This is a genomic window from Acidocella aromatica (assembly GCF_014201825.1).
Taxonomy (GTDB): Bacteria; Pseudomonadota; Alphaproteobacteria; order Acetobacterales; family Acetobacteraceae; genus Acidocella; species Acidocella aromatica.
This window is the reverse complement of record NZ_JACHFJ010000003.1, coordinates 1-113,116: the sequence shown is the minus strand read 5'-3', so window position 1 is coordinate 113,116 and position 113,116 is coordinate 1. Positions and strand designations below refer to the sequence as shown.

Annotated in this window: 105 protein-coding genes (1 of these 105 cut by a window edge); 60 read left to right on the top strand and 45 right to left on the bottom strand. The window is 64.5% G+C overall.

Annotation, left to right across the window (positions count from 1 at the left end):
* The 3 genes in view from HNP71_RS05125 to bioB are tightly spaced (at most 34 nt apart) and all read right to left on the bottom strand, a layout consistent with a single transcriptional unit that may run on beyond the window.
* On the bottom strand, positions 1-1,483 hold the start of the coding sequence (locus tag HNP71_RS05125; protein WP_183265810.1) for a glycosyltransferase. The gene continues 1,484 nt to the left of window position 1, outside the view; only the first 1,483 of its 2,967 coding nucleotides appear in the window; its start codon is at positions 1,481-1,483; the stop codon falls past the left edge of the window.
* Between the two features lie 34 nt (positions 1,484-1,517).
* Entirely contained in the window at positions 1,518-2,768 is a 1,251-nt protein-coding gene (locus tag HNP71_RS05120; protein WP_183265809.1) for an adenosylmethionine--8-amino-7-oxononanoate transaminase, read from the bottom strand.
* Complete coding sequence (gene bioB, locus HNP71_RS05115) at positions 2,765-3,724, bottom strand: biotin synthase BioB (RefSeq protein ID WP_343062211.1); 960 nt, start codon at positions 3,722-3,724, stop codon at positions 2,765-2,767. The genes HNP71_RS05120 and bioB overlap by 4 nt, the downstream gene beginning before the upstream one ends.
* Positions 3,725-3,792: 68 nt before the next feature.
* Here bioB and bioD point away from each other — a divergent pair, with 68 nt between their 5' ends.
* Positions 3,793-4,455: a dethiobiotin synthase gene (bioD, locus tag HNP71_RS05110; protein WP_183265807.1), complete on the top strand. Its 663-nt coding sequence runs from the start codon at positions 3,793-3,795 to the stop codon at positions 4,453-4,455.
* Between the two features lie 71 nt (positions 4,456-4,526).
* On the opposite strand, the gene gyrB is transcribed toward bioD, so the two are convergent.
* Together gyrB and HNP71_RS05100 are read right to left on the bottom strand one after the other, a co-directional pair.
* Positions 4,527-6,956 carry a DNA topoisomerase (ATP-hydrolyzing) subunit B gene (gene gyrB, locus HNP71_RS05105; protein WP_183265806.1) on the bottom strand — a complete coding sequence of 810 codons (2,430 nt, stop codon included), beginning with the start codon at positions 6,954-6,956 and terminating at the stop codon, positions 4,527-4,529.
* Between the two features lie 78 nt (positions 6,957-7,034).
* Positions 7,035-8,264: an AAA family ATPase gene (locus HNP71_RS05100; protein WP_183265805.1), complete on the bottom strand. Its 1,230-nt coding sequence runs from the start codon at positions 8,262-8,264 to the stop codon at positions 7,035-7,037.
* Positions 8,265-8,456: 192 nt separating this feature from the next.
* On the opposite strand from HNP71_RS05100, the gene truB reads away from it, so the two are divergent.
* Positions 8,457-9,380, top strand: coding sequence for a tRNA pseudouridine(55) synthase TruB (truB, locus tag HNP71_RS05095; RefSeq protein ID WP_183265804.1), 924 nt, complete (start codon positions 8,457-8,459; stop codon positions 9,378-9,380).
* A gap of 22 nt (positions 9,381-9,402) precedes the next feature.
* On the top strand, positions 9,403-9,672 hold the full coding sequence (gene rpsO, locus HNP71_RS05090) for a 30S ribosomal protein S15 (RefSeq protein WP_183265803.1): 270 nt from the start codon (positions 9,403-9,405) through the stop codon (positions 9,670-9,672).
* A gap of 113 nt (positions 9,673-9,785) precedes the next feature.
* On the opposite strand, the gene HNP71_RS05085 is transcribed toward rpsO, so the two are convergent.
* Positions 9,786-10,019 (bottom strand): DUF1127 domain-containing protein, encoded by a 234-nt coding sequence (locus tag HNP71_RS05085; protein ID WP_221246637.1) that lies wholly within the window; start codon positions 10,017-10,019, stop codon positions 9,786-9,788.
* A 170-nt stretch (positions 10,020-10,189) separates the two neighbouring features.
* Between HNP71_RS05085 and HNP71_RS05080 the strand changes: the two genes are divergently transcribed.
* The 6 genes from HNP71_RS05080 to HNP71_RS05055 all read left to right on the top strand — a co-directional run bounded on the left by HNP71_RS05080 (position 10,190) and on the right by HNP71_RS05055 (position 18,606).
* Positions 10,190-11,947 (top strand): aminopeptidase P family protein, encoded by a 1,758-nt coding sequence (locus HNP71_RS05080; RefSeq protein WP_183265802.1) that lies wholly within the window; start codon positions 10,190-10,192, stop codon positions 11,945-11,947.
* A gap of 75 nt (positions 11,948-12,022) precedes the next feature.
* Complete coding sequence (thpR, locus tag HNP71_RS05075) at positions 12,023-12,556, top strand: RNA 2',3'-cyclic phosphodiesterase (protein ID WP_183265801.1); 534 nt, start codon at positions 12,023-12,025, stop codon at positions 12,554-12,556.
* A 190-nt stretch (positions 12,557-12,746) separates the two neighbouring features.
* Positions 12,747-14,663, top strand: coding sequence for a hypothetical protein (locus HNP71_RS05070; RefSeq protein ID WP_183265800.1), 1,917 nt, complete (start codon positions 12,747-12,749; stop codon positions 14,661-14,663).
* Positions 14,660-16,231, top strand: a complete 1,572-nt coding sequence (locus HNP71_RS05065) for a PEP/pyruvate-binding domain-containing protein (protein ID WP_183265799.1) — start codon at positions 14,660-14,662, stop codon at positions 16,229-16,231. Before HNP71_RS05070 ends, HNP71_RS05065 begins: the two co-directional genes overlap by 4 nt.
* Positions 16,232-16,277: 46 nt before the next feature.
* Positions 16,278-17,768 carry a CYTH and CHAD domain-containing protein gene (locus HNP71_RS05060; RefSeq protein WP_183265798.1) on the top strand — a complete coding sequence of 497 codons (1,491 nt, stop codon included), beginning with the start codon at positions 16,278-16,280 and terminating at the stop codon, positions 17,766-17,768.
* Positions 17,769-17,850: 82 nt separating this feature from the next.
* The gene (locus tag HNP71_RS05055; RefSeq protein ID WP_183265797.1) at positions 17,851-18,606 is read left to right on the top strand and encodes a DeoR/GlpR family DNA-binding transcription regulator; all 756 of its coding nucleotides are present in this window, start codon (positions 17,851-17,853) and stop codon (positions 18,604-18,606) included.
* Positions 18,607-18,705: 99 nt separating this feature from the next.
* Here the strand turns inward: HNP71_RS05055 and HNP71_RS05050 are convergent, their stop codons facing one another.
* A complete protein-coding gene (locus HNP71_RS05050) occupies positions 18,706-19,197 on the bottom strand; it encodes a flavodoxin family protein (protein ID WP_183265796.1) in 492 nt (163 codons plus the stop codon).
* Between the two features lie 97 nt (positions 19,198-19,294).
* Between HNP71_RS05050 and HNP71_RS05045 the strand changes: the two genes are divergently transcribed.
* Positions 19,295-19,654, top strand: coding sequence for a hypothetical protein (locus HNP71_RS05045; RefSeq protein WP_183265795.1), 360 nt, complete (start codon positions 19,295-19,297; stop codon positions 19,652-19,654).
* Positions 19,655-19,821: 167 nt separating this feature from the next.
* Positions 19,822-20,220 carry a hypothetical protein gene (locus HNP71_RS05040; RefSeq protein ID WP_183265794.1) on the top strand — a complete coding sequence of 133 codons (399 nt, stop codon included), beginning with the start codon at positions 19,822-19,824 and terminating at the stop codon, positions 20,218-20,220.
* Positions 20,221-20,226: 6 nt separating this feature from the next.
* On the opposite strand, the gene HNP71_RS05035 is transcribed toward HNP71_RS05040, so the two are convergent.
* The 5 genes from HNP71_RS05035 to lptF are packed head-to-tail and all read right to left on the bottom strand — an operon-like array spanning position 20,227 to position 26,571.
* On the bottom strand, positions 20,227-20,805 hold the full coding sequence (locus tag HNP71_RS05035) for a VTT domain-containing protein (protein WP_183265793.1): 579 nt from the start codon (positions 20,803-20,805) through the stop codon (positions 20,227-20,229).
* 8 nt (positions 20,806-20,813) lie between these two features.
* Entirely contained in the window at positions 20,814-22,136 is a 1,323-nt protein-coding gene (locus HNP71_RS05030; protein WP_183265792.1) for a peptidylprolyl isomerase, read from the bottom strand.
* Complete coding sequence (locus HNP71_RS05025) at positions 22,133-24,352, bottom strand: LPS-assembly protein LptD (RefSeq protein ID WP_183265791.1); 2,220 nt, start codon at positions 24,350-24,352, stop codon at positions 22,133-22,135. The genes HNP71_RS05030 and HNP71_RS05025 overlap by 4 nt, the downstream gene beginning before the upstream one ends.
* 3 nt (positions 24,353-24,355) lie before the next feature.
* A complete protein-coding gene (gene lptG, locus HNP71_RS05020; protein WP_183265790.1) occupies positions 24,356-25,468 on the bottom strand; it encodes an LPS export ABC transporter permease LptG in 1,113 nt (370 codons plus the stop codon).
* The gene (gene lptF, locus HNP71_RS05015) at positions 25,465-26,571 is read right to left on the bottom strand and encodes an LPS export ABC transporter permease LptF (protein ID WP_183265789.1); all 1,107 of its coding nucleotides are present in this window, start codon (positions 26,569-26,571) and stop codon (positions 25,465-25,467) included. The genes lptG and lptF overlap by 4 nt, the downstream gene beginning before the upstream one ends.
* 168 nt (positions 26,572-26,739) lie before the next feature.
* Here lptF and HNP71_RS05010 point away from each other — a divergent pair, with 168 nt between their 5' ends.
* Together HNP71_RS05010 and HNP71_RS05005 are read left to right on the top strand one after the other, a co-directional pair.
* Positions 26,740-27,738: a phosphotransferase enzyme family protein gene (locus tag HNP71_RS05010; RefSeq protein ID WP_183265788.1), complete on the top strand. Its 999-nt coding sequence runs from the start codon at positions 26,740-26,742 to the stop codon at positions 27,736-27,738.
* Positions 27,735-29,054, top strand: coding sequence for an aspartate aminotransferase family protein (locus HNP71_RS05005; RefSeq protein WP_183265787.1), 1,320 nt, complete (start codon positions 27,735-27,737; stop codon positions 29,052-29,054). The genes HNP71_RS05010 and HNP71_RS05005 overlap by 4 nt, the downstream gene beginning before the upstream one ends.
* On the opposite strand, the gene HNP71_RS05000 is transcribed toward HNP71_RS05005, so the two are convergent.
* On the bottom strand, positions 29,051-30,235 hold the full coding sequence (locus tag HNP71_RS05000; protein WP_183265786.1) for an MFS transporter: 1,185 nt from the start codon (positions 30,233-30,235) through the stop codon (positions 29,051-29,053). The genes HNP71_RS05005 and HNP71_RS05000 overlap by 4 nt on opposite strands.
* Positions 30,236-30,380: 145 nt before the next feature.
* On the opposite strand from HNP71_RS05000, the gene HNP71_RS04995 reads away from it, so the two are divergent.
* Positions 30,381-30,776, top strand: coding sequence for a hypothetical protein (locus HNP71_RS04995; protein WP_183265785.1), 396 nt, complete (start codon positions 30,381-30,383; stop codon positions 30,774-30,776).
* A gap of 37 nt (positions 30,777-30,813) precedes the next feature.
* Here the strand turns inward: HNP71_RS04995 and HNP71_RS04990 are convergent, their stop codons facing one another.
* From HNP71_RS04990 to HNP71_RS04975, 4 genes are read right to left on the bottom strand one after another with little or no spacing between them, the layout of a single operon-like run.
* The gene (locus tag HNP71_RS04990; RefSeq protein ID WP_183265784.1) at positions 30,814-32,139 is read right to left on the bottom strand and encodes a dihydroorotase; all 1,326 of its coding nucleotides are present in this window, start codon (positions 32,137-32,139) and stop codon (positions 30,814-30,816) included.
* Positions 32,136-33,881, bottom strand: coding sequence for an asparagine synthase (glutamine-hydrolyzing) (asnB, locus tag HNP71_RS04985; RefSeq protein WP_183265783.1), 1,746 nt, complete (start codon positions 33,879-33,881; stop codon positions 32,136-32,138). The genes HNP71_RS04990 and asnB overlap by 4 nt, the downstream gene beginning before the upstream one ends.
* Entirely contained in the window at positions 33,881-34,906 is a 1,026-nt protein-coding gene (locus tag HNP71_RS04980) for a glycosyltransferase (RefSeq protein WP_183265782.1), read from the bottom strand. The genes asnB and HNP71_RS04980 overlap by 1 nt, the downstream gene beginning before the upstream one ends.
* The gene (locus HNP71_RS04975) at positions 34,897-35,793 is read right to left on the bottom strand and encodes a glycosyltransferase family 9 protein (RefSeq protein ID WP_183265781.1); all 897 of its coding nucleotides are present in this window, start codon (positions 35,791-35,793) and stop codon (positions 34,897-34,899) included. The genes HNP71_RS04980 and HNP71_RS04975 overlap by 10 nt, the downstream gene beginning before the upstream one ends.
* Positions 35,794-35,872: 79 nt before the next feature.
* Between HNP71_RS04975 and ygfZ the strand changes: the two genes are divergently transcribed.
* From ygfZ to HNP71_RS04935, 8 genes are all read left to right on the top strand, one after another.
* Complete coding sequence (gene ygfZ / locus HNP71_RS04970) at positions 35,873-36,685, top strand: CAF17-like 4Fe-4S cluster assembly/insertion protein YgfZ (protein ID WP_183265780.1); 813 nt, start codon at positions 35,873-35,875, stop codon at positions 36,683-36,685.
* A gap of 175 nt (positions 36,686-36,860) precedes the next feature.
* Entirely contained in the window at positions 36,861-38,327 is a 1,467-nt protein-coding gene (locus HNP71_RS04965) for a mannose-1-phosphate guanylyltransferase/mannose-6-phosphate isomerase (RefSeq protein WP_183265779.1), read from the top strand.
* A gap of 89 nt (positions 38,328-38,416) precedes the next feature.
* On the top strand, positions 38,417-39,748 hold the full coding sequence (locus HNP71_RS04960) for a hypothetical protein (RefSeq protein WP_183265778.1): 1,332 nt from the start codon (positions 38,417-38,419) through the stop codon (positions 39,746-39,748).
* On the top strand, positions 39,741-41,237 hold the full coding sequence (locus HNP71_RS04955) for a glycosyltransferase family 4 protein (protein WP_183265777.1): 1,497 nt from the start codon (positions 39,741-39,743) through the stop codon (positions 41,235-41,237). Before HNP71_RS04960 ends, HNP71_RS04955 begins: the two co-directional genes overlap by 8 nt.
* Positions 41,234-42,256 (top strand): hypothetical protein, encoded by a 1,023-nt coding sequence (locus HNP71_RS04950; RefSeq protein WP_183265776.1) that lies wholly within the window; start codon positions 41,234-41,236, stop codon positions 42,254-42,256. Before HNP71_RS04955 ends, HNP71_RS04950 begins: the two co-directional genes overlap by 4 nt.
* Positions 42,257-42,264: 8 nt before the next feature.
* On the top strand, positions 42,265-43,371 hold the full coding sequence (locus tag HNP71_RS04945; protein WP_183265775.1) for a glycosyltransferase: 1,107 nt from the start codon (positions 42,265-42,267) through the stop codon (positions 43,369-43,371).
* A gap of 70 nt (positions 43,372-43,441) precedes the next feature.
* The gene (locus HNP71_RS04940) at positions 43,442-44,197 is read left to right on the top strand and encodes a hypothetical protein (RefSeq protein WP_183265774.1); all 756 of its coding nucleotides are present in this window, start codon (positions 43,442-43,444) and stop codon (positions 44,195-44,197) included.
* The gene (locus HNP71_RS04935; RefSeq protein ID WP_246344089.1) at positions 44,179-44,721 is read left to right on the top strand and encodes a glycosyltransferase family 25 protein; all 543 of its coding nucleotides are present in this window, start codon (positions 44,179-44,181) and stop codon (positions 44,719-44,721) included. The genes HNP71_RS04940 and HNP71_RS04935 overlap by 19 nt, the downstream gene beginning before the upstream one ends.
* A gap of 123 nt (positions 44,722-44,844) precedes the next feature.
* On the opposite strand, the gene HNP71_RS04930 is transcribed toward HNP71_RS04935, so the two are convergent.
* The 7 genes from HNP71_RS04930 to HNP71_RS04900 form a co-directional block, all read right to left on the bottom strand.
* Entirely contained in the window at positions 44,845-45,690 is an 846-nt protein-coding gene (locus HNP71_RS04930) for a WcbI family polysaccharide biosynthesis putative acetyltransferase (RefSeq protein WP_183265773.1), read from the bottom strand.
* 44 nt (positions 45,691-45,734) lie between these two features.
* Positions 45,735-46,349 (bottom strand): hypothetical protein, encoded by a 615-nt coding sequence (locus tag HNP71_RS04925; protein WP_183265772.1) that lies wholly within the window; start codon positions 46,347-46,349, stop codon positions 45,735-45,737.
* A 107-nt stretch (positions 46,350-46,456) separates the two neighbouring features.
* Positions 46,457-49,285 carry a tetratricopeptide repeat protein gene (locus HNP71_RS04920; protein ID WP_183265771.1) on the bottom strand — a complete coding sequence of 943 codons (2,829 nt, stop codon included), beginning with the start codon at positions 49,283-49,285 and terminating at the stop codon, positions 46,457-46,459.
* Positions 49,282-50,412, bottom strand: coding sequence for a glycosyltransferase family 4 protein (locus HNP71_RS04915; protein ID WP_183265770.1), 1,131 nt, complete (start codon positions 50,410-50,412; stop codon positions 49,282-49,284). The genes HNP71_RS04920 and HNP71_RS04915 overlap by 4 nt, the downstream gene beginning before the upstream one ends.
* Positions 50,405-51,502 (bottom strand): hypothetical protein, encoded by a 1,098-nt coding sequence (locus HNP71_RS04910; protein WP_183265769.1) that lies wholly within the window; start codon positions 51,500-51,502, stop codon positions 50,405-50,407. Before HNP71_RS04910 ends, HNP71_RS04915 begins: the two co-directional genes overlap by 8 nt.
* Positions 51,503-51,505: 3 nt before the next feature.
* Positions 51,506-52,180: a hypothetical protein gene (locus HNP71_RS04905; protein WP_183265768.1), complete on the bottom strand. Its 675-nt coding sequence runs from the start codon at positions 52,178-52,180 to the stop codon at positions 51,506-51,508.
* A 58-nt stretch (positions 52,181-52,238) separates the two neighbouring features.
* Positions 52,239-54,035 carry an HAD-IIIC family phosphatase gene (locus HNP71_RS04900; protein WP_183265767.1) on the bottom strand — a complete coding sequence of 599 codons (1,797 nt, stop codon included), beginning with the start codon at positions 54,033-54,035 and terminating at the stop codon, positions 52,239-52,241.
* Between the two features lie 890 nt (positions 54,036-54,925).
* Between HNP71_RS04900 and HNP71_RS04895 the strand changes: the two genes are divergently transcribed.
* Positions 54,926-56,527, top strand: coding sequence for an APC family permease (locus HNP71_RS04895; RefSeq protein ID WP_183265766.1), 1,602 nt, complete (start codon positions 54,926-54,928; stop codon positions 56,525-56,527).
* A 69-nt stretch (positions 56,528-56,596) separates the two neighbouring features.
* Here HNP71_RS04895 and HNP71_RS04890 read toward each other — a convergent pair whose 3' ends face one another.
* The gene (locus HNP71_RS04890; RefSeq protein WP_183265765.1) at positions 56,597-57,151 is read right to left on the bottom strand and encodes an HdeD family acid-resistance protein; all 555 of its coding nucleotides are present in this window, start codon (positions 57,149-57,151) and stop codon (positions 56,597-56,599) included.
* A gap of 278 nt (positions 57,152-57,429) precedes the next feature.
* Between HNP71_RS04890 and HNP71_RS04885 the strand changes: the two genes are divergently transcribed.
* Entirely contained in the window at positions 57,430-58,536 is a 1,107-nt protein-coding gene (locus tag HNP71_RS04885) for an NADH:flavin oxidoreductase/NADH oxidase (protein ID WP_183265764.1), read from the top strand.
* 95 nt (positions 58,537-58,631) lie between these two features.
* Here the strand turns inward: HNP71_RS04885 and HNP71_RS04880 are convergent, their stop codons facing one another.
* A complete protein-coding gene (locus HNP71_RS04880) occupies positions 58,632-58,943 on the bottom strand; it encodes a hypothetical protein (protein WP_183265763.1) in 312 nt (103 codons plus the stop codon).
* Between the two features lie 98 nt (positions 58,944-59,041).
* On the opposite strand from HNP71_RS04880, the gene HNP71_RS04875 reads away from it, so the two are divergent.
* The 10 genes from HNP71_RS04875 to HNP71_RS04830 all read left to right on the top strand — a co-directional run bounded on the left by HNP71_RS04875 (position 59,042) and on the right by HNP71_RS04830 (position 73,122).
* Positions 59,042-59,380, top strand: coding sequence for a hypothetical protein (locus HNP71_RS04875; protein ID WP_183265762.1), 339 nt, complete (start codon positions 59,042-59,044; stop codon positions 59,378-59,380).
* Between the two features lie 169 nt (positions 59,381-59,549).
* The gene (locus HNP71_RS04870) at positions 59,550-60,473 is read left to right on the top strand and encodes a LysR family transcriptional regulator (protein ID WP_183265761.1); all 924 of its coding nucleotides are present in this window, start codon (positions 59,550-59,552) and stop codon (positions 60,471-60,473) included.
* A gap of 155 nt (positions 60,474-60,628) precedes the next feature.
* Positions 60,629-61,843 carry an FAD-dependent monooxygenase gene (locus HNP71_RS04865; protein ID WP_183265760.1) on the top strand — a complete coding sequence of 405 codons (1,215 nt, stop codon included), beginning with the start codon at positions 60,629-60,631 and terminating at the stop codon, positions 61,841-61,843.
* Between the two features lie 695 nt (positions 61,844-62,538).
* On the top strand, positions 62,539-63,750 hold the full coding sequence (locus HNP71_RS04860; protein WP_183265759.1) for a L,D-transpeptidase scaffold domain-containing protein: 1,212 nt from the start codon (positions 62,539-62,541) through the stop codon (positions 63,748-63,750).
* A 114-nt stretch (positions 63,751-63,864) separates the two neighbouring features.
* Positions 63,865-65,232, top strand: coding sequence for a glutathione-disulfide reductase (gorA, locus tag HNP71_RS04855; RefSeq protein WP_183266015.1), 1,368 nt, complete (start codon positions 63,865-63,867; stop codon positions 65,230-65,232).
* A gap of 58 nt (positions 65,233-65,290) precedes the next feature.
* The gene (locus HNP71_RS04850; RefSeq protein WP_183265758.1) at positions 65,291-66,682 is read left to right on the top strand and encodes a class II 3-deoxy-7-phosphoheptulonate synthase; all 1,392 of its coding nucleotides are present in this window, start codon (positions 65,291-65,293) and stop codon (positions 66,680-66,682) included.
* Complete coding sequence (locus HNP71_RS04845; protein ID WP_343062208.1) at positions 66,679-67,815, top strand: nicotinate phosphoribosyltransferase; 1,137 nt, start codon at positions 66,679-66,681, stop codon at positions 67,813-67,815. Before HNP71_RS04850 ends, HNP71_RS04845 begins: the two co-directional genes overlap by 4 nt.
* Positions 67,808-69,472 carry an NAD+ synthase gene (locus HNP71_RS04840; protein ID WP_183265757.1) on the top strand — a complete coding sequence of 555 codons (1,665 nt, stop codon included), beginning with the start codon at positions 67,808-67,810 and terminating at the stop codon, positions 69,470-69,472. Before HNP71_RS04845 ends, HNP71_RS04840 begins: the two co-directional genes overlap by 8 nt.
* A 124-nt stretch (positions 69,473-69,596) precedes the next feature.
* Positions 69,597-72,314, top strand: coding sequence for a DEAD/DEAH box helicase (locus HNP71_RS04835; RefSeq protein ID WP_183265756.1), 2,718 nt, complete (start codon positions 69,597-69,599; stop codon positions 72,312-72,314).
* Between the two features lies 1 nt (position 72,315).
* Complete coding sequence (locus tag HNP71_RS04830; protein WP_183265755.1) at positions 72,316-73,122, top strand: sulfotransferase domain-containing protein; 807 nt, start codon at positions 72,316-72,318, stop codon at positions 73,120-73,122.
* Here the strand turns inward: HNP71_RS04830 and trpS are convergent.
* The 4 genes from trpS to HNP71_RS04810 all read right to left on the bottom strand — a co-directional run bounded on the left by trpS (position 73,119) and on the right by HNP71_RS04810 (position 76,965).
* Complete coding sequence (gene trpS, locus HNP71_RS04825) at positions 73,119-74,120, bottom strand: tryptophan--tRNA ligase (protein ID WP_183265754.1); 1,002 nt, start codon at positions 74,118-74,120, stop codon at positions 73,119-73,121. The genes HNP71_RS04830 and trpS overlap by 4 nt on opposite strands.
* A gap of 75 nt (positions 74,121-74,195) precedes the next feature.
* Positions 74,196-74,873, bottom strand: coding sequence for a type 1 glutamine amidotransferase domain-containing protein (locus HNP71_RS04820; RefSeq protein WP_183265753.1), 678 nt, complete (start codon positions 74,871-74,873; stop codon positions 74,196-74,198).
* 67 nt (positions 74,874-74,940) lie between these two features.
* Positions 74,941-76,482: a murein biosynthesis integral membrane protein MurJ gene (gene murJ, locus HNP71_RS04815; RefSeq protein WP_183265752.1), complete on the bottom strand. Its 1,542-nt coding sequence runs from the start codon at positions 76,480-76,482 to the stop codon at positions 74,941-74,943.
* Between the two features lie 18 nt (positions 76,483-76,500).
* On the bottom strand, positions 76,501-76,965 hold the full coding sequence (locus HNP71_RS04810; RefSeq protein ID WP_183265751.1) for a CHAP domain-containing protein: 465 nt from the start codon (positions 76,963-76,965) through the stop codon (positions 76,501-76,503).
* Between the two features lie 82 nt (positions 76,966-77,047).
* Between HNP71_RS04810 and HNP71_RS04805 the strand changes: the two genes are divergently transcribed.
* The 3 genes from HNP71_RS04805 (at position 77,048) to HNP71_RS04795 (ending at position 79,076) form a co-directional block, all read left to right on the top strand.
* Positions 77,048-77,503, top strand: a complete 456-nt coding sequence (locus HNP71_RS04805; protein ID WP_183265750.1) for a methylated-DNA--[protein]-cysteine S-methyltransferase — start codon at positions 77,048-77,050, stop codon at positions 77,501-77,503.
* A gap of 2 nt (positions 77,504-77,505) precedes the next feature.
* Complete coding sequence (locus tag HNP71_RS04800) at positions 77,506-78,477, top strand: quinone oxidoreductase family protein (RefSeq protein WP_183265749.1); 972 nt, start codon at positions 77,506-77,508, stop codon at positions 78,475-78,477.
* A 143-nt stretch (positions 78,478-78,620) separates the two neighbouring features.
* Positions 78,621-79,076, top strand: coding sequence for a phosphatase PAP2 family protein (locus HNP71_RS04795; RefSeq protein WP_183265748.1), 456 nt, complete (start codon positions 78,621-78,623; stop codon positions 79,074-79,076).
* On the opposite strand, the gene rnhA is transcribed toward HNP71_RS04795, so the two are convergent.
* Positions 79,073-79,534, bottom strand: coding sequence for a ribonuclease HI (gene rnhA, locus HNP71_RS04790; protein ID WP_183265747.1), 462 nt, complete (start codon positions 79,532-79,534; stop codon positions 79,073-79,075). The two genes, HNP71_RS04795 and rnhA, sit on opposite strands and share 4 nt — an antisense overlap.
* Entirely contained in the window at positions 79,524-80,480 is a 957-nt protein-coding gene (locus HNP71_RS04785) for a homoserine kinase (protein ID WP_183265746.1), read from the bottom strand. Before HNP71_RS04785 ends, rnhA begins: the two co-directional genes overlap by 11 nt.
* A gap of 44 nt (positions 80,481-80,524) precedes the next feature.
* Here HNP71_RS04785 and HNP71_RS04780 point away from each other — a divergent pair, with 44 nt between their 5' ends.
* On the top strand, positions 80,525-81,139 hold the full coding sequence (locus tag HNP71_RS04780; RefSeq protein WP_183265745.1) for a hypothetical protein: 615 nt from the start codon (positions 80,525-80,527) through the stop codon (positions 81,137-81,139).
* 20 nt (positions 81,140-81,159) lie between these two features.
* On the opposite strand, the gene HNP71_RS04775 is transcribed toward HNP71_RS04780, so the two are convergent.
* Positions 81,160-83,517, bottom strand: coding sequence for a Hint domain-containing protein (locus HNP71_RS04775; protein ID WP_183265744.1), 2,358 nt, complete (start codon positions 83,515-83,517; stop codon positions 81,160-81,162).
* Positions 83,518-83,586: 69 nt separating this feature from the next.
* On the opposite strand from HNP71_RS04775, the gene HNP71_RS04770 reads away from it, so the two are divergent.
* Positions 83,587-85,527: a bifunctional 2',3'-cyclic-nucleotide 2'-phosphodiesterase/3'-nucleotidase gene (locus HNP71_RS04770; RefSeq protein ID WP_183265743.1), complete on the top strand. Its 1,941-nt coding sequence runs from the start codon at positions 83,587-83,589 to the stop codon at positions 85,525-85,527.
* 251 nt (positions 85,528-85,778) lie between these two features.
* On the top strand, positions 85,779-86,228 hold the full coding sequence (locus HNP71_RS04765; protein ID WP_183265742.1) for a DUF2147 domain-containing protein: 450 nt from the start codon (positions 85,779-85,781) through the stop codon (positions 86,226-86,228).
* Here HNP71_RS04765 and HNP71_RS04760 read toward each other — a convergent pair.
* Genes HNP71_RS04760 through thiS form a run of 3 tightly spaced genes read right to left on the bottom strand, consistent with a single transcriptional unit; the run spans position 86,197 to position 87,865 of the window.
* A complete protein-coding gene (locus tag HNP71_RS04760; protein WP_343062257.1) occupies positions 86,197-86,820 on the bottom strand; it encodes a VC0807 family protein in 624 nt (207 codons plus the stop codon). The two genes, HNP71_RS04765 and HNP71_RS04760, sit on opposite strands and share 32 nt — an antisense overlap.
* 26 nt (positions 86,821-86,846) lie before the next feature.
* Complete coding sequence (locus HNP71_RS04755; RefSeq protein ID WP_183265740.1) at positions 86,847-87,641, bottom strand: thiazole synthase; 795 nt, start codon at positions 87,639-87,641, stop codon at positions 86,847-86,849.
* Between the two features lie 2 nt (positions 87,642-87,643).
* Positions 87,644-87,865 (bottom strand): sulfur carrier protein ThiS, encoded by a 222-nt coding sequence (thiS, locus tag HNP71_RS14360; RefSeq protein ID WP_183265739.1) that lies wholly within the window; start codon positions 87,863-87,865, stop codon positions 87,644-87,646.
* A 123-nt stretch (positions 87,866-87,988) separates the two neighbouring features.
* Between thiS and aroQ the strand changes: the two genes are divergently transcribed.
* The 8 genes from aroQ to HNP71_RS14060 all read left to right on the top strand — a co-directional run bounded on the left by aroQ (position 87,989) and on the right by HNP71_RS14060 (position 93,620).
* Entirely contained in the window at positions 87,989-88,444 is a 456-nt protein-coding gene (gene aroQ / locus HNP71_RS04745) for a type II 3-dehydroquinate dehydratase (protein ID WP_183265738.1), read from the top strand.
* Complete coding sequence (accB, locus tag HNP71_RS04740; protein ID WP_183265737.1) at positions 88,441-88,899, top strand: acetyl-CoA carboxylase biotin carboxyl carrier protein; 459 nt, start codon at positions 88,441-88,443, stop codon at positions 88,897-88,899. The genes aroQ and accB overlap by 4 nt, the downstream gene beginning before the upstream one ends.
* 1 nt (position 88,900) lies before the next feature.
* A complete protein-coding gene (gene accC, locus HNP71_RS04735) occupies positions 88,901-90,238 on the top strand; it encodes an acetyl-CoA carboxylase biotin carboxylase subunit (protein WP_183265736.1) in 1,338 nt (445 codons plus the stop codon).
* Between the two features lie 764 nt (positions 90,239-91,002).
* Complete coding sequence (locus HNP71_RS04730) at positions 91,003-91,245, top strand: type II toxin-antitoxin system Phd/YefM family antitoxin (protein ID WP_183265735.1); 243 nt, start codon at positions 91,003-91,005, stop codon at positions 91,243-91,245.
* Positions 91,245-91,634, top strand: coding sequence for a type II toxin-antitoxin system VapC family toxin (locus HNP71_RS04725; RefSeq protein WP_183265734.1), 390 nt, complete (start codon positions 91,245-91,247; stop codon positions 91,632-91,634). Before HNP71_RS04730 ends, HNP71_RS04725 begins: the two co-directional genes overlap by 1 nt.
* 35 nt (positions 91,635-91,669) lie before the next feature.
* Positions 91,670-91,945: a hypothetical protein gene (locus HNP71_RS04720; RefSeq protein WP_183265733.1), complete on the top strand. Its 276-nt coding sequence runs from the start codon at positions 91,670-91,672 to the stop codon at positions 91,943-91,945.
* Between the two features lie 556 nt (positions 91,946-92,501).
* On the top strand, positions 92,502-93,254 hold the full coding sequence (locus HNP71_RS04715; RefSeq protein ID WP_221246636.1) for a Fic family protein: 753 nt from the start codon (positions 92,502-92,504) through the stop codon (positions 93,252-93,254).
* A gap of 129 nt (positions 93,255-93,383) precedes the next feature.
* Entirely contained in the window at positions 93,384-93,620 is a 237-nt protein-coding gene (locus HNP71_RS14060; protein WP_221246635.1) for a hypothetical protein, read from the top strand.
* A 28-nt stretch (positions 93,621-93,648) separates the two neighbouring features.
* Here HNP71_RS14060 and HNP71_RS04710 read toward each other — a convergent pair whose 3' ends face one another.
* The 3 genes from HNP71_RS04710 to HNP71_RS04700 are packed head-to-tail and all read right to left on the bottom strand — an operon-like array spanning position 93,649 to position 96,242.
* On the bottom strand, positions 93,649-94,971 hold the full coding sequence (locus HNP71_RS04710; protein ID WP_343062207.1) for an ATP-binding protein: 1,323 nt from the start codon (positions 94,969-94,971) through the stop codon (positions 93,649-93,651).
* Positions 94,968-95,663: a response regulator transcription factor gene (locus HNP71_RS04705; protein ID WP_183265732.1), complete on the bottom strand. Its 696-nt coding sequence runs from the start codon at positions 95,661-95,663 to the stop codon at positions 94,968-94,970. The genes HNP71_RS04710 and HNP71_RS04705 overlap by 4 nt, the downstream gene beginning before the upstream one ends.
* A 3-nt stretch (positions 95,664-95,666) precedes the next feature.
* Complete coding sequence (locus HNP71_RS04700) at positions 95,667-96,242, bottom strand: MarR family winged helix-turn-helix transcriptional regulator (RefSeq protein WP_183265731.1); 576 nt, start codon at positions 96,240-96,242, stop codon at positions 95,667-95,669.
* Positions 96,243-96,352: 110 nt separating this feature from the next.
* Between HNP71_RS04700 and HNP71_RS04695 the strand changes: the two genes are divergently transcribed.
* Positions 96,353-97,252 (top strand): branched-chain amino acid aminotransferase, encoded by a 900-nt coding sequence (locus HNP71_RS04695; protein ID WP_183265730.1) that lies wholly within the window; start codon positions 96,353-96,355, stop codon positions 97,250-97,252.
* 77 nt (positions 97,253-97,329) lie between these two features.
* Here HNP71_RS04695 and HNP71_RS04690 read toward each other — a convergent pair whose 3' ends face one another.
* Genes HNP71_RS04690 through HNP71_RS04675 form a run of 4 tightly spaced genes read right to left on the bottom strand, consistent with a single transcriptional unit; the run spans position 97,330 to position 101,226 of the window.
* Positions 97,330-98,274: a threonine ammonia-lyase gene (locus HNP71_RS04690; RefSeq protein ID WP_221246634.1), complete on the bottom strand. Its 945-nt coding sequence runs from the start codon at positions 98,272-98,274 to the stop codon at positions 97,330-97,332.
* The gene (locus HNP71_RS04685) at positions 98,271-99,656 is read right to left on the bottom strand and encodes a glycosyltransferase family 39 protein (protein WP_183265728.1); all 1,386 of its coding nucleotides are present in this window, start codon (positions 99,654-99,656) and stop codon (positions 98,271-98,273) included. The genes HNP71_RS04690 and HNP71_RS04685 overlap by 4 nt, the downstream gene beginning before the upstream one ends.
* Position 99,657: 1 nt before the next feature.
* On the bottom strand, positions 99,658-100,740 hold the full coding sequence (locus HNP71_RS04680) for a glycosyltransferase (protein WP_183265727.1): 1,083 nt from the start codon (positions 100,738-100,740) through the stop codon (positions 99,658-99,660).
* Between the two features lie 6 nt (positions 100,741-100,746).
* A complete protein-coding gene (locus HNP71_RS04675; protein ID WP_183265726.1) occupies positions 100,747-101,226 on the bottom strand; it encodes a peroxiredoxin in 480 nt (159 codons plus the stop codon).
* Between the two features lie 189 nt (positions 101,227-101,415).
* Here HNP71_RS04675 and HNP71_RS04670 point away from each other — a divergent pair, with 189 nt between their 5' ends.
* Together HNP71_RS04670 and rdgB are read left to right on the top strand one after the other, a co-directional pair.
* Positions 101,416-101,928, top strand: a complete 513-nt coding sequence (locus tag HNP71_RS04670; RefSeq protein WP_246344088.1) for a YqgE/AlgH family protein — start codon at positions 101,416-101,418, stop codon at positions 101,926-101,928.
* A complete protein-coding gene (gene rdgB / locus HNP71_RS04665; protein WP_183265724.1) occupies positions 101,925-102,509 on the top strand; it encodes an RdgB/HAM1 family non-canonical purine NTP pyrophosphatase in 585 nt (194 codons plus the stop codon). Before HNP71_RS04670 ends, rdgB begins: the two co-directional genes overlap by 4 nt.
* Here the strand turns inward: rdgB and gloB are convergent.
* On the bottom strand, positions 102,506-103,231 hold the full coding sequence (gloB, locus tag HNP71_RS04660) for a hydroxyacylglutathione hydrolase (RefSeq protein WP_183265723.1): 726 nt from the start codon (positions 103,229-103,231) through the stop codon (positions 102,506-102,508). The two genes, rdgB and gloB, sit on opposite strands and share 4 nt — an antisense overlap.
* Between gloB and HNP71_RS04655 the strand changes: the two genes are divergently transcribed.
* The 9 genes from HNP71_RS04655 (at position 103,230) to HNP71_RS04615 (ending at position 112,445) form a co-directional block, all read left to right on the top strand.
* Positions 103,230-103,985 (top strand): class I SAM-dependent methyltransferase, encoded by a 756-nt coding sequence (locus HNP71_RS04655; RefSeq protein ID WP_246344087.1) that lies wholly within the window; start codon positions 103,230-103,232, stop codon positions 103,983-103,985. The genes gloB and HNP71_RS04655 overlap by 2 nt on opposite strands.
* 13 nt (positions 103,986-103,998) lie before the next feature.
* Entirely contained in the window at positions 103,999-104,736 is a 738-nt protein-coding gene (locus tag HNP71_RS04650; protein ID WP_183265722.1) for an SDR family oxidoreductase, read from the top strand.
* Between the two features lie 2 nt (positions 104,737-104,738).
* Positions 104,739-105,512, top strand: coding sequence for a hydroxypyruvate isomerase family protein (locus tag HNP71_RS04645; RefSeq protein WP_183265721.1), 774 nt, complete (start codon positions 104,739-104,741; stop codon positions 105,510-105,512).
* A gap of 139 nt (positions 105,513-105,651) precedes the next feature.
* The gene (locus tag HNP71_RS04640) at positions 105,652-105,843 is read left to right on the top strand and encodes a hypothetical protein (protein WP_183265720.1); all 192 of its coding nucleotides are present in this window, start codon (positions 105,652-105,654) and stop codon (positions 105,841-105,843) included.
* Positions 105,844-105,921: 78 nt separating this feature from the next.
* The gene (cydD, locus tag HNP71_RS04635) at positions 105,922-107,664 is read left to right on the top strand and encodes a thiol reductant ABC exporter subunit CydD (protein WP_183265719.1); all 1,743 of its coding nucleotides are present in this window, start codon (positions 105,922-105,924) and stop codon (positions 107,662-107,664) included.
* Positions 107,652-109,325, top strand: coding sequence for a thiol reductant ABC exporter subunit CydC (gene cydC / locus HNP71_RS04630; RefSeq protein WP_183265718.1), 1,674 nt, complete (start codon positions 107,652-107,654; stop codon positions 109,323-109,325). Before cydD ends, cydC begins: the two co-directional genes overlap by 13 nt.
* 123 nt (positions 109,326-109,448) lie before the next feature.
* Positions 109,449-111,077, top strand: a complete 1,629-nt coding sequence (locus tag HNP71_RS04625; protein ID WP_183265717.1) for a cytochrome ubiquinol oxidase subunit I — start codon at positions 109,449-109,451, stop codon at positions 111,075-111,077.
* A 27-nt stretch (positions 111,078-111,104) separates the two neighbouring features.
* The gene (gene cydB / locus HNP71_RS04620) at positions 111,105-112,241 is read left to right on the top strand and encodes a cytochrome d ubiquinol oxidase subunit II (RefSeq protein ID WP_183265716.1); all 1,137 of its coding nucleotides are present in this window, start codon (positions 111,105-111,107) and stop codon (positions 112,239-112,241) included.
* Between the two features lie 12 nt (positions 112,242-112,253).
* Entirely contained in the window at positions 112,254-112,445 is a 192-nt protein-coding gene (locus tag HNP71_RS04615) for a hypothetical protein (protein WP_183265715.1), read from the top strand.
* A gap of 187 nt (positions 112,446-112,632) precedes the next feature.
* Here HNP71_RS04615 and HNP71_RS04610 read toward each other — a convergent pair whose 3' ends face one another.
* Positions 112,633-112,983 carry a carboxymuconolactone decarboxylase family protein gene (locus HNP71_RS04610; RefSeq protein ID WP_183265714.1) on the bottom strand — a complete coding sequence of 117 codons (351 nt, stop codon included), beginning with the start codon at positions 112,981-112,983 and terminating at the stop codon, positions 112,633-112,635.
* Positions 112,984-113,116 lie beyond the last annotated feature (133 nt).

Below are 113,116 nucleotides of genomic sequence, written 5' to 3'. Positions count from 1 at the left end.
CCTCGTTCCAGATGATCGACCCTGCCTCCTGCAACAGCCCATTGCTGCGCACGATTTTTGCCCCCACCGCGCCGATCTCCCCGGCACTGTTCAAACGCCGCAGCGCAGAGGCCACAGCGCCGAAGCCCAGCTCAACATCGTTATTCAGATACAGCAGCGCCGGGGCGGTGGCATGCGCGAGCCCCAGATTGGCCGCGCGGAGGAAACCAAGATTCTGCTCGCTGCGCAAAAGCCTCGTCCCGCGCACGTAAGTGCCAATCCGGCGCGTATCGTCGGTGGAAGCGTTATCGACGAGGATCAGTTCGATGGCCCCCGCAAAATTCCGCCGTAGCGAGGCAAGGGTGCGCATCGTCAGCTCAAAGCGATTATGCGCGACGAGGATCACGCTCACCTCCGGCACGCCCCCGAAACCAAAATCAAGCCCCTGGCGCGCGAAGATCGCCAGATCCGCCCTGGCCTTTTTCAGAAACGCCTCGCGTGTGCCAGCCTCGTCCAATGCGGGCGGAGCCTCTGGCGGGCAATAGGCCATGTCTTCCTTCAGGCCGATCAGCCGCAGATGCGCGAAGGCATCGCGCACCACGCCCGCGTTCAGATCGTTGCGAACGCGCTCATGCATGTCGCGGTAATAGGCGAGGTCGATATCCGGCGACGGCTGACGCAGCTCAAAACAGCCATATTGCACGAATTGCTGATAGGCGTTGCGGTACAACCCAGCCTCTATGGCTGACGCAATGTCCGGGTAGCGGCGCCGGTAGAAGCGCTCGGAGAATTGCGGAACCGGGTCGAACGCTTCAGGCGCCGTGTTGGTAAGGTAGTGCTGGATGGCGGCACTATAGCGCCCGCGCAAAATCTCCGCCTTGGCGCCCGGATGATGCTCCACATACCAGGCGGGGTCGAAATAGGTCGAGGTTGCCAGCTCATCCCCGCCGCCGCCGAGCGTGGCGAGGAAATGCGCATACGGCCCCGGCCCGTCGATCTCCCTTTCCGTGATCCCGGCCTCCAGCGCGCGCTCGCGGTAGAACATCCCGTCGAACAGGAAATGCCCCATGCGCCGCTCGCGCTGGCCGGAGCGCAGATAATGGTCGTAGCGCCCGTAACAGCCATGCGCGTCGAGGATCTCGAGGGTCATGTCCTCGTACAAATCCGCGTAGAGCGCATCGTTGAACAACCAGTGCGGGGAGACGCCGCGATGCCCGTGCTGGCAGAAATGATCGAACCCCGAGGAATAGGCGCCCCGGCGCACCAGTTCGGCGATGTCCGGGTTCTCCGCGAGGTAGTAGAGTTCGTCGAACACCGGGCTGGGGCTGTGGCCCAGCCGCACGCCGATGCGCAGATAATAGTCCAGCGCCGCCTCGGCGGGCTTGCCCGCGCAGACGGCCCGGGCATCGGCGTAGCGGTGCAGGTACCAGCCGGTGTCGAACAAGCTCCAGGCGGGCTTTACCGGGGAATCGGGGCGGAGGATTTCATGGGCGGGAAACGGCATTTCCCGCCCAGGTTGCGGCTCAAGCGAGGCCGGGTCAAGCTGCCAGCACGGTACCTATGGCCTGCGTCAGCGTGGAAAGCTCCTCCGGCGAGACCGTGAATGCCGGGGTGAGATAGAGGATATTGCGAAAAGGCCGTATCCAAACCCCTTGCTTCACCAGCGCTTGGCGCAAGGCGGCCGGGTTCTCGATGCGCTCCAGCTCCACCACGCCAATGGCCCCCAACACGCGCACATCCCGAACACCCGGCAGGGTGCGGTAAGGCTCAAGCTCCCGCTTGAGTTGTGCCGAGATGGCCGCGACCTGCTCCAAACGCGGCTCGGTCTCGAACAAATCGAGCGAGGCATTGGCCGCCGCACAGCCCAGCGGATTGGCCATGAAAGTCGGGCCGTGCATCAGCGCGGTCATCGGGCTGCCGGACAGGAACGCTTCGAACAGCTCGTCGGTGGCGATGGTGGCGGCGAGCGGGCAAGTGCCGCCTGTAAGCGCCTTGGAGAGGGTGACGATATCCGGGGTAACGCCCGCCCGCTCATAGGCGAACATGGTGCCGGTGCGGCCGAAGCCGGTGAAGATCTCGTCGAAGATCAGCGTCAGCCCGTAATGGTCGGCGGCTTTGCTCAGGCGGCGCAGGACCTCCGGCTCGTGCAGCACCATGCCGCCCGCGCCCTGCACCAGCGGCTCCACGATGATCGCCGCCAGGGTTTTGTGATGCTGCTCCAGGAAGGACTCGAAGCCCGCGATACTGGCCGGATCACGTGGCAGCGGCACCACGGGCTGTTCTGGCAACAGCCCGGAGAACATCGAGTGCATCCCCTCCTCTGGGTCGCAGATCGCCATCGTGCCCAGCGTGTCGCCATGATAGCCGCCGGTGAAGGCCAGGATCTTCGTCCGCCCGCGCTCGCCCCGGTTGAGGCGGGACTGCACGGCAATCTTGATCGCCACCTCCACCGCCACGGAGCCCGAGTCGGTGAAGAACACCCGGTTCAGCGAGCCCGGCATAAGTGCGGCGAGGCGCGTGGCCAGCCGATACGCCGGTTCATGCCCCAATCCACCGAACATCACATGCGGCATGCGCCCCAGCTGCTCGGCCACCGCCGCGACGATATGCGGGTGGTTATAGCCGTGGCAGGCCGTCCACCAGGAGGCGATGCCGTCGATAAGTACGCGGCCATCTTCCAAGTGAATCCTGCTGCCCTCGGTCCGCACCGCGGGCAGCGGCAGGGGGGCTGTCTGCATCTGGGCGTAAGGCAGCCAGACATGCCGCCAGCCCGTCTCAAGCCAGCTCATGCCTCGGGTTGCAGCCCCAGCTTGGCGAACAGCGCCTCGTCGTGATTCACGGTGGCGTTCTTGGTCGTCAGCAGCTTCTCGCCGTGGAAGATCGAGTTCGCGCCCGCCAGGAAGCACAGCGCCTGGGCTTCGTCGGTCATCGCCTCGCGCCCGGCGGAAAGCCGCACATAGCTCTTGGGCATGGTGATGCGCGCCGCCGCCACCACGCGCACGAAGTCGATCGGCTCAATCTTCTCGGCCTTGGCCAGCGGCGTGCCTTCCACCGCCACCAGGGCGTTGATGGGCACGGATTCCGGGGCTTCCGGCAGGCTGGCCAGCGTGGCGATCAGCCCGGCGCGGTCGGTCTCATCCTCGCCCATGCCGACAATGCCGCCGCAGCAGATATTGATACCCGCATCGCGCACGGCTTCCAGCGTGTCCAGCCGGTCCTGATAGGTGCGGGTGGTGATCACCTTGCCGTAATACTCGGGCGAGGTGTCGAGGTTGTGGTTGTAGTAATCCAGCCCGGCATCCTTGAGCTTGGCGCTCTGCTCGCGGTCGAGCATGCCCAGCGTCACGCAGGTTTCCAGCCCCAGCGCCTTCACGCCAGAGACCATGCTGCACACGGCCTCAAGGTCATGTTCCTTGGGGCTGCGCCAAGCGGCGCCCATGCAGAAGCGCGCCGCCCCCTTCTCCTTGGCCGCGCGCGCCTGCTCCAGCACCGCTTCCACGGCCATCAGCTTGTTCGCCTTGGTGCCAGTCTCGTACTCGGCGGCCTGCGGGCAGTAGCCGCAATCCTCGGGGCAACCGCCGGTCTTGATCGAGAGCAGGGTGGAAATCTGGATTCGAGTCGGGTCGAAATGCTCGCGGTGCACGGTCATGGCGCGGTAGAGCAGTTCCGGGAACGGCAGCGCCAGCAAGGCGGCTACATCCGCGCGCGTCCAGCGCGGTTTTGTGGCAATATGGCTTTCAGGCACCGTTCGTCTCCATCTCTCGATTGCAGGGCAGGTTAATCCCATGCTTCAAGAGAGGCAAAAGGACGACTATGGCAAGCTATTTCATCACCGGCACCGGCACCGGGGTCGGGAAGACCTATGTTACGTCCGGCCTGATTCGCGCCGGACGCGAGTTGAAGCGGGATTTCGCGGCGATCAAGCCCATCCTCTCCGGCTACGACCCGGCTGATAACGCCGGAACCGACACCGCCATGCTGCTGGAGGCCATGGGCCGCCCCGTCACGCCGCTGAATGTCGCCACCGTCAGCCCCTGGCGCTTTACCGCCCCGCTCTCGCCGGACATGGCCGCCGTGCGCGAGGGCAAGCGCATCGTGTTCAACGACGTGGTGACCTTCTGCCAGACGGCGATGACCGCCGCGCGCGGCACGCTGCTCATCGAGGGCGTGGGCGGCGCCGCCGTGCCGGTGAACGACAACCACCTGATCATCGACCTCATCGTGGCGCTGAAGCTCCCGGTCATCTTGGTCGCGGGGACGTATCTGGGCACCATCAGCCATACCATCACCACCGGGGCGTTTCTGGCTTCGCATGGGGTGAACGTGGCCGCCGTGGTGCTGAGCGAAAGCGAGGAATCGCCTGTGCTGCCCGAGGAAACCGCCGCCACGCTGGAGCGCTTCGTCTCCTGCCCCATCCACATCATCCCGCGCGACTTCGACGACGGTTCCTTCCGCAAGCTCGCCGCGAAGCTTTAAAAAACTGCAAAGAAAATGCCGCCTTTTTTTGTAAAAAAGGCGGCACCCAAAAAAACTTTTATAAGTTTTCCTTAAGCGTCGAGATTCGCCACCTTCAGCGCGTTGGTCACGATGAAGTCGCGGCGCGGCTCGACGATATCGCCCATCAACGTCGAGAAGATCTGGTTGGTGTCCTCGCCATCCGAGATCTTCACCTGCAACAGGCGGCGAGCGGACGGATCGAGCGTGGTGGCCCACAGCTCCTCCGGGTTCATCTCGCCCAGACCTTTGAAGCGGCTGATGGTCAGGCCCCGGCGGCCATAGGCCAGCAGCGCATCCCACATTCCGGCCGGGCCATGCACGGGCTTCGGCACACCGTCGATGGCCAAAGTCGCCTCCTCGCCGAACAACTCCGCCAGACGCGGCGCACGCTCGGCCAGATACCGCGCCTCGGCGGTACGCAGGCTGGCGGCATCCAGATGGTAGCGCTCTGCCACGCCGCGCACGGTGCGGCCCAGCGTGATGCCGGCGGCATCGGAGGTGACGACCCAGCCCCGCTCGGTGGGATGGGAAAGCGCGTTCAGCCGCGCCACCAGCGCCGAATCCTTGGCCGCATCGCCCAAAGCGGGCGGCGAGAACAGCCCGGCAATGGCGATCTGCTCCAGATACACCAGCGGCAACAAATTGCTCAGCGCCTTCAGCCGATGCACCACTTGGCCGATCCAGGGTGTCTCGGCCTTCAGCGCCTCTCCCGTCAGCGGAACACCGCCGGAGGTAAGAGTCGCCTCGCCCAAGGCGCGCTCCAGCAGGAAAGCTTCCAGCGCGTCATCGTCCTTCAGGTAACGCTGGTCGTTGCCACGCTTGGCGCGGTAGAGCGGCGGCTGCGCGATGTAAAGATAACCCTGCTCGATGAGCTGGGGCATCTGCCGGTAGAAGAAGGTGAGCAGCAGCGTGCGGATATGCGAACCATCCACGTCGGCGTCCGTCATGATGACGATGCGGTGGTAGCGCAGCTTGGCGGGGTCGAACCCGCCCTGGTCGGGCTCGCCCCGGCCGATGCCAGCGCCCAGCGCCGTGATCAGCGTGCCGATTTCGGCGGAGGCCAGCATCTTGTCGAACCGCGCGCGCTCCACGTTGAGGATCTTGCCCTTGAGCGGCAGAATTGCCTGGAACTTGCGGTCACGCCCCTGCTTCGCGGAACCACCTGCGGAGTCGCCCTCCACCAGGAAGAGTTCGGACTTCGCCGGATCGCGCTCCTGGCAGTCAGCCAGCTTGCCGGGCAGCGAGGAAATGTCCAACACCCCCTTGCGCCGCGTCAGTTCGCGGGCCTTGCGGGCGGCCTCGCGCGCGGCGGCGGCGTCCATCACCTTCTGCGCGATCAGCTTGGCTTCCTTGGGATGCGTCTCGAACCAATGGCTCAGCGCATCGGCCACCGCCGCCTGCACCACGGGCTGCACCTCGGAGGAGATCAGCTTGTCCTTGGTCTGGGAGGAGAATTTCGGATCCGGCACCTTCACCGAAAGCACGGCGGTCAGCCCCTCGCGCATATCCTCGCCGGAGAAATCCGTGCCGTCCTTCTTACCCAGGCTCTTGGCGTAGGCGCTCACCACGCGGGTCAGCGCCGCGCGGAACCCGGCCAGATGTGTGCCGCCATCACGCTGCGGGATGTTGTTGGTGAAGCAGAGCATGGTCTCGTGGTAGGAATCGTTCCACGAGCAGGCGAACTCCACCTTGATCCCGGCCTCCTTGGCCTCGGACATGGCGGTGATCGGCGTGGGGATCAGCGAGGATTTCGCCCGGTCCAGCCAATTGCAGAATTCCTTGATGCCGCCATCGTAGTGGAACAACACGTCCTGCACCGGCTCGTGCCGCTCGTCTCGGAGCTGGATGGCGAGGCCGGAATTGAGGAAGGCCAGCTCACGCAAGCGGCGCTCGAAGATGGCGTAATCGAACTCGGTATGGGTAAAGGTGGTGGCGGCGGGCTTGAAGGTGACTTCCGTGCCGTTCGGGTGGTCCGAGGGGCCGATCAGCTTCAGCGGCTGCACCGTCTCGCCATTCTCGAAGCGGATGAAATGCTCCTGGCCGTTGCGCCAGATGCGCACTTCCATCCACTCGGAAAGCGCGTTCACCACCGCCGCGCCCACGCCATGCAGGCCGCCGGAAACCTTATACGAGTTCTGGTTGAACTTGCCGCCCGCATGCAACTTGGTCAGCACCACCTCGGCGGCGGAAATGCCTTCCTCGGGGTGGATATCGGTGGGGATGCCACGGCCATTGTCGCTGATGGTCATCGAGCCATCGCCGTTCAACACGGCCTTGACCCGGTCGGCGAAGCCCGCCTGGGCTTCGTCCACCGCGTTGTCGATGATCTCGAAGCCCATGTGGTGCAGGCCCGAGCCGTCATCGGTGTCGCCGATATACATGCCGGGGCGCTTGCGCACGGCATCCAGCCCCCGGAGCACGCTGATCGAGGCAGCGTCATAGGCGTCATCGTGAGGGGTCGGCGGCGTCGGCTCGGACATTCGCGGCAGGGCTCCAAATTCGTCTGAAGAGGCCCAAGTTATAGCCGGTTTTCGCGGCAATTCCTAATCCGGCTTCCCTCAGCCCCGCTTTTCCGGCGGCGGCCCCGCACCCGCCGCCGCCGCCAACGCCGCCACCGCCGCGCGGAACGGCCCGCGCAGGGCCGCCGCCGGGGTGCCGAGCTGCGTGCTGCGCGGCACGATCCGGGGCAGTTCAGGGATCACCGCGTCAAAGCGCAGCCCCATGCTCTGCTCCATGTAGCTCTGCGCCAGCCCACCCGGCGCCCCGGCGCGGTTGAGTACCAGCAGCGTCCTGGCACCGCCCGGCAGGCCGGTCAGCCTCTCCAGGTTGCGGATGGAGATCATGCTCGGGTCCATGACAATAACGCGCTGCTGCGCGTTGAGCAGCAGGTCCCGGGCGAAGGGCTCCAACCGCGACCCAGCATCGGCCACGGCGAAATTATAGCGCGCGCGGATGGTCTGGATGAATTTCACCGCGCTCTCATGATTGTACCGCACGGCGTGCTCCAGCGGCTCCAGCCCGGCCAGCACATGCAGCCTGTCGGCGGCATCCTGCATGCAGCGCTCCACCAGCAGCGTGTCCACGCGCTCCGGCGTTTCCAGCACCGCGCTCAACCCGTTGGATTGCGGCAGGTCCAGATGCAGCCCCACGGTGCCGGTATTCAGCATGCCGTCCAGCAGCGTGGTATGGCGGTGCAGCTCGGTGGCGATGTACCAGGCGAGATTGGTGGCCAGGGTCGTGGTCCCCACCCCGCCGCGCGCGCCGGCCATGGCCAGCAGCCGCCCGCCGCGCGCGGTGGCCTGCGCCTCGGGCGGCGCGGCGATGAAGGGCAGCAGGTTGCGCATCACCGTATCCCGAGAGAGCGGCTTGCCCAGATATTCCCGGATGCCCATGCCCTTGGTCACGGTGCGGTAGAAGCTGATATTCTGTGGCTTGCCGATGGCGAGCACCACCGTACCCTCATGCACCACCTCGGCCAGCTCCATCACGGCGTTCATCGGCTGCCCCTCGCCGGAGAGGTCCACCAGCACCACCTCCGGCGTGGTCATGGCCGCGAGGATCTCCAGGCTGGCCTTGAAATCGACCACATGTACCCGGTTATCGGCGGGGACGCGCCCCTCCAGACATTCGCGCAGCAGGGCAGCGCTTGGCTCATCGCTGACAAAGCCTACAAATTTCTCACGCGGCTGCGGCATGGGGCGCGGCAAAGCCGGCATGGCGAAGGCGTGGCTTCCGCCCGGCGCCTGGGCAAGGCGGGGCATGGCGAGGGGCCGGCTGTCATCGGGCATTGGCGGGAATCCTTGGGCTGGATCGGGCTGGAGGACATCGCCGGAATTTTTCCTGACACCCCGATCTGGCCAGACAAAGATTGCTTCGCCGTTAACGGTTGCGGCCTTTCGGGGCAGATATTCTTACTGCCTTCTTTTCCATTGGCGCGGCTTGGCCTATCAGCGCCGCCTCACTCAGGACTTAGGACACGCATGGCTCGGCAAAAGAAAGGCCGCAAACTGGACGGCTGGATCATCCTCGACAAACCCCAAGGGATCACCAGCACGCAGGCGCTCAACAAGGTGAAGCGCGCGCTGGATGCGCAGAAGGCGGGCCATGGCGGCACGCTGGACCCGCTGGCCACGGGCATACTGCCGATCGCCCTCGGGGCGGCCACCAAGACCGTGCCCTACGTGATGGACAGCACGAAGATCTACCATTTCACCATCCGCTTCGGCGAGGCGCGGGATACCGATGACGCCGAGGGCGAGGTCATCGTCACCTCGGACGCGCGGCCCACGGATGACGAGATCCGCGCCGCCCTGCCGCAGTTCATCGGCAACATCATGCAGGTGCCGCCGGTGTTCTCGGCGCTGAAGGTGGCTGGCGAGCGCGCCTACGACATGGCCCGCGACGGCCGCCCGCCGGAACTGCCGCCCCGCCCGGCGCAGGTGGACCGTTTCGAGCTGATCGGCCGCCCGGATGCCGACCATGCGGAGTTCGAAGTGCAGTCCGGCAAGGGGGTGTATATGCGCTCCCTGGCGCGCGACCTCGCCCGCGCCTGCGGCACGGTTGGGCATATCGCGGTGCTGCGCCGCCTGCGCGTGGGCCCATTCCTGGAAAAAATGGCGGTTCCGCTGGACAAATTCCTCGATCCGGCGCATACGCCCGCGTCTCTTGCTGAAACTTTGCTGCCGCTCTCGACCGCGCTGGACGACATCCCGGCTCTGGCCCTGAACGCAGCCGAGTTCCACGCCCTCTCCCAGGGCCAGGCGATCAGCCTGGTGGACCTGATGGGGCGGATTCCCGAAGCCGCCAACCCCGATGAGGGGCTGGTGCGTGTGACGGCGGCGGGGCGCGTTGCGGCTCTGGCCCGGCTCTCCGAGGGCTGGCTGAAGCCGGAGCGCTTGTTTTAACTCTTGTTTTAAGGAACACACGATGTCGATTACCCCTGAGCGCCGCACCGCGCTGATCGCCGAATACGCCACCGCCGCCAACGACACTGGCAGCCCGGAAGTGCAGGTCGCCCTGCTGTCCGAGCGTATCTCCAACCTCACCGAGCATCTGAAGACCCACGCGAAGGACTTCCATTCCCGCCGTGGCCTGCTCGTGCTGGTCGGCCAGCGCCGCTCGCTGCTGGACTACCTGAAGCGCAAGAACGTGAAGCGCTACCAGGACCTCATCGGCCGCCTGAACCTGCGCCGCTGATCGGATAAAAAGAACGGGGCCTTCGGGTCCCGTTTTTTGTGGCGCATGCCGCCCAACAAAAAACGCCGCCCGGCATCCCGGACGGCGTTTTTGATTCTGGCGAGCCGGGGCGCTTAGCGCGCGGCGCGGAGCATCTCGTCGATCCCCTGACGGGTCAGGCCGATATCGGCCAGGCAACGGTCGGAGAGACGATGCAACTCCGCCGCAACCGCTCGGCGCTCACGCCACGCCCGGAACCGGTTCACCAGCGTATCATGGCGCTCAGCGTCCATGATCGGGGTCTGGCGCGCGAAAACGAGCGCACCCAGCTTGCCCAGGGTGGTGTGGTTATGGATAGTCGCGGACATGATTCACCTGTTTTGTCGAGGAGCGGCCGAGTCACCACGACCCAGCAGCACTCCAAATCTGGAGAGGCTTTGCTCTCCGTGCGCCTGCTTATAGTGCATATTGGCGTTTTTTTGTGCGTATTTTGCGGCGGTGCAGCGTTGCGTCGGACGCATGTCATAGGGGTGCAACTATGCTGAAAAATCATGAGGATCGACTCTATGCCTTGCGCGCCCGCCTCGGCGCGGCCGGGTTGGACGGTTTTATCATCCCCCGCGCGGACGAATATCTCGGCGAATACGTGCCCCCCTGCGCCGAGCGTCTGGCCTGGATCACCGGCTTCACCGGCAGCGCGGGGCTGGCCATCGTGCTGGCGGAGGAAGCAGCGGTGTTCTCCGATGGCCGCTACACGCTGCAACTGGAGCAGGAGACCGACCCGGCCCTGTGGCAGCGGCTTCATATCATCGAGAATAAGCCCGAAGCTTGGCTGCGCCCGAGGGCGGCGGGCAAGCGCATCGGCTACGACCCCTGGCTGATCAGCCCCGAGGGGCTGAAGCGCTTCGCCGGGGTGGAGCTGGTGCCGGTGGCCGCCAATCCCATCGACGAGATCTGGACCGACCGCCCCGCCCCGCCTCTGGCCCCGGCGGTGCCGCACCCCGAGACCTATGCCGGGGAGAGTGCCTTATCCAAGCGCACGCGCCTCGCCACCGAGCTGCGCGGCGCCGGGCAGGATGCTGCCATCCTCACCGATCCCGCCTCTTTGGCCTGGCTGTTCAACATCCGCGGCGCGGATCTGGAATTCTGCCCCTTCGCCCTGGGCTACGCCCTGCTGCGCGCCGACGCCACGGCACTGATCTTCATGGCCCCGGAGAAGATAACGCCGGAACTGCGCGACCATCTCGGCCCCGAGGTGACGCTGCTGGACCGCACGGCCCTGCCCGGCGAAATCGCGACGCTGCACGGCAAGACCGTGCGCTTCGACCCTGCCACCCAGCCCGCCTGGTTCGAGACGGCGCTGGCCGAGGCCGGGGCGCGCATCGCCCCGGGGCCGGACCCTGTCGCCCTGCCCCGCGCGCTGAAGAACGCCGCCGAGCAGGCCGGCACCCGCGCCGCGCATAAGCGCGACGGCGTGGCGATGGTGAAATTCCTCGCCTGGCTGAGCACGGCCAGTGGCCAGACCGAAAGCTCCGCCGCCGCCAAGCTCCTCGCCTTCCGCGCCGAGGGCGAGCTGTTCCGGGGCGAGAGTTTCCCCGCCATCTCGGGCGCCGGCGCGCATGGGGCGATCATCCATTACCGCGTCACCCCCGAGAGCGACCGCGAAATCCGCCCCAACGAGGTCTATCTCATCGATAGCGGCGGCCAGTATCTGGACGGCACGACCGACATCACCCGCACCATCTGGACCGGCCCCGCCCCCGCCCCGGATGAGATCCGCGCCAATGTCACCCGCGTACTGGCCGGGCATATCGCGCTGGCCCGGGCGGTGTTCCCCGTGGGCGTGGCGGGCGGACATCTGGACGCTCTGGCCCGCCAGGAGCTCTGGCGCGCCGGGCTGGATTACGACCACGGCACCGGGCACGGCGTCGGCTCCTATCTCTCGGTGCATGAGGGACCGGCCAGCATCTCCCGCGCGGCCAAGCCCGTGCCGCTGGCGGCGGGGATGCTGCTCTCCAACGAGCCGGGTTATTATTTGCCTGGGGCTTACGGCATCCGGCTGGAAAACTTGGTGCTGGTGCAGCCCGCGCTCTTCCCCGGGGCGCTGAAGCCGTTCCTGCGTTTCGAGACGGTCACGCTGGTGCCGTTCGACCGCGCGTTGATCGAGCCCGCCTTGCTCTCGCCGGAAGCGCTGGACTGGCTCAACGCCTACCACGCCCAGGTATACGAGGCGCTGGCCCCGCAGCTCGACGATACCACCCGTGCCTGGGCAAAGGCCGCCACAGCCCCCATATAATGGTTGACCGGGCAAAGCGCTGCATTGCAAAATTGTCGCAAGCGAGTCGCTGAATTCTAGCAGAAAGGCCTGACCATGCGCCTGTTCGTCGCCCTCGACCTCCCCTGGGAGGTCAAAGAAGAGCTCAGCGATCTTTCCTGCAATCTGCCCGGGGCGCGCTGGGTGCCGACGGATAATTTCCACCTCACTTTGCGCTTCATCGGCGAGGCCAATCGCTTGCAGGCCGAAGAGATCGACTTCGCCCTTGCTTCCCTTCGCGGGCGCAGCTTCGAGTTCTCGCTCTCCGGCCTAGGCTGGTTCGAGAAGAACGGGCGGGTGAACACGCTCTATGTGGGCGTGGAGCGCAACGCGGACCTCGCCCGGCTCCAGGCCAAGGTGGAGACGGCGCTGAACCGCTGCGGCCTCGCCCCGGACAAGCGCAGATTCACCCCGCATGTCACGCTCGCGCGCATGGATATGGGCGTCACCCCCTCCCTCACCAGCTTCGTGCAGGCGAACAATCTTTACCGCTCCGCGCCCATCCGGGCCGATAACGTCACGCTGTTCAGCTCCTTCCTGGGCAAGGACCAGCCGACCTACACGCCGGAAGCCGAATACGCCCTGGGGTAACACTTAAAGTCGCGGCGCAGGGGCTGCTGGACTGAACCGGCACATCGCAGCCCATCTCTCCGCCCTCGATCCGTTCTGCACCGATATCCACGTCATCCAGCCGTCACAAAAACTTCACCACCGGCCTATGACTTACCGCAAAGCCCGCGCGCGATGATTCCGCTACCAAACCGGTAGCGGGAGAAAAATCGTGACGGTAAAGAGCGAAATTGTCGGGGTGCTGGGTGAGAGCGAGGTGCTGCTCCCCGGATTGATCAGCGCGGCGCTGGCGGCCAATGACCGGATCAAGCTGCGCCTCTCACTGATGCAGGAGGCCACCGCCAAGGCGCGCGAACCGGCACGGGCGGCGCGGGGCTTCGCGCCAGAGCTGCGTGCAGCCGGACTGGACTCCGAAATGCCGGAAACCGCCCTGGGCCAAGCCAGGTTGCTGGGGCCGGACACGTTGTTCCTCCCTGGCGCCGGAGCACTGCTCGGCGGGTTGAAGACCGATCTCGACGCCATGCTCGCCCCGCTTACCACCGCAGCCATGCCGGAGGCCGCCTCCCTGGCCCCGCGGGTACAGGCTCTGCAACCCGCCCTCGCCCCGCAGGCAGCAGATGAAATCCCGCTCAACCGCATCGCCGCCCTCACCAGCGCCAGCCGCGAGAATGGGAACAAATTCCACGTCCTGGTGATGGATCTGCACAAGGCGCTGAACCAGCTTGCCGCCAGCACCGCCGCCGAGAATCTGGACGGCGCCATGGTGCATGGCCTTACCGATGACGACCGCCACGCCGTGCGCGCCTTCATGCGCGGACTGCACCGCACGGCGCCTTTGGCCTTCGGGCATCCGGGCCTCGGCACCACGGCGGTGCATGGGGCGGCGCATCTGACCATCCAGAACGATATCGGCACCACCGATGCACATGTGCTGGTGGTGCATGTCACGGACGCTGACGTCACCGTCACCTACACGGACATCCACCGCCCGCGCGCCAAATTCTTCATCGACCTGTTCGCGGGCTGGAACGTGGAATGGAGCCCGCTCAACCAGCGCCAAGCCAAGGGGCTGGAGGAAGAGGCGTTCTATCTCATCAATGGCCGCTTCGCTTCTACCGACGCCGGGAAACGCCACGACTTCCTCGCCTTCCTCGGCTCGCGGCTGGTCTTCCTCATCGACTGGAACAAGGCCCGCAAGGCGCTGCAGATCTTCCTCGGCAAGAACGCCGCCATCGGCCTGCTCACCTGGGCGGCGGCGCATGATTACGGCCACCGCGCCTTTCTCGAACTCGGCGGGGCGGAGCTGGTGTACGATGCCGTGCATCGCGCCGCCTCGGGGCGCATCCGCTATGGCGAGCGGCTGGACGACGCGCTGGGCGAGGAAGATTGCGTGGAGTTTCTACGCAACACCCTGCGCGGCACCGCCCAGGGCTTGGCGGCGGGGCGCAGCGCACGGCTGATCCGCGACGAGATCCAGGCCGAACTCTCCCGCCGATTCGAGACCGCCGAGAGCGCGGTGTTCACCCTGCTGGTGCGGCATCTCGGCCTCTCGCGCTGCATTGCCGAAGGCATTGCCGCCTGCCTGGAAAACCCCGCCCCAGCGCGGGACTTCGCCCGCCGCGCCAAGGCCATGGAGGCCAAGGCCGACAAGCTGACCGCGCAGCTGCGCGAATTGGCGGCGCGCATGCAGGGGGCCACGATGCTGCGCCAGGTCATCGACCAAGTGGAGAACACCACCGATGCGCTGGAGGATTGCGCCTATCTGCTTGGCTTGGCGCCCGAGGGGGACGACTGCGCCACCCCCCTGCTTCTGCCTCTGGCCGAGACGGTAACCGGCGCGCTCTCGGCCATGGTGCGGGCGGTGGAAGCGGCCTCCCGCCTGCCCGATGGCCAGCGCGCCGACGCCACCGAGGCATTGCAGGCCATCGACGCCGTGGTGAGCCTGGAACGTGAAGCCGATACCGCCCAGCGCGAAGCCTTCGCCGAGCTGATGCGCACGCCCTGCGCCGATGCCCGCGCCCTGCTGCTGCGCCTGGAACTGACCAAGGCGCTGGAGGGTGCCACCGACCAGCTATCGCACGCCGCCTTCGCCTTGCGGGACCGCGTGCTGGAGGAGCTTTCCGCATGAGCAAATTCGCCCCGCTGTTCATCGGCCTGCCCGGCCACGCCAAGCCGCTGACCAAGGAAGTGGCGGGCAACAAGGCCGCCCAGCTCTGGCGCATGAGCCATCTCGGCCTGAAGGTGCCGCCCGCCTTCGTGCTGCCCGCGACACTCTGCGCCGCCATCAACGCCGGCGAGTCCGAGGCCCTGCACGCGCTGGAGCACGGGCTGCGCAAGGGCATCGCGGAGCTGGAAGCCTTCACCGGCAAGGGCTTTGGCGATGTGCGCGCGCCGCTGCTGGTCTCGGTGCGCTCGGGGGCCGCGCAGTCCATGCCAGGGATGCTGGAAACGATCCTCGATGTCGGACTGAACGAGCGCACGTTGCGCGGGCTGATCGGCCTGACCGGCAATCCGCGTTTGGCCTGGGACAGTTTCCGCCGCTTCCTGCAAATGTACGCCGAGGTGGTGCTGGAGGCGCCCAAGACCGGGTTCGAAACGGCGCTCGCCGACATGCTGCATGCCGAGGACGCCGCCAGCGAGGCGGAGCTGGATTCGGAGGCGCTGGAACGCCTGACCCAGCGCTTCCAATCCCTCGCGGGCGATGTGCCCGAGGACCCGATGCAACAACTGCGCGAGGCCGCGCGCGCCGTGTACCGCTCCTGGGAGGGCGAGCGCGCCCGCGAATACCGCCGCCTGAACCAGCTCGACGGGCTGACCGGCACGGCGGTGACGGTGCAGCTCATGGTGTTCGGCAATGCGGGGCAAAAATCCGGCGCGGGGGTGGCGTTCTCGCGCAACCCCGCCACGGGCGAGAAGGAATTCTACGCCGACTACCTCAGCAACGCCCAGGGCGAGGACGTGGTAGCGGGCCGCCGCCCCACTGGCGGCGCGGGGGCGCTGGCCGCGCAACTCCCCGAAGTGGCGCGCGAGCTGGAAAACGGCGCACGCCGCCTGGAGGCCGCGTATCACGATGTGCAGGACATCGAATTCACCATCGAGCGCGGCGAGCTCTATTTCCTGCAAACCCGCTCAGCCAAGCGCACCCCGCGCGCGGCGCTGCGCATCCTGGTGGATTTCGTCGCCGAAGGGCTGCTCACGCCCAAGGAAGCCCTGGCCCAGGCCGAGGGCATCGACCTCGCCGCCGCGCGGGCAACGCGCTTTGCCGACGCACAAGCCCCGCTCGCCACCGCCATCCCCGCAGCACCCGGTGTGGCCAGCGGCCGCGCCGCCTTCACCGCCGAGCGCGCCAAGCTCCTGGCCGAGAGCGGCGAGCCGGTCATTCTGGTACGGCATGATACCGCCACCGAGGATGTCGGCGGTTTCGCCGTGGCCTCGGGCATCCTCACCGCTACGGGCGGACGCACCGCCCATGCCGCCGTGGTGGCGCGCCAGCTCGGGCGCGTCTGTTTGGTGGGGTGCGCGGCGCTGCGCATCCTGCCCGAGGGCGCGGAGCTGGCAGGGCAGCGTTTCACCGAGGGCGACTGGCTCTCGCTGGATGGCGAGACCGGCGCCGTCACGCTGGGCCAGCGGGAGATCATCTCCGAACTGCCCGCCGAGGAAATGGCCGCCCTGGCCTCCTGGCGCGCTGGACAATAGAGGAAGCGGGACTATGCTGGATGCTCCACAGCCCAGAATCTCTGCCATGACCGACCCTGTAGCTGTACCCGTGCAGACCCTTCGCTTTCTTGCCGATGCCCCGACATTGGCGGCCCTGCCCGGCAGCCCGCTGCTGGACGCCCCACACACCCCGCCGCGCGCCCGGCGTGTCACGCAGCAATATTACGACAGCTCGGATTTCGTCCTGGCGCGGCATAGCGTGTTCCTGCGCATGGCCAAAACCCGGCGCGGGCATCGGCTGGAGCTGCATATGCCGGACGGCGAAATGGCGGCGGATATTCCCGGCGCCACGCCCGACCTCGCCGCCCTCGGCCCTGACTGGGAAGTGGCCGTCACCACGCTGCTGGACGGCGCCGCGCTGCACCCGGCCTTCATCACGGACATCAAACGCCTCACCCGCCGCGCTGGCGAAGTGGAGGTGGCGCTGGAAACCGGCAGCATCCTGGCCGAGGCCGAGAAACAGTACGTGAAGGAAGTGGTGCTGACCGGCCCCGGCTGGGCACTATACCCCTTCGCCCTGACGCTGACCAAGAAATTCCCCATGCAGCTCCAGGCGGACAGCCTGGAAGGCCGCGGCGCGCAGCTCGCCGGGGCCCCCGCACCGCGGCAGGTGAAAGCCGGCACCGGCCTGACCGGCATGCCGAGCCTCGACGAAGCGGTGGTGGACCTCACCCAATCCTGCCTGTCGCAATTCCTCGCCAACTGGCCCGCCTTTTACCGAGGCGACGAAGTGGGCGCCGTCCACCAGATGCGCGTTTCCATGCGCCGCCTGCGCTCGGTGCTGGGGCTGTTCAACCGCGCCCTCCCCTCCGCCGAGTTCTCCGGCTTCCGCAACGAGGCCAAGCGCATCGCCAATGTGATGGGCGAGGCCCGCAACTGGGATGTGTTCCTCGAATTGCTGCATGAGGGCCCCGCCGCGGCCTTCACCACCGAGCCCGGCATGGCGTCGATTCTCGAGCAATGCCGCGAATACCGCGAAACCGGGTACGAGGCCGTGCATACTTTGCTCGCCGACCCGGCGACATCTCGCTTCGTGCTCACGGTGGAGGCGTTCCTGGCCAAACATGGCTGGCGCAACGGCGTGCCGGTGGAGGCGCTGGATAGCCTCACCGCCCCGGCACTGGAGTTTGCCACCGCCAATCTGCTGCGCCTGCACCGCAAGGTGCGCAAGCGCGGCAAGCATATCATCAGCCTCAACGCGCATGACCGCCATCTGGTACGAATCGAGCTGAAGAAGCTGCGCTACGCGGCGGATCTGTTTGGCGGGCTGTTCACGGCCAAGGGCAAGGTGAAGCAATACGCCGCCGCCGCCGCGGGGCTGCAGGAGGAGCTGGGGCATCTCAACGACCTCGCCACCGCGCGCGAATTGCTGGACCGGTTGGACGGCAGCAAGCCCGAAACCGCACGGACGATCGGCATCATCCTCGGCTGGTGCGCGCATTCGGCCCTGGCCGACGACGCTCTGCTGGAAAAACGCTGGAAAGCCTTCACCGGCACCAAGCCCTTCGCCGCCTGACCCCCGCCGCCCGAGCCGCCCAGGCCCTTGAATTTCCCTAAAAAACACTCGAAGATGCGGTGAATTTCGGAAGAGTTGGCCAATGTCTCTGAAACGCCAGGCGGATATCCTGCAGGCCGTGCGCGAAACCGGCAGCGCCAGCATTACCGACCTCGCCACGCGGCTCGACGTATCCACCGAAACGATCCGCCGCAACATCAAACCGCTCATCGAGCAAGGCAGCGTGCTGCGCTTCCATGGCGGCATCATGAGCCCGGACCAGACGGCGGACCCGCCCTTCCAGCGCCGCATGCACCTCAACCAGGCAGGCAAGCGCCAGGTGGCGTCGCTGGTGCTGGACATGGTGCGCGATGGCGATAGCCTGATCCTGGATAACGGCACCACCACCACCTATGTGGCCGAGGCCCTAGCCGCGCGCTCCAACCTCGTGGTGGTAACCAACTCGGCCCAAATCGCCTGCCGCCTCGCCAGCCGCAATAACAACCGCGTGTTCATGACCGGCGGCGAGCTGGGCGGGGACGACGCGGCGGCCTTCGGGCCCAGCTCGATCGAGTTCCTCAAGCAGTTCGAGGTGCGCTGCGCCCTGCTCTCGGTGGCGGGGATCAACGCGCGCGGCGAGCTGGTGGATTTCCATCTCTTCGAGGCCGAATTCTCCCGCGCCGCCATGGCCCAGGCCGAGGAGACATGGGTGATCGCGGATCAGTCCAAGTTTGGGCGCGAGGCGCCGGTGAAGGTGTGTGAGTGGGGCAAGGTGCAGAAGATCATCACCGACGCCCCACCACCCGAGGATTTCATCGCACGCTGTGCCGCCACCGGCGTGCGGATCGTCACCGGCTAGAGCTATATGCGTTTAGCCTGCTGCGGAAGCGGCAAGATAAACGCATGAAATTGCTTGTCAAAATACCAGGCTAGAGCCTTCATCTACAGAACGAACGCTCTAGAAAATTCCGGCGGAGAGCCCGGCGGCCATCGCCTCGCCGAGTGCGGCACAGGCGGCCAGATCCTCCTGGCGCAGCACCTTCTCGGCCAGAATCGCCTCGGGCGTTTGCGCATGGGTGCAAACGATCAGCGGTTCCGCCGCCGCCTGCAACCGCCAGCCTGTGGTGATGCGCGCGATCTGCCGCGCGGCGTTGGTGCCGTCGCTCCCGGCACAGATGAGGCTGGCATAGCGCCGCCCCTCGATACGCCCGAGCACCGGGTAATAGGCGCGATCGAAGAACGCCTTCATCTCGCCCGAAAGCGCGGCTGAATTCTCTGGAGCCGCGAAAATATATGCCTCGGCGGCTAGCAGATCCTCGGCCCGCGCCGCCTCGGCCGTGAGCAGCCGGGTGTGGATTTCAGCCTCGGCCCTGGCCCCGCGCGCCGCCGCACGGGCCATCTGCGCGGCCCCGCCAGTGCGGCTGTGATAAACGATCAGCAAGGTTTTCATCCCGCCCTCCCCGTGGCCATATGAAGTATCCGCGACCGTGTTGACAGTCTCCGCTCCCTCCACCTAGCGTAGCATGGCAAAAAATTAAGGGGTTGGTATGAGCACTTTGGAGTCGTCGCTTACCACGCTGGCGGGGCTGAAAGGCGCGCTGAGCGCGGCGGTCGTTGACTATAACAGCGGCATGGTCCTCGGCAGCAAGGGCAACGGGATCGACATCGAAGTCGCCTCTGCGGGCAACACCGAACTCATCCGCGCCAAGCTGCGCACGATGAAGGATCTTGGCATCACCGGGACGGTCGAGGACATCCTGGTCACGCTGGACCAGCAATATCACATCCTCCGCCCCAGCCAGTCCTCTCCGGGGTTGTTCATCTATTTCATCCTGGACAAGGAAACCGGCAACCTCGCTTTGGCCCGCCGCAAGGTCCAGGATGTCGACCGCGATCTGGTGGTCTGACCAAAACGTTACGAATCTGGCTTGAGAGGCACCGGCACACCAAGCCAGCTCTTGAAGAATTATGCGCAAGTGCGCATGAGAAACATTATGCTGCCTGACTTGAGCGATCATGTGCTCCGCCGCGCCTCTCGCCTGTCCTGCCGCCGTGCCGGGACTAGGAGGCGCGCGTGAGCGGTAATGGCATCCAGGAAGCCGTTACCGCGGCACTGGCCGATGTTCCCGGCTGCCTCGCCATCGCCTTCATCGACATCAGCGCCGGGGTGGCGCTGCATATCGGCACCGCCACGGAGCTGCCGCCGCAGGTGCAGGACCATCTGCCCGCCGCCTCCGCCGGGCTGTTCGACCATGAAGGGCTAGCCCTGTTCGACGCGCAGATTTCCGGCGCCGCCGCCGTCAAGCCGCCGCGCGAGCTAATCGCCAATACCGACACGAGCACCCATGTCTTCCTGCGCGGGAAAATCTACCCGGATTATGGGGCGGTATTCGTCTGCTCCAAGGACGCGAATTTCGGCTACCTGCTCTACAAGGCCCGCGCCGCGTTGGCGCAGATCGAAGCCGCGTTCTAGCCTCCGCTAGGCCAGCTTCAGCGCGATAAACCCCGCCAGAATCAGCACCGCGATGGTGGCGGTGACGAGGCCGAGCCGGTCCTCGATGAAATGCCGAGCTGGTTCGCCGAAGATGCGCAGCAACAGCGCTTCGAGAAAAAACCGCCCCCCGCGCGTGATCAGGCTGGCCCCCATGAACAGCGGGAAGCTGAACGCCGCCGCCCCCGCCGCGATGGTGACGATCTTGTACGGGATCGGCGTCAGGCCCTTGATGAGGATGACCGCCACACCATACTCGGCGAATTTGTGCTGAAACGCGGCGAAAGCGGCGTCGTAATGGTAGAAATGGATGAGCGGCTGCGCCAGCTTGGCGAACAGCGCGTAGCCGATGAGATAGCCCAACGCCCCGCCCGCCACGCTACCCAGCGTGGCGAGCGCCGCAAACAGCGGCGCCCGGCGCGGATTGGCCAGCGCCATGGGGATGAGCAGCACATCCGGCGGCAGGGGGAAGAAACTCGCCTCGGCGAAGGCGAGCCCCAGCAGCCAGAGCGGCGCGCTGGGGCGCTCCGCAAGAGCGATTACATTGTCGTAAACCCGGCGCAGCACGGCGGGGCTCAGTTCTGCGTGATGATGGAGCGGTGGCGCAGATCGTCCAGCAACTGCTGGGACTCCATCTCCACCCGGCGCTGGATGATGATGTTGCCGATCTCGTCATCCGAGGGCAGCGCCTCGGCCTGCTGCTGGCGCGAGCAGACCATCACCACGGAAACGCCATCGCGCGAAACCAGTGGCTGGCTCACCTGCCCGAGCGGCAGACCGCCAAGCAGGTTCTGGAATGCCGCCGGGGTAACCGTGGCGAGATTCACCGGGCCGGGGTCCGCGGGGCGGATATTGCCATAGCTGGCGTTCAGCTTGGTCATGTCGTCGCAGGAATGAGCCTGCTTGCCCTTGGTGGCGAGATCGTTGATCACCCCCGCCTGGGCGGGACCGATCTGCCCGTCGGTGATCGGGGTGGGATACTTGGCAAAGACCTGGCGGATGCTCAGCACCGTCTGCATCTGGTTGCCCACCTCGTGCTTATCCTGCAACTGCACGATCTGGTAGCCGCCGGGCACGCGGATGGGGTTGGAGATGGCGCCCACGGGCATCTCCGTCACCGTCGCGGCGACAGGCGCATCAAGCTGGTTCAGCTCCACATAGCCGAGATCGCCGCCCGAGAGGGCCGACTGGTCCTGGCTGAACTGCGCCGCGATGACCGGGAACGGCGCGCCCGCGCGCAGCTGCGCGATCACCGTGTTGGCGAAGTTGCGGGCAGTGGCGTCGTCATCCGGGTCGGTGACGGGGATGAAGATCTCCGCCAAATGGTACTGCGTGCTGCCCAGAGACGCCTTCAGCGCGGCCTTCTCGGCGTTCATGTCACCCGGCGTAGGCTGCAGCCCCGGCCCCAGCACTTGGTGCAGCACCTGCTGCCAGCCGAGTTGGGTGCGGATCTGGGCCAGCATTGTGGAGAAGGGCACGCCGAGCGCCTCCAGGCGCTGGCGCAGCCCGCCCACGGGCATGTTGTTGCCCTGCTCAATATGCCCGATCGCCCCGGCCACATCGTCATCACTGACGATGATGTTGCGCTTGGCGATTTCCTGCTGCTGCAGTACCTCGTCGATGAGATGCTTGGTCACCTGCGGCGAGAGGCGGGAGATCACGTCGGGCGTCGGGTTCATGCCGGCGGAAATGGCGAGCAGCCGGGCCTTGGCGTACACGTCCTGCGAGGTGATGATCTGGCCGTTGACCACCGCGGCGATGCTGGCGCTATCCGACGCCGCAGAGGTGCTGGCGCCCCCCTGCGCCGGGGGTGCGGCAACCGGTGCCGCGGCCTGCGCCACGGCTGGTGCGGCGAAGCAGGCGGACGCAAGCAGGGCGGCACGGAAAAAATGCTTCATATGGCGCTGAATCCAACATTACCGAGGGTTTTGAACGTGAACTGGAGGAGCACCGCCGTGTCGCCGTGATCCAGATTGTAGGAGGTGAACCGCTTATTGAAGATCAGGCTGGCGCCGAAACAGTCGTTCTGCCAGCCGACATTGGCGCTGACATTGTCGAACTTGCCGGTCTGGAGGTTGCGCTGCATCCCGCCACCGAGCGACCAGGGGCCAAAATTCGAGGACACCGAGGCGATGATTTCCTGCCTGGGCACGAAATACCCCGCAGGCGGGTTGAGCGTGACCTGCCCGTTGGTGCTGGCGGTATCGTACAGCACGTAGGGGTTGGTGTTGCTGTAAAGATACCCGCCGGTGACGCTGAGCGCATTCGTGCCGACCGTGGCGGTGGTGTCGATCATCCGCACGCCCAGGCTCGAATGGTCGAGCCGGGTGCGGTAGGCGACGTTGAACCACTGCACCGGCGTGAAGATGAGGTGGCCGACGATGTCCGAGGCGTTGCCGGTCAGGCCCGAGCCGGGCAGGAAGTCGTAATTCTTGTGGAAGCGGTAGGACTCGCCGGCCAGGAAATCGATGCTGCTGCCCGAGGGCATGTACCAGGCGGCATGCAGGGCGTAATCCACACGCTCGCCGCCCTCCAGCCGGTCGATGCCCGGGTAGTGGTTGAGGTCGAACAAATTGGCGTCCGAGAATTCAAGGTCGAGGCTGTCCTCGTTCGGGATGCGGTTGTTCTGGGTGATACCGATATTGGGCGAGGCGACGAACTGCACCTCCGGCTCTATGAGCTGCGAGCCCAGGCTGCCGCCATTGCGCAGCCAGGGCCAGCGCAGCATCACAGCGCCATAGATCTGCCCACGCGAGACATTGTTGGAGTTGATCGTGCTGTAATTCGGCTGCTCGAACATCTTGCCGGTGGAGTAGGTGGCGCCGATGAGTTGCACCCGCGCCGTGCCCACCACGCCCGCGGGCAGCATTAACGGCACGCTGTAGCCCGGCTCCGCCGCCGCGCGCACCGTGTTGGTGCCGGTCTTGCGGTACACGTTGAACACGTTGGCATCCAGGCTGAACTGCCCGCCGATGGCGTCGGGGTCCGAGAGGAAATGGTACTGCCCGTACGGGGCGACGATGGGCAGGCGGTTCTGGTCCACGCTGGACACCAGGCCCTGGAAGGTCTCGGCATCCAGCCGGGCGTAGGAGCCGGCGGAGAAACCCTCCAGATACACGCTGCTGGTCAGATACGAAGCGTTCGGCAGGACGGTGAAATCGTCCAGGTACTGCGCGCTGGAGGCGCGGTCGTACTGGAAGCCCGCGCGCCAGTCCTGGTTCAGGTCGAACGTGCCGGTGGCGAACACGGCATCGCCGAAATGTCCGCGGTCCCGACCGCCGGAGGCGATGATATTGAGCGTGCCCCGGTTGAAGGCGCGGCGGTATTCGCCGTGCAGCGCCGGCCCCTCCTTAGAGCCGATGATCGGCGTCAGCGTCAGGTCTGAGGAATCGCCCAGCACCCAGTAATACGGCGTGGTGACGAAGAAGCCGAGCCGCGAGGTGGCGCCGATGGAGGGGATCATGAAACCGCTCTGGCGCTTCACCGAGGGATCAGCCTCGGTCATATACGGCACGTAAAACACCGGCACGCCCTTGAATTCCATGGTCGCGCCGTGGAACTCGATGATCTTGTGCTGTAGGTCGCGGGTGACGTGGTCGGCCTTGATCTGCCAGGTGGGGGCGGCGCGCGGGTCGGTCTTGCAGAGGTCACAGGCAGAGTAGACGACCTTGGTCAGCTCGTCGATCTCGCCGTTGTAACGCTCCCCGCCATTGGCGATGAGCCGGGCATTGTCGGCCAACCGTGCGGCGACGCCCTTCAGCACCGCATCCTTCATGCCCTGGCTCAGCACCGCGTGCTCGGCATACACCGTCTCGCCCCCCGGCTGGGTGAGCGCCACATGGCCGCTAGCCGTGGCCACATTGGTGGTGCGGTCGAGCGTCACCGTGTCGGCATGCAGCGTCTGCCCGTTCTGGATGGCGCGCACATGCCCGGTGGCGGTCACGATATTGCCGGTCTTGTCATAAGAGACCGTGTCGGCGGTGAAGCTCACCGGCGCGTTCTTTGACAGGTTGTTTCCGCCTGTGGGCGACAGGGGCAATTGTTGCGCCTCCGCCACGCCGGCGAGGCTGGTGGTTGCTGCGAGCAGGAGCAGAAATTTGCCGGTTCGGGTCATGCCTCAGCCATCTTCCAGATGCAGCAACAACGCAAGCGCCAAAAACAATCCGGCCAGGGCGGGCGCCCAAGCCGCGAGCACCACCGGCACCGCGCCGGAGGTGCCAAACTGGTTGGCGACCTCGGAAACCATGAACAGGGTGAAGCCGCTAGCCACGCCGGAAACCAGCATGGAAAGCGCGCCCCCGCGCCGCGAGGTGCGCATGGAGAAGCCCGCGGCGACCAGGGCCATGGTGGCGCAAAGCAGCGGCAGCGCGGCCAAAGCCTGGAACGCCAGCTCATGCTGGGTGGCCGAAAAGCCCGACTGCTTGAGCAGGCGGATGAAGCCCGGCAGCGCCCAGAAGGAAAGCGAATCCGGCGAGGCGAAGCTCTCCTGCACGCGGTGCACCGTAAGGTCGGTGGGGAAGGCCAGCGTATCGGCATGCTGGGGCGCGTTGTCGGGGGCTAGCACGCTGGCGTCGCTCAGCATCCAGTTCCCCGCATCGAGCGTGGCATGGGCCGCCTCGATTCGCGCCAGCAATGAGGTCTGGCCGTCCAGGCGCAGGATCGTCACCTTGTCGGCCTGCAAGGAGTTGCGGTGCAGCACCACGTCCCGCGCGTGCAGCACGGCCACGCCATCCGGCACCAGCCCGGTATCGGCCTGACGCACCCACAGCTCCCCGCCATTGAGCGAGAGCGGGCCGCCGCCGGGCTTGAGATAGACATTGTCCAGGATCTCGGCGCGGCTATACATCAGCGCCGAGACCGGGCTGACGCCGCCAGTGCCAAACGCGCCTAGCAAAGCCGCCAGCAGCACCGGCACGGCCAGGAACTGCCAGGCGGAGATTCCCGCCGCGCGCGCCACCACCAGCTCGGAGGAACGGGCCAGCCGCCAGAAGGCGAAGATACCGCCCAGCAGCACGGCGAAGGGCAGGATCTGCATCAGGCTCCAGGGCATGCGCAGCACCTCGATCTCGGCGATGATGCCTAAGCCCGCCTGCGGCCTTGTCGCGGATTCGCGCAACAGCTCCAGGAAGTCGAACAGCGAGACGAGTGCCGTCAGGGCGAACAGCATCACCGCCACGGCCAAGGCGAAGACCCGGCCGAAATACAGGGACAGGGTGAGCGGCAGCTTCATCCGCGCGGCGCACCCTGGCGCGTGAGCATGAAGGCGGCGCCGGCCCCCGGCAGCAGCGCCACCATCCAAATAAGCGGCAGCAGCCGTGTATCGCGCGCCGCGAGGTTGCCCACCCCCAGCCCGAGCGCCACCAGCGCGGTGACAATGGCCACGGCGGCGGCCGGGCGCAGCAGCCCGCCATGGCGGCGGAACACCCCGCCAAGCGCCGCGACCAGCCCGATCAGCGTGTAGCTCAGCGCGGTGAGCGGCGCGGTCAGGCGGCGATGCGCCTCGACCAGCCATTTGCCCCGGTCGCTAGGCCGCAAATCCGGGCCGGGATGCAGCAGCGCGGGCAGCGACGCCTCGGAGGCATCCACATATTCCGGCGCGCTGGCCTTGGCCGGCTGCGCCAGCGACAATTCGTTACGCGTAAAGCTCAGCACGTCCAGCCGCCCGGTCTTGGGGTCGATCTGCTCGCGCGAGCCGTCCCGCAGTTCCACCATCGGCCCGGCGGGGTTGACGATGAGCCGCCCGGTGCGGGCCAGGATGGTCGCCGGGGCGGAGGGGTCGCGCCCATCCTCGATGAGAATGCCGCGCAGGCTGTTATCCGCCCCGCGCGACTGCACGTACACCGTGATACCACCCGAAACCGGGGTGAACACACCGGGCTCCAGCAAAAACGCGGCGATCTGGTTGCGGATTTCATACTGATAGTCGCGGAACGCCCCCAGGCAGGCGGGCACCACGGCGAGGTTGAGGACATAGCCCAGCAGCACCGCCCCCCCGGCCACGGTGAGCGCCGGGCGGGCAAGAGAGAAGTCGGACAGCCCGATGCCGCGCATGATGGTGATTTCACGGTCACCCGCGAGGCGCCCATAGATGAACAGCACCACGATGAAACAGGTGATCGGCAGGATGGTGGCGACGAAGCTCGGCACCAGCAGCGAGGTGAGCCGCAGGAACACCAGCGGCGAGAGCCCATGCGCCACGATGATCTGGATGAAACGCAACGACTGGGTGAGCCAGATCAGCGCCACGAATCCCAGCGTGACCAGCAGCAGCGCCACAACCAGCTGAAAGCTGATGTAACGGTCGATCCGGTTGAAATTCAGGCGGCGCGGCATGGCGTGAGTTCTGGCGGGGACCCGGGTTGATGGCAAGAGCGCCAAGCCATGCCCGCCGATTAAGGCAAATCCATGATGCGGCGGACAAAAACAAATTACACGTTGCGAGTACCACAGTTTATATGTTGTAATTCCAACATACGTTGCAGCAAGGAGGCTTGGGCGATAATGTATGACGAGGATTTCCTGAGCCGGTTGCAGTCCGGGCTGCACGCGGCGCTGCCCGCCTGGGGGCTGCCCGGGGCGACAAAGCTGCGCCTGCTGACGATTTCCGAGAACGCCACCTATCTGGCCGAGACGCCGGAGGGCGAGCGGCGGATCTTCCGCGTCCACCGCCCCAACTACCACACCGAGGCCGAGATCCGCTCGGAGCTGGCCTGGATCGAAGCGCTGGGCAATGATGGCGTGGTCGCCACCCCGCGCCCCCTGCCCGCGCTGGATGGCCGCCGCCTGGTCGATTTCTTCGATGGCGAGACCCACCGCTACGCCGTGGCCTTCGAGTTCATGTCCGGGCGCGAGCCAGATGCCGAATCCGACCTCGTGCGCTGGTACGGCGTGCTGGGCGAGATTACCGCCCGCCTGCACCAGCACAGCCGGGGCTGGGCCCGCCCGGATGGATTCGCGCGCAAGCTCTGGTCGTTCGAGACCATCATCGGCCCCGAGGCGCATTGGGGCGACTGGCGCACCGCACCGGGGCTGGATGCCAATGGCCTCGCCACGCTGGAGGAGGCCGAGACGCTGCTCGCCCAGCAGACCGCCGCCTACGGCTCCGGGCCGGAGCGCTTCGGGCTGGCGCATTGCGACATGCGCACCGCCAACCTGCTGGTGGATGGCGAGCGGCTGGGCGTGATCGATTTCGACGATTGCGGCCTCTCCTGGTACGCCTATGATTTTGCCGCCTCGGTCAGCTTCATGGAGCATGAGCCGTTCATCCCGGCGCTGATGCGCGCCTGGGTGGAAGGCTACCGCCGCGTGGCACCCTTCAGCGCCGCCGAGGAAGCCGCCCTGCCGATGTTCGTGATGCTGCGCCGGATGCAGCTTACCGCCTGGATCGCCAGCCACGCCGAGACCCCCACCGCGCAGGCGATGGGCGAAGCCTATGTGCGCGGCAGCGTGGCCCTGGCCGCGGAGTATCTCCGCCAGCACGCCCTGGAGAATGTGGCATGAGCGCGACCAAGCAGATCCTGGCCCTGAACCGCTTCGACGGTGACGACACCAGCCACTTCCCGCCCGCGCTGGCCGAGCGCGTCGCCCGCCGCCGCGCCACCTTCGGCGCCGCCTCGGTACTGTTCTACGAGCAGCCCATCGAGATGGTGCGCGGCGAGGGCGTGTATCTCTTCGACGCCCAGGGCAACCGCTATCTGGACATGTATAACAACGTGCCCTCCGTGGGGCATTGCCACCCGTCGGTGGCTTCGGCCATCGCGGCGCAGGCGGCGCGACTGAACGTGCATACGCGCTACCTCAACCGGGGCGTGGAGACTTATGCCGAGCGGCTGCTCTCGCTTTTCCCAGAGCCGCTGACCAATCTGGTAATGACCTGCACTGGCAGCGAGAGCAACGACCTCGCCATGCGCATCGCCACCACCGTCACGGGCAAGGGCGGGTTCATCGTCACGCGCGCGGCTTATCACGGCAACACCTCGGCGGTGACGGCCATCTCCCCCTCCTCCTTCTCCGCCGCCCCCGTGGCGCCGCATGTGCGGCTGATCCCGGCGCCGCTGGCCGAGGGTGACGTTGCCGGGGTATTCGCAACCAATCTCCGCGCCGCCATCGCCGAGCTGGAGGAGTCCGGCATCGGCTTCGCCGCCCTGGTGGTGGACAGCATCTTCTCCTCCGACGGCATCTTCGCCGACCCGCCAGGCTTCCTCCAGGCGGCGCTGAGTGCGGCGCATGAGGCCGGGGGCTTGTTCATCGCTGACGAGGTGCAGCCCGGCTTTGGCCGCACCGGCGGCGGCATGTGGGGCTTTGCGCGCCATGGCATCGTGCCGGACATCGTGACCATGGGCAAACCCATGGGCAACGGCTTCCCCATGGGTGGCGTCGTCACCCAGCCGGAGTATCTGGCCCGGTTCTGCGCCAGCACCGGCTATTTCAACACCTTCGGCGGCACCCCGGTGGCGGCGGCGGCGGGCAATGCGGTGCTGGATGTGATCGCCGAGGAATGCCTGATCGAGAACGCCGCCCTTAGCGGCGATTTCCTCAAGCAGGGGCTGCTGGAACTGCAAAAGGAATTCCCACGCATCGGCGGTGTGCGCGGGGCCGGGCTGTTCATCGGGCTGGATTTCAACGACCCCGAGTCCGGCACGCCGGACCAGCCCTATGCCAGCTACATCATCAACGCGATGAAGCGGCACCATATTCTTATCGGCGCGGCCGGGCTGTACGGCCACACGCTGAAGATCCGCCCGCCGCTCTGCTTCAATATCGGCCACGGCACGGTGTTTCTGGAGACGCTGCGCAAGGTGCTGGCGGGGGGCTAAACCCTCCGCTTGTCGTCCAGCACGGCAATCCCCCACAGCATCAGCCCGCCAGCGGCCAGCGCCGCGCCTACCCAACCGGCGGAGCCCCAGCCGAATCCGGCGGTAATGGCCAGCCCAGCCAGCCACGGCCCCAGCGCGTTGGCGATGTTGAACGCGGAGTGGTTGAGCGCCGCCGCCAGGGTCTGCGCGCCCTCGGCCACCTGCATCAGCCGCGCCTGTAGCGGCGTGCCCAGCCCGCCAATGCCGCCGATCAGCAGCACGATGACGCCCATGCTCCATGGCGAATGGATCATGAACGGGTAGACACACATGCAGGCGATGGACCAGATCAGAACGCCCGCCACGGTGGGCATCAGCGCGCGGTCGGCCAGCCAAGCGCTGAGCAGGTTGCCAATGGTAAAGCCCGTGCCGAGCAGCGCGAGCATCATCGGCACCACCTCCGGCGCGGCGTGAGTAACCAGCAGCAGCGTGGAGGCGAGATAGGTATAGACGGCGAACATGCCGCCGAAGCCGATGGCCCCCATGCCCAGCGCCAGCCACACCTGGAGGCGGCCGAGCGCCGCCAGTTCGCCTAGCGGCGAAGGCGCGTCACCGCCATGCTGTTTCTGGCGCGGGGCGAGGGTCTGCACCAAAGCGGCGGTGATGAGCGGCAGCAGCGTGACGAGCCCGAAGGCCCAGCGCCAGCCGACCGTCTGGCCGATGAAATTGGCCAGCGGCACGCCGAAGATGGTGGCGATGGTCAGCCCCAGCAGCACGCGGGACATGGCCTGGGCGCGCTTGTTCTCCGGCACCAGCGAAGCCGCGACCAGCACGGCGACGCCGAAATACGCCCCGTGCGGCAACCCAGCGATGAAGCGGAACACCAGCATCCAGCCCGGTGACGGCGCAAAGGCCGTGAGCCCGTTACCAACCGCATAGACCAGCATCAGCCCCACCAGTACATCGCGCCGGGGCAGATGCGCCGCAGCCAGCGCCAGCACCGGCGCGCCAACCACCACGCCCAAGGCATAGGCGCTGATGACGTGACCCGCCTGCGGGGCGCTCATCCCCAGCCCGGCGGAGAAATAAGGCAGCAGCCCCATGGTGCCAAACTCGGTGGTGCCAATGGCGAACCCACCCATGGCCAGCGCGAACAGCGCGAGATTCACCTGCAGCTTTTGCCGCGCAGCCTCAGTCATCATTACCCCCAGACCTTACCGCCCGGAGGTGATGCTGCGGTGCGTCAATGTCAAGCTGAAGGGGAACAGGACGCGCACGACCAAAATTAATCAAATCCAAACCAGCCCGTGTCATCCAGGGACGGTCGCCCGGCTCCGTAGGAAAAACATGCCGAACCACAAGCCCACCATTCTGGCCGCCTGCGCCGCCAAGCCGCCCGTGCCGGACAACAGCTTCCAGTGCCGCGGCATGTCCGACTGCGCGGCAAAATGGGCCGAAGCCGTCGCCTGGGCCAATGAGAACGCCCCGCGCGGGTTGGCGAAGCAGACGGATAATCTGATCCAAGCCTATGGTTCGACCGATTACGACAATTACGGCACCAACAGCTATTTCACGCTGGGGCTGGCCAACTACAACACCACGCCGGGCTTCATCATCCAGAAGACCATGAACCCCGATGGCACAGCCGCCATCACCTTCCACACCAACTGCGCCAGCCTGAGCCAATGCGTGCCCAGCCAGGAAACGGCGCGGGAGAGCTTCGCCGCCGCCATCGGCGGATAAAAAAACCGCCGGGCGTTACCCCGGCGGCTGCTCTGTTTTAGTGGCGGAAGCTGATCGCCCGGCCGGTGGGCTCGCCGGGCACCACGCCCTCGAACATCACCACATTGCCGCGGATGATGGTGGCCATCGGCCAGGCGGTGCATTCGGTGCCGGCGAAGGGCGTCCACCCGCACTGGCTGGCGATCATGCTGTTTTCGATGCGGCGCTTGGCCTTCATGTCCACGATGGAGAAATCGGCATCGTACCCGGCGGCGATGCGCCCCTTGCCCACCGCGCCGTAAATCCGCGCCGGGCCAGCCGACATCAGATCCACGAGGCGCAACAGCGAGAGCCGCCCGGCATTCACCTGGGAGAGCATCAGCGGCAATATGGTCTGCACGCCGGTGAGGCCGGAATGGCAGGTCGGCCAGGGGCGCTCCTTGGCCTCGGCGGTGTGGGGCGCATGGTCGGAACCGATGGTGTCCGCCGTGCCGTCAGCGATGGCGGCCCAGGCGGCGTCCTGATGCTCCTTGGAGCGGATCGGCGGGTTCATCACCGCATAGCCGCCCAGGCGCTCATAGGCTTCCGGCCCGCTTTGCAGCAGATGGTTCACCAGCACCTCGGCGCTGATCAGGTCCTTATGCTCCTTGATGAAGCCGAACTCCTCGCGCGTGGAAACGTGCAGGATATGGGCGCGCTTGTTGGTCTTGCGCGCCAGGGCGGCGATGCGCCGGGCGCCGCGATAGGCGCATTCCGGGTCGCGCCACTCGGCGTGGGAGGCATACGGGTCGCCCACGGAGAAGCGGGGCTTGCGTTCGCGCAGGCGGTACTCGTCCTCGGCATGGAAGGCGACGAGATGGCGCGAGGAGCGCAGCACGCGCTCGATGCTCTCATCGTCCTCGACCAGCAGATCGCCCGTGGAAGACCCCGCGAACACCTTGATGCCGCATACGCCGGGCATCTCCTCCAGCTCGCCCACATGGTCGGCGTTCTCCTTGGTGGCGCCCACGTAGAAGCCGAAATCGCAATAGGTGTGGCCGGGAATGTACTCGTATTTGGTACGCACGGTCGCGGCGTCCACCGTGGGGGGCTTGGTGTTGGGCATGTCCAGCGCCGTGGTCACGCCGCCCAGCACGGCGGCCAGGGAGCCCGAGCGCATGTCCTCGACGCCCGGAATACCGCCCTGCCCGCCATCGCGGAAATGCACATGCGGGTCGATGATGCCCGGCAGCACATGCAGCCCGGCGGCGTTGAACTCCTCGGACGCGGTGCCGAGATTCTTGCCGATGGCGGCGATCTTGCCGTGCTTCACGCCGATATCGGCCTCCGCCTCGCCCCAGGGGAGCACCACGATGCCGTCACGGATCAACAGGTCGAAATTCATATCTGCCTCAATGTCGAAAACACATCGCCCACGGGGGGCAAATCCAGTATATGCCGGCGGTGCCAGAGTGCCGTGAACAATAGCACCCAGGCGGCGAAACCGGCACGTTTTTCCTCGGCGCGCTCCAGCAGGGCGCGCACCCTCCCCGGCTCGGCCAGTTCGGCGATAATCGGTTGGCGCACCAGCAGCTCGGCCAGCGGCTTGGCTTGCGCCGCGATCCAGGCACCAACAGGAACGTCGAACCCCTGCTTGCGGGCGAAAGGTTGCGCGGCTGGCATGTTCTTCTCGAGCCAGCGGCGCAGCAGATATTTGCCGAGCCGCCCGCGCACCAGCATGCTGTCGGGCAGGGAGAAAGCGAAGGCCGCCACCTCCTTGTCGATAAACGGGGTACGGCCCTCGATGCCATGGGCCATCAGGCAGCGGTCGAGCTTCAGCAGCAGATCGTGCGGCAGCCAGTCGGCCATGTCGGTCAGCTGCGCGCGCTTGAGGCGGGTGAAGTGCTGCCCGGCCTGCCGCTCCGCCGTGGCGATGCCCTCGCGCCAGCCACGGGGCGGATGGCGCAGCACGTCCAGCCCGTCGAACACGCCATGGCCGCGCATGGGCTTGGGGAAGAAGCGCCGGGCAGCCGAACGGTAGCGGCCATAGCCCGCGAACATCTCGTCCCCGCCCTCGCCGGAGAGGATCACCTTCACATCCTTGCGCGCCTCGCGCGCCAGGAACCAGCTTGGGATGATGGCGTAATCGGCCACCGGATCGTCCATGCAGGCGACGATCTCGGGCAGGTGTTCCCACATCATCGCCTGGGTGATCTCCACACGCTCGTGCCGCGCCCCCACGCTCCTGGCGATAGCGGCGGCGGCCTCGCGCTCATCGGCGACGCCTGGCACATCGAACCCGGCGGTGAAGGCCAGTACCGGGCTGGTATTCAGCCGGGCCATCAGGGCCAGGATGGTCGCGCTGTCGATACCCCCGGACAGGAACATGCCGTACGCCACATCCGACCGCTGGTGCAGCTCCACCGCCTCTTCCAGCACCTTGTCCAGGCGCTTCAGCGCGTCCTCCTCGTTCTCGGGCCGGTGCATCGGCGTGGGCAAGCCCAGGCGCGTGCGCCGGGCGACTTGGCCCTGGCGGATGCTCAGCGTCTCGCCCGGCAGCACGCGCTGGATACCGGCGAAGATGCTCTGCGCGCCAGTCGTGAATTGCAGATTCAGCAACTCGCCGAGTTTTTTATCCACCAGCCGGCGCGGCACGACACCCGCCTCCAGCAGAGCGCGCGGCTCCGAGGCAAAGGCCAGCCCACCCGCCCCCCGCGCCACGTAGAGCGGCTTGATCCCGAACAGATCGCGCGACAGGATGAAGGTGTGGAAGGCGGCGTCATGAAGGGCGATGGCGTACATGCCCCGCAGATGCTCGGCATAAGCCATGCTAGCGCGGGCATAGATCTTTAAGGGCGGCTCGCAATCGCTCTGCGTGGCGTAAGTGCCGCCGAAGCGCTCGCGCAACTCGCGATAATTATAGATCTCGCCATTGGCGACCAGGGTCAGCGGACCGGAGTAGAGCGGTTGATCGCCGGTGGCGAGGTCGATGATGGCGAGACGCGTATGCACCAGCGCCCCGCGCGGGGTGGTGAACTGGCCTTGCCCGTCCGGCCCACGATGCGCCAGAGCGGCCGTCATGCGGTCCAGCATGGACTGGTCCAGCGCCATGCCCGGACGAAGGGATATGCCGGCGATGCCACACATCAACGCGTTACCTTGGCAAAGAAATCCAGCCAGATATCGACGACCGCCGCCTCGGAGAACTCGCGCTCGAACCGCGCCCGCCCGGCCGCGGCCAGCTTGGCGCGCAGCTCGGCATCGCCCAGCAGCAGCCGCGCGGCGATGGCCAGCCGCGCCACATCGTCCACCGGCACCAGCACGCCATCCTCATCGTCGCGGATCACCTCGCTTGGCCCCTCGGCGCTGGCGGCCAGCACCGGGGTGGCGGAGGAGAACGCCTCCAGCACCATATTGCCCAGCGGCTCGTGGCGGGAGGAAGAGACGAACACATCCGCCGCCTTGAGCAGCGCCCCCGTGTCCCGCCGCCAGCCGGGCAACTTCACGCGCCCGCCCAGCTGCAGCTCCGCCACCAGCTTTTCCAGGCTGGCGCGTTCCGGCCCCTCGCCCGCGATGACGCAATACACATCCGGCAGGTGGGCCATGGCGCGGATCAGCGTGTCGAACCCTTTTACCCCGTGCAGCCGCCCGAGGCCGAGCAGCAGGGGCGCGCCCTCGGGGATGCCCAGCTCGGCGCGGGAGGCTGGAGTATCGGCGGCGAAATCGGTGACGAAATTGGGCAGGTATGCGGTGCGCTCGGCGGGAAAGCCGGTGCCCGCGATGTAGTCCACGATGCCGCGCGTATTGCCGACGAGATAGCGGCAGGTGCGGAAATATTTGAGATCGTAATACCCGCCGAGCCGGCCGATATTCACCCATGGCCCGCGCGGCAGATGGGCGGCGGCGCGGCTCATCCAGGCCATGGTGATGTCGGGCTTGAAGCCCTGCAAGGCGCGGCGGATGCCGGGGGTCGTGAGAAAATCCAGCTTCCCGCCGAAGCGGAACTGCACCGGGGCCAACCCCGTGGCGGCAAGGCGCGCGGCGCGGGCTTCCTCGCGGCGGATGACAGGCAGCACCTCCTGCCCCGCGCGGGCGAGCGCGCCGGTCATGCGTTCGTAGAAGAGTTCGGCCCCGCCATTGGCGGCGCCGGCCATCACCTGGGCTATGCGCATAATAGGTTCTGCGCCGCCTGTAGCACGTCGGCCACTTGCAGCCCAGCCATTGGCGCCTCGCCCTCCGGCCCCGGCGCCACGGCGATGGCCGTGCGCGGCCCGGCTGGCGCATATTCGCTGGCCTTGGAGCGGCCAAACAGCCCCAGCGTGGGCGTTCCCGCCGCGGCGGCGAGGTGCATCAGCCCGGAATCATTGCCAATGAATATCTTGCTCCGGCGCAGGCAGGCTGCGGCCTCGGGCAGCGAGAGCTTGCCGACAAGGTCGATCGCCCCTGGCAAGGCCGCCAACACTGGAGCTGCGCGGCGGGCTTCATCCACCCCCGGCCCGCCAAAGATGGCGGCGCGCGCGCCGGGCATCTGTGCCGCCAAGGCGTTGAATACCGCGACGAACCGTTCTGGCGGCCAGATCTTACCGTCCCAATTCGCGGTGGGAGCCAAGGCGATCACCGGACCTTCGCCCAACAGGGCAGCGGCCTTGGCGTCATCCGCCGGGGCGGTCCAGGCCACGGGCAGCGGGGCGGGATCGAACCCCAAAGCCGCGCCTAGCTGCCGATAGCGCCGTCCGGGACGGCGGCCACCCTTGATGATCTTGCGCCGCCGCGCCGCCAGGAACAGCGAAACGCCCGAGCTGCGGACATCCACCACCAGATCCCACATTTGCCCCACCACCTGCCGCCACAGCCACAGCCAGTGCGACGAATAGGGGCGCTTTTCGAACACGATCAACCGGTCCAGCGCCGGGAAGCGGGTGAACACTCCCTCGGCCACCGCGCCGCAGGCGATGGTGAAGCGGGCCTGCGGGTTGTCCAGCCGCAGACGCTCCAGAATGCCGCAGGAGATCACCGCATCGCCTATGCGCGACGAGGTGATGAACAGAATTTTCTTCATGCCGGGCCGGGTCTAGCGCGTTTGCCTGCCGCCGCAAACCGGGCTTGCCGCCAGCCCGTGCCTCGCTCATCTTCCGCGCATGAAGAAACTGGCCCTCCTGCCCCAGCGCGGCGTGCTCCGCATCAGCGGCGCCGACCGCATCGCCTTCCTCAACGGCCTTGTCAGCAACGACGCGGCGAAAGCCGCCCACGGCCATGCCGTCTGGGCCGCGCTGCTGACTCCACAGGGCAAGTATTTGTCGGATTTCTTCATTTTTGCCACGGACGACGCGCTGCTGCTCGACGCCCCGCGCGCCGACATCCCTACCCTGCTGACCAAGCTGCGCCGCTACCGGCTGCGCGCCGCCGTGGAGCTGGAGGATGCCTCCGAGGCTTACACCGTATATGCCGCATGGAACGGCGCGCCCCCCGAGACCGCGATTTCCACCCCCGACCCGCGCCTGCCCGAGGCCGGGGGGCGGCTGCTCAGCCCCACGCCCCTGCCCACCAACGCCACTGAGGCAGATTATGCCGCGCACCGCATCGCGCTCGGCCTGCCCGACGGCGCACCGGATTTGGAACCCGAGAAAACCCTGCTGCTGGAGGCGGGGTTCGACGAGCTGCACGGCATCGCCTGGGACAAAGGCTGCTATATGGGCCAGGAGCTGACGGCGCGGACGAAATATCGCGGGCTGGTGAAACGCCGCCTGCTCCCCGTGGAGCTTGATGGCCCCGCCCCCGCCCCTGGCACGCCAATTACAGCCGAAGGCCAAGAAGTGGGGGACATCCGCTCGTCAGTGGGCAGCATCGCCCTGGCCATGCTGCGGATGGATGCGCTGGAGAAGCCGCTTGTTGCGGGCGAGGCCCGGATCACCCCGCACCGGCCGAGCTGGATGCACAGCCCGTCCGAATAACAGCCCATGCCACCCCCGACATATATTCTCGATGTCGCACCAATCCTCCCCCATCACGCGCCACGAATTTTCGTCTGAATAGCCCGCGTTAGACAGCTGCAAACCAAGCCTTTCCTATTGCCAAGCCAATTGAAAACAGCCCATATTGCGCTGCAAAGTGAAGGGAAGCTTGCGGATGAATGAACTGGTTCAAGTCGGTGGCGAACAGACCTCTGAAGCACCCGATTTTCACGTGACACCAGTCATCCTGTCCGGCGGTACGGGGTCGCGCCTTTGGCCCGTCTCGCGCGCCAGCTTCCCCAAGCAGTTCTGGCCACTGGTGACCGAGCGCTCGCTCATTCAGGATACCGCCCTGCGCTCCGTGGGTTCCGGCTTCTCCAAGCCCATCATCGTCTGTAACGAGGAACACCGCTTCCTCGTCGCCGAGCAGCTGCGCGACATCGGCGTTGCCGGCGGCACCATCCTGCTGGAGCCCTTCGGCCGCAACTCCGCCCCCGCCATCACCGCCGCAGCACTCCTCGCCGCCGAGGACGATCCCGAAACCGTGCTGTGGATGATGGCAGCCGACGCCGCCATCGAGGACAACGCCGCCCTGCGCGCCGCCCTCTCCGCCGCCTACAAGGCCGCCAAGGCTGGGTATGTCGTCACCTTCGGCATCAAGCCCACCGCGCCGGAAACCGGCTATGGCTATATCGAGGTCGGGCCTGAGCTGGCGAAGCTGCCGGGCGCCTGCCGCGTCAACCGCTTCCTCGAGAAACCCGAGCGCGCCGGAGCCGTCGCCATGCTGGAAGCTGGCGGGTATATGTGGAACTCCGGCATGTTCGTGTTCACCGCGAAGACCCTGCTGGACGAGATGCAGATCCATGCGCCGGAGGTGCTGGCCGCCGTGCGCAAGTCCCTCAGCGGCCGCAAGGAGGATCTGGACTTCATCCGCCTCGCCAAGGATGCGTTCGCCGTTTGCCCCGATATCAGCCTGGACTACGCCGTGGCCGAGCGCACCGAGCGCGCCGCCGTAGTGCCGTGCGATATCGGCTGGTCCGATGTCGGCAGCTGGAGCGCGCTGTGGGAGATGGGCCACAAGGACGCCGCCGGCAACGTGGTGCATGGCGACGCGCTGCTGGAAAAGGCAACGGATTGCTACGTCCGCTCCGACGGCATGCTCACCGCCGTGGTCGGGTTGAAGGACGCGGTGATCGTCACCACCGAGGATGCTGTGCTCGCTCTGCACCGCGATTACGCACAGGACGTGAAGAAGGTCGTCGACCGGTTGAAGGCGGCCAAGCGCGACGAGGGCACCACCCATAACCGCTGCTACCGCCCCTGGGGCTTCTATGAGTCCCTGATCTTCGGCGACCGTTTCCAGGTGAAGCGCATCGTCGTGCAGCCAGGCAACAAGCTCTCGCTGCAGAAACATTTCCACCGCGCCGAGCACTGGATTGTCGTGGCGGGCACCGCGCTCGTTCACCGCGACGGCGAGGAAACCCTGCTGCGTGAGAACGAAAGCGTATACCTGCCGCTGGGCAGCGTTCACCGGCTGGAAAACCCCGGCAAGATCCCGCTGGTGCTGATCGAGGTGCAGGTGGGGTCGTATCTGGGCGAGGATGATATCGTCCGGTTCGAGGATACTTACGGTCGGAATTGAGTGGTGCGTCTATTGCGTTTCCAGGCTGCGCATGCTGCTTGCCCCCTGCCCTCCGCTGGGTTTCCTGCGACACGCACCGGTGAAAGATAATGGCCAAAGCGGCATTTAAAACCGTACTTCCAACCGCTGCTGCGCAGCATGTTTCGTTGCTGCCACAGCGGCTGCGCCTCACGTTTGGCGTTCCTTGTGCCATCAAGGGAAATATCGATGTTCTGGTACGGGGCATTCTGCTCAGCTCGACACAGGTCGCGGGCAAGTTCGAGGCTGGGCAGCATATCGATCTACCTGTGAACTATTTCCCCAACGTACAATTGCCCGGACAGCTGCGTATCTGCTTCGGCGATGAGGAAATTGCCCCTCCCCTGGCGATCAAATCCCCGGAGGACGTAATGGCGTTGGTGGGGCAGGGGGAGATCAAAGCGGAAAACCTCTCTCTCGAAGCTGGGCTGTTGCGCGGTTCGCTTGTACTGCGTGGCAATGCTGCTTCCATCCCGCACGCTTATATTCGCCTCAATGGTGTAGTAATCCGCTCGGTCGTGGTCGAGCCACCCGCCGCTCGCGATACGGGGGGCGCCGCCTGCCGCTTCGCTGTCCCCATCCGCCCGGCAGATTTTGTGGAAAGCGGACTGAACATCGACCTGCATGTCAGCGGGATCGATTATCCCCTGGCCAACTTCTCGTACACGCGCAACGATCCGGCAGCCGACGGACAACGCCTGCTCAAGCTCGAAGAAGAAATGCGCCAGCTGCAAAGAAGCGCATCGGCGCAGGTGGAGATGTTGAACGCTAATTTCCAGCGTCGCCTCACCCTGCAACAGGAGCGGGTGGATGCGTTCATCGAATATGCCACTTCCATCGTACTCGATCATTTCGCCAACGCCTTTGAGACGAAGAGCGATCCAATGACCTTCCTGCGGGCTTTGACTGAAGCCCGCAGCCAAACGGTCAGCGGAGAGACGGCGCAGATCCAGTCACAGGCCATCCACAATGCCGAGGCCAGGGTCGATTCAAACCTTTTTGCCTTCGGCTGGTATGACCTAGAACGTAATGACAGCGGTCCCTTCCGGTGGATGGGCCAGACAGCGCTGGTCAACAACCCCTACCCCAACCTCCCAATCTCCCGGATGGATTTCCTCATCACCCATGTGTACGGGGCGGCCGAGCCACTGCTTCGCGTCACCGCCGATGATGTGGAGTTCAACGTCACCACCTCCAAGTTCGGCGGCCATTACCTGGTGACCTTCTCCGCGCCGCAGGGAGCGCAGGAAATCTATGCGCAGTCGATCCGCGTGGAGAGCTTCAATAGCGGCTGCCCCGCAACCGACGAAGGCACCACGGATACACGCATCCTTTCGGTTGCGGCAGAAAAGGTCGATTTCCATTACCGCCCGGCAAAGGTACGGGCGGAAAGCCATGCTTGAACGCGAACTGGCGATCTTCTCACCGATTCCGCCTGAGCAGAACGGTATCGCCGACTACACTTACCACTTGGTCTCGGCCTTACGCCACGAGACACGCTGCGCCGTGTATACCAACCAGCCCGACGGCATCCTGCCCGAGGGCGTGCCCATCCGCGAACCTCTTCAGGCTTTCCGCTATCTGCCCCAGGATCAACCAATTCTGCACCAGATCGGCAACAATCCCGGCCATATCTTCGTATTGCAGGCCCTGCGCCAATGGGGCGGCGTGACGACGCTGCACGACCAGAACCTGCATTATCTCTATGAGGTCAGCGGCGCGACCCAGCCCATGATGGTCCGCAACCTGAGAGCGACATCGGAAAAAATGGGCGAGGTCTTTGCCCGGCACTGGTTCGAGGAACAAATCAAGACTGCTGCTAACTACGCATTGTTCGACATGCTGGACGAAGTGCTGACGCTTAGTTCCGCAGTCGTCGTGCATTCGCGCTTCGCCCGCAACCGCATCCGCCTGCTCTACGGCGAGGACGCCGCCGCACGCGTGCATGTCATTCCACATCTCGCCCTGCCTCCGGATGAGCGCAGCGAGGACTATGTGCATGGTACGCTCGACGTGCCCCAGGGCGTACCACTCATCGTCACCTCTGGCTTTGCAACTTTCGCCAAGCGGTTCGACTGGCTCGTCGCCGCTCTGGACCGGATCGCCGCGATGGGCATCGACTTCTTCTGGGTCCATGCCGGAAAGGAACGGCCGGAAGAATACGACCTCTCTGGACTACTGAACCAACACCCAAACGTGAAGGCGCGCAGCCGAATTACCGGCTACCTCACCGAGGCGGAACTGAATGAATGCATCGCCTCCTGCGACATTCTAGTCAATCTGCGCTTCCCCTCGGTCGGCGAGAGCTCCGGCACGCTGGCGCGCGCCATGGCCGCCGGACGATGCTGCGTGGTCAACGCCACCGCCGCTTATGCCGATCTGCCAACCGACGCGGTCATGCACATTCCGGTAAACGACACGATCCCAGCCCTGGTGGATGGGTTGTTGGCTCTGCTGGGCGATCCGCAATTACGCGCATCATTCGGCAACCAGGCCCTGTCCCTGGCCCGTGGCGAATGGGCGCCAGAAGCCGTGGCCCGTGCTTATGTCGACCTCATAAGCACTCAAACCAGCCACCCACCGCGCAACCAGCCACGCCGCCGCATTGGCTCGCATCGCTTCAGTTTTCCTATCAACTCCTATTCTCTGCGGGAGGACATCAAGGCCTGCACCAGCCATTGCCAGGGCCAAGTTGAGATTCAACTACTCGCCTCGTCCAGCGAGCAACTGGCACAGGCCAGCCTGCAACGCCCGTTACTGTTTCAGGAGATCCTGCCCAATAATATGGAAGTTCGTACCGTGAACGTCGAGCAGGACCGTTCACAACCTCGCCGGCTGGAAGATGACCGCTATGCTGGCGTAGCCCTGGTGCTGAAGGGCGAGCTGGCATGAGCACCTCCTCTGCCACGGCGAGTCCGCCGCGCTTTGCCGCGCTGGCGCTGAACATGATGAGGGCCGTACTTCCCGGCCTGCAGGTGCTTGACACTCTGTTTCCAACCGCGCCCTTCCTTCTCGCCGACACACCGGCGGAACTGACCTTTTTTGCCAGCAACATGCCGGACGAAGCGGCCGAATTTTACGCGCGCTTCCGTCAGAGCGGTGGCACGCAACCAATTTTACCTTTCGCAGCGGCTCTGCCAGGGGCCTTGGAAGCCGCGACTGCCGCCGACCAGCCGCTGCTAGTCGCTCTGCACACTACCAACGCCGTTGATGCCGCAGCATCCTTGCGCCAAGCCGAATCCCTGCCGCCACTACTGCTCCTGGCTCCAGAAGGGGACAACGAGGCGTTACAAGCGCTGCGTGACATCGGATATACGGGGCGCTGCTTCTTCCGCCTGATACAGGACGAGACGGATGAAGGCTTCTGCCTGCTCAGCGCGGAAACCGAGACCGCCGTACTGTTGCGGAGCCTCGAAACCGCGGGCAAGACCGCGGCCGTGGACATGCGCTTTGCCAGCCATGACGGCGATGAGCCCGACACCCTGATGGTGTTCCTCCCCCCCGGCTGCCAGACATGGACACAAGCCTCGCTAAATCCGTTCTCGCTTGTCCACGACGGCACAAAAACCCCCGAAGGCGACAGGCAGTACGCTTGGTTGTGGTTCAGCGGCGAGCCGCATGCGCGCATCCTGCTTGGCCCTACCGCCCAGCGCTTCCGCCGGGTGCGGGTGATCGTGCCCAACGCGCTGACAACGCAAAACCTGCGGGCAATGCGCCTACTGATCAACGGCACCGCCGTCCAGCCACATGTCGAGGTCTGGTCGGAGAGGTCCGGCTGTGTGTCCGCCGAGTTGCCGGACACTCTGGAAGCCCCTTTGGTCCTTGGCCTGTGGGTACCCGAGGGCCACGTGCCCGAAGGCGGCAACGCGAAACTGTTCGTATGCATCGACCGCATAGAACTGAGCTCGTGAGAACACGCATGAGCAAGCGCATTCTCGTTGTCTCCCCTGTGCCCAGCCACCCTTCCAACCAGGGCAATGCGGCGCGGATTCTTACCTTGTCCTCTCAGCTCATGCAGCGCGGCTTCACGCTGGACTTCTTTTATTACGGCATGGAGGGCATCACCCCGCACTCCCGCCGCGATATGGAGGCGTTCTGGCACGAGTTCCACTTCCTGCCCTCAACACCGCTGCCCGAGCCCAGCTTCGCCCGCCATTGGGGCATCGACGACTGGTGCCCCGACGCGCTCTGCGCCGCCGTGGCCGCGCTGCATACCCAAAAGCGCTACGATGCCGTGCTGGTGAACTATGTGTGGATGTCCAAGGTTCTCACCGGCCTTACGGACACGCTCAAGATCATCGACACGCACGACCTGTTCGGCGGCCGGCATCTGGTTTCCATCCGCGAGGGCATGGAGCCTCGCTGGTTCTTCACCAGCCTGGCCGAGGAAGAGCGCGGCTTCAACCGAGCCGATCTGCTGCTTGGCATCCAGGACCAGGAAACCGCCAACATCCGCGCCCGGGTGGGCGTACCGGCCATGACCATCGGCCATTTGATGGAACCGCGCTTCCTCATCGCCCCGCAAACCGAGGCGCCGCGCTTCATGTTCGGCTATCTGGGCAGCGGCAATCCTTGGAATGTCCGCTCCATCCAGATCCTCGACGAGGACTTGGCCGCGGGCCAGGGCGTGGACTGGCTGCTGGCGGGCGGCATCCTCAAACAGCCGCTCGCGCTTAAATCCGCGCCTTACCTGCTCGGCTTCGTGAAGGAGCTGAAGGAGTTTTACGCCGCGATCCGCTGCGTCATCAACCCAATGAGCGGCGGAACGGGCCTCAAGATTAAAACCGTGGAGGCGCTGTCCTTCGGCAAGCCGGTGATCGGCACGGTGGACGCCTTTGTGGGCCTGCCCACGCGCCACCCGGCGCACCAGCTCAGCAGCATTGCCGACTGCGCGGCCATGATGCGCCACTACGCCGCCAGCCCAGCCCTGCGCGAGGAGATCGACGAAGCCTCGCGCACACTGTATTTTGCCTATGCGCTGGAGATTGGCAGGGAACTTGATAAACTAAGCGAAACCATCTCTTAAACGTCCAACAAACTAACAGCAGTTCTTGTCGAACTTAAAACCATCTTGATATTACAAAACGAGAAGTGACATGCAGTTTTCTACCCTAATCCAAAACTTCAAAACTTCTGGAAAGTTTGATCTTTCTGCCTATCACGACGCGTTGGGAACGGAGCAGTTCATTAATCATACTAAAAATAGTGTGCCGGCAATCCCCGAAGAATATTACCGTGATTTTTGTCTTGAGCTCTCCAGAACCATTGAAGAAAAAGAAATTTTTAAAAACAAGAATGCTTGGCAACTATCATATATTGTAGACGAGCATCTTTTCACCTCAGATGTAGCAATACAAAATTTAAAACAATTAGCCTTCAGCTTAAGCGATTCATGGGCAACTTATATCTATGCCCGAAATTGTTTTATTTCCGGAAAAATATCTGAAGGAGCAGAAATCATTGCACACTCATTCTCCCGTGGGATTGTCGATAAAAAATTAAATTCGGCCCTTTATACTATACCATTTTTTAAAGGAAACCTTTTACACTACCAAGAAAACTCGCTGTTCCTTGAAACAAATGACAGCTTCTACGCCAACGTAGATGCTCGGATGTCATTTATAGCAAGAAATTTTGATCAAGTAATAAAAATTGCATCTAAGACAAACGATGTTTCACCGTATACCAAAAACTTAGCCGCTAGAAGCGCGTTCAACAATCAACATATCAAAAACACTCCAATTCAAAATTTACCCATTCTGGTGATTGGAGATAAAAACAAAAAAATCAGGGGCGTCTTTTACGCTTTTCTCAGAATTGCGCCGAACTCAATTTGGAATATACCATCATAGATAATTTTAAAGCCGCCCTTCCTCTTCATGTAAAACGAGCCTTATGGCGTAAAGGTGTTGAAAATACACACCTTACTAAAGCAACCGGCGCATCTATTGCTCATGCTACAGCTTGGAGCGCTCTTTTAGAGAGCGATGCTGCGGGAGCCATCATTTGTGAAGATGATTGCATTTTTTCTTACAATCCATTCAATGCCTTGCGTAATGAGGATATATATGGAGACAATATAGTCTTTCTAAATAACCGCATTGCAAATATAGAGCCTCCATATGATTACGACAGCATCATATATAGAGATGCTCGCACAATATTTAACGCTTCTCCTCGGACTATAGGCGCAGACTGTTATTACATTCCGAAGACCGTTGCTAAAATAGCTTTGGAAGCAATCGAACAAACCGGCTTTCCTGCCGTTATCGATCTATACTTACTCAAGACCGGCCCAAACGAATCAAAATTTGGTTCAATTTGCGTTGACCCCGCTCCCGGAGAACATGCAGATGAAGCGTATGTATTTGTATAATTTTAGCATACACGTTTATTATTAATGCAGTCGGCTTTCATGCAGACCTAAATAACTGCCTCCGAAAGCCGACCAAATCTTTATCAAAGCTATACCTTTACCAACGTAGCCCACATTGAATCTCTAGAGCGCCGCTTCATAGACACGATAAAAAGCTTCAATCAGTTCAACTTCATTATATAAACATGAATCACCTAAAACGACCTTATAATCAGCAATTTTTTCAACTATACGCCCCTTGTAAAGGGGCACAGCATCAAATGCTAAACTATAACGCGCCCTTATCCATTCAAAGGTCGGAATATCAATTCTATCAAGTTTATAAGCTCCAGATGAAGCTTTCGAGAGATCGAATGGCATCTTGGCAGCAAATGCCAAACGTCGCGCCATTTCAATTAGCAACTCTGTATGCGGATGATTAGGAGTATAAAAGCATCTCTGCTGATAAATAACTCTTTCCAAAAAATCAGATATGCAGATCATGCAATCTTTCTCTCGATCGCGAAGCTGTCCTAAAGAAGCCTCAAACGGGTCATCGCCTCCACAAAAACCTTCTTTTAGTTGTACGACTGCTTGAGCTACCGTTTGCCCCGCTTTCCAAGCCTCAAACACTGGCGTTAGATGGTAATCTTCAAGCGGGCTTTGTAATTTTCCCCACTGATTCAAATAAACATACCGAGTATTTGGAAAATACCCATCAAAATATATGTTCGGCCAAACAAAAGTCTTTTCAGGATAAGAAGCAAGAATACTCTGACTCCTTATCCACTCTAAACGAAAATCATCGGCTGTACGTTGAACAAAAACAACCAGTGCATTTTCGATTTTACCAAGAACGTCCTCACGATCATTCTCAGACAACAAAAAGTTTGGAGAAACTCTCTCTACATCTAATGTACTCGCTACAGAAAACATCCCCTCTATAAATTGAGCTTGACAGTTTCCAATAACAACAACTTTAGGCAACATCTCTCTTTTTCCTAAAAAACCACAGGAATAACACTGTAATTTTACTAGAACAGATAACTAAATTTTTTCAATTCTTCTCCATAGAAATGCTCCACAAGCGCGCGAGCCTTCCTATCGTAAGCCTGCCAATAGGGAGCTCTTTTATCTGTTACATTCACCCGTGGCAGGGATATTGGAGTCTGGTGTTTTTCTTCCAACCATTGTTGAATCTCATCAAGCCTTTCCATTTTAAATATAGTTGTTGCCGAATCAGTAAAATGGCCAAAAAGACTTCTGGTTTCACTACTCTGATCATACTCGGTGAGACGCCATTCCAAAAAAGGTGAAAACTCAAAAGCACAAGCCTGCTTTATTTCCAGGCGTTTTGCATCTCCCCAAGTCAAGGCAGAACCATCGAGCTCATAAACCCACCTAGTACGGCAACGATACCACTCAGAATAAAACCAATCGAAATGGTTGCGCACTACACAAATCACACTTTTCGAATTTTGAACCGCCGAGCTAGCATCTTCATCCAAATTCAGTTCGGTAAGCGTAGCATGCTTCTGCCCAACAAGCCTCCCTCCAGCTTGGTTTAGCAGTGCATCCTCAAGGCTGGAGCTCGCGGTACCCGGAACCTGCAAAAACAGCAGGCCTTTTTCTTCGAGGTAAATAGCCATTTTTTCTTCCTGTATATTGACCCAAAAATCTTGCGAGCATCGACAAAACTGAGGGCGTTCCTACCATCCGTTTGCCGTGAAAAACGCAGTTTGCCAACAGTTTCTTGCTACGCCGCCGCTCCGCGTTGCGGCCGTCCGCCTCGCTTGCTGAAACTCGTCTCCAGCCAATGCCGCCCGGCGCGTTTGTACCCGGCGGCGCAATGCATGCCGATAGCCTGAAAAGCCTCCCGCCGGTCGAACACAACCAGCCCCGGCGGCAGGGCGGAGCTTTGCGCCAGCCAGCTTGCCACCACACGGCTGATCAGCGCCGGTCCCGTCGCCAGCCACACGATATCCGTATCGCCCCGGTTGATGGCGTCCACCGCCTGGTCCAGCGCCCGCAGCACCACCGGATGCCCCGGCGCCACAGCCAGGAAGTTATTGCCCAGCGTCCCCAGGTCCTCCTGATACAGCACCAGCTCCGCCCCTTCGGGCAGAAACTCATCCAGCGGGCGCAGGCAGCGGTCGTCGGCATCGGCATACACGCCGCCATGCAGCGCCAGCAGGGCGAGGCGGAACAAATCCGCCCGCTGCGCAGGCTCGGCGCAGCGCCGATACGCCGCCAACACCGCTGGCGGCAGGGTCTGCGCGAGCATCTCCCGCGCCTGCCGGTCGTCGAACAGCCGCACTTCCCATCCCGGGTTCAGGGCTTGCCAACTCCGCATCAGCCGTTGGATATCGGGCGGCACCGCACTGTCCCAGAACTGGTAAATGACACGCGGAATCACGCCCCCCGGCACTAACGGGCCACGCAACGCCCCGCATTGGCGCAGCGAGAGCAGCAATGTAACGGCAAGGGCGGTATTGTCGGGGGCCTCCCGCACCAACTCCCGCAGCCTGGGCAGACGCTCGCGCGGCGTACACTGCCATAATCGCACCGCCTTGGCCGCCACCGCTTGATCCATTCGGTACTCGTCCAGGATCTGCCCGTAATGCGTCTGCGATACGTTGAGCGCCCGACCTAGGAGTTTGTTGTTGGACGCATCCAACTCCCCAACCCGGCGCAATTGCGCCAGCGCATCATCCAGTTGTAGCGTGATGAACCCGGTCCGCACCAAATCGTTATATGGGGCCGTATCTTCCGGCGCCAGCGCCTCGGCCTCGCGGTAATAATGCCGCGCGGTGCCGTACATCAGCCGGCTTTCAGCATACAGACCACGGCAACGCTGCCGCATGGCATACTCGCGCACACCAGACACCGGCATGCGCGCCAGACACTCGGCCACCGCCGAACCTGGCCCGACCTGCATCTCGCAGAAAAAGCGTTCAAACCACAACCAGAAATTCTCCGGCCCCAAGGCCGTGGAAGCCCGCGCCAGCGCGACCGCCTCGTGATAACGTCCCGTCTGCCGCAGCAAAGCGGCGCGCTTGACACGCAGTCCGGCAAGTGGCCCCTGTTGGCGTTCCAGCGCTTCCAGGCGGCTGATGGCATCGTCAACTTCCCCTACCGCCGCCAAGGTATCAATCACGCCCATTTGGAACGCAGGCTCATCCGGCTTTGCTTCGGCGGCAGAGCTGAACAGGCGATAAGCTTCAGCAAAATCACCCAGGAGCAACGCGGTGCCGCCAAGGTCCTTTACAGCCGCGACATTCACCGGCTCCCGTTCCAGCACCCGCGTTAGATGCGCAGACGCCGCCTCATGCCTGCCAAGGCGGCGCTCCACCGCCGCCAACTCCACCAGCACACCGTTATCGTTCGGGAATTTTGCAGCGATTGCCTCATACGCGGCAAGCGCGTCATCGTAACGTCCGCCATCGCGCAGGCATTGCGCCCGGCCCAACAGGGCGGCAAGCGCGTCAGGATAACGGCGCAGCGCCTCATCCGCTTCGGCCAGCGCATCGTCGTAGGCGCCAGCCGTGCGCAACTCCTGTGCCAATTGCTGCCTTGGCCAAAGCTGCTCCGGCGCAAGCCGCACTGCCTCGCGGAATAGCCTGACGGCTTCGTCGTGGTTTCGCCGCTGCCTGGCGCACAGGCCAAGCTCCAAAAGCGTGTCGGCGTTTTCTGGCTCCTCACGCAGGGTGTCGCGGCACAGTGTCTCGGCCTCGTCCAACCGGCCTGACATTCTCAACAAAGCCGCAACGCGCCTCCGCCCCCATAAATCGTCGGGATTCCGGTTGGCATAGTCCTGATAATAGGCCAGTTCGGCTGCAGGGCCGCCGCTGGCAGCCAGGCAAGCGCCAAGGCGCTCAACGGGCAGTTTTTGGCCTGGGGCCACTTCAACCGCATGGCGGAATGCGCTCTCAGCTTCCGCCAACCGACCTAGCACCGTCAACTCCTCGCCCACGTCGAGCCAACGCCACATATCTCGCGGCGCCAACTGAGCGGCGCGCTGAAAGGCGGCCAGCGCGACCTCTCGCGCACCGCGCTGCCGTGCACAGCGGCCCAACCGCAGAAAAGGAGCCATGGTATCTGGTGCAACTATGGCGGCGCGCTGAAAGGCGGCTTCGGCATCGTCCAACCGGTTGAGTGCGATGAGTTCATCGCCCACGTCGAGCCAACGCCACATGTCATGCGGCACCAACTCGGCAACACGCTGGAACACGGCCAGCGCTTCATCGTGCGCGTGACGTGTACGGGCACAACGGCCAAGGCCAATCAGGGCCTGAGGCTGATCCTGTTTGATAAGCAAAATGCGGGAATAGGCGTCTTCCGCCGCTTCCATACGCCCCAACGCCACAAGAGCGCCAGCGACATCCAGCCAACGCCAAATATCCTGCGGCTGCAACACGGCAGCGGCGGCAAAAGCCCGTAGCGCGGCTCCATGGTCGCCTTGGGCATTGGCCGAGCGGCCAAGCTCCACCAACGCCCCGACATTCGCCGGCTCAGAAGCCAGAATCTGCTCCGCCTGCACTTGACGCTCCAACGCCTCCGCCGCCGGCTTCACATCGTTGCTCATGCCACAAGCCACTCCAACACCGGCGAAGCCATACGCGCCGGTGTAAATTGGGCCGCCTGCACGCGCGTATGCGTCGTCAACTCCACCAACCGCGCTGGCGCCTCGATCTCGGCCAGCGCCGCAGCGAATTCGGTAACCGAGAGCGGATCGAAATACACTCCCGCCTTACCAATCACCTCGGGAAAGCTCGAAGTCCGCGCCGCCAACACGGGCTTGCCCAGGCTCAACGCCTCCAGCGCCGGGATGCCAAACCCCTCGTACAACGAGGGGAACACCATGAATTCGGCATGGGCAATCAGCCGGTATTTGACGAATTCCGAGACGAAGCCGGTAAAGATCAGCCGCTCGCGCTGGGCCAGGGTGAGCGCTTCAAGGAAACCCTCAACCAGCCAGCCCACCTTGCCGATGATCACGAACTTAAGATCCGACTCCCGCAACTCCGGCAAACTCAACGCATGCAGCAGGATGGAGAGATTCTTGCGCGGCTCGATCGTTCCCACCACCACCGCATAACGCCCCAGCTCCGGGCGCGGCAGGTTGTGGTCCATGAGCGCGAAGCCCTCTGGCCAGTCCACATACTGGTACATGATCCTCGTTTTGGCCGCGACAGAGGGGAAATAAGTGGTCAGCGCCGCCTGTGTCGCCTCGGAGGCACAAAGTACCAGTTCGTCGGAGGCCAGCTCCTGGGCCAGACTGTCCATATGGTGGTCAACATTCGCAGTCTCGTGGTTCTCAGGCATCACCAGCGTGCTGATGTCGTGCACCACGCTGGCCTCGCGCGGCGAGACACCCGCCACCTTCTTGTTAGAAGGGTAGAGCAGCGGCGCACTGGTATCGGCCGGGCGATACGAGGCATAGGCATGCGCCTCATAATGATTGCGCAGGAAGGCCCCGGTGCCCATCGTCAGCGCGGCATGCACCTTGGCGGCGGGCAACTCGGTCAGGTTGAAGCAGTAGGAGAGATCGACCCGGCCATCGGCCAGCAAAGCCTGCACCAGACGGCGGGTGAACACCGGAATGCCGGTCCAGAACGTCTCCAGCAGCGGCCCCACATCCACGGTGAGCCTGGGCTTCGCGCCACGGGCAATAGCGGGCGTTTTCAACGTGCGGCGCTTGGTTTTACTCATCCCCGTCACTCCCGGCGCGGGCGCTGCGGGGCGGCGGATCAAGCCGCTCGATCTGGGGGCGGGCCCCGAAGGCCGTTGTCAGCATCGCCTGCAACTCCGGCGGCATGGCGCGATGGCGGGGGACCGTCACCGAAATCCGAGAGAAACGGCTGTAATAGGCACGCGGCAGACGCCAGAACTCGAATCCCTCTGGGATTACCAACTCGAGCTTGGCGTCAGGCAGATCGGCGGGGGCCAGCAGCGCGGTGGCGATGATGACGTTGCCCAGAACCGCGCGCGGCAACACGCCGCCATGCTCCAGCAGCCCGCGCAGCAAGCGGGTCAGCATGCGGGGCACCGTGTCTTCCTTGCCTGCGGCCAGCGGCGCGCCAAGCAACAGCAACCGCTCAGGCGTGCGCAGCACCGCGCGGATGCGCTGGGCCACATAGAGATTGAACGCCGGGTCGGCCGCCGCCACGCCCGTGACCGGAATGTAGGTGACCTCGCCATACAGGGCGAGTTTATCCGCTGGCAGGTCGCCCGCCAGCTCGTTGCGGGCCACGCTGTCCTCGATGCCGCAATCGTTGAAGTAGAACTCGCGGAAAGACGCCATGCCTGCAAAAGCCTGACCGGTGGCTTGCAGCAGAACCGGGCGCGGCGTGTATTTCGCCTTACCTTCACCAAAGCCGAGGCAGCTATTGACCTGCGACACCAGTTGCGGCGCCAACTCCGGCGCGCGCATGGCAAGGCGCCTGAGCGCCGCCACCGCCTCGGCTTGGCTGCTCCGGTAGAAGAACAAATGGTTTCGCCGACCAGGCAACAGATGCACGACCACGCCATCGGAGAGGCTGAGATGATCCTCGACCTCCCCCAGCCGGGCATTGAGCCAGGCCAGCGCCTCGCCGTGAGTAAAGATCTCAGACCGCAGGATGAAGACGAGCCGTCCTCCCACCGCCTCGACATGGTCGCGCAGCAACTGCACCGCTGCGCGCAACCCACTGGAGAGACGCTGGCGCAGCACCGCCTCGGCATCCAGCAGCGCGCCTTCGGGCGTGGCCTCAGCCAATTCACGAGCAGGCAGGGAAACGGCAAGCCCTTTGTCGAACAGCACGGCTCAGCTGTCCCGGAACGGAAAAGATGGATGGCACGGCGCTACCAGGGTTCCCGGCTTCGCCCGGTACTCCGCGCTGTCCGCCAGCTCGCGCAGCACATTCAACGGTTCCTGGTGCCCCTGGCGGATGAGGTTCGTATAGGCGGTCAGCGCAGGGTGGTCGACCGGTCGATTGAGTACATAAAGGAAGGCGGCGCCGACAAACTCCTCCACGCCGTGCTGGCGGATAAAAGCGTCGAGCACCCGGCCGCAACCTTTCAAGCGGCTGATATCGCCGAGCAGCGTAGGGTCCTGGGCGATAATGTCCCCGACCGTGCTGGCGGGAGGAACGGGCATGTCAAGTTCGGGCAGCTCCGGCACATTATGCAACACCTGTCCGGTACCGACCTCGTGGAGCGAGAGCGGCATCCCCCGCAGCTGGCTAACGGGAACCACAAGCCGCCCGCGGAACGCGCACCAGCCCGTGCCGCATCCGGCATCGGCAAGGTCGGGGCGATAATGATTGGCAATGGCGAAGGCTATTTCGGTGCCACCGCTCAGCACGGCAATGGTCAAAGGCTGCAATGGCCGGTCATTGTCACAAGCCCAGCTATTTATGAATCCCGACGAGAGCAGCACGTCGAGGTGGCCACGTAAATTCACGGTCTTATCCAGCTCCCGTCCGCCAGCGTCACGCATGGCCGCGTCACGTCACGCTAATCAAATCACCTCGGCCAGGCAAGGCGCGGGCTAGCGCCTACGCCTCATCCTGAACGAATTGGATATGCGCCGGCACGGCCGGTATATTGGCATTTGCCAGCACCCAGCCACCGGGCGCAGCGCTGAAGCCAAGCCCCGCATAAACATGCCGGCAGGGCAGGTTGCGGGGGGTCTCCTCCATATCCGCGAAAACGTCCTGTTCCGCCTGACGGCGCAACCAGCCAACCACTTCCGCGACCGCCGCCACCTCGGCCCCCAGCCCCAGCACGCGGCAGCTCATCACGAACTGTCCAATGCGGTTCCCCGTAGTGATCAGGACACCCACCAGCCCGTAATCGGTATAAATGTCCGCAAGCTCAAAAACATGAAACACGCTCCCCGCGGCAAAAGCGGAAGCGGCCTCCTCCAGCGTCCAGCGCTTGCCGGTGGTGTTGAACTGGTTGGTCTTGTTAATCAGCTCCAGGGCGCGGGAGAAACGCGGGTGTGAGACATCGCTGATCGTGAACAGTTTCATGTGCAGCTTGAGCGACGCGAGGAACTCATCCCGCGTCATCGCTTGGCGTTGCTGCTCACGCTGAATCTGGGCCTGCACCATCTCCGTGCGCTGGGCCGATTCCGCCGTCACCTCGGCGCGCTGGGTTTCCGCCGCCCACAACAGCAGGCGACGCCAAGTGAGCGGCGTGCCGCCCAGTACCCGCACCTCGGGGAAGGCCGCCTTGATAGCCGCGCGTTCGACCGGACTGTCATCGACATAGAGGACATTGCCTGGCAGCACATTCACCTCGGCCATGATCTCTGCGAGGCTCTGCGGCTTGGGGTTCCAGTTGATCCGCCACGCGGCGAAATCCTCAAGCTTCAGGTTGCGGCCAACGATCCGCTCCCAGGCAGCGCGCGTCACGCTCTCTTCCGCCTTGCTGATGATGGCGAGCAGAATACCCCGGCGCTTGAGGAACAGCAGCGCCTCCCACAGCCCTTTCGGCCAGCCCTCCGTGGTAGGCATCGCATCATTGTCCGTTTCCCCCGCGATGCCGCGCCACAGCGTATCGTCCAGGTCCACGGCAACGAGCTTGACGGCGTCCTGCTGGCGGACGCTGCGCAGCATGGCGACCAGTTCCCGCCAAGCGGCACCGAACAGATCACCCCCCTTTTCCTCGTAGATTTCGGTCGCCTTCAGCGATGGCTCCAGCCGATTCTGGTCGAACTCGTAATCGAAATCGCTGATGAAGCTGCCATGGTTAAGGGCCGAATAGACATCCTCCTGCACAAAGCGGCGGCCGTAGAAGCTGTGAATCTCGTTGAGGTCAAACCAATAGGCGTTCTTGTAGGCCGCCATTTCGCGGGCCATCGCCTCGTTCAGCTTCTCGACGAAATAAACCGGGTTGCGCAGGTCGTAGCGCGGCAAGAGCCGCCCCACAGCATTGGCCATCGGCACCAGATAGGGGATGACAAAGGTAAGAATGCCGAATTTCTGATTCCAGCGCATCACCTCGGCAAAAGCGCGGCGCATATTGGCCAGGGCCAAATCGAACAGGCGCTCATGGCCTTCAACATCCATCTGCCCCAGCCGGGCAAAGGCCGAATCAGGCAGGGCGAAACGCAGGCCAAGCTGCACCAGCTGGAAATCATATGCCTCCACCGGCTGCGGCGGCTGTTCCGGTAAGGGCGTGCCCTGCAGGAACAAATCGCTCTCGCACGGCTCGGGCAAGCTTTTCATCCGCAGAGCAAGGGCTTCCGACAGGCAGGAACCGATAATCAGCGCCCGCCGCGGCGTTAGCGCCGTGATCTCAAGCTCCGCCGGCACCCGCAAGACCAGCGGATCAATTAAAGAAGGCATGCTGTTGTATACTTACCCTGTGTCATGGCGCTCTGAACGCCAATGTAGCCAATATCTGACGTAAGGCCAGAGTTATACCCCCGCCTATTTTAAAGCGAATTCACGCAGCAGATCGGTAAAATCAGCATTTCATGCCATTGAAGCCGACTAACGGCAACACATCCCAGACCATGACACTGGCACCGGCGGAATGCATCCGCCGCTTTCCATTACCTGCGCTGCCCCAAGGCTGCCACCGCGTCCGCCAACGGCTCGCCGTGCCCCAGGCGGCCATGCAGAAAGCCCCAACGGGCGAGACTGCCCCGGACCATTCACCCTGGGCCCCGCCACCAGCGCCAAGACCAGCCGGGAGATGGGTATCGTGACCTGGAACCGCCCGCGCCCACCCAATGCCCCGGCAGTTTCGCAGCTGACCACCCCCAGCCTCACGCTCATGTGGCCACTGACCTTGCTCGTGACGGCGAACCTGCCTCATCACCCCATCAATCCCCTTCAAGACACCACGCCAGACGCAACAAAATCAAAATAAACGGACAAATCCCAAACCCAAAAACCATGATCCGGTGCCAGCCAGCTTCCTCGAAAATATCAAATCCCTATAGCCGCAGCCTCTGGCCCGCAGCTTTGTCTCTCGGAGGTTTTCGGCGTCAAAAACTCTCCACGAGAGCGGTCTGGCCTCTTTCTGCCTGATACCGCCACTCCCTGTTCTTCGAGCCTCAGGGCAGATGGAACTGGCAAATTATCGTCAATTATGGCGGGTTGGCATGACAAGGCAGATCAATCACACTCCCACCATGATACCGTTCAAGCCCATACTTTTAAATGTCACTTTAATACTCCCGGTGATCGGTTGCTCTCGAACTCACGTGAAATCCTAAGGAATCAAGACGATGAATCAATCGCTCGGATCGGTCGTGTCTAGCAAGCTGAAACGCGATGTGCATTTATCCGGTCTGCTTTTTGCCAGCACGACCAGCATTGTGGGCTCGGGCTGGCTGTTCGGCGCCTACCACGCCGCCCGGATTGCCGGGCCGCTGAGCATCTGGAGCTGGGTGGTCGGCGCCGTGATCATCATGCTGATCGCGCTATGCTTCGCCGAGCTCGCGGCGCTGTTTCCGCGCAGTGGAGCACTGGTGCATATGAGCCACGCCAGCCATGGCGAGGGGCTGGGGCGCATCTGGGGCTGGATGCTGTTCCTGGCCTATGTTCCCGTTCCGGCTGTCGAGGGCGAGGCCGTCGTTACCTACGCCAATAATTATGTGCCGTATTTCATCCAGCCTGGCAGCAATGGGTTGCTGACTGTGGCCGGTTTTATCGTCTGCGCACTGCTGCTGGGGCTGTTTGCGGCGCTCAACCTGCTGGCCGTGCGGCTGCTGCTACGGGTCAATTCCGCCGTCACCTTATGGAAGATCGCGGTGCCGCTGCTCACCGTCATCGTGCTGATCGCCGCCAGTTCGCGTTGGAACGTCGCGGCCGCCGCGCCGGGCAGCTACAATTTCGACGGCATCTTCACCGCCCTGCCGACGGCGGGTGTCATCTTCAGCTTCCTCGGCTTCCGCACGGCCATCGACCTTGGCGGCGAAAGCTCCAACCCCGGCCGCAATATTCCCCTGGCGGTGATCGGCTCGGTGCTGCTCGCGGGCATCCTCTACGCCCTGCTGCAGGTGGCGTTCCTGGCCGCGTTGAGCCCCGGAGACCTCGCCAATGGCTGGGATCATCTCAGCTTCAGCGGGCAGGCTGGCCCCTTCGCTGGTTTGGCCGCGACGCTGGGCATCGGCTGGATGGCGACGCTGCTCTATATCGACGCCTATATCTCCCCCGGCGGCACCGGGCTGATGTATCTGACTGCTGGTTCCCGCATCCTGTTTGCCATGGGCGAGACCAATGCCGGCCCGCGCTGGCTCATGGCGCTCAACAAGGTGCAGGCGCCCTGGCTGTCGGTGCTGGTCATGTGGGCGGTGGGCGTGCTGTTCCTACTGCCGTTTCCGGCCTGGCAGCTGATGGTGGGGTATATCACCTCCGTCAACGTGTTGACCTATGGGCTCGGCCCGGTCGTGCTGCTGGTGCTGCGCCGCAGCCAGCCGGGGCTGGCAAGGCCGTTCCGCCTGAAGGCGGCGGGGCTCCTCGCCCCGCTGGCCTTCGTGTGCAGCAACTGGATCATCTACTGGACCGGCTTCAGGACCGACACCGTTCTGTTCCTGGTCATCGGCATCGGCTTCGCGCTTTATGCCGTGCAGCATCATGTCGTTGCCAAGAAGCCGGCGGCGGATTTCGGTTGGCGCTATATTGCCTGGCTGCTGCCCTGGTTCGGCGGCGATTGGGTGATTTCGGCGCTCAGCACTGTCGGCGGCGGCTATGGCCTGATCGGGTTCTGGACAGGCGTGGCGCTGACGGCGGTTTGGAGCCTGATCGTGATCTCTCTGGCCCTGCGCGCGGCGCTGCCCGCGGAGGAGACCGCCGAGATGATGATCCGCATGGAAAGCACCATCTGATCTGTATGTCTGCCCCCTGGGTTCATATTGAACTCAGGGGGCAAGTGGCAGTCCGCATCGTCGGCTGTGTCAGCCTTTGAAGGACCGGGACAGGAGGATATAGCCCAGCCCGGTCGAGATGAAGTTGATGCCCAGGAGAAGACCCAGGGCGATCAACGAGATCCCCGGCCAACCGGCGGCGATGATGATCGCCAGCGCGATGCTGGCTATGCCGGAGAGCAACATGCCAACCCATCCTGGGGCAGGCCGCGCCTCCAGGGAGAATACGAGTTCTGCCGCTCCCTGGAAAATGAACATGATGCCGAGAATCAATGTCAGCGTCACGGCACCGGCCAATGGGTTGAAGGCCAGGAACACCCCGGCCGCGGCGAAGAGCAGGCCAACGAGGTTGGCGGCGAAGAACGGACCGGTCCCGTGGATCCAGAAGGAACTCATAAAAAGGGCAATGCCGGAAATGAGCAGCATCCAGCCCACGAAAAGAGTTGCGGCCAGCGTGCTGAAGACGGGGAAGACCACGGCGGCCACGCCTAGCAACACCATGAGGAGGCCAAGCCAGAATAGGCGGGAGGACGCAGTGTGCAGCCTGTGATGAAAGAAACTCGGGTTTTCGGAGGGCGTGGCCATTGGTTGCACCATATCGGTTATAGGTTGCTGCCGGACGGGCCCGGCATGATCGAATTTATGCGGCTATCCGCGGTCGTACAGAGGCGGCGGTCTCCTCGCCATGCTCTTGTCGCACCGAACGGCTGGAGATGACCATCAGCAGCCCCCGCGAGAGGGCTATATGGCCTTCGTCCACTCGCTTGCGACCTCTCGAACGAACTCGGCGGTGGCTATTGTCCGTCGAACCCTGGGCGTTAATGTTGAACACCGACAGCCGGTAACAAGAGGAGAGCCGCCCCATGTCGTCCCCCAAACTGTTCGAGCCCCTGTCCGTGGGCAACCTGCAGCTCATCAACCGCATCGTGATCGCGCCCATGTGCCAATATTCAGCGGTGGACGGGTGCATGAGCGACTGGCACCTGATCCATCTTGGCCAGCTCGCCCAGTCGGGTGCGGCGCTGCTGACAATCGAAGCGACCGCGGTGGTGCCTGAAGGCCGCATCTCCTATGCCGATGTCGGCCTTTGGGACGACGCAACCGAGGCTGCAATGGCACGCACGCTGGCAAGCATCCGCCGCTGGTCGAACATGCCGATCGCGGTCCAACTCGCCCATGCCGGGCGCAAAGCCTCCACCGACCTGCCCTGGCTAGGTGGCGCGCAAATCGCGCCCACGCACAAGAACGGCTGGCAGACTACCGCGCCTTCCGCACTGCCGTTTGCCGAAGGCGAGAATGCGCCCACAGCTCTCGACCGCGGGGAAATGGACCGGATCCGAGACGCCTTTGCCAAGGCCGCGCGCCGGGCCGGGCGTCTGGGACTGGACGCGGTGCAGATCCACGCGGCGCATGGCTATCTGCTGCACCAGTTCCTCTCGCCGCTCTCCAACCGGCGCGAGGATGAATATGGCGGTAGCCTTGAAAACCGCATGCGTTTCCCGCTGGAGGTGTTCGACGCGGTACGCGCCGCCTTTCCGGCCGCTCACCCGGTAGCGGTGCGCGTTTCAGGTACCGACTGGGTGGAAGGCGGCTGGGATACCCAGCAAACCATTGCCTTCGCGCAGGCGCTGGAAGCCCGCGGTTGCACGGCGATCCACGTTTCAAGCGGCGGGCTCGACCCGCGTCAGCAGATCCCGGTCGGGCCGAGCTACCAGGTGCCGCTGGCCCGGGCGGTCAAGCAGGCCGTCTCCATGCCGGTTGTCGCTGTGGGGCTGATTACGGATTACAACCAGGCCGAGGCGATCATCGGCACAGGTGACGCGGACATGATCGCGCTCGCCCGCACCATTCTGTACGATCCGCGCTGGCCATGGCACGCGGCGGCGCACCTTGGGGCACGGGTCAAGGCGCCGAGCCAGTACCTGCGCAGTCAGCCCCACCACAGCCGCGACCTCTTCATCAAAGCCTGATGCTGGGTAATCTGCTGCCGCGCCACATACGGCAGCAGATCGAGACATTTTACATCCGCGAACGCGCTTGGAAACAGACCGCGACCTGCAATCCGTCACTGATGGGGAAGGGATCGTGAATGAACCTGTTCAACGAATCTTATGATTATGTCCGTCCCCATAGGAGCCAACTGCGCCTCTTTTCTGGCAGGACCTTGCTTCAGCAAACGGGGCGATAACGGCCAGACGGCCGGTGGAGCAATTTTCAAACTGGATTTGCAGCCCCCTGCCGCCCCCATGGCGCTGTCTGTTGAAGAGGCGCTGCCCATGAGGCCGAACAAAGCGCTGGCCCGATGAGGATAAATGCCGATTGTCTCGCCTAAAGGCAAGGAGTACAATACTTCCGTTTCTTCAAGCTCATCTTCCATTACCAATCCTTAACATTGCCGTTCAAAACGGAAGCGTTCAGCCCAAAAAACAGAACGGTATGGAGATAAGTTTAAGACAACTCGTAAAGGAGGTTGCCATGAAGCAGCTTTTTTTGACGGCTGTGTTTTCTGTGCTTGGTTCAATTGCATTCGCGCAATCCACAGCCGCCAATCAAATTTTGGATAGTGTCACGACTTCCATAACCACAAGCGGTTACAGTAGCAGTGCCAGCAATATTAGTTCCATTAGCAATTGCAGCGGTGCCGGCTGTCAGGTGACCCAGATTACGAGCAGCTGCGACAGCAATTGCAAGGGCAGCGCGACAGTCAACGGCAAAACTACAACGTACACTGGGCCAAGCGGTCAGTTGTTCACTATTGGCGTCAGCCGCACTGGTGTAGTCAGCAGTAACGGCACGGTCAGCAGCCAACATTGAGGTCTGGCACGCCGTAGCCATCGTCACGGCCAACCAGGAAATCCCTGATCAAGCCCATCTAGATCCGAATATGCAACGTCTTATAGACTGACTTCCCCAGACAGGTGGCGTTTTGTCCCTGGTTAAGGCCAGAATAGCCGGGTTCGCCACTCACTCACCTGGATTGCCCATGGATCTGCAAGACTTCGATCTCAATCTGCTCCTGGTGTTCGACCAGATGTTGAAGAAAAAGAGGGTCTCCCGCGTGGCGGAAGCGCTGGGGGTGACGCAGCCCGCCATCAGCCGCTCGCTCAAGCGCTTGCGGGCGCTGCTGGGCGACGAGTTGTTCCACCGCACCGCCACCGGCATGGAACCAACGGCCTATGCCGAACATTTGGCCGCGACCGTCCGCGCCGTGCTCGATGCATTGCACAACGCGATCAACCAGAAGTTCCAGTTCGACCCCAAAACAAGCAGCCGGAATTTTACAATCCGGATGACGGATATCGGCGAACTCATGATTCTGCCGCGTTTGTTGCAGCATCTCAGCCGGGAGGCACCCGGCGTATCAATCACGATCATCCGGGGCAACAATGAAACGCTGAAAACGGATATGGAGACGGGACAAGTCGATCTCGCCATCGGTTTGATCGAGACCCTGGAGGCAGGCTTTTTTCGCCGCCAAATCTTCAAGCAAGGCTATGTCTGCGTCTTCCGCCCCGACCATCCCCTTGCGGGAAAACCTCTGACGCTGGAGGATTTCGAAAGGGCCGAGCACGCCGTCGTCACCGCCGCGGGCACGGGTCATGCCCGTATCGACGAACTGATCGAGGCACAGGGCATAAAACGCAAAGTGAAGTTGAGGATCCCAAATTATGCCAGCCTTGAACGCCTGCTTCAGGGCTCGGAGATGATCGCGACCGTCCCGGAAGCCTTGGTTCAGACCAATTTTTCTCCTTTGACTCTTAGCTATGCACGGCATCCCGTGAGCCTGCCACGGCTGCCCATCGAAGAATTCTGGCACGCCCGCTTCCATCGCGACCCGGCCAATGAATGGTTGCGCAATGTCATCGCCGTCCGATGTGCCTTACCCGCCATCGAGCCTCTGCGCTGAAGCATGCTCCACGGTAATTACTTAATCTGCAACTATAACCACTGGTTATGGTTATCTTTACCGCCAATGCATTGAGCCTTTGTGGGGGTGAATTACACCTTGTCTCCGTCGGGGGCAGCCCCGTCCCATGAGCAAACAAAAACCACGGAGTGTCCATGAGCATCGGAGACTGGAAAATCGCCATCGTCGGCGCCGGCATCGGCGGATTGACGCTGGCTTTGGCCCTGCGCCAGCAGGGCATCGCGGCGGAGCTGTACGAGCAGACCGCCGAGCTGCGGGAGGTTGGCGCAGCGGTCGCGCTCTCGGCCAATGCCACACGCTTCTACGATCGCATCGGCATGCGCGAAGAATTCGACAAACTGTGCTTCCCGATCTCGACGCTGATCTACCGCGACGGGCGCGATGGCCGGGTCATCGGACGACATAGCGGCGAGCCCAGCTATGAGGAACAGTTCGGCGCCTGCTACTGGGGCATTCACCGGGCGCATCTGCAGGCCATCCTCTCCAAGGCCGTGGGCATGGAGCACATCCACCTGAACAAGCGCCTCGCCGACCTAAAGGATGAAGGGCGCGAGGTGATCCTCTCCTTCGAGGATGGCAGCACCGCGAAGGCGGATCTGGTGATCGGCGCGGATGGCGCACGCTCGCTGGTGCGACGCTGGATGCTCGGTTACGACGACTCACTCTATTCCGGCTGTTCGGGCTTCCGCGGGATCGTGGCGCCAGAGCTATTGAGCCTGTTGCCGGACCGCGACGCCATTCAGTTCTGGGTCGGTCCCGGCGGGCATCTGCTGCACTACCCAATTGGCAATGGCGACCATAACTTCCTGCTGGTCGAGCGCCATCCCTCGCCATGGCCGGTGCGCGACTGGGTGACCAGCGCCGAACAAGGCGAGCAGCTGCGCCATTTCGCCAATTGGCATCCGGCGGTAGTGCAAATGATTACCGCCGTGCCAACCAGCCAGCGCTGGGCGCTGTTCCACCGTCCGCCGTTGGGAAGCTGGACGCGCGGGCGCGTAACCCTGCTGGGCGATGCCGCGCATGCGCTGGTGCCGCATCATGGCCAGGGCGCCAACCAGTCCATCGAGGATGCGGTGGTGCTGGCCGCCAGCCTCGCGCAGCATGGCATGGGCCGCTTCGCCGAGGGGCTCGAGCATTACGAGAGGCTGCGCCGCGGGCGCACGCGCAAGGTCCAGTTCGCCTCGATCTCCACCGCCGATGTGCTGCACCTGCCTGACGGCCCTGCAGCCGAGCAGCGCAACGCCCGCTTGGCGAAGCGGAAGGAGATCGTGCACCATCTTGGTTGGATTCATGAATTCGACCCCGCCACGCAAGTGCCCAGCGAACGGCAGGGTGGTACTTGGCTATAAGACGAACCAACACTCACCTTAACCAGATCACGGCGCGGCAACGATGGCATCGCAACCAGACTTGCCTGCCATTCACAAGGTGATCGTTTTTAATCTTCAAGACGTAACGGATTCGCGACTTACTGAAAAAGGCGGGGATTACTCCCCGCCTTTAGGCGTTTCGTTCTTCGGCCTTAACCGATAGCTTTGCGCCTTACCGCGCCTCGCTGATCAACCTCGCGCCGCCGGAACCTGAGGCGCGGGCTGGGCCGGAGGCGGCGGGGCCGGTTGTGGCGCCGGCTCGTACGCCGGTTGCGGCGGGGGCGTCGGCTCGGAAGAACATGCCGCGAGCAGCGTTACGGGAACCACGACGGCAAGCATTGCAGCACTACGGGCTAACCTGTAGCGGACCACTGTGTCGAAACTAGTGAACATCTGTTACCCCCTCGTTGTTGAATTTCTCGTAAATAGGGTAAAACATAGTAGCTCTTCTTGCCTAAAAGGCAAACAACTATTTGCATGATTTGGCAATTATTAAGGATGTGGTACTAGTGGGCTCGCCATGGCACATGTTCCGGCTTAATCGCCAAGAGCTATCAACTTCAGCTCGGGCGCGATTATCCCGACGCGCGACAATCACGGGCGGCACGCTCTCTCTCGCCGCGGCATGCGCGCTTGCGGGGTGCCAGGCGGATCCAAAGCCAGATGTGGCCTCCATGCGAGCGCAGCCTGCCAATACCGAACTCGGCAACCTGATCAACGGCACGCCCGAATTAGAGGTCTCCGGCGAACATCTGAATGCCGAATTGTTGCGGCGTTTCTACGTACGTCATAGCTTCGAGCCCGTATGGACGACCCGGCAAGCGCAGGTGAACGCCCTGGTGAACGCGGTGTTTCGCGCCGACACTCAAGGTCTCGACCCTGAGCTGTTTCACGCCAACCTGCTGGAGCGCAGAGAGATGTTGGCGCCGCTTGATCGTGAATTGTTGCTGTCGGACGCCTTCCTGTCATATGCCGACGCTCTGGCCCGTGGCGCCGTGCCGGTTGAGCTCCGAAAAGATGACGAGACTCTAACGCCTGAGCCAATCGATGTGGCTGCTGTGCTCGATGCCGCTATCGGCAGCTCCAATCCCGCGGTAGTAATCGAGGCGCTGGCGCCGACGACGCCAACCTATCAGGCGCTGCGCCAAGCCTTGCAAATGTATCGATCTGGAAACATATTCTCGACGGACCGCTTGCGCAAGATTGTGGTAAACCTTGAACGCCAACGTTGGTTGCCAAGGCCGCTGCCGAAGGAGCGCGTCTGGGTCAACGTTGCCGATGAACGACTGATATTTTATCGCGCCGATCAGCCGGTTTTCTCTACGCGAGTCGTTGTTGGCGAAGATGTCGAGGGCAAGCAGAGCCCAGAGTTTCGCACCATGATCGACGCAAGTTTTTTCAATCCTCCATGGGTTATCCCGAGCGACATCGCCAAGGCGGAAATCCTGCCGGAGATCAGCCACGACCCGAATTACCTGGCGCAGAATAAAATGGTAATGCTGGCAAATGGCGAGGTAGAGCAACTGCCCGGGCCAGATGCGGGGCTCGGACTGATCATGTTCGACATGCCAAACCGGTTCGAAGTTTACCTGCACGATACCCCGGATAGATACATCTTCAACCGCGATAATCGCCGCATCAGCCATGGATGCATCCGGGTACAGCATCCCCGCGAGCTTGCCGCCTTGCTGACAAAGCAATCGATCAATACGATCAATCAAGAGATCGCGGAGGGCAGCACCAGCCGAAGCAATCTGCCAATACCCGTGCCAGTATTCGTGGTCTACCAGACCGCATTTTTGGATACCAATGGAACGTTGCAATTCCGCCCTGATTTCTACAACCGCGACCCCGAGATCTGGCAACTGCTGCACAGACGCCCTTAAGGGCGAACTCGGGAAGCCCTGACCTTAGATGCCGCCCAGCCACCGGCTGCCCTCAGGGCTGGTACACCGCCGCCGCCGTGCTACGTAAACGGCGAAGACTGGAAAGTGAGTATGATGGATTTTGACCTTTTCGTCATTGGCGGCGGCTCGGCGGGCGTACGGTGCGCGCGCATCGCGGCAGGGCATGGCGCGCGCGTGGGCGTGGCTGAGAGCCGCTTCTGGGGCGGCACCTGCGTCAATATCGGCTGCGTGCCCAAGAAATTCCTGGTCATGGCGGCGGAATACGGCGCGGCGGCCGAGGATGCGCGGGGCTTCGGCTGGGATGTCGAGACCAAAGGCCACGACTGGTCCGCCCTGATCGCCGCCAAGGACAAGGAAATCGCCCGGCTCAACGGCATCTACCGCCGCCTGCTGGACAATTCCGGCGCCAAGATCTTCGACGCCAAGGCCAGCTTCATCGATGCCCATACCCTGGATGTCGGTGGCCAGCGGATCACGGCGGAGCGCATCGTCATCGCCACGGGCGGCCACCCCACGGGGCTGGGTATCCCCGGCGCGGAACACGCCATCGTCTCGGATGACGCCTTCTACCTGCCCGAGCGCCCGAAACGCGTCGCCATCGTCGGCAGCGGCTATATCGCGGTGGAGTTCGCGGGCGTGTTCGCCGGGCTGGGGGCCGAGACGCACCTGATCTACCGCCAGCCCCTCCCCCTGCGCGGGTTCGACGGCGACATCCGCGCCGCCCTGGCCGGAACCCTGGCGGGCAACGGCGTCACCCTGCACCCCGAGACCCTGCCCACCGCCATTGCCCTGCAAGGCGGAGGCAAGCAACTCACCTTAAATAACGGCACAAAGCTTGATGTGGATCTGGTGTTCTTCGCCACCGGCCGCGCGGCCAACACCAAGGGGCTGAACCTGGAAGCCGCCGGGGTGCGGACCGGTGCGCGCGGGGAAATCCTGGTGGATACGGCTTTCCGCACCTCGATCCCGCACATCTACGCGCTAGGCGATGTCACCGACCGTCTCAACCTCACCCCCGTTGCCACGGCCGAGGGCCATGCGCTGGCCGACACTCTGTTCGGCAACCGCCCGCGCGGCGTGAGCCTGGAAAACGTGCCGACGGCGGTGTTTTCCATCCCGCCCATCGCCACCGTGGGGCTGACTGAAGAGGAAGCCGCGAAACGGGGGGAAGTCACAATCTTCCTCTCCCGTTTCACACCGATGCGTCATACCCTCACTGGGCGCGAGCGCAAGACACTGATGAAGTTGGTGGTGGACAAGGCCACAAACAAGGTCCTCGGCGCACATATGCTGGGCGAGGACGCGCCCGAGATCATGCAGGGCATCGGCATCGCCATCACCGCCGGGGCGACGAAGGCGGATTTCGACCGCACCATCGGCATCCACCCCACGGCGGCCGAGGAATTTGTGACCATGCGGACACAGACCAGGGTTGCCGGCCCCGATCTTGGCACCAAGTAGCGCCGCGCTACATTTACCGTCTATATGGGGCGAAACAGGAACGCCCACCGGAGAGACCATGGACACCATCACCCCAGCCCCGCTCGCCAATGGCTGGACCCCGCATAGCTGGCGCAACTGCCCGATCAAGCAGGTGCCGAGCTACCCGGACCCCGCGCAACTCGCGGCCATGGAGGCGCGTCTCGCCAAATATCCGCCGCTGGTCTTCGCCGGCGAGGCCCGGAACCTGAAGGCGCATCTGGCCCTGGCCTCCCAGGGCAAGGCCTTCGTGCTGCAAGGGGGCGACTGCGCCGAGAGCTTCGGCGACTTCACCGCGAATGTCATCCGCGACACCTTCCGCGTGCTGCTGCAAATGGCCGTGGTGCTCACCTTCGGCGGGCGCATGCCGGTGGTTAAGCTCGGCCGCATGGCCGGGCAGTTCGCCAAGCCCCGTTCCTCGGACACCGAGACCATCGGCGATGTCACCCTCCCCTCCTACCGGGGCGACATCATCAACGGCCCCGAATTCACCGCCGAGGCCCGCATCCCCGACCCCGCCCGCATGGAGTTCGGCTATTTCCAGTCCGCCGGCACGCTGAACCTGCTGCGTGCCTTCGCCTCGGGCGGCTATGCCGATTTGCATCAGGTACATCGCTGGAACCTCGAATTCGTCGAGAACTCGCCCCTGGCCGGGCGCTACCGCGACCTCGCCGCGCGCATCGACGAGACGCTGGGCTTCATGGCCGCCTGTGGCCTGACCAGCGCCGCCACGCCGCAAATCCGCGAGACGGATTTCTACACCAGCCACGAGGCGCTGCTCCTGCCCTACGAGGAAGCCCTGACCCGCGTGGATTCCACCACCGGCGAGCATTACGCCTGCTCGGCGCATTTCCTCTGGATCGGCGACCGCACCCGCCAGCTGGACGGCGCCCATGTCGAGTTCATGCGCGGCATCCGCAACCCGATCGGCATGAAGGTCGGCCCCTCGATGGAAGAAGACGACCTGCTCCGCATCATGGACGTCCTGGACCCCGAGAACGAGCCGGGCCGCCTGACGCTGATCGCCCGCATGGGCGCTGGCAAGGTGGCCGAGAAGCTGCCCCCCCTGCTGCGCGCCGTGAAGCGCGCCGGGCGCAGCCCGGTCTGGCTGTGCGACGCGATGCACGGCAACGGCATCACCACCGCCGCCAAGGTGAAGACTCGCCGGTTCGACGATATCCTGGCCGAGCTGAAAGGCTTCTTCGCCGCGCATGAGGCCGAAGGCACCATCGCGGGCGGCGCGCACATGGAGATGACCGGGCGCAACGTCACCGAATGCGTTGGCGGCGCGCGCGGCCTCTCCGAGACCGATCTCGGCGAGCGTTACGAGACCTTCTGCGACCCGCGGCTCAATGCCGAACAGTCGCTGGAGCTGGCCTTCTACTTGGCCGAGGAACTTAAATCCCGCCGCGCGACAAGGTTCACGGCGTGATCCCCGCCCCGCTCTCCGACGCGGACATCACCGCGCATACGGACTCCTACTTCAGCCGCACGCGCAAGATCGTCGCCCGCTTCGGAGATGCCCGCGTCACCTACGCCATCTTCCTTCGCCGCCCGGTGGTCTCCGCCCCGGCGCTGATGGTGGACTGGCTGGAGGCGGTGGCGCGCGAGCGGGGCGAAACCTTCGATATCGAACTGCTGCACAAAGAGGGCGAGTGGGTCGGCGCGGGTGAGCCGCTAGTCTACATCACCGGCAGCTTCGTCGCGCTGTCGGACCTCGAGACCATCGCGCTGCAGAAGATCGGCGCCGCCTGCGTGGCCGCGCACAACGCCTACCAGATGAGCGTGGCCCTGCCGGGGGCGGCCTTCCTGGCCATGGAGGCGCGGCACTGCGCCGGGGCCGAAATGCAGGAGATCATGGCCTATGCCGCCGCCGTCGGTTCCCGCGCCGCACAGGCCGAGGGCGCGCGCGGCTTCGTCGGCTGCGCCAATGACTGGACGGCCCATTACTTCAACGCCCCGTTCGGCTACGGCACCATGCCCCACGCCCTCATCGGCTATGCCGGCTCCACGCTGCGCGCCGCCGAGATGTTCGTGGAAACCTTCCCCGGCGAGCCTCTGACCGTGCTGGTGGATTATTTCGGCCGCGAGGTGACGGACGCGCTGGCGGTCTGCCGCCGCTTCCCCGAGATGGCGCATGGCGGCAAGCTCTCCGTGCGGCTGGACACCCATGGCGGGCGCTTCCTCGAAGGGCTGGACCCGCAGGAGAGCTACGCCGTGCTGGAGCGCAACGCCCCCGGCGCGCTACGCCGCTACCGCAGCCAGTCGGAGCTGCGCTACCTCATCGGCACCGGCGTCTCCGCCGCCGCCATCTGGCGGATGCGCGAGGCGCTGAACCATGAGGGCTTCCACGCGGTGCGCATCGTCGCCTCCTCGGGCTTCGGGGTAGAGAAATGCTCGGTGATGGCGGACGCCAAAGCGCCCATCGACGTGGTCGGCACCGGCAGCTTCATCCCCGAGATCTGGAGCGAGACCTACGCCACCGCCGATATCGTGGCCTATGACGGTAAACCGATGGTGAAGGTGGGGCGCGAGTTCCTGCTCCGCGCGGGCAAACATGGCTGATACGCTGAACATCGCGCTGGCGCAGATCAACCTGCAGGTTGGCGCCATCGACAAGAACCTCGCCGCCATCCGCGCCGCGCGCGCCAAGGCCGCCGAACTGGGGGCGGATCTCCTCGTCACGCCCGAACTCTCCATCTCCGGCTACCCGCCCGAGGATCTGGTGCTCAAGCCCGCCTTCGTCGAAGCCTGCGAGGCGGCGGCGGAGGAGTTGGCCCAGGAGACAGCGGACGGCGGCCCGGCGGTCATCATCGGCACGCCCTGGAACAATGCCGGGCGCCTGCACAACGCCGCCTTTTTGCTCGATGGCGGCATCATCGCCGCCCGCCGCGCCAAGGTGGAGCTGCCCAATTACGGTGTGTTCGATGAAAAGCGCGTCTTCGTGGCGGGCGAGCCCACCGGCCCGGTGATGTTCCGCGGCTTCCGCCTGGGGCTGATGATCTGCGAGGATTGGTGGCTGCCCAATGTCTCGGCCCGCCTCACCGAGGAAGGTGCCGAACTGCTGCTCACCGTCAACGGCTCGCCCTTCGAGGACGGCAAGCAGCCCCGCCGCGTGCATCTCGCCGCCCAGCGCGTGCGCGAGACCGGGCTGCCCTACATCTTCGCCGCCCTGGTCTGCGGCCAGGATGAGGTGGTGTTCGACGGCGGTTCCTTCGTCCTCAACGCCGATGCCGAACTCGCCGTCCAGCTCCCCCAATTCGCCGAGACGGTGACGCTCACCCACTGGACCCGCACGCCGCAGGGCCTCACCTGTGCGCCGCACCCTATCGCCCCGGAACCGGACCGGCTGGAGCTGATCTACCAGGCGATGATGCTCGGCCTGCGCGACTACGTGAACAAGAACGGCTTCCCCGGCGTGGTGCTCGGCCTCTCCGGTGGCATCGACTCCGCCATCTCCGCCGCCGTGGCCGCCGACGCTCTGGGCCCGCAGCGCGTGCGCGCGGTCATGCTGCCCAGCCCCTACACCTCGCCCGAAAGCCTGGAGGACGCGGCAAGCTGCGCCGAGATGCTCGGCGTGCCCTATGAGACCATCCCCATCACCGGGGCGATGGACGCCTTCACCGCCGCCCTAGCCCCGGCCTTCGCCGGGCGCGCGCCGGACCTCACCGAGGAGAACATCCAGTCCCGTTCGCGCGGGCTGATCCTCATGGCCATCTCCAACAAATTCGGCCCCATGCTGCTCACCACGGGCAACAAATCCGAAATGTCGGTAGGCTATGCCACACTGTACGGCGATATGTGCGGCGGCTACTCGGTGCTGAAGGACATCTACAAGACCACGGTGTTCGAGCTTTCCCGCTGGCGCAACGAGAACCACCCCACGGGTGCCCTCACCGCCCCCGGCCCGGCCATGCCCGAGCGCATCATCACCAAGCCGCCCTCGGCCGAGCTGCGCCCCAACCAGAAGGATCAGGACTCGCTCCCGCCCTATGATATTCTGGACGGGATCCTGACCCATCTGATCGAGGGTGAGCACGCGGTGGACGACATCGTGGCCGATGGCTACGACCGCGCGACGGTGCTGAAAGTGGTGCGCCTGCTGGACCGTGCCGAATACAAGCGCCGCCAAGCCACGCCGGGAGTGAAGATCACCTCCCGCGCCTTTGGCCGCGACCGGCGCTACCCGCTCACCAACGGTTTCACCAACCTGATGAAATAGCAGCCTTGCTGCAACGGAGCCCGAAATTCGTCTTCGGGCTCTGGCCTTTTCCGGCGAACCGGCTATTAAGCCCCTTTGGCTGGGCCCCGCCGCCCAGCGCGTAACTGGGGAGTAGCAACAGCCGATGCCGGTGACTTTTTCCGCCGAGGATTTTGACCGGGTCTTCGACTCTTCCGTGATTCGCCGGGCGCAAAGCCTCATCGCGCTGGGTTTCGTGAAGGACGTGACCCTGCACGGCGAGACCATCGACGGCCTCGTCGAGGACATGGACGGCACCCGCCGCACCACCTCCATCACCCCCGAGAAAAAAGGCAGCCGCATTTCCTTCGCCGAGCGCGAATGCTCCTGCGGCGAGCGCGGTTGCCGTCACCTTGCCGCTACCGCCCTGGCGGCGCTGGGCAAGTTCCCGCAGCTGCGCAAACAAGCGCCCAAGCAGCTGATCGACACCATCATCCCTGCCGGCGAGCGCCCGCCCGGCCCGCCCTCGCCGCCGCGCATCCGCGCCACCGGGCGCCGCCCCAAGGCCGCCAACATCCTGCTGCCCACATTGCCCGACGCTCCGGAGCCCGGCGCCACCATCCTGGAACGCAAGGCCACCCCGGTGCTGCGCCTGCGCCGCGTGCACGGGCCGGATGAGCAAAACCGCCAGCGCATGATCGACGTGCTGACGCTGGACTTCGACTATGGCGGCGTGCGGGTGGACGGTGCCGACGAGCAGCAATTCATCCGCGTCCGCTCCGGCGGGCAGATCTCCTTCATCCGCCGCGACATCGCCGCTGAAGCCGAGGCGCTGGACCAACTCCGCCAGGACAATTTCGTGCAGATGCGCGTGGCCGACGGCAAGTCCGCCCGTGGCCAGCGTGTGCTGGTCTATCGCGGCCAGGAAGCCGCGGCGAAATGGCACCATTTCGTCGCCGTGCGCGTGCCCGAGCTCACCGCCCAGGGCTGGCTCAGCCATATCGACGCCAATTTCGGCCCGCAGCTGGCCGAGAATGTCGGCAATCTGGACGTGCGGGTGGAGGACGGCGAAGCCGGCACCTTCAGCCTGGAATTCGGCGTGGAGGTGGATGGCGAACGCATCCCCCTGCTGCCCATCCTGGAGAACCTGCTCAACAAGGGCGGCATCGACGCGGCGCAGATCGTCGAGGGCGAGATCATCACCAGCCTGGAGGATGGCCGCGTGGTCAAGCTCCCGGCGGACCGCATCCGGCGCCTGCTGGCGGTGATGGGCGACCTCATCGAATCCGCCGGGCGCACCACCGAGAAGGGGCTGGTGCTGCCGGTGGGCGCCGCCGCCACGGTGCTCGAACTCGAGGACGTGCTCACCACCTCCTGGCAGAACGCGGCGGATATCGAGGCTTATGTCGAGCGCTTCCGTGGCGAGCCGGACATCATCCCGGTCGAGATCCCGCCCGAGTTCAAGGCCAGCCTGCGCCCCTACCAGCAGCATGGCGTCGACTGGCTCCAGCATCTGGCCAGCTACGGCCTCGGCGGCTTCCTGGCCGACGATATGGGCCTGGGCAAAACCGCGCAGACCATCGCCAATATCTGCGTGGAATACGCCGCCGGGCGGCTCACCTCGCCCGCCCTCATCGTCGTGCCCACCTCGCTGGTCGCCAACTGGACAGCCGAGCTCGGCAAATTCGCCCCGCATCTGAAGGTGGTGGTGCTGCACGGGCTGGAACGTCACGAGAAGCGCGAGCAGCTGGATGACGTGCATGTGGTGGTGACCACCTACACCGTGCTGACGCGCGATATTGAGGAGATGAAGATCCTGCCCTGGCATCTCGTGGTGCTGGACGAGGCGCAGGCCATCAAGAGCCCAGAGGCGCGGGCCACGCGCTCGGTCTGCCAGCTCAAGACCACCAACAAGATCTGCCTCTCCGGCACGCCCATCGAGAACAATCTCGACGAGTTGTGGTCGCAGTTCGCCTTCCTCATGCCCGGCCTGCTGGGCGACCGCCGGGGCTTCACCAAGCGCTTCCGCACGCCCATCGAGAAAAACGGCGACCCGGTGGTGCGCGCCCAGCTTGTCGCGCGCATCCAGCCCTTCATCATGCGCCGCACCAAGCAGGAGGTGGCGACCGAACTGCCGCCCAAGCACATCATCCTGCGCCGCATCAGCCTCGCCCCGGACCAGCGCGAGCTGTACGAGACCATCCGCGGCACGCTGTACGAGACCGTGAAGGAACAGATGGCCGAACGCACGCTGGCGCAGAGCCGCGTCATCGTGCTCGACGCGCTGCTGAAGCTGCGCCAGGCCTGCTGCGACCCGCGCCTCGTGCGCATCGGCAACGCCACCGGCGTGGAAAGCTCGGCCAAGCTGGACGACCTGATGGAGATGCTGAACGAGCTGATCCCCGAGGGACGGCGCATCCTGGTGTTCTCGCAGTTCACCTCCATGCTCGACCTGATGAAGCCGCGTCTGGCCGAGGCGGGCATCCCGTTCGTCGAGCTGCGCGGCGACACGCGCGACCGCGCCACCCCGGTGCAGCGCTTCGAGGCCAGCGAAGTGCCGCTCTTCCTGATCTCGCTGAAGGCGGGCGGGCGCGGACTGAACCTGACCTCGGCGGATACGGTGATCCATTACGACCCGTGGTGGAACCCGGCCATCGAGGCCCAGGCTTCCGACCGCGCGCACCGTATCGGCCAGACCAAGTCGGTGTTCGTCTACAAGCTCATCGCGACCGACACGGTGGAAGAGCGCATCCTTGAGCTGCAGCAGCGCAAGGCGGAGCTGGCCAGCATCGCCTTCGAGGATGGCGGTGGCATGGCCTTCAATGCCGACGATATCGACTTCCTCTTCGGCTCGGACCGCGACCCGGAGGCGGAAGCGGCCTGAGATGGGCAAAATCGTCTGGCTGGCATCTTACCCCAAATCGGGGAACACCTGGGTCCGGGCGTTTCTGCACAATTACATCACCCGGCCCGAGGCGGCGCACAGCATCAACCGGCTGACGGATTTCTCCGTCGCCGAATGCGCCGCCCCGTTCTTCCGCCAGCCGGGCGAGACGCTCACCATCGAGCAGGTGCAGGCCCTGCGCCCCGGCGTACACGAGCAGCTGACGAAGCTGCACCCGGACCTCGTCTTCGTGAAGACGCACAACGCCAATCTCGCCGTGCATGGCATTCCGCTCTGCACCCCCGAGCATACGGCGGGGGCGGTGTATATCGTGCGCGACCCGCGCGACGTCGCCCTCTCCTTCGCCGCCTTCGCGCAGCGGAGCGTGGATGAGATCATCGAGGTAATGGCCAACCCCGGCGCCGCCAATGCCAGCGACGATCTGCAAGTCTTCGAACTGCTCTCCTCCTGGTCGGCGCATGTTCGCTCCTGGGTGGGCGCGCCTCGGCGGCTGCTCACGCGCTACGAGGATCTGGTGGCCGAGCCGGAGCGCTATTTCGCGCGTATCATCCGGTTCATCGGCACTGGGGAAGTGGATCAACAACGCCTCGCCCTCGCCATCGAGTTCAGCAGCTTCAAGAGCCTCTCGGCGCAGGAGACGGCCGAGGGCTACAAGGCGGGCGGCAAGGGAGAAAAATTCTTCCGCCAGGGCAAGGCCGGGCAATGGCGCGAGCGCCTAACGCCCGCGCAGGTCCAGCGCATCACCGCCGCACATGGCGAGGTGATGCAAAAGCTGGGATACCTTTAGCGCGGCAGGAACCCGACCAGCCGCTCCGCCTCGGCCACAATCGGCTCGGCGATGGCCTCGGCCTTGCGCGCACCCTCTTGCAAAATGCGGTCCAGCGCCGTCGGGTCCTTCAGATATTCGCGGGTACGATTACCGATCGGCTCGATATGCGCGATCAGCGCCTCGGCCAGCGCCTCCTTGAACGGGCCGAAGCCGGACCCGGCAAAGCGGTGCAGCACCTCGCTCACCTTATGCCCGGTGATGGCGGCGTAGATGCCCACCAAATTCCGCGCCTCGGGCCGGGCATCAAGATCATGCACATGCTCGGGCAGCGGCTCCGGGTCGGTCTTGGCCTTACGGATCTTCTGCGCGATCACATCGGCCGTGTCGGTCATGTTGATGCGCGACATGTCCGAGGGATCGGATTTGGACATCTTCTTGGTGCCATCGCGCAGGCTCATCACCCGCGCCGACTCCTTCAGCACCAGCGGCTCGATGCGCGGGAAGAACGCCACACCGAAATCATGGTTGAACTTCTCGGCGATGTCGTTCGCCAGCTCGATATGCTGGAGCTGGTCATCCCCCACCGGCACGCGCGTGGCATGGTAGGCGTGGATGTCGGCGGCCATCAGGTTGGGGTAGGTGAACAGCCCGGTGGAGACTTCCTCCTGATGCTTGCCCGCCTTGTCCTTGAACTGCGTCATGCGCTTGAGCCAGCCCATGCGGGCCACGCAGTTGAAGATCCAGGCCAGCCGCGCATGGGCCGAAACCGCCGATTGGTGGAACAGGATGCTGCGCTCGGTATCGATCCCGCAGGCCAGCAGCAGGGCGGCCATCTGGCGGGTCTGCTCGCGCAGGGCGGCAGGCTCCTGGAAAGTGGTGATGGCGTGCAGATCGACGAGGCAATAGACGCACTCGTCATCGCCCTGCTGCAATGCCACCCAGTTGCGCAGCGCGCCGAGATAATTGCCAAGAGTCGCGATGCCGGTGGGCTGAATGCCAGAGAAGATGCGTGCCATGATGGCGCATGGTTTCGCCGTGTTTTATGCGCCGGTCAACCGCCGCCCCGCTTTCTGCGGGGGCGGGGAAGGGCGTCAGGCCAGCTGGGCCAGTATCGCCTTGGCCACGCCCTCGGAGCTGGCGGGGTTCTGGCCGGAGATCAGCCTGCCATCCTCAATAACGAAAGCCCCCCAATCCGGCCCCTTCTGATAATGGGCGCCCAGGCGCTTGAACTCGGTCTCGACCAGGAAGGGCACCACATCTGTGAGCTGCACGGCGTCCTCCTCGCTGTTGGAGAAGCCGGTCACGCGCCGTCCCTCGACCAGCGGATGGCCATTCGCGGCCTTCACGTGGCGCAGCGCGCCAGGGGCGTGGCAGACCAGCCCGTACGGCTTGCCCGCGCGGTCGAACGCCTCGATGAGCGCGATGGAGGCCGGCGATTCCGCCAAATCCCACAGCGGACCATGCCCGCCGGGGTAGAACACGGCGTCGAAATCCTCGGCGCGCACACTGTCCAGCCGCACGGTGTTGGCCAGGGCCTGCTGCGCCGCCGGATCGGCCTTGAAGCGATGGGTCAGCGCGGTCTGGAATTCCGGCAGGTCGCTCTTGGGGTCGAGCGGCGGCGGCCCGCCATGCGGAGAGGCCAGGACAAGCTCCGCCCCCGCATCGTGGAATACATAATAGGGAGCTGCCAACTCCTCGAGCCAGAACCCGGTTTTGTGGCCGGTATTGCCGAGTTGGTCGTGCGAGGTGAGAACGATCAGAATCTTCATGCGTAACTCCCGTATGATGCCCCCTAATCTTGTGGCGCCACCCGGGCCGTGCAACCCCTTGGGCTGGTCAGGCCGCCTTGGCTCGGCGGCGGCGCAAAATGCGCAGGATCTCATCCAGCTCGAAGGCCCGCAGCAAAATGCCTGGACCGAAGTAGAACACGCCCCCCACCAGCACCAGGAGCAAAAACTCAGGGATATTGCTCTTGCCGGCCGGCAGCACCCAGCGCCCGGTGGCATAAAGTGCGGCGGCCATCACCGCGCCCGCGAGCAGAATGCGTGGCACCCGGTGACGCGAGAGCGCGTCCAGCCCGAAATGCGCGCGCCGGCGCAGCAGCCACACCAGCAGCGTGGCGTTGAAGGCCGAAGACAGCGAGGTGGCCAGCGCCGGCCCCACCGCCTTCAGCGGATGCATGAACAACAGGTTCAGCCCCAAATTCAGCGCCACCGCCGCCACGCCGATCTTCAGCGGCGTCACCGTATCGCCCCTCGCGTAAAAACCGGGGGTAAACACCTTGATCAGCGCGAACACCGGCAACCCGATGGCGAACGCCGCCAAAGAATGCGCGGCCAGAATGGCGTTATGCTCGGTAAACGCTCCGCGCACGAACAGCACATCCATCACCGGCTTGCCCGCCACGGCCAGCCCGATGGCCGCGGGCAGGGTCAGCATCAGCACGGATTCCAGCGCCCGGTTGAGCGCGGTGTTGGCCTCCTCCGTCTGCCCAAGCGCGATATGCTTGGTCACGGCGGGCAACAGCGCCGTGCCGGCTGCGGTGGCGATCACCCCCAGCGGCAGCTGATTCACGCGGTCGGCGTAGTACAGGATGGACACCGAGCCCGCGGGCAGCAGCGTGCCGATGATGATGTCGATGGAGACGTTGAGCTGCGTCACCCCCGCCCCCACCAACGCCGGAGCCATGCGCCGGAACAACGTGCGGATGCGCGGGGTAAAGCGCAGGCGCGGCATGGTGAAGCGCATCCCCGCCCGGCGGATGGCCCACACCACCAGCGCCAGCTGCGCGATGCCCGAGACGGTAACACCCCAGGCCAGCGCAAAGCCCGGATTGGCGGTGTAAGGTGCGAGCCACAGCATGGAGGCGATGGAGAACACGTTGAACAGCACGGGCGCCGCCGCCGCCGCCGCGAACCGGCTCATCGCGTTCAGCACGCCCGAGAACAGGGCGGTGAGACAGACGAAGAACAAATACGGAAACATGATGCGCGTCAGCGCGACGGCGAGGTCGAACCTGCCGCCATTCCCCGTGAAGCCCGGCGCCAGCACATACAGCACCCAGGGCATGAAAATTTCGCCCAATATGGTGATGCCCCCAAGCCAGAAGGCCATCACCGCTGTCGCCTCCTCGGCGAAATTGGTGGCGGCTTCCATGCCCTCCTGGTGCAGCACGGTGGCGATGGAAGGCACGAAGGCGGCGTTGAACGCGCCCTCGCCGAACAGACGGCGGAACAGATTGGGCAGGCGCAGCGCCACGAAGAAGGCATCGGCCACCGGTCCGGTGCCGAGCACGAAAGCGATCATGATATCGCGGACGAAGCCGAGGATGCGGCTCGCCATCGTCCAGGCCCCAACGGTAAACGCGCCGCGTATCATGCGCCGTGGCTTAGAGGATTAATTAGGCCGGATAAACCCATAGGTGGGGTACACGCTCGCCCCCAGCGCATGCGCTGGCTCGTACCACACGCGCACCGCCGTCCAGTCGTTGCAGGGGGAGACATCCACCACCGGCTGATTTCGCTCGATGCGGTGCGGCAGCCAGTTGGCCTGGGTCACGCGGATCTCGCGCGAGCTGTCCAGCCTCGTCACCACCGCCAGATGCCCCACGCTCATGTTCCCGTGCGGGGCGAACACCAACACCGCCCCCCGGCTCGGCACCTGGCTGCGCGGATACACGCCCTCCGCCTCGTCCCACCACTCATAGGCATTGCCCTGCAGGTCGATGCCCGAGACCTCCCGCGCATAGGGCACGCAGCTCAGACGCGTGGAGGTGCCAAAATGGCTGGGCGATTCCAGGCGCGGCCCGGCACAAGCGGCCAAAGCGAGGCAAGGCAGGAGGGCGAGGCGGAAACGCGGCATCTTCTTGCATTTCTGGGCAGGAACAAGCCGCGCCGCAATCCCCCGCTTGATCCTGCCCCTGGCTCCGACTAGCCTGCGCCCCATGCCCGCTCTCTCCATGCACTCCCCGGTCGGCGACCTCACGCTGTTCGCGGAGGATGACGCCATTGTCGCGCTCGAATGGGGCTGGGGTAGCTTCCAGGATCCCTCGCCCCTGCTGCTGCGCGCCAAGGCCGCGCTGGACGCGTATTTCGACGAAGACGCCCCCCTGCCCGACGACCTGCCACTGAACCCCCATGGCACCGCCTACCGGCAGAAGGTCTGGGCCGCGCTGCGGCAGATCCCGCTGGGCGAAACACGCTCCTATGCCGAGATCGCGGCGGTTGCGGGCGGCTCGGCCCGCGCGGTGGGCGGCGCCAATGCCGCCAACCCCATCCCCATTCTCATCCCCTGCCACCGCGTGCTCGGCAGCTCCGGCATGGGCGGCTATTCCGGTGGCGATGGGCTCGCCACCAAACGTATTCTCCTAGACCTCGAACAACGAATCAGGGCCCGATAACGATGACCCATGCCATCCGTATCCACGCCACCGGCGGCCCGGACGTCCTCAAATGGGAGCAGGTTCCCACCCCCCAGCCCGGCCCGCACGACGCGCTGATACGCCATGAGGCGGTGGGGCTGAACTTTATCGACGTGTATTTCCGCACCGGGCTGTATAAAGCGCCGCTGCCCGCCACCATCGGCATGGAAGGTGCCGGCGTGGTGTTGGCCGTGGGTGAGGCGGTAACCAACGTCGCCCCCGGCGACCGCGTGGCCTATGCCGGCGGGCCGCTGGGCGCCTATGCCACGGAACGCCTGATCCCCGCCGACCGGCTGGTGAAACTACCCGAAAGCATCAGCTTCCAGACCGCCGCGGCCGCCATGCTCCAGGGCATCACCGCGCATTTCCTGCTGCACCGCACGTTCAAGGTGCAAAAGGGCCAGACCATACTGGTCCACGCGGCGGCGGGCGGGGTGGGGCTCATCATGTGCCAATGGGCGGCGCATCTCGGGGCCAATGTCATCGGCGTGGTCTCCACCGCCGAGAAGGCCGAGCTGGCCCATGCCAACGGCGCCGCACACACCATCATCGGCCACGCCAATCTGGCGGCGGAGGTCAAGCGCATCACCGGCGGCGCAATGGTGCCGGTGGTGTATGACGGCGTGGGCAAGGACACGTTCAACGCCAGCCTGGACTGCCTCGCCCCGCTCGGGCTGATGGTCTCGTTCGGCAATGCCTCCGGCCCCGTACCGCCAGTGGACCTGCTCACCCTCGGGGCCAAGGGCAGCCTGTATCTCACCCGCCCCGGCTTCGCCACCTACACCGCCAACCCGGCGGATCTCGAAGCTTCGGCCCAGAGCCTATTCGAGGCCATCGGCTCCGGCGCGGTGAAGGTGCAGGTCAACCAGACCTTCAAACTGGCCGAGGCCGCCGCCGCCCACGCGGCGCTGGAAGCCCGCCAGACCACCGGCAGCACCGTCCTCATCCCCTGAGACCGGCCCTTCCCCTCTCTCTGGCCGCGTTCTGGGCGGCGCTCGCCTGCGGCACGGTTCTCGGCATCCTGTGGCTGGACCAGCCCGTCGCCCTGTTCTTCTCCACGCATAACGGCCTGCGCCCGCTCTTTCAGGCCTGCGCCGTGCCCTCGGTGTTCGCGCTGCCCTTCGCTGGGCTGTTTCTGCTCTGGGCGCTGGCACAAAAGCTGCGCGACGCTGCCCGGCTCAACCCGCTGGCCTTGCGCGTCAGCCTCGCCATTCTGGCTGCCACCGCCGCCAAGGACGAGCTGAAATGGCTGTTCGGCCGCACTTGGCCCGGCTCCTGGCTGAAATACGGGATGTACGGCTTCCACCCGCTCACCGACTCTGCCCTGTGCGGCGGGTTTCCCTCGGGCCACACCGCCTATATCTCGGCGCCGCTAGGGGTGCTGTGGGTGCTGCACCCACGCTGGCGTCCGCTTTACGCGGCGCTCATCCTGGCGGTGATGACCGGGCTGGTCGGCGCGGATTACCATTTCATCTCGGACGTTCTGGCCGGGCTGATCACCGGCACGGCCTGCGCCTGGGGTACGCTGGTGCTGCTGGGGCGGGAAGCCTAACCCGCCCGCACCAGATCCTCGCGCGCCGCCGTCGCCAGCGCGTCCGCGCGGTCGTTCATCACGTCGCCCGAATGCCCGCGCACCCAGCGCCAGTCGATCTCATGCGGTTTCGCCGCCGCCAGCACGCGCTGCCAAAGGTCCATGTTCTTCACCGGGTCGCCCGTGGAGCTGCGCCAGTTCTTGCGCACCCAACCGGTATGCCAGCGTGTGATGCCGTTCTTCAGGTACTCGCTGTCGGTATGCAGCACCACCTTGCAGGGCCGGGTCAACGCGCTCAGCGCCTCGGCGGCGGCGGTCAGCTCCATGCGGTTATTGGTGGTCTCCGGGTCGGCGCCCGAAAGCTCCCTCACATTGCCCTTGAACTTCAGGATCGCGCCCCACCCGCCCGGCCCCGGATTCGGCTTGCAGCCGCCATCGGTCCAGATCTCGACGATGTTTTCCACGGTCTCAGAGGCCATAGGCGGAAGCATCCTTGGCCGCGAGGTGGAAGCGCAGGCGGCGGTAATAATCCATCGGGTCCTTGGGCGTGACGAGCGCACCCGCCGGGGTGTTCAGCCAGTCGTAGAGCCGCGTCAGTAAAAAGCGCATCGCCGCCCCCTGGGCCAGCACCGGCATGGCCGCCTGCTCGGCGGCCGAAAGCTCCCGGTGCGCCATATAGCCTCGCAGCAAGGCGCGGGACTTGGTGGCATTGAACGAGAAATCCCGCTCGAAGCACCAGGCGTTCAGGCAGATCGCCACGTCGTAGGCGTAGATATCCGTGCAGGCGAAATAGAAATCGATCAACCCCGAGATCTCGCCGTTCAGAAAGAACACGTTGTCCGGGAACAGATCGGCATGGATATGCCCCACAGGCAAATCCTTGGGCCACGCGGCGGTGATCTGACCCAGCCAGCCTTCCAGCTCCGCCGCCAAGCCGGGCTGCACGCTGTCCGCTCCCTCGCACTTGGCCAGCAGCGGCCCCCAGGCATCGGGCCCCAGCCCGTTCTTGCGCGTGGCGGCAAAGCCCTGGCCCGCCAGATGCAGCTTGGCCAGCGCGGCCCCCAGCGGCTCGCAATGCTCGATGCCCACGCGGCGCGGCCACACCCCCGGCAAGAAGGTGGTGATGGCGGCGATCTTCCCGGCCAGCGGGTTGAGGTTCTGGCCATCCTTGGCGCGCACCGGCAGCGGGCAGGTGAGCCCGTTGGCGGCCAGATGCTCCATAAGCCCCAGGAACCAGGGCAGGTCCTCGGGGTTCACCCGCTTCTCGTACAAGGTGAGGATGAAATCGCCCTGCGTGGTTTTCAGCGCGTAATTGCTGTTCTCCACGCCCTCGGCGATGCCGCGATACGCGAGCAGCGTGCCGATCTCATAGCGCTCCAAAAACGCCGTCAGCGCCTCGTCCGTGACTTCCGTATAAACTGCCATGCCCGTAGATGACCGGGCGTGAAAATTCTGGCAAGGGAGGGGGCATGAAAGAATCCCGCGCCCTTGCCCTTGCCGCCCTGCTCAGCCTCACCGCCCTGGCCGGATGCGGCGGCGGCGATTCCTCGCAGAAGGCCGCCACCGCCGCGCATGACCGCCCGGACACGCTGTTCGGCACCAGCAACGCCGGCCCGCTGCTCGTGCACACCATCCCACTACACTGTCCGCAAGTCGCCGTGCTGCAACAGGCGCAGACGCTGAGCGCCTTCCTTCCTGGCCGGTCGGACGTGGCGGCCCAGCTCACCACCGCGCAGCTCACCAGCTTCACCGGCGATTGCGTGCTGGAGAAGGAGAAGCATGCCGTGCTGCTGCACATCAAACCGAGCTTCCTGGCCGATAACGGCCCGGCGAATAACGGCAAGCCGCTCACCCTCACCTGGTTCGCCGCCATCACCAATGGCAACAACATCCTCTCCAAATCCGACTACAACGTCACGCTGAAGTTCAACGGCAACGCCACCACCACGACCGCCACCGGCAAGGCGGTGAAGATCGAGGTGCCGAACGTGCCGGATTCGGAGCAGCTGCAGATCCTGCTCGGCTTCGAGATGACGCCCGACCAGCTGGCCTACGCCGCCGCCCACCCCAACGCCGCCCCGTAAAGGCGGATCGCCCGTGCCGCTTATGCGGCGCGGGTTTCCTCAAGACCGATCCTCGCCCGGCAATCGCCCGAGAGCGGCACTATCGCGCCATCGCTTGCGCGGTGCACCGAGATCGTCTGGCGCGCCTCGCCCGCCAGCCCGCCGGGCACGCGGAAGCTGAACATCGCCCGCCCCTTGCCAATACCCGCCGCGGCCAGATCCTCGCGCAGATCGCAGGCCAGCACGGTGCCCAGCACCTCGTCCCCGTGCCGGATCTCCAGCAGCACCGGCAATTCGGGGTTGGCCATGTCCTGCGCCCAGCCCTCAACCAGCCCATCCTCCTCGACCAGATCCACAAAGCCTCGCAACACCCCCGGCGCCGCGCGCGCCGCCGCGCGAGCCACCACGGACCGCAACACGGCATCCAGCGCCGGGCCACGCTCGGGGCGCGGGGCGCAGAGGGCGATCTCATCCGGCTCCACATAACCGGGGAACAAAGCGTGGAATTCGGCGAGGTTATGGAACTGGTTCCGCAGGCCCGGGCCGTCGGCAAAGCTCTCGGCCTGCACGCCCTCGGCGATCACGCAGTCATGCGTCTCCAGCTCGATGGCATAATACGCCACCAACTCCGGCGCTTCATCCTGCAATACGGTAACGCCATTGACGAGGCTCTGCGCCAGCACCAGCGTCTCCTCCAGCAACACCGCATGGCCGGGCGAGAGCGACAGATCACGCACCGGCAGCCCCTCGCCCAACGCCCCGGCCAGGATGCGCACGGGGATCTTCTCCGGGTTGGCGGCGATAAACCGCCCGGCATAATCCTGCCGCCCGATCCATTTGATCCGCTGGGGTCCGGCATAGCGGGTCAGCACCTCGTCGCCCGCGCGCAAGCTTTCCACCAGGCGCTCGCCTTCCGGCGTGAGGATGTTCGTGCCGCGCAGATAGCAGAGATGGATCTCCGTCCCCGCCCCAACGGCGCTGAAGGTGATTTCATTGGCGGTGAAGCTGCCAACAAGGTCGAGCTGCACCGTGCTTGAGCCGTTGGAGAGGTCGAGCGCGTAGGTATCGGTGCCGCCAAGCTGAATCAGCTGGTCCGAGGTGGCGGTGAAGCCTTCCAGCACCAGCGTGTCGGCGCCGCTGAAGCCGCTGATCATCTCCCCGCCGCCGAGTTCGGCAAGATTGCCCTCCAGCGTCCAGGTGCTGGCGGTGTCGAACACGATATTGTCGAACCCGGTGACCGTGCCGCCCATGTCGAACGTGCCGGCGGAGCTGCTGGAAGCCAGCTCCAGCGTGGCATTGGCGGCGGCATTAACGGCGATGCTGCCCCCGAAGGACGCCCCGGCCCCCAGCACCAGCCGGTCGCTTCCGCCACCGCCCATATACAGCGCCGTGGTCGCGCCCTGGATTACACCGGAATCGAATACCGTGCCGCCATTCTGCAGATCCACGCCGATGCTGCCAGTTGACAGGATGGTGCCGCTATTGCCCAGCACAGCTGTGCCGGACCAGTCGGCAATGGCTGCTCCCCTCGTGCCCTGAACCAATCCGGCATTGCCGATGGTGTTCACCATCGTGCCCGGGCTGGCTGAGGTGCCGCGCTGGTAGATCTCGATGCCGTATTGGCCGCTGATCACGCCCCCGGCGTTATTGACGATGATGGCCCCGGCATTGGCGATGGTGTCCTCGCCCACGCTAAGCGCCGCCCCACTGCCGGAAGCTGTGCCCGTGCTGGCGATCGTGCCCGCGTTGAACACGGTGACGGTATTGCGCGCGCGCAGTTCCGCACCGCCCGAATAACCCGCGATCATACCGGCATTCATCAGCGTGCCGCCGCCATCCATCTGCACGGCGTAACCAGCCTGCGCCCCGCCCACCGAAGTCGTGATGACGCCGGTTACGTCGTTGCCGAGATAGGACGCGTTGGTGCCCTGCTCCAGCACCGCGCCCATCACGCCGCTGATGCTCCCGGCATTGAGCACCGTGCCCGCCCCGGTGAGAATGATGCCAACCGACACCGTACCCTCGACCGCCCCGGTGTTCATGACCATAGCGCCCGTGGAGCCCTGCCCGCCGCCAACGAAAATGCCCGCCGCGCTCTCGATCAGCCCGGCATTGATCACAGTGCCCGGCGCGCCGAGCACAATGCCGGCGTCAAACCAATTACTGGCATTGGTGCCGTGGCTCTCAATCGTGCCCAGATTGGTGATGTTGGCGGTGATGCTGGCAGGTGCGAACAGAGCCGCGGAAAGAATCTCGGGCGTTAACGTGCCGTTGATATTGATGGTACCAACCCCCGCCGGACCATAGGCATTGATGACGCCGGTAGTTCCGAGGGTCGCATTCGCCGTGCCGGCTGACAGAGTGACCTCGGAAGTATACGTACCATTAAAAGTCGTCATCAATGCCCCTGTTTGAAGCGAAGTGTTGATAATTATCTTTCCGGTACAAGCAGCGGGGATTCGTTCGCCATGAGGCAGATCAACAATTTGTTAACGAACCATTCCACCCTGACCCGCCGCGCTTTGCTGCAAACCGCCGCCCTGGCCCCCGCCGCCGCCCTGGCGGATGCAGCCCCGGTCATCCGGCTGCGCCTGCTGGAAACCTCGGACCTGCACAGCTTCGTCGAGGATTACGACTATTTCCGCGACGAGCCTGACGAGAGCGTCGGGCTGACCAAAGTTGCCACCCTGGCCGCCGCCGCGCGGGCCGGGGCGCCCAATTCCATGCTGTTCGACAACGGCGACATCATCCAGGGCACCCCACTGGCCGATTACGTGGCCCTGCCCGGCAATTTCCCCGCCGATGGCATCCACCCCACCATCCGCGCCATGAACACCATGGGCTACGATGCCGCCACGCTCGGCAACCACGAGTTCAATTACGGGCTTGACCTGCTGAACAAGACCCTGGCCGGGACAAAATTCCCCTTCTGCTCGGCCAATTACCTACACGCCGACGGCTCCCCCTGCCTGCCCCCCACCCTGCTGCTGGAGCGCGAATTCACCGCCGAGGATGGCGGCAAGCACAAGCTGAAAATCGGCGTCATCGGCTTCCTCCCGCCGCAGATCACACATTGGGACCGCGACCATCTGGGCGGGCAGGTCCGCACGCGCGACATTGTGGAAGCGGCGCAGACCCATGTGCCCGCCCTGCGCGCCCAGGCGGATCTCGTCATCGCGCTCTCCCATTCCGGCATCTCCGCCGCCCCGCGCCAGGGCGGCGAGGAAAACGCCAGCCTGTACCTCTCCCAGGTGCCGGGCATCGACGTCATCTTCACCGGCCATTCCCACCGCACCTTCCCAAGCCCCGACTACGCCGGGATGGACGGGGTGGACGCCACGCGCGGCACGCTGAACGGCATCCCCGCCGTGATGCCGGGCTTCTGGGGCGGGGAGCTGGGACAGATCGACCTGACCCTCACCCGATCCGGCGGCAAATGGGTGGTCAGCGATTTCACCTGCACCACCCTGCCCATCTGCCAGCGCCAGGACCGGGACGTGATCTCGCTGGCCGCCAACAACGCGACGGTAGATGCCGCCGTGGCCCCCGAGCACCAAAAGACCCTGGCCTGGATTCGCCAACCCATCGGCCAGCTCACCCGCCCGGTGAACTCCTATCTGGCGCTGGTGAACGGGGCGGACAGCTCCCTCGCTTTGGTGAACGCGGCGCAAGCTTGGTACGCCACGCCGCTGCTCCCGGTCTCGGTGCAGGGCCTGCCGGTACTCTCCGCCGCCGCCCCCTTCAAGGAGGGCTACCAGTCCCCCGAGAATTACGTGGACCTCCCCGCCGGCGGCATCGCCATCCGGGATGTGGCGGATCTCTACAGCTACCCCAACACCGTGGCGGCGCTGCGGGTGAAGGGCGTCACACTGCGCGAATGGCTGGAGCGTTCGGCGGGCATCTTCAACCGCATCGACCCGGATAACCCCGCCCCCCAGGCTCTGCTGCGCCCGCGCATCCCCTCTTATATCTTCGACGTCATCGCAGGCGTGACCTACGAGATCGACCTCACCCAACCCAACCGCTACGGCGCGCACGGGCTGCAGCACCCCAATGCGCGGCGCATCGTCAATCTCCGCTACCAGGGCGCGCCGGTGGACGACGCGCAAGAGTTCGTCGTCGTCACCAACAATTACCGCGCCGATAGCGGGGGCATCGTGCACGACCCGGCGGATGTAGTGCTGCGCGCGCCGGACAAGACGCAGGATGTGATCGTCCGCTACATCATGGCGCAACGGCAGGTGAACATGGCCACGCCGGAAATCTGGCGCTTCGTCCCCCTCGGCAGCCCGGTCACGGCGGTGTTCGAGAGCGCACCGGAAGCCGCAAAAGCGCTGCTGCCGCTGGGCATCACCAGCCAGGGCGATTCGGGCGACGGCTACACACGCTACGCCGTGCAACTCAGCTAGGAGTATTTTCCGGTTGTTCCGCCCGCGTATCCGGGCCAACTGAGAGCCAGATAAACCGCCGGAACAACACGCAATGGCCCGAACCATTCCAGAAATGCGGCTTTTCTGCCACAGCGCCCCGGAAATTCCGCCCGGCACCGGTTTTCCGCTGGCTCGCTCACGCATGCTGTTGTTAACAAAATCGCGACGGATTGCACAAAAACAGGCACCGTCTGGGAGCCCTTGCCTTGTTTAGCCGCTGGTTTTCCGCCTTGTGGTTAAGCTCCGGCCTCGCTTTGGCGCAGGCCGCCGACGCCTCGCCTGCCGCCATCACCTATCCCTCGGGGAGCTGGGTTACCAACAATAGCGGGACCGTGATCAGCGTCGCCCAATGCGGGACAGATCTGTGCGCGCGCATCTCGGGCATGGTGCTGGACCACCCGACCGACCCCGCCCCGATCGACTGGCGCGGCCAGCTGCAATGCCACGACATCATCTTCCAAGTCTCCCCGCATCCGCATGACAACGGCTCGATCACCTGGACCGGCACCGTGACCGACCCGCGCAACGGCAACAGGTACAGCGCTTCGGTCTGGTTCGATGCGCAGAACAACCTGCATATGCGCGGCTATGTGGGCCTGCCACTCCTTGGCGAGACGCAGGTCTGGTACCCTTACACCCAGCCCACGCCTAGCGATTGCCTGATACGCCCGGCCAGGTGATCGCGCCGCGCAGGATCGGCCGCACCGCCGGATTGCGCGCGATATAGGCGAGGCTGGCCATCATCAGCCCGCCGAACATGGCCGCCGAGATCACCGGCGAGACCAGCAGATAGCGCGGGATCGGCCAGATCCAGGCCAGCCAGCACATGGCGCCGGTCTGCGCCACCAGCCCCATGCCCCACACCACGGTGAGCCAGCGGAACGCCGCCGGCACGCCGGGCCGGGCCCAAAGGGACTCATAAGCCTCGAACCCCGCGACCGTGTTGCGGGACATGGCGGCGCGCGCCAGGTAAAAGATGAGCGGGCGCTTGAGCAGCAGCGAGGCTAAAAACGTCAGCCCGACCACGCCGGTCACCATCGCGTCGCGGATCTGGATCAGCCTGGGCGAGCCGCCCATCGCCGTGGCCACCACGGTGAACAGGATGCTCGCCACCACGATCAGTGAAATCGCGTCGATCCGCTTCGTGCGGGCCAGCTCCACCGTACTCCACAGCAAGGGCGGCACGGCGGAGACAATCAGCGCCCAGCTATCGCCATAGGCATCGTCCAATGCCTCGTACACGAGGTAGGGAGCGATGAAATTGACGGCAATTTCGGGACCGGCGGAGAGGATGCCCTTCAGCGGATCAGCCCCGACATCGGCGAGGACGCCGTGGCGAAGCCCTTGCGCGGAATGCGCCCGGCGCGGAAGGCAAGGCGCCCAGCCTCCACGCCATGCTTCATGGCCTGGGCCATCAGCACCGGGTCTTCGGCCAAGGCGATGGCGGAATTCACCAGCACCGCGTCGCAACCCAGCTCCATGGCGAAGGCGGCATCCCAGGCGGTGCCCACGCCGGCATCCACCAGCACCGGCACCTTCACGGTCTCGATAATGCTCTGGATCATCAGCGGATTCTGCACACCAAGCCCCGAACCGATGGGCGCGCCCAGCGGCATGATGGCGACACAGCCCATGTCCTCAAGCTTCTTCGCCGCCACCGGGTCATCGGCGCAGTACACCATCACCTCGAACCCGTCCTTCACCAGCGCCTCGGCGGCGAGCAGGGTGGCGGCCATGTCCGGGTAGAGCAGCGGCGGCGGGCCGAGCACTTCCAGCTTCACCAGATTCCACCCCCCCGCCTCGCGCGCCAGGCGCAGCGTGCGCACGGCTTCATCGGCGGTGAAGCACCCGGCGGTGTTGGGCAGATAGGTGTAGCGCTTGGGGCTCACGTAATCCTGCAGCATCGGCGCGTTACGGTCCGAGAGGTTCACGCGCCGCACCGCCACCGTCACCATCTCGGCGCCGGAGGCCTCGATGGCCGCGGCGGTGGTCTCCAGATCCTTATATTTGCCGGTACCCACCACCAGACGGGAAGAGAAGCTCCGCCCGGCGACGGTCCAGACATCGCCGCCCTGCTGCACGCTGCCATCCATGTTCAGCCACCCCCGACGAAATGCACGATCTCGATTGCGTCCCTCGTGTCCAGCAGCGTGGACTCATAGAGCGAGCGCGGCACGATCTCCAGATTACGCTCCACCGCCACCTTGCGGCGGTCCAGCTCCATGAGTGCGAGCAGCCCCGCCACGCTGGTGCCGCGCGGCAGCTCCATGGCCTCGCCATTCACCGTAAACGCCAGCATCTCAACCGTATTATTCATGCGCCGCATTATCGGGATGCCCCCTCGTCCCCGCAAGAGGCGGTCAAAAATTTGCGTCCCCCCGCAAGGGGCGCTTAAACATTTGGCCAGCGCGATGCCCCTATGCTAGCGGGTTCCTCCATCATGGCAGCACCACTTATTTTGGTCCTCAACGGGCCGAACCTGAACCTCCTGGGCACGCGCGAGCCGGAGATCTACGGCACCGCGACGCTGGACGACCTCGAGACCCTCTGCGCGGAAACCGCGGAAGGCCTGGGTTTAGCCATCGAATGCCGCCAGACCAACCTGGAGGGCGAGCTGATCACCTGGGTGCAGGAAGCACGCGAACGCGCCGCGGGTGTCGTCATCAATCCGGCCGGGTATTCGCATACCTCGGTTGCGCTGATGGACGCGATTTCCGCGCTCGAGATCCCGGTCATCGAGGTGCATCTGTCCAACATCCACAAGCGCGAATCCTTCCGCCACCACTCTTATGTGTCCCACGCGGCCACGGGGGTGATTTGCGGGCTGGGATTTGCGGGCTATAGGCTGGCGCTGATTGCCCTCTCCGACATCCTGGAAGAAGAAGACGACCAATGAGCCTTACATTCGACCCCAAGACCCTGGCCGAACTCGCAGCCCTGCTGAACGAGACAGGCCTCTCTGAGATCGAACTGGCCGAGGGCGACCGCAAGGTGCGGCTGGCCCGCGCCATCACCCAGGTGGCCGTTGCCGCCCCCGCCCCGGTGGCCGTTGCCGCCGCCCCGGCGCCTACCGCCGTGCCCGCCGCCGCTCCTGTCGCTGCCGACCTCTCCAAGCATCCCGGCCTGGTGAAGAGCCCGATGGTCGGTGTGGCCTATCTCTCCGCCGAGCCCGGCGCACCCGCTTATGTGAGCGTGGGCCAGACCGTCGAGGCCGGCGCCACCCTGCTGCTCATCGAGGCGATGAAGACCTTCAACCAGATCAAGGCCCCGCGCGCGGGCGTGGTGAAGCAGGTCCTGGTCACCTCCGGTGCGCCGGTGGAGTTCGACGAGCCGCTGGTCATCATCGAATAAGATGTTCAAAAAGATCCTCATCGCCAATCGTGGCGAAATCGCGCTGCGCGTGCTGCGCGCCTGCCGCGAATTGGGAATCGCCTCGGTCGCGGTGCACTCCACCGCCGATGCCGACGCCATGCATGTGCGCCTCGCGGATGAGAGCGTGTGCATCGGCCCGCCGCTGGCGCGCGATTCCTACCTTAACATGCCCGCCATCATCTCGGCCGCCCTCATCACCGGCGCCGAAGCGATCCATCCGGGCTATGGCTTCCTCTCCGAGAACGCCGCCTTTGCCGAGATGGTTGAGGCGCATAACCTCGTGTTCATCGGCCCCACCGCGCAGCATATCCGCATGATGGGCGACAAGATCACCGCCAAGACCACCATGGCGGAGCTTGGCGTGCCGCTGGTCCCTGGCTCGCCGGGCGAGCTGGCCTCGCTGGATGAGGCCCGCGAAGTCGCAGAGCGGATCATGTACCCTGTGCTGATCAAGGCTGCCGCCGGTGGCGGCGGGCGCGGCATGAAGGTCGCCCGCGCGGCGGACGAGCTGGAAGCCGCTTGGCGCGAGGCCCGCGCGGAAGCCGGTGCCGCCTTCGGCAACAACGCCGTGTATATGGAAAAGTATCTCGACAAGCCCCGGCACATCGAGCTGCAGATCCTGGCCGACAACCATGGCGAAGTGGTGCATATCGGCGAGCGTGACTGCTCGCTCCAGCGCCGCCACCAGAAGGTGCTGGAAGAGGCTGGCTCCCCGGTCATCAGCCCCGAGCAGCGCGACGCTTTGGGCAAGACCGTGACCACCGCGCTGAAGAAGATCGGCTACCGCAACGCGGGAACGCTGGAATTCCTGTACCAGGACGGGCAGTTCGCCTTCATCGAGATGAACACCCGCCTGCAGGTGGAGCATCCGGTCTCGGAGGCGATCTCGGGCATCGATCTGGTACGCGAGCAGATCCGCATCGCCGCCGGGCAGCCTTTGGGCTACACCCAGGACGATGTCGTCCTCTCCGGCCATGCCATCGAATGCCGCATCACCGCAGAGGACCCGGAAACCTTCGCCCCCTCGCCGGGGCGCGTGGAAGTGTTCCATCCACCGGGCGGTCTGGGCGTGCGTGTGGATAGCGCCCTCTACGCGGGGTACCGCGTGCCGCCGCATTACGACAGCCTGATCGCCAAGCTGATCACCTATGGCAAGACGCGCGAGGAAGCCATCGCCCGCATGAAGCGCGCGCTGCACGAGTTCGTCATCAGCGGCATCAAGACCACCATCCCGCTGCACCAGCGCATCCTCGAAGCGCCGGATTTCGTCGCGGGCGATTACACCATCCACTGGCTGGAACGCTTCGTCGCCGGGTAAAGTGGGGACGTCGAAATCATTTGGCACTCTGACTTGTCCGGCCAACCGGACTTGGCGACGCGCATAGGTGCCATATAGCACTGCAGCAGCACCTGCCCGGCGACTAGCCGACCGGCGCGGGCGACCAGAATTTCCTCGCCGCCGGCGACGGCGGCGAGGAAATAAAAAAATGGGTTTTGGCGGCGTGGATGTTAACGGTCTGCATGAAAGATCTCCGGCACCCGCAAAGTAACAGGTTCAACTTGACTAAGAGCTCCTTTCAAAACCCCGTCGGGCTGACCCAGATGGAGCCATTTTCAAGTCACCGGAGCGCGACAATGTGACGCTAGGCGGGCCTCGTGGGGAGTTTTGAACGGGCCTCTAAGTTTAGCTCAACCTGCGCAACATGACCGGCGGACTAACCGTTCGGGTCATGCAAATCGCATCGCTCGTGGTCATGGGTAGCAGCAGTTCATCCTGCGGTGGTAAATTCCGCCCCCGGATCGCCGCACTTCCTGCGCTTCAGCACGTGCTTGGCCGTTGCATAGCGGCAGTCAGGATGGCCCTGCCGGTACAGCCGCCAACTCCTGGCTGTCATCGCGCTCCGGCCTCACCATATCCCACACCTCAGGCGTGACCAGACGGCGGCTAAGGACAGCGGCGCCCAAGACCACGGGGGATGGGCTTTGTATGACCTCAACAGTCAATACGCCAATCACATTGCATAAATTAAACTGGACTAAGTCTGGTTTAATTTATTACTTGGCGGCTATCGGAGACCATTCATGCAGACCGTCAACATCCACGCCGCCAAAACCCATCTGTCCCGCCTGCTCGATGCTGTTGCCGGCGGCGAGGAAATCCTGATCGCCCGCGCCGGCCGGCCCATCGCCCGGCTAGTGCCGTTGCAGGGCCAAGCGGTGCCCCCGCGCCGCCGCCTGGGCCTGCTGGCCGGGCAGATCACGGTGCCGGAAGATTTCGATGCGCCATTGTCGGAAGACATCCTCGGCAGCTTCGAGGGTCGTTGATGCGCCTGCTGCTCGATACCCATTTGCTGCTCTGGGCCTTGGCCGAGCCTGACCGCCTTGACGCCACCACCCGGACGGCGCTGGAGGATGCCGGCAACGAAGTGCTGTTCAGCGCCGCCAGCCTCTGGGAAATCGCCATCAAGGCCGGGCTCGGCCGGCCCGACTTTGCCTTCGAGCCGCGGCAGATCCTGTGCGCGGCCCTGGATACCGGCTTTGTTGAGCTTCCCGTCCATGCTGATGCCGCCATTCTGGTGGCCAAGCTGCCGCCGCATCACCGCGATCCCTTCGACCGCCTGCTGATCGCACAGGCGATGAGCGAGCCGGTGCGTTTCTACACCGCCGATCCTGTGCTTCCGCCTTATTCCGAACTTGTCACCCTGGTCGGCTAGCGCCAGCCACCCGTTATGATGTGGAGCCCTTGCCCATGAGCACCAAAACCCCGTTGAAGCGCGGCACCGATCCGAACAGCGGCGGCAGCTTTGAACTTTATGACGACTGGCTGGATGAATGCGCGGGCGCGGATGTGGTGCATCTTCGCCTCGATGGCGTGTCTTTCCAGGCCTTGGCGGAACCGGGCCGGCTGGGCGTGACGTTGAACATTCCCCGCCCCCTCGCCGTCCAGCTCGGCTTGATCGACGCAACAGACGAGCTTCCCACTGCAGAGAGCCCGGAAGGGACCTCCAGCGCTTCAGCTGATTGAGCAGCTTTGCCTGACTCGGGGGCCAAGATGTCAGAGCCACAAACCGCCGCCCCGGCCACGGCGCTGCCCGAGTACCGGCTGAAAGTCAGGTTCTACGACGGCACCTAGGGCATCGTGGATATGCGGGCGCTGGTGCACTCGCCCGATGCCGGGGGGGTTCGCAGTCTGGCGCTACGGAACTAAAAGGAACGAGATGTGCCTGAAATTCGGAGGCAAGATAGGTTGTGACCCTGTGTAGACCATCAGGGCCAAAATTGCCTGCCCGGCCCACCGCAAAGCTCAGAAAATTGACCAAAACCCCATAACCCAGCCAGCCCCGCAGGTTCGTACATGGGCGGCTTTCAAACGCCCCCCTCCTCGATGCACCTCCAGCCCTGCCAGGGCTGCATCCGAACCCCTTCACCGTCTTCGCGCAAGACGATGCCGCGAACGCCTCACTTAACTCGGACATAAAACCGGTCTTTTACGGGGCGAAAAATCAAAATAGATTATTTTAATTCATTGATATATAACCAATTTTGTAAGCAAAAAATCGGACGCCAAAGCGGACACTAAAGTGGTCGGTGATCGCGGCGAGAACACCTCCCTTATGCAGCCATTGCTGATTGGGAAGACGTCGAAACGTCGTCACGAACTAACCGATCTTGCGCTGGACCTGGCTGCCAAAAGCGCCGGCTTCCGCCGTTCCCTTCCAGAACACCTCCTCGCATCGCTTGCCAATCTCGTATTGGCAATGAATTGCTATTACAGCAACCTAATCGAAGGTCACGACATTCATCCGATCGACATCGAGCGCGCGCTTAAGGACGACTACAGTCAAGACGCCAGGAAGCGTAATCTTCAGCTTGAGGCCAAGGCCCACATAACCGTTCAACAATGGATCAACGGCGGGGGCATTAAGGGACGCACGACCACGGTCGAGTCAATCACCGAAATTCATCACCGCTTTTGCACAGCGTTGCCAGATGATCTCCTTTGGGTGGAAGCCCCTGTAACGAAGGAGAAGATCAAGGTCATCCCCGGTCGCTTCCGCCACAGTGATGTTGCTGTCGGTCGCCATATTCCTGTCAGTGCACCTGCCATACCTCGTTTTCTAAAACGCTATGAGAAAGTCTATTCACAGCTAGGTAAGGCCGAAACGGTGTTAGCGACGGCGGCCGCGCATCACCGCTTGGCCTGGATTCACCCCTTTGTCGACGGCAACGGCCGCGTAGCACGATTGCTCTCGCATGCGATGCTGCTGGATTCAATCGACACCGGCACAGTATGGCCGGTTGCGTGCGGGCTTGCGCGCAACGTCAATTCCTAAAAAAGCCACCTCGCGGCATGCGATCTAAAGCGACGCAACAATCTCGATGGCAGAGGCAATCTCAGCGAAGATAGTCTTACGTCGTTTACGAAATTCTTCCTTACGACCTGTCTTGATCAGGTCAACTTCATGGAAAGATTGATGCAACCCGATCAACTTCGCGCGCATATTCGTCTGTGGGCTGAAGAAGAAATTCGGTTGGACAGGCTGCCACCTAAATCAGGTGAAATGCTCGAAGCGCTAATCTACAGGAAGGGTTCCACCGCCGACCCGCGATTGCAAAATCCACACTTCTGTGCGGAATTGCGCAGCGCAGCCCGGATGTCGAGGAAGGCGAAGTCGCTACCAGATTTTGTGGCCATTTAGACAACTCGATAGTTCCCAATACAGACACTTACACCGGCAGATTGATGGCGATACGAAGGCCGCCGCCGGGGCGGTCGAGCAGGCGGATGGCGCCGCCATGGGCGATGACGATATCGCTGGCGATGGTGAGCCCAAGGCCGGTACCGGCGGGGTCCTCGCTCTCGAAAGGCCGGAGCAGGGTTTCGCGCTTGATGGCGGGAATGCCGGGGCCATCATCGTCGATGAGGATTTGCAGCTCACGCGGGCCGATGAGGCGGGCGCTGACCCAGATGCGGGTGGCGTGGCGACGGGCGTTGTCGATGAGATTGGTCAGCGCACGGCGCATCGCCTCAGGGCGGAGCGTGGCGGTCAGGCCCGGCAAGGCGTCCAGGCTGACCTTCGCCCCGGCACGGCGAGCGGCGGTGCAGACATCGTCGAGCAGCACCGCGATGTCGGAGGGTACGGGCTGCTCGCTGCCCTCGCCACGGGCGAAGTTGAGGTAGACGGCAATGAGCCGCTCCATCTCCTCGATGTCGCCGGTCATGTCGGCGAGGTCCTGCGCCGGGATTTGCGGCTGCATCGCCAAGGCCAGTCGCAACCGGGTGAGCGGCGTGCGCAGATCGTGCGAGACCCCGGCCAGCATGGTGGTGCGCTGCACGAGGAAGCGGCGTAGGCGCTCGCGCATGCGGTTGAAGGCGGTGGCGGCGCGGCGCACCTCGATGGCCCCTTCCGGGCGGATCGGCCCTTCATCGCGCCCCGTGCCGAAGGCCTCAGCGGCGGCGGCCAAACGGCGTATGCCCCGCACCTGGGTGCGCAGGAACAGCGCCGCCACGCCGAACAGCAGCGCGGCGCTGCCGATCACCCAGATCAGGAACAGGTAGAACGTACCGATATACAGGCGCTTGCGCGGCACATGGATGTCGAGCACGCCATTGGGCATCTGCACGTTGATGACGATGGTGCCGGGTAGGGCATTCCAGGCCACGTTGAAGGGCCGGTGCAGTTGGACGGTGAGCGCGTGGGCGAGATCCTTGTCCACCGGGCCGGGAACATCGGGGCGCGGGAGTTGGCGCAGCACCTCTCCGGGGAGAAAGCTGGTGGCGAACTGGAAATGCTGGTCGGCCTGCTGGGTGATGGCGGCGCGGCTGCTTGGCGCGGCGTCAATCTCGCCGACCATCAGCCCCACCTCACCGGCCACCCCACCAGCCAGACGGCGGGACAGCTCGCTGAGGTGGTTGCCGTAGAAGATCTGTAACGCCACCGCCTGAAGCAGCACCATCGGGATCAGCACGATCAGCAGCGAACGCCCGAGCAACCCACGCGGCAGGACCTTGCGGACGGCGCGTTCGGCGCCGAAATCCTCAAACTTCACGGCCCCGGCTTCAGCGTGTAGCCCTTGCCACGCACCGTGTGCAGGAAGCGCGGCTCGCGCGGGTCGGGCTCGATCTTGCGGCGCAGCCGGGTCACCTGCACGTCGATGGCCCGCTCATTCACGTCGTCCAGCCCCAGCGCCACGGCCAAGACCTCGCGCGAGAGGATCTCATGCGGCCGTGCGGCCAAAGCGGCGAGCAGCGCCAACTCCGCGCCGGTGAGCCGGATACGCGCATTGGCCGAGACCAGCTCGCCACGGGCGGGGTCGAATGTCGCCGGGCCAAGCTGCAGCGGGGCAGCGGGCACGGCGGCGGGCTGGGCGCGGCGCAGCATGGCGCGGATACGCGCCACCAGCACGCGCGGGTCGAACGGCTTGCCTAGATAGTCATCCGCCCCGGCCTCGAACCCGGCAACGATATCCTCGGGCGTGTCCCGCGCGGTGAGCAGCAGGATCGGCATTTCCGGCGCGCGTTCGGCGCGCAGGCCGCTGGTCAGCTCCAGCCCAGTCTCGCCGGGCATCATCACGTCCAGCACCATCAGGTCGAAATCCAGGAAACGCAGCTTGTCCCGCGCCTCGGCGGCGGATCCCGCCAGGGTCACGCGGAAACCCTGCTCGGCGAGAAAACGCGCGGCGAGCTGGCTCAGCCGGGTATCGTCATCCACCAGCAAGATATGCGGGGCGTCGCCGCTCATGCCTTAGGAGCCGCTCCGCTGCCCCTTGCCGCGATGCGGGTCCTGGCCGTCGATATAATCGCGCCCCTGCTGGTTCATCACCCCGCGCAGCACGCGCTTGAAGCCGTCCACCGCCGGGCCGCCGGCCTCGCGGTACGCGCTAACCAGCCTCTCGCGCTGCGCATCGAACAGCTTGCGCTCCAGCGCGGTCCCTTTCTCGGTCAGCGTCAGCAAGCGCTGGCGGCGGTCCTGCGCGCCAGGGGCCTGGGCCACGTAGCCCTCGCGGATCAGCGGGCCGAGCACGCGAGTCAGGCTCTGCTTGGTAATGCCCAGGATGGTCAGCAACTCACCCACGGTCAGGCCGGGGCGGCGGGCGATCCAGTGCAGGCAGCGGTGATGCGCCCGGCCATAGCCAAGCTCTCCCAGAATTGCATCCGGCGCCTCGGTAAGGTCGCGATGCGCGAAAAACATCATATCCTGCGCCAGACGAAGCTCATCCTCGCGCAAAAACAACAACCCCACACCGGGAGCGGTGTGCGCGGTGCCGGGCTGGGTTTCGCGTTTCGTGGCCGGGAAGGGTTGAGTAGAAGGGTCTGGCATGGCAATTTCTTGGTCTGAGGGGTATGCCCTGCGCTGGCAGGGCAGTACGGCTGACTAATATACTATTCTTTCCTGTCTTGTTAGAGTAGCGCAAACGGAGATTTTTGACCATGGCGCTGGTTCCTTTTGACGATCGTGACGGCTTCATCTGGTGGGATGGCAAGCTCATCCCCTGGCGTGAGGCGAAGCTGCACGTACTCAGCCATGGGTTGCACTACGCTTCTGCCGTGTTTGAGGGCGAGCGCTCCTATGGTGGCAACATCTTCAAGCTGGACGCGCATACGGACCGCCTGATCGAGTCCGGCCGCATCCTCGGCTTCGAGATCCCCTTCACCCGCGAGCAGATCAACCAGGCCTGCGTCGACGTGCTGAAGGCCAACAACCTGACGGACGCGTATCTGCGCCCGCTGGCTTGGCGCGGCGCGGAGCAGCTCTCGGTTTCCGCGCAGCAGACCAAGATCCACCTGATGGTGGCGTGCTGGGAATGGCCGAACCTGTTCGGGGCTGACCGCATGAAGGGCGTGCGCCTTGGCCTCGCCGATTGGCGCCGCCCGCACCCGCAAACCGCCCCCACCGCCGCCAAGGCCGCGGGGCTGTATATGATCGGCACCATGTCGAAGCATAAGGCCGAGGCCGAGGGCTTCAACGACGCGCTGATGTACACCTGGGACGGGTTCGTGGGCGAGGTCACCGGCGCGAACATCTTCTTCGTGCTGGACGGCAAGCTGCACACCCCCAAGCCGGACTGCTTCCTGGACGGCATCACCCGCAAGACGGTGATCCAGCTGGCCAAGGCGCGCGGGATCGAGGTGGTCGAGCGCCATATCCTGCCCGAGGAGCTGCCGAATTTCGGCGAGGCCTTCGTGACCGGCACCGCCGCCGAGATCACCCCGGTGCGCCAGATCGGCGAGCTGCACTTCGAGCCGAGCACCATCACCGAGACACTCAAATCCGACTACGAAGCGCTGGTGCTGATGTCGCCGGAAGAGGTGGAGAAGCGGGCCGCGTAAAACGCAAATATATTTACGGAAGTTTTTTGGGTGCCGCCTTTTTTACAAAAAAGGCGGCATTCTTTTTGCGAAGCTTGCTAAACCTCGGCGTTGCCACCCGAGAGCACCACGCCCACCACCTGTCCCGGAAACTTGGCCTTGCCAGACAGCAGCGCCGCCAACGCGACAGCACCGCCCGGCTCCACCACCAGCTTCAGATTCCGCGCGGCAAAGCGCATCGCCGCGCGCACCTCGTCGTCGCTGGCCACGAACCCGGCCGTCACCAGCCTCTGGTTGATGGGGAAGGTCTGCTTGCCCGGTGTTGGGGTCAGCAGCGCGTCGCAGAATTTGCTGCCGCGCATATCGTTGCGTACGCGCTCGCCCAAAGCCAGGGAGCGAGCGGTATCATCCCAGTCTTCCGGCTCGGCGGTGAAACATTTTGTGCCCGGCGAGGCCTCGGACAGCGCCAGGGCGCAACCAGCCATCAGCCCGCCGCCCCCGGCGGGAGAGAGGAAGGCATCCATGGTCAGCCCCTCGCCAGCGGCATCCTCGGCCAACTCCAGCGCCAGCGTGCCCTGCCCGGCCATTACATCCACATGATCGTAAGGCGGGATCAGTGACGCCCCGGTGCGGGCCACGATTTCCGCCGCGATGGCCTCGCGGTTGCCGCTTTCGCGGTCGTACAGCACCACCTCAGCCCCCCAGAAGGCGGTGGAGTCGCGCTTGATGGCGGGGGCATCGGCGGGCATCACGATGGTCGCGGGCACGCCCAAGGCCGACGCCGCGCAGGCCACCGCCTGACCGTGATTACCCGAGGAATAAGCCACCACCCCAGCGACCCGCACATCCGGGGCCAGCGAAAGCAGGGCGTTGGTGGCGCCGCGCAGCTTGAAGCTGCCGGTGCGTTGCAGCATCTCGGGTTTCACCAGCACAGCCGCCCCCACGGCGCGGTCCAGCGCCGCGTTGCGCAACATGGGGGTACGCGCAATCAGCCCCTTGATGCGCTCTGCCGCCGCGCGGACGGAAGCCGGTGTCACGCTCATGGGCGCGGCAGCCATGTGCCGGGCAATAGCGCGATGTATTTGCATAGCCGGTAAGTCTGCACGGGCTTGCCGTCCCGCTCGCGGGTCAGCGTGCCGATCTGCTCGCAAGGCGCGTGCGGGCGGTGCGTGATCATGATGCCTGCCTCCCCGTACAGCGATGCGGGCTGCCAGTCGAAATAGCTCCAGCGCGGCTCAAACCCCACCACGCGCAGCCCGGGCGGGGCGTAATAGGCCAGGGCGGCGGCGGTGGCATAATCGTCAGCCACGATGAAATCGGGGTGCAGGGCGGCAAGCTGCGCGCCGAACTGGGGCCAGCCGGCCATTTGCAGGGCGGCGGTGTCCATGCGCGGCGGAATGGGCAAGGGCGCGGCCAAAGCCTGCACATAGACCAGCCCGGTAATGCCAAAGCCCAACACCACGGCCGGTTTACGCCAGCGCGCCAGGAGGGCCGCGGGCAATGTGCCTATAGCGATGCAGGCGGACGGATACAGCACCGCGACCCAGTTGCCCTCCACGCGCTGGGACAGGACATGCTCCAGCAGCACCGCACCGGGCAGCAGCGTCAGCCAGAGCAGCAGGCGCGACCCTGGCGTGTCATCGTGCCGCAGCCCCCATACGCCGCGCACCGCCAGCACGGCGATAACGGGGGTGAACAGGAAGAACTGGCTGCCCAGCAGGCTGGCGACGAACCCCAGCGCCCGCCCTGGCTGAAACCCAGCCTCGCGCCCGCCCTGCTTGAGATAGCTGACCCAGCCATTGGCGGCGTTCCAGGCAATGTCCGGCGCAAAGACCAGCACCGCCAGCACGGCGGCGGCCCAGGGCCAGGGGGTGCGCAGCCACCGGCGTTCCCGCCGCCCCGCCAGCACCCAGCCGAACACGGCGAGGATGAACAACAGCCCGGTATATTTGGAAAGCAGCGCCAGCCCCGCCGCCAGCCCCGCCGCCAGCCACCAGCCCGGTTTGCCCGAAGAGATCAGCCGCGCCATGGCCCAGATCCCCGCGCTCCAAAAGAACAGCAGCGGGGTATCTGGCGTCATCAGCACCGCGCCGGCGCCGAACAGCAGCGTGGCGTTGAGGCAGGCGGCGGCGGTCAGTCCGGCCCGGCGGCCAGGGAAGAGCCGCTCAGCCGCGTCCCAGAGCAACAACGATCCTGCCAAGGTGGAGAGCGGGCCGAGCAGCCTCACCCCCAACGGCGAGGGGCCGAACAGCGCGGTCCCGGCCCTGATCCACAGCGCCACCATCGGCGGATGGTCGAAATAGCCCGGCTGGAGATGCGTGGACCAGAGGAAGTAATAGGCTTCGTCCGGCACCAAAGGCAGGCGCGCCGCCAGCGCCAAGCGCAGCGCCGTGAGGACCAGCAGCGCCGCGAGTCCGAGGCGCATGCTACCGCACGCGCCAGACCAGCGTGGCGGAGACGGCGTAGTTCCACACCACACCCACGGCCGCACCAGCCGCGCCCGCGAGCAGGCCATGCCCGTTCTCGGCGTACAGCGCCTTGGCGATACCTATATTGGCATAGGCGCCCAGGCTGCACACGGCCAGGAACAGCACCAGCCCGCGCCAGGCGCGCGGCCCCTTCAGTTTCTGGGCGCGGTAGGTGAGCTGGTTGTTCAGCTCGAAATTGGCGATCATCGCCACCACGGTGCCGATGGTCTGCGCCGTGCCGAAGCCGATGCCGAGCGAGCGCGCAGCCTGCAACACCAGGATGTTCACCAACACACCGAACGCGCCGACCAGGGCGAAGGAGATGAAGCGCAGCGGCACGGTCCCCCGCAGGGCCTTGTCCATCAGCAGCCCGGCGAATTGCGCCAGCACCAGCACGTCGAGCTTGCTCTCGCCCGCCTGGCGGGGGCGGAACTTGTAGGGGATCTCGGCGATGGTGAGCCGCCGCGGCGAGGCGAGGATCAGGTCCAGCAGAATCTTGAAGCCCTGGCCGGTGAGCCGCCCGGCGAGTTGCTCGAACAGGTCCCGCCGGAGCAGGAAGAACCCGCTCATCGGGTCGTTGATGCTGGTATGGGTGAGCGCCTGCGCCACGCGGATGCCAGTCTCGGAGAGCTTAACCCGCAGCGGCGAGGAAAGCCCAGCGGAATCCCCGCCCTCGACATGCCGGCTGCCTACCGCCATGTCCGCGCCGATCTGCACGGCTTGCAGCATCAGCGGCAGGCGGGTCTCGTCGTGCTGCATGTCGCCATCGATGACCGCGACATAATCGGCGGAGGAGGACAAAGCCCCCTCGATGACGGCGGAGGAGAGCCCGCGCCGCCCGACACGGCGGATGCAACGCACGCGGACATCCTCGCGCGCCAAGGCCCGCACGGCGGTGGAAGTGCCGTCCGGGCTGTCGTCATCGACGAAGACGACCTCCCAGTCGATGCCGGTAAGCGCGTTGTTGAGGGCTGCCACCATCGGCGCGACATTGGCGCGCTCGTTGTAGCACGGCACGACGACCGTGAGGGTGTAAGACACTGCGGGTTAAAGGGATTCGAGCACGGCCTCGGCGCGGCTGACTTCGAAACCGCCCGGCTCCTCGACAAAAAGCTGCGTGACCACGCCATCCTCGGCCACCAGGGCGAAGCGCTGGCTGCGCACGCCCATGCCGCGGGCCAGCAGGTCCAGCTCCAGGCCTAGCGCCTTGGTGAAGGTGGCGGAACCGTCGGCCAGCATCACCACGTTGTCCAGCGCCTTATGGTCCTTGCCCCAGGCGCCCATCACAAACGCGTCATTCACCGCCATGCAGACGATCCTGTCCACGCCCTTGGCCTTGAACTCCGCCGCGTGCTTGACGAAGCCCGGCAGATGCTTGGCCGAACAGGTGGGGGTGAAAGCCCCCGGCACCGCGAACAGCACGACCTTGCCCTGCCCCAGAAGCTCGGTGGTGTCGGCCTCGCGCGGGCCTTCCGCGGTTGCCACCATGAGCTTCATGGCCGGAATCTTGTCGCCTACCTTAATCATGCTGTCGGTCCTTCCTTCGGCAGATGCCGCTACGTATACGAACTGCCCTGGCCCGTGAAGAGAGCGCGCCAGGCAGGGCTGGTCCCGGCTGACAGCGAAGAATATACTGGAGCAATGGCGGAGGCAAAATTTTCCCGGGCGAACCCGCCCGACTGGCTGACAGGGCAACTTCTGATCGCAATGCCCGCGATGGGGGACTCACGTTTCGCGCAGAGCGTGATTTTCATCTGCTCGCATACCGAGGAGGGGGCGATGGGCGTTGTCCTCAACCAGCCGCTGCGTGCGCCGAAATTCGCCGATCTGATGAGCCAGCTCAATGTGGAGCCCAGCCCGCCAAAGCGAGAGCTGGCGCTGGGCGTGGGCGGTCCGGTGGATGAGACGCGCGGCTTCGTGCTGCACAGCACGGACTGGCTCTCGGATGCCAGCCTGCAAGTGGACGATACCCGCGCGCTCAGCGCCAATCTCGATATTCTCCAGGCCGTGGCCGGGGGCGGCGGGCCGGAAAAAGCCGTGCTGCTGCTGGGCTATACCGGCTGGGGCGCCGGGCAGCTGGACCAGGAGATGCGCCAGAACTCCTGGCTGAGCGTGGCGGCGGATGATGCCATCATCTTCGACACCTCCTACAACACCAAATGGCAGCGGGCCCTGCGCAAGCTGGGCATCGACCCCGGCATGCTCTCCGGCGCGGCGGGGCGGGCATGAAGCAGCTCGTCATTGCCACCCATAACCCCGGCAAGCTGAAGGAATTCGGCCCCCTGCTGGCGCCGCTCGGCTATTCTCTGACCTCGGCCGGCGAGCTTGGCCTGCCCGAGCCGGAGGAAACCGCCACCACCTTCCCCGGCAATGCGCGGATCAAGGCGCTGGCGGCGGCCCAGGCCTCCGGCCTGCCCGCGCTGGCCGACGATTCCGGGCTTTCGGTGGCGGCACTTGGCGGCGGGCCGGGCGTATTCTCGGCGCGTTACGCAGGCGGGGATTATCCGGGCGCGTTCGCGCGGATCATCGCCGCCGCCGAGGCCGCCAATGACTGGCGCGCCTGGTTCACCTGCGCGCTCTGCCTCGCCCAGCCGGACGGCACCACCGCCACCTATATCGGCCAAGCTTACGGGCGGATCGCTACTGCTCCACGTGGGGCAGGCGGGTTCGGCTACGACCCGCTGTTCATCCCCGATGGCTACGAGCAGAGCTATGCCGAGCTGGGCGGCGCGGTGAAAGAGAAGATCAGCCACCGCGCCCAGGCCATCGCGCAGCTCAAGGCCGCGCTGGAAGCGTCAAAAAACTTTTAGAACTTATCCTTCGCCGCACGCCGGGCGGTGAATTCCTCCACCGTCTTGGCGCGCAGGAAGGGGTTGGTCGCGCGTTCCTGCCCCAGCGTCACCGGCAGGGTCGGCTGCCCCTTCTCGCGCAGCGCCGCCACCTCCGCCGCGCGGACGAGCAGCGCCTCGTTATCCGGCTCCACGGTGAGCGCGAACTTGGCGTTGGAAGCCGTGTATTCATGCGCGCAGCAGACCAGCGTGGCATCCGGCAGATCGGCGAACTTGGCCAGCGAGGCGAACATCTGCGCGGGCGTGCCCTCGAACAGGCGGCCGCAGCCCAGGCTGAACAGCGTGTCGCCTGGGAGCAAGACGCCGCCATCGGCGATGTAATAAGCGATGTGCCCGAGCGTGTGGCCCGGCACCTCGATGACCCGCAGCTTGGCAGCGCCGAAATCCACCATTGAGCCCTCATGCACCGCGATGTCCAGCTTGGGCAGGCGCGCGGCATCCGCGCCATTGCCCACCACCTTGGCGCCATAGCGGGCGACCAGCTCCGGCACCCCGCCGATATGATCGTCATGGTGATGGGTGAGGAAGATGAAATCCAGGGGCAGCTCGGCTTTTTCCAGCGCCGCGATGGCGGGTTCGGCCTCGGCCGGGTCCACGATGGCGGTCTTGCCCATCACCGGCTCGTGCAGCAGCCAGGAATAATTGTCCGAAAGCATCGGGATCGCCTGTACCGTCACCGCCATGTCTGTCGCTCCTTTCCGTCTGCCGCGCTATATAAGGGCAATGGCGATCGATGCGCGAGATGCGGCTGGATTTTATGCAACCCCGCTGGGACGGCTGACCGCCGCATTGCTGCGGCAGAAACTGGCCGCACTCTGGCCGGATTGCACTGGGCGCGCGGTGCTTGGGCTGGGATTTACCGGGCCATATCTGGAGCTGTGGCGCACGCAGGCGGAACGCTGCATCGCCGCCTCGACGCGCGACATGGGACCAGCCCCCTGGCCAGCGGGGCGGGCCTCGTTGGCCTGCGTGGCAGAGGAGGAAGGCCTGCCCTTCCCCGACCTGATGTTCGACCGCATCCTGCTCGTGCATGGGCTGGAGCAGGCGGACAATGCCAGGCGCATACTGCGCGAGGCTTGGCGGCTGCTGAAGGATGACGGGCGGATGATCGTGGTGGTGCCGAACCGGCACGGCATCTGGGCGCATGCCGAGAGCACGCCCTTCGGCCACGGGCAGCCTTATTCCGAGAGCCAGCTCAACCGGCTGATGGGCAATCTGTTCCTGCATGTGCAAACCCATGTGCCCGCGCTGTTCGCCCCGCCCTGCGGCTGGAGCCCTATGCTGCGCGGCTTTGCCCTGTGCGAACGCGCCGGCCGGCTGCTGGCGCCGCAACTGGCGGGGCTGACCATCGTTGAAGCGACCAAGGAACTGCATGGCATCATGCCCGTCCGCCAGAGGGCGCCGGGGCGGCGTGTGCTGGTGGATGCCGGGCAGTAAGGAGAGACTGAACATGACGCAGGTGGCGGTGATCACGGGCGGGGGCAGCGGCATCGGCCGTGCCGCCGGGCGCAAGCTGGCCGAGGCGGGGTGGCAGGTGGTGCTGGCCGGGCGGCGGGCGGAAATGCTGGTGGACGCGGCTTCGGCACATCCCGCTGTGGTGCCGATGGTGGCCGATGTGACCGACGAGGCCGCCGTTGACCGTCTGTTCAGCGAGACCGTGGCGCGTTTCGGCCGGGTGGACCTGCTTTTCAACAATGCCGGGAGCTTTTCCCGCCCTACCCCGCTGCCCGAGGTGGCGTTGGCCGACTTCTCCGCCGCCCTGGCGGTGAACGTGACCGGGATGTTCCTATGCGCCCGTGCCGCCTTCCGGGTGATGGCCGCGCAATCGCCCCAGGGCGGGCGGATCATCAATAACGGCTCGATCTCGGCGCATGTGCCACGCCCGCAGGCCGTGGCTTATACCGTCTCCAAGCACGCCGTAACGGGACTGACCCGCGCGCTCTCCCTGGAGGGGCGGACCCATGATATCGCCTGCGGGCAGATCGACATCGGCAACGCCGCCACGGATCTGACCGCCGGGATCGCGCGCGGCTCCATGCAGGCGGATGGGCATATCGCCCCCGAGCCGATGATGGATGTGGAGCATGCCGCGGCCTCGGTGCTGCACATGGCCAGCATGCCGCTTTCCGCCAATGTGCAGTTCATGACGGTGATGGCCACCGCCATGCCGTATATCGGGAGGGGATAACCATGCTGCGCTTCTCCGCCAATATCAGCACGCTGTTCACCGCTCTGCCGGTGGCGGAGCGCATCCAGGCCGCCGCTAGGGCTGGGTTCAAGGCGGTGGAGATGCAGTTTCCCTACGACCTGCCCGCCGCCACGCTGCGCGAGGCTGCCCACAAGGCAGGGGTGGAGTTCGTGCTCATCAACATCCCCGCCGGGGATTTCGCGGGCGGGGAGCGGGGCATCGCCTGCCTGCCAGGGCGGGAGGCGGAGTTTCTGCGCGGGGTGCGTCTGGCCGGGGATTATGCCAACACCCTCGGCTGCCCGCGCGTGAACTGTTTGGCGGGCAACCTGCCCGAGGGCGAAACGCCGGAGCAGTGCTGGGACGTGCTGGTGGAAAACCTCCGCCTCGCCGCCGACATGCTGACCGTTCGCGGCGTGCAATTGCTGGTGGAGCCGCTGAACCGGGCGGATAATCCGCGCTTCATCCTAAACGGCTACCCAGATGCGGACGCGCTGCTGACCGCCGTGGGCAAGGATAACCTGACCCTGCAATACGACACCTACCACGCCCACGCCGGGGGCGAGGATGTGTTAGAAGGGCTGACCAAACGGCTGATGCGGATCGGGCATATCCAATTCTCGGATTATCCGGGCCGGGGCGCGCCGGGAACGGGGGAACTGAACTTCCCCCGCCTGTTCCGCGCCATCCGAAATCTGCCCTATGAGGGCTGGACAGGGGCGGAATACCTATGCCCCAGCCCCGGGCCGGGAGACTTCGCCTGGACGGCGGCAGCTTAAGGCCCAGCCCCAAGCCGGAACGTGCCAAAACAGCAACATTCTCAAGAAATCGGGCGTTTTATTCCCATTAACGGGCAATATGCCCGCAAATGTTAGTGCAAATTTTGGATTTTCCCGGTATTACACTTATGTGAGTGTCATGATGAACCTATTTGCAAAATTCCTGCGGGATCGGAGTGCCAAGCATCTCGGTTCGGGTTTCATCCCCGGTCCGGGCGATACGGAAATGTATTCGCACCCCGACGATAGCCACGAGAAAACCGGGCTTGTCCCGCCGCTGCTAATCGCGCTGATCCTCAGCCTGCTCGTGCTCGCCCATCTCGGGCATTAAGCCGCCAGTGCTTGTCCTGACGCCGCTAGGCGGTTAGTGCCTGGACCGCGACACGCATTTGGAGCGCGGTTTTCTAGCATGAGCACCACCCGTATCGACCCACGGCTGATGAAGGAAGGTCGGCGCACGCGCGGCGCGCTGCGGGCCAGTATCGGGCTGGGGCTGGTCTCGGGCTGGTTGATCATCGCCCAGGCCGTGCTGCTGGCGCAGGTCATTACCCGCATCTCCTTCCATCACGCCTCGCTCGCCGGGGTGGCGCCGTTCCTCTGGGGGCTGGGCGGGCTGTTCCTGCTGCGCGGGGCGCTCACCTATGCCGCCGAGATCACCGCCTTCAAAGCCGCGGCGCAGATCAAGACCGGGTTGCGCGCCGAACTGCTGGCGCGGCTGCTCCAACGCGGCCCGGTGGGGGCAGCGGATGAGGCGAGTGCGGATGTCGCGGCCACGATGATCGAGGGCATCGAGTCTCTGGAGCCGTATTTCTCGCGCTATATGCCGCAGATGGCCCTGTGCGTGGCGGTGCCGCTGGCCATTCTGGCGCTGGTGTTTCCGCTCGATCTTTATTCCGGGCTGATCCTGCTCGTCGCCGGACCGCTGGTGCCGGTGTTCATGGTCTTCGTCGGCTACCGGGCGGAGGCGATCAACCAGCGCCAATGGGAGAAATTGCTGCTGATGAGCACGCATTTTCTCGACATGTTGCAAGGCCTGACGACGCTGAAGCTGTTCGGCCGGGCGCGGGACGAGATCGAGATCGTCGCGCGCATCACCGACGATTACCGCCGCACCACCATGGCGGGGCTGCGCGTCGCGTTTCTTACCAGCGCGGTGCTGGAGTTTTTCGCCTCGGTGGCGATCGCGCTGGTGGCGGTACTGTTCGGCGCAAGGCTGCTCCATGCGCGCATCGATTTTTACCCGGCCTTTCTCGTGCTGCTGCTGGCCCCGGAATATTTCGTGCCGCTGCGCGGGCTTTCGGTGCATTACCATGCGCGGATGACGGCCATCGCCGCCGCCAAGCGTATTTTCGCGCTGCTCGATGCCCCCGTGCCGGAAGCCGGAGCTGGCGCGGTGCCGCAAGGCGCCCTTGAAATCTCCTGCGAAGAGCTGCGCTTTTCCTACAATGACGCGCCAGTGCTGGACGGGCTGAACGCACGCTTCCCGGCCGGGAAGATCACCGCCATCGTGGGTGAGAGCGGGGCGGGCAAGACCACGCTGGCGCGCGCGCTGCTGGGCTTTATCCGCCCGCAGGCGGGGCGGATCTCCGTAAATGGCGAAGACCTCGCGCGGATTGCGCAGGAAGAGTGGTGGAAGGCCCTGGCCTGGGTGCCGCAGAACCCGCGCCTGTTTACGGGCAGCATCGCGGATAATCTGCGCCTCGGCGCGCCGGGGGCCAATGACGCCGCCCTGCGCGATGCCGCGGCACGAGCCAAGGCTCTGGACTTCATTGAGGCATTGCCCGGGAAATTCGATGCGGATGTCGGCGAGGCTGGCGGCAAACTCTCGGGCGGGCAGATCCAGCGTCTGGCCCTGGCGCGGGCTTACCTGAAGAACCCGCGCCTGCTGATCCTCGACGAAGCCACCGCGAATCTGGACATGGAGAGCGAAACCCTGGTGCTGGATGCCATCGAAGAGGTGGCGCAGGGCCGCACGGTCATCGTCATCGCCCACCGCCTCGCCATGGCGGCACGGGCCGATCAGGTGTTGGTGCTGAAGGATGGGCGGATTGCCCAAGCCGGGCCGCCGCACATCCTGGCGGCGCAGGAGGGGCCATACCGCGAGCTGCTGCGCGCCTATGAGGGCGAGGAGGCCGTGCCATGCGCGATCTGATCCGGCTGCACCGTTTGTTCAAACCGCAAGGCAGCTGGATGCGCGGCGGGCTGGCGCTCGCCTGTGTCACCATCCTGTCCAATTTCGGGCTGATGACGCTCTCGGGCTGGTTCCTGGCCGCCACGGCGCTCACCGGCCTTGCCAGTTATGCGGTGCAGAACGAGTTCAACTTCTTCACCCCGGCGGCCATGGTGCGGTTTTTCGCCACGCTGCGCGTGGCTTCGCGCTATTTCGAGCGGCTGCTGACGCATGAGGCGACCTTCCGCCTGCTCGCCGATCTGCGCGTGTGGTTCTACACCAAGCTGGAGCCGCTGGCCCCGGCGGCGCTACAGGGCTACCGCACGGCGGACCTGCTCTCGCGCATCGTCGCGGATATCGACACGCTGAACCTGTTCTATCTGCGCGTCTATGTGCCGCTGCTCACGGCGGCGCTCACCACGCTGGTGATGGTGCTGTTCTTCGCCATCTTCTCCTGGCCCGCCGCCTTCGTGCTGGCGGCGGGGCTGCTCGCCACCGGGGTGGGCGTGCCGGGCCTCACCGGCTTGGCCGGGCGCAAGGCTGGCGCCGGGATGGTGCGCGTGAATGCCAGCCTGCGCGCGGAATATGTGGACGCCATGCAGGGCATGGGCGAGCTGCTCACCTATGGCGCGGCCCCGGCCTTGCAGGCGCGGGCAGCCGCCTTGCAGGCGGAGCTGATCGCCGCTCAGGGGCAGATGGCGCGCGTCACCGGCTTTAGTGCGGCGGCCGCCAGCCTCGCCACCAATTTCACCATGCTGGGCGTGGTCATCGCGGGCGGAGCCAAGGTGACGGCGCTGCGTCTCTACCCAGCGGACCTCGCTTTGCTGGCCCTGGGCAGCATGGCGGCGTTCGAGGCCGTGGCGCCGCTGCCGCTGGCCTTCCAGTATCTAGGGCAGATTTCCAGCGCGGCGCGTCGGATTTTCGCTCTGGCCGACACCAAGCCCGCCATCGCGCCCCCCGCCGCCCCGGCTCCTGCTCCGCGGGGCTATGCGCTGGAGCTGAAGAATGTCTCATTGCGGTACACACCGGACGCCCCCTGGGCGCTGCGCCACCTGAATCTGCGCGTGGCCGAAGGTGAACATGTCGGCATCACCGGCGCCACCGGGGCTGGCAAGACCACGCTGATCAACCTGCTGCTGCGCTTTCATGAGTTCCAGGAAGGCGAGGCGTGCTTTGGCGGGCATGATCTGCGCGCCTATGGCAGCGAGGATCTCGCCTCTCACATTACCGTGATTTCCCAGCGCAGCTATCTGTTCCACACCAGCATCCGCGACAATCTGCTGCTGGCCAAGGCCGATGCCGCCGAACCCGAGCTGTGGCGCGCGCTGGAAGTCGCACAGCTCGCCGATTTCGTTCGCACACAGAAGGACGGGCTGGACACGCTGGTCGGCGAGGCGGGAATCCGGCTTTCCGGCGGGCAGGCGCGGCGCGTGGCATTGGCGCGCGCGGTGCTGAAGGACACCCCCTGGCTGGTGCTGGACGAGCCGACCGAAGGGCTGGACGCCGCCACGGAGCGCGAATTCCTGGCCGATCTCGCCCCGCTGCTCACGGGCAAAACCGTGCTCTACATCACCCACCGCCCGGCTGGCCTGGCGCTGATGGACAATGTGCATGCGCTCAAATCGGGGCAGATTGCCGCTTAATACAAGGCAGAAACGGCCCGATCCCGGCTGGGCTTGATCTAAATCAACTACACTAGATGCGGAATGCTTCTATAGCCGGGGCTACTTATAAAAGGCTTTTCTAAACAGCAGGAGCTCACGGGCATGCCGTTAATCGATCCTAGTGTCGTAGACTTATCACGACTTCAATTCGCGCTTACCGCGCTTTACCACTTTCTGTTCGTACCCCTCACGCTCGGCATGACCTTCCTGCTTTGCGCGATGGAGACGACCTACGTCATCACCGGCAAGGAGATTTACAAGGAGATGACCCATTTCTGGGGCAAGCTCTTTGGCATCAACTTCGCCATCGGCGTGGCCACCGGCCTCACCATGGAGTTCGAGTTCGGCACCAACTGGTCCATGTACTCGCACTTCGTGGGCGACGTGTTCGGCACCCCGCTGGCCATCGAAGGCCTGATGGCGTTCTTCATGGAGTCCACCTTCATCGGCCTGATGTTCTTCGGCTGGGACCGCCTCTCCAGGCCGGGTCACTTGGCTGTCACCTACCTCACCGCGCTGGGCTCCAACCTGTCCGCGCTGTGGATTCTGGTGGCCAACGGCTTCATGCAGAACCCGCAGGGTGCCTCGTTCGACGCCGACACGATGCGCATGCAGTTCAACTCCTTCGTGAGCCTCGTGTTCAGCGAGGACGCGCAGGCGAAGTTCGTTCACACCTCGATCGCCGGTTTCGTTACCGGGGCTCTGTTCGTGATGGGCATCTCCGCCTTCTACATCCTGCGCAAGCAGCACATGGCCCTGGCCGCGCGCTCCTTCCGCGTGGCTGCGCTGTTCGGCATCATCTCCTCCCTCGCGGTGGTCACCCTGGGCGACGCCCTTGGCCGTCTGGACTACCTTGTGCAGCCGACCAAGATCGCGGCCATCGAGGGCCTGTGGGAAGACAGCAACGCGCATGGCTCCGCCACGTCCGCGCCCTGGCTGCTCTTCGCCCTGCCGAACGACGCGACCCAGACCAACGCGGCTGAGATCGGCGTTCCCTATGTGCTGACCCCGCTGATCACGCACTCCATGGACACCCCGATCCCGGGTCTGCTCTCCCTGGAGCAGCAGGCTGGTCCGCGCATCCTCAATGGCATCAAGGCGATCAACGCCCTGCAGCAATATGGCGTGACGCATGACGCCGCGTCGCTGGCCACCTTCAAGCAGTACGAAAACGACATGGGCTATGGCTTCCTGGCCCAGAAGAACGCGCCGAACCAGGATCTGACCCAGATCACCCCGGCGAACCAGGACGCCATCGTGGCGCAGACCGAGAAGGACACGATCCCCAACGTGTTCGTCACCTTCTGGGCCTTCCGCATCATGATGTTCCTGGGCTTCTACTTCGTCGCCCTGTTCGCCTTCGCGGCCTACTACTCGCTGCGTAACGAGCTGGAGAAGCACCCGCTGCTGCTGAAAGCCGCGCTGTGGTCCATCCCGCTGCCGATCCTGGCCTGCGAGTTCGGCTGGATCACCGCCGAGGCTGGCCGTCAGCCCTGGTCCGTCTATGGCTGGCTGCCGACCTTCCAGGCCGCCTCCAGCCACCCGGTCGGGTACATGGTGTTCTCGCTCATCGGCTTTGCCGCGCTGTACAGCGCCTTCATCGCCGCCGAGCTGTACCTAATGTTCAAGTTCGCCCGTCTCGGCCCGCAGGACCATCATGCGGAACCGACCGTGGGCGGTGGCGCCACCATGTTCGGCAAGCCGCAGCTGGCCGACAAGTCCTGGCAATAACGCCGCGCCTCTCAGGAGAATTTTTCAATGGAACTCTACGTCGTTCTTAAAGTGATCTGGGCGGTGCTCTTAGGGGTGCTGTTCTGCGGCCTGGCCGTCATGGTCGGCATGGATATGGGTGTCGGCACGCTGCTGAACTTTGTCGGCAAAAACGACAAGGAACGCCGCGTGGCGCTCAACATCATCGGCCCGCACTGGGACGGTAACCAGGTGTGGTTCATCCTGGGCGGCGGCGCGATCTTCGCCGCCTTCCCCACCCTGTACGCCACCTCCTTCTCGGTGTTCTACGTCGTCATGATCCTGCTGCTGTTCAGCATGATCATGCGCCCCGTGGCCTTCGAGTACCGCTCCAAGGCTGCTGGCTCCTGGCGCGGCATCTGGGACATCGGCTTCCTGATCTCCGGCGCCGTGCCGATGATCGTGTACGGCGCGGCCTTCGGCAACGTGATGGAAGGCGTCGGCTACCACTACAGCTGGACCGGCCAGTACTTCCAGGACGAGTCGTTCCTCAGCTACCTGCTGAACCCCTTCGCGGTGATGTGCGGCGTGCTCGCGCTGAGCATGTCGATCGCCCAGGGCGGCACCATGCTGATGCTGCGCGGTGAGGAGCCGATCTATGGCCGTGCCCGTAAGGCGGCCCTCGGCGGCTCGATCGTGGCGATCATCCTGTTCGCTGTCGGCGGCCTGTGGGTCTCCCACCTGAACGGCTTCGCCTTCACCGCTCCGGTCGACCCGAACATGCCCGCCACCCCGCTGACCGGCCAGACCGTGGCCGTGCAGGCCGGCGCGTGGATGAACAACTACCACACCTACCCGCTGCTGTGGGCGCTGCCGATCCTCGGCTTCGTCGGCATGCTGGGTAACCTGCTGATGAACGCCGCGGGTAAGCCGGTTGTGGCCTGGTGGTCGGGCGCTCTGGCGTGGATCGGCGTGATCTTCACGACCGGTGCCAGCATGTTCCCCTTCCTGATGCCGTCCTCCACCAACCCGAACCAGAGCCTGACCGTGTGGAACGCCACCGGTTCCGCGTACAATCTCGGCTGGATGCTGTTCTTCGCCCTGGTCTTCACCCCCGCCATCATCGCCTACACCTCCTGGTGCTATTACGTGATGCGCGGCAAGGTGAAGCTCAGCTCCATCACCGACGACAGCCACAGCTACTAAGGAGACTTGATTATGGGTAAACTCTTCAAGTTTATCGGTCTGGCGGCTGCCCTGGCCCTGGCCCTGTTTCTGGCAGTGATCGCTGGCGATTACGGCCCCTGGTACTTCGCTTGGCTGGTGGGCACGACGATGATCGTGCTCATCGCCGCAGCCGGCGCGGTGATGTTCGACGCGCAGGAAGCCAACTCAAACGGTAAGGTGTAACCATGCTCGGAGATCTCGAGGGCTTCATCATCTTCATCCCCTTCATTTACCTGGGTGTCCTTGGGGTGGCGTATCTCGCCACCCGCAACAAGTTCCCGTAAGCGAAGCGGCCTGAAACAAAACGACCCGCGGCGGAGACAATCCGCCGCGGGTTTTTTATTGGCTTGAACAGGGACTTAAGGGGCGTTCAACCCTGCGCGGCTTTGAGCTGGTCGAAGGCTTCCAGGCCCTGCGCCGCGTACATCACCGAAGGCCCGGCCCCCATGTAAATGGCCATGCCCATGGTCTCCAGCACTTCCTCGCGCGTAGCGCCATGCTTGGCGGCGGCCTCGGCATGGTAGGCGATGCAGGGCTGGCAGCGCGCGGCCACACCCAGTGCCAGAGCGATCAGCTCCTTGGTCTTCTTGTCCAGGGCAGTGCCGCCCATCGCCCCCTGGGCAAGGGCGGAAAAGCCCTTCATCACCTCGGGCGCGCCATGGCGCAGCTCCTTCACGCCGCCGTTCATGTTCTCGATCAGTTGCAGCCAGTCTTGCATCATGGTCAGCTCTCCTGTTGTACGGCTCAGCCGCGTTTGACGGTGACGTGCTCCCCTTTTTGTTCGCGCTCAGGCGCAGTGTCTTTCCCCTTCATGCTTGATGGTTGAGGTGGTTTCAATGTGCCCTGGGGCATGC

What these genes read in the sequence shown, in the direction of transcription:
- HNP71_RS04830 (WP_183265755.1), top strand. Translation starts at nt 72,316, where the DNA reads ATGGGCAAAATCGTCTGGCTGGCATCTTACCCCAAATCGGGGAACACC.
- HNP71_RS04870 (WP_183265761.1), top strand. Translation starts at nt 59,550, where the DNA reads ATGGATCTGCAAGACTTCGATCTCAATCTGCTCCTGGTGTTCGACCAG.
- cydD (WP_183265719.1), top strand. Translation starts at nt 105,922, where the DNA reads ATGAGCACCACCCGTATCGACCCACGGCTGATGAAGGAAGGTCGGCGC.
- bioD (WP_183265807.1), top strand. Translation starts at nt 3,793, where the DNA reads ATGGCAAGCTATTTCATCACCGGCACCGGCACCGGGGTCGGGAAGACC.
- HNP71_RS04695 (WP_183265730.1), top strand. Translation starts at nt 96,353, where the DNA reads ATGGCGCTGGTTCCTTTTGACGATCGTGACGGCTTCATCTGGTGGGAT.
- HNP71_RS04900 (WP_183265767.1), bottom strand. Translation starts at nt 54,035, where the DNA reads ATGCCTTCTTTAATTGATCCGCTGGTCTTGCGGGTGCCGGCGGAGCTT.
- HNP71_RS04895 (WP_183265766.1), top strand. Translation starts at nt 54,926, where the DNA reads ATGAATCAATCGCTCGGATCGGTCGTGTCTAGCAAGCTGAAACGCGAT.
- HNP71_RS04890 (WP_183265765.1), bottom strand. Translation starts at nt 57,151, where the DNA reads ATGGCCACGCCCTCCGAAAACCCGAGTTTCTTTCATCACAGGCTGCAC.
- gloB (WP_183265723.1), bottom strand. Translation starts at nt 103,231, where the DNA reads ATGGCGGTGACGGTACAGGCGATCCCGATGCTTTCGGACAATTATTCC.
- HNP71_RS05100 (WP_183265805.1), bottom strand. Translation starts at nt 8,264, where the DNA reads ATGCCCGATGACAGCCGGCCCCTCGCCATGCCCCGCCTTGCCCAGGCG.
- truB (WP_183265804.1), top strand. Translation starts at nt 8,457, where the DNA reads ATGGCTCGGCAAAAGAAAGGCCGCAAACTGGACGGCTGGATCATCCTC.
- HNP71_RS04775 (WP_183265744.1), bottom strand. Translation starts at nt 83,517, where the DNA reads ATGACGACTTTTAATGGTACGTATACTTCCGAGGTCACTCTGTCAGCC.
- HNP71_RS04840 (WP_183265757.1), top strand. Translation starts at nt 67,808, where the DNA reads ATGGCTGATACGCTGAACATCGCGCTGGCGCAGATCAACCTGCAGGTT.
- HNP71_RS04960 (WP_183265778.1), top strand. Translation starts at nt 38,417, where the DNA reads ATGGCCAAAGCGGCATTTAAAACCGTACTTCCAACCGCTGCTGCGCAG.
- HNP71_RS04805 (WP_183265750.1), top strand. Translation starts at nt 77,048, where the DNA reads ATGCCCGCTCTCTCCATGCACTCCCCGGTCGGCGACCTCACGCTGTTC.
- HNP71_RS05085 (WP_221246637.1), bottom strand. Translation starts at nt 10,019, where the DNA reads ATGTCCGCGACTATCCATAACCACACCACCCTGGGCAAGCTGGGTGCG.
- HNP71_RS04690 (WP_221246634.1), bottom strand. Translation starts at nt 98,274, where the DNA reads ATGAGCGTGACACCGGCTTCCGTCCGCGCGGCGGCAGAGCGCATCAAG.
- HNP71_RS04700 (WP_183265731.1), bottom strand. Translation starts at nt 96,242, where the DNA reads ATGCCAGACCCTTCTACTCAACCCTTCCCGGCCACGAAACGCGAAACC.
- cydB (WP_183265716.1), top strand. Translation starts at nt 111,105, where the DNA reads ATGGAACTCTACGTCGTTCTTAAAGTGATCTGGGCGGTGCTCTTAGGG.
- HNP71_RS04785 (WP_183265746.1), bottom strand. Translation starts at nt 80,480, where the DNA reads ATGGCAGTTTATACGGAAGTCACGGACGAGGCGCTGACGGCGTTTTTG.
- rdgB (WP_183265724.1), top strand. Translation starts at nt 101,925, where the DNA reads ATGAAGCAGCTCGTCATTGCCACCCATAACCCCGGCAAGCTGAAGGAA.
- murJ (WP_183265752.1), bottom strand. Translation starts at nt 76,482, where the DNA reads ATGATACGCGGCGCGTTTACCGTTGGGGCCTGGACGATGGCGAGCCGC.
- ygfZ (WP_183265780.1), top strand. Translation starts at nt 35,873, where the DNA reads ATGAAGAAACTGGCCCTCCTGCCCCAGCGCGGCGTGCTCCGCATCAGC.
- HNP71_RS04950 (WP_183265776.1), top strand. Translation starts at nt 41,234, where the DNA reads ATGAGCACCTCCTCTGCCACGGCGAGTCCGCCGCGCTTTGCCGCGCTG.
- HNP71_RS05005 (WP_183265787.1), top strand. Translation starts at nt 27,735, where the DNA reads ATGAGCGCGACCAAGCAGATCCTGGCCCTGAACCGCTTCGACGGTGAC.
- HNP71_RS04995 (WP_183265785.1), top strand. Translation starts at nt 30,381, where the DNA reads ATGCCGAACCACAAGCCCACCATTCTGGCCGCCTGCGCCGCCAAGCCG.
- lptG (WP_183265790.1), bottom strand. Translation starts at nt 25,468, where the DNA reads ATGAAGCTGCCGCTCACCCTGTCCCTGTATTTCGGCCGGGTCTTCGCC.
- HNP71_RS04990 (WP_183265784.1), bottom strand. Translation starts at nt 32,139, where the DNA reads ATGAATTTCGACCTGTTGATCCGTGACGGCATCGTGGTGCTCCCCTGG.
- HNP71_RS04930 (WP_183265773.1), bottom strand. Translation starts at nt 45,690, where the DNA reads ATGTTGCCTAAAGTTGTTGTTATTGGAAACTGTCAAGCTCAATTTATA.
- HNP71_RS04865 (WP_183265760.1), top strand. Translation starts at nt 60,629, where the DNA reads ATGAGCATCGGAGACTGGAAAATCGCCATCGTCGGCGCCGGCATCGGC.
- HNP71_RS05065 (WP_183265799.1), top strand. Translation starts at nt 14,660, where the DNA reads ATGAGCAAATTCGCCCCGCTGTTCATCGGCCTGCCCGGCCACGCCAAG.
- HNP71_RS04915 (WP_183265770.1), bottom strand. Translation starts at nt 50,412, where the DNA reads ATGAGTAAAACCAAGCGCCGCACGTTGAAAACGCCCGCTATTGCCCGT.
- HNP71_RS04725 (WP_183265734.1), top strand. Translation starts at nt 91,245, where the DNA reads ATGCGCCTGCTGCTCGATACCCATTTGCTGCTCTGGGCCTTGGCCGAG.
- HNP71_RS05055 (WP_183265797.1), top strand. Translation starts at nt 17,851, where the DNA reads ATGTCTCTGAAACGCCAGGCGGATATCCTGCAGGCCGTGCGCGAAACC.
- HNP71_RS04800 (WP_183265749.1), top strand. Translation starts at nt 77,506, where the DNA reads ATGACCCATGCCATCCGTATCCACGCCACCGGCGGCCCGGACGTCCTC.
- HNP71_RS05010 (WP_183265788.1), top strand. Translation starts at nt 26,740, where the DNA reads ATGTATGACGAGGATTTCCTGAGCCGGTTGCAGTCCGGGCTGCACGCG.
- HNP71_RS04730 (WP_183265735.1), top strand. Translation starts at nt 91,003, where the DNA reads ATGCAGACCGTCAACATCCACGCCGCCAAAACCCATCTGTCCCGCCTG.
- HNP71_RS04975 (WP_183265781.1), bottom strand. Translation starts at nt 35,793, where the DNA reads ATGAAGAAAATTCTGTTCATCACCTCGTCGCGCATAGGCGATGCGGTG.
- HNP71_RS04810 (WP_183265751.1), bottom strand. Translation starts at nt 76,965, where the DNA reads ATGCCGCGTTTCCGCCTCGCCCTCCTGCCTTGCCTCGCTTTGGCCGCT.
- HNP71_RS04850 (WP_183265758.1), top strand. Translation starts at nt 65,291, where the DNA reads ATGGACACCATCACCCCAGCCCCGCTCGCCAATGGCTGGACCCCGCAT.
- HNP71_RS04645 (WP_183265721.1), top strand. Translation starts at nt 104,739, where the DNA reads ATGCTGCGCTTCTCCGCCAATATCAGCACGCTGTTCACCGCTCTGCCG.
- gorA (WP_183266015.1), top strand. Translation starts at nt 63,865, where the DNA reads ATGGATTTTGACCTTTTCGTCATTGGCGGCGGCTCGGCGGGCGTACGG.
- HNP71_RS04615 (WP_183265715.1), top strand. Translation starts at nt 112,254, where the DNA reads ATGGGTAAACTCTTCAAGTTTATCGGTCTGGCGGCTGCCCTGGCCCTG.
- HNP71_RS04655 (WP_246344087.1), top strand. Translation starts at nt 103,230, where the DNA reads ATGTCTGTCGCTCCTTTCCGTCTGCCGCGCTATATAAGGGCAATGGCG.
- HNP71_RS04980 (WP_183265782.1), bottom strand. Translation starts at nt 34,906, where the DNA reads ATGCGCATAGCCCAGGTGATGGCCGGCGCCGCCAATGGCGGGGCCGAA.
- HNP71_RS04780 (WP_183265745.1), top strand. Translation starts at nt 80,525, where the DNA reads ATGAAAGAATCCCGCGCCCTTGCCCTTGCCGCCCTGCTCAGCCTCACC.
- HNP71_RS04945 (WP_183265775.1), top strand. Translation starts at nt 42,265, where the DNA reads ATGAGCAAGCGCATTCTCGTTGTCTCCCCTGTGCCCAGCCACCCTTCC.
- asnB (WP_183265783.1), bottom strand. Translation starts at nt 33,881, where the DNA reads ATGTGTGGCATCGCCGGCATATCCCTTCGTCCGGGCATGGCGCTGGAC.
- accC (WP_183265736.1), top strand. Translation starts at nt 88,901, where the DNA reads ATGTTCAAAAAGATCCTCATCGCCAATCGTGGCGAAATCGCGCTGCGC.
- rpsO (WP_183265803.1), top strand. Translation starts at nt 9,403, where the DNA reads ATGTCGATTACCCCTGAGCGCCGCACCGCGCTGATCGCCGAATACGCC.
- HNP71_RS05030 (WP_183265792.1), bottom strand. Translation starts at nt 22,136, where the DNA reads ATGAAGCATTTTTTCCGTGCCGCCCTGCTTGCGTCCGCCTGCTTCGCC.
- lptF (WP_183265789.1), bottom strand. Translation starts at nt 26,571, where the DNA reads ATGCCGCGCCGCCTGAATTTCAACCGGATCGACCGTTACATCAGCTTT.
- HNP71_RS04640 (WP_183265720.1), top strand. Translation starts at nt 105,652, where the DNA reads ATGATGAACCTATTTGCAAAATTCCTGCGGGATCGGAGTGCCAAGCAT.
- HNP71_RS05060 (WP_183265798.1), top strand. Translation starts at nt 16,278, where the DNA reads ATGACCGACCCTGTAGCTGTACCCGTGCAGACCCTTCGCTTTCTTGCC.
- HNP71_RS04860 (WP_183265759.1), top strand. Translation starts at nt 62,539, where the DNA reads ATGCGAGCGCAGCCTGCCAATACCGAACTCGGCAACCTGATCAACGGC.
- HNP71_RS04670 (WP_246344088.1), top strand. Translation starts at nt 101,416, where the DNA reads ATGGGGGACTCACGTTTCGCGCAGAGCGTGATTTTCATCTGCTCGCAT.
- trpS (WP_183265754.1), bottom strand. Translation starts at nt 74,120, where the DNA reads ATGGCACGCATCTTCTCTGGCATTCAGCCCACCGGCATCGCGACTCTT.
- HNP71_RS05120 (WP_183265809.1), bottom strand. Translation starts at nt 2,768, where the DNA reads ATGAGCTGGCTTGAGACGGGCTGGCGGCATGTCTGGCTGCCTTACGCC.
- HNP71_RS04925 (WP_183265772.1), bottom strand. Translation starts at nt 46,349, where the DNA reads ATGGCTATTTACCTCGAAGAAAAAGGCCTGCTGTTTTTGCAGGTTCCG.
- HNP71_RS04905 (WP_183265768.1), bottom strand. Translation starts at nt 52,180, where the DNA reads ATGCGTGACGCTGGCGGACGGGAGCTGGATAAGACCGTGAATTTACGT.
- HNP71_RS05080 (WP_183265802.1), top strand. Translation starts at nt 10,190, where the DNA reads ATGCTGAAAAATCATGAGGATCGACTCTATGCCTTGCGCGCCCGCCTC.
- HNP71_RS04920 (WP_183265771.1), bottom strand. Translation starts at nt 49,285, where the DNA reads ATGAGCAACGATGTGAAGCCGGCGGCGGAGGCGTTGGAGCGTCAAGTG.
- HNP71_RS04650 (WP_183265722.1), top strand. Translation starts at nt 103,999, where the DNA reads ATGACGCAGGTGGCGGTGATCACGGGCGGGGGCAGCGGCATCGGCCGT.
- HNP71_RS04705 (WP_183265732.1), bottom strand. Translation starts at nt 95,663, where the DNA reads ATGAGCGGCGACGCCCCGCATATCTTGCTGGTGGATGACGATACCCGG.
- HNP71_RS05025 (WP_183265791.1), bottom strand. Translation starts at nt 24,352, where the DNA reads ATGACCCGAACCGGCAAATTTCTGCTCCTGCTCGCAGCAACCACCAGC.
- HNP71_RS05050 (WP_183265796.1), bottom strand. Translation starts at nt 19,197, where the DNA reads ATGAAAACCTTGCTGATCGTTTATCACAGCCGCACTGGCGGGGCCGCG.
- accB (WP_183265737.1), top strand. Translation starts at nt 88,441, where the DNA reads ATGAGCCTTACATTCGACCCCAAGACCCTGGCCGAACTCGCAGCCCTG.
- HNP71_RS04610 (WP_183265714.1), bottom strand. Translation starts at nt 112,983, where the DNA reads ATGATGCAAGACTGGCTGCAACTGATCGAGAACATGAACGGCGGCGTG.
- HNP71_RS04955 (WP_183265777.1), top strand. Translation starts at nt 39,741, where the DNA reads ATGCTTGAACGCGAACTGGCGATCTTCTCACCGATTCCGCCTGAGCAG.
- HNP71_RS05000 (WP_183265786.1), bottom strand. Translation starts at nt 30,235, where the DNA reads ATGATGACTGAGGCTGCGCGGCAAAAGCTGCAGGTGAATCTCGCGCTG.
- HNP71_RS04820 (WP_183265753.1), bottom strand. Translation starts at nt 74,873, where the DNA reads ATGAAGATTCTGATCGTTCTCACCTCGCACGACCAACTCGGCAATACC.
- thiS (WP_183265739.1), bottom strand. Translation starts at nt 87,865, where the DNA reads ATGAATAATACGGTTGAGATGCTGGCGTTTACGGTGAATGGCGAGGCC.
- HNP71_RS04940 (WP_183265774.1), top strand. Translation starts at nt 43,442, where the DNA reads ATGCAGTTTTCTACCCTAATCCAAAACTTCAAAACTTCTGGAAAGTTT.
- HNP71_RS04755 (WP_183265740.1), bottom strand. Translation starts at nt 87,641, where the DNA reads ATGGATGGCAGCGTGCAGCAGGGCGGCGATGTCTGGACCGTCGCCGGG.
- cydC (WP_183265718.1), top strand. Translation starts at nt 107,652, where the DNA reads ATGCGCGATCTGATCCGGCTGCACCGTTTGTTCAAACCGCAAGGCAGC.
- HNP71_RS04720 (WP_183265733.1), top strand. Translation starts at nt 91,670, where the DNA reads ATGAGCACCAAAACCCCGTTGAAGCGCGGCACCGATCCGAACAGCGGC.
- HNP71_RS04965 (WP_183265779.1), top strand. Translation starts at nt 36,861, where the DNA reads ATGAATGAACTGGTTCAAGTCGGTGGCGAACAGACCTCTGAAGCACCC.
- HNP71_RS14060 (WP_221246635.1), top strand. Translation starts at nt 93,384, where the DNA reads ATGGAAAGATTGATGCAACCCGATCAACTTCGCGCGCATATTCGTCTG.
- HNP71_RS04685 (WP_183265728.1), bottom strand. Translation starts at nt 99,656, where the DNA reads ATGCGCCTCGGACTCGCGGCGCTGCTGGTCCTCACGGCGCTGCGCTTG.
- rnhA (WP_183265747.1), bottom strand. Translation starts at nt 79,534, where the DNA reads ATGGCCTCTGAGACCGTGGAAAACATCGTCGAGATCTGGACCGATGGC.
- HNP71_RS05045 (WP_183265795.1), top strand. Translation starts at nt 19,295, where the DNA reads ATGAGCACTTTGGAGTCGTCGCTTACCACGCTGGCGGGGCTGAAAGGC.
- aroQ (WP_183265738.1), top strand. Translation starts at nt 87,989, where the DNA reads ATGGCAGCACCACTTATTTTGGTCCTCAACGGGCCGAACCTGAACCTC.
- HNP71_RS04770 (WP_183265743.1), top strand. Translation starts at nt 83,587, where the DNA reads ATGAGGCAGATCAACAATTTGTTAACGAACCATTCCACCCTGACCCGC.
- HNP71_RS04675 (WP_183265726.1), bottom strand. Translation starts at nt 101,226, where the DNA reads ATGATTAAGGTAGGCGACAAGATTCCGGCCATGAAGCTCATGGTGGCA.
- HNP71_RS04885 (WP_183265764.1), top strand. Translation starts at nt 57,430, where the DNA reads ATGTCGTCCCCCAAACTGTTCGAGCCCCTGTCCGTGGGCAACCTGCAG.
- gyrB (WP_183265806.1), bottom strand. Translation starts at nt 6,956, where the DNA reads ATGTCCGAGCCGACGCCGCCGACCCCTCACGATGACGCCTATGACGCT.
- HNP71_RS04625 (WP_183265717.1), top strand. Translation starts at nt 109,449, where the DNA reads ATGCCGTTAATCGATCCTAGTGTCGTAGACTTATCACGACTTCAATTC.
- HNP71_RS04835 (WP_183265756.1), top strand. Translation starts at nt 69,597, where the DNA reads ATGCCGGTGACTTTTTCCGCCGAGGATTTTGACCGGGTCTTCGACTCT.
- HNP71_RS04875 (WP_183265762.1), top strand. Translation starts at nt 59,042, where the DNA reads ATGAAGCAGCTTTTTTTGACGGCTGTGTTTTCTGTGCTTGGTTCAATT.
- thpR (WP_183265801.1), top strand. Translation starts at nt 12,023, where the DNA reads ATGCGCCTGTTCGTCGCCCTCGACCTCCCCTGGGAGGTCAAAGAAGAG.
- HNP71_RS04880 (WP_183265763.1), bottom strand. Translation starts at nt 58,943, where the DNA reads ATGGAAGATGAGCTTGAAGAAACGGAAGTATTGTACTCCTTGCCTTTA.